The sequence below is a fragment of the Rhizobium sp. LjRoot98 genome, assembly GCF_964252935.1.
GTDB lineage: Bacteria > Pseudomonadota > Alphaproteobacteria > Rhizobiales > Rhizobiaceae > Pararhizobium.
Genome location: NZ_CAXUPW020000005.1, coordinates 57672 through 166917, shown reverse-complemented (window position 1 = coordinate 166917; position 109246 = coordinate 57672). Strand labels below are relative to the sequence as shown.

Here is a 109246-nt window from a genome sequence, read left to right as displayed (position 1 = left end):
TTTGCCGACCATGGCCGCACCGGTCCACTGGAACGCGCCTACATGGCCATCGTCTGGGGCCGCCCGCGAGGGCTGAAGGGCACGATCGATGCACCGCTCGGCCGCGCCGGCGACCGCGTGAAGCGCGCGGTCAAGCAGGAAGGGTCAGATGATGCGCGCGAGGCGATCACCCACTATGAGGTGATGGAGCGCTATCACGAAAAACCGGATGCGACCGCCCTTGCCGCGATGATCAAGTGCAATCTCGAAACCGGGCGCACCCACCAGATTCGCGTCCACATGGCCCATATCGGCCACCCACTGATCGGCGATCCCGATTACGGCGCGGCCTTCAAGACCAAGGCCAACCTTCTGCCGGATGAGGCAAAGGCGGTAGTCAACCGTTTCCCCCGGCAGGCGCTGCACGCCTTCATGCTGGCCTTCGAGCACCCCACCACCGGGGAAACCATGCATTTTGAATCGCCGGTCCCGGATGACATGCAGGAACTGGTCGAAGCCTTGCGGGGCTAACGCTGGGACTTGGCGATCCGGCCATTCGAGGCGTATAAAGGCCCTTGAAACCCGGAGCGCTCATGAGCCAGTTTGCGGCCAGGAAAATTCTCGATACCGAGATGGTCAGCGTCCATGACGTGCTGTGCACCGGCGAATGCCGGCACAGGAGCGACGTGGAGTGTTCGCACGTCACCAGTCTGGTGTTTCCCTATCGCGGTGTCTTCCTTCGCCATGTCGGCAGCGATGACGTTGTTGCCGAAGCCAATCAGGTGCTGTTCTTCAATCGCGACGAGGACTATCGCATCAGCCATCCCGTGGAAGGCGGCGATGCATGCCTGAGCCTGGCCGTGCACGAAGCGGCGCTTGAGGAACTGGTCCCAAAAGTTCACAGGGCCGCAAGAAGTCCCTTCGCCTTCAACAAGCAGCGCCTGCGGATAGACGCCCGCGCACAGGCGCTCGTCGCCCTTTTGCGCCACAGCCTGCTCAGGGGCACGGCGGAAACCCTGGAAGCAGAAACGCTGGCAATGACGCTGGTGCGCCGCGCAGTCGGCGAACGCACGGCCCGTGCGGCGACCGCCAGCATCGGCCGGCAGAAACTGGTGGACCGGGCCAAGCTTATCCTCTCCTCCGATCTCGCCCGGCGCTGGACACTGGCGGAGATTGCAAGGGAAGCCGGTGTCTCGCCGGTCTACCTGACGCAAGTTTTCCAGCAGGTGGAAGGCACGCCGCTCTATCGCTATCATTTACGGCTGAGATTGGCCAAGGCGCTCGACTTGCTCGGCAGCTATGACGACCTGACGGGGCTTGGCCTCGATCTCGGCTTTTCGAGCCATAGCCATTTCTCGTCGTCATTCCGCCAGGCTTATGGCCGCACTCCGGCCGAATTCCAGCGCTTCGCCGGCCTGCGCTGATCGATAGGCAAGATCGCTAAAGAATCTGACAGCGCTGTCCTGGCCAAAATGGTCTTCTCTCCTGGTCGAAACACATCAACCGGAGGAATGATCATGCAGGACAATACATGCGCCGCCTGTGACTGCGAACTTGATGCCAGCCGTATCGCCGTCAAGATCGGTGGCAAGACCGTCGAGGTCTGCTGCGAGGAATGTGCGCAGGCACTGCGCGAGGCCGACGCGGCAATCCACCCCACCCAACTATCGAAGGGATAGGACCGAAACCGGTCCCCTGCCCGACCCGCCGGCCTGATGATAGGCCGGCATTTCCCGGAGAGATATCGATGAAGAACGAACCCCATGTGATCGGTGATCGCGTGCCGCACGAACACGCCCTGATCGCCGAATTGAAGCTTGTTGTGCAAGGGTGCAACGATCAGGCGCCGGCGGACGTCACCCACCCCGCAGGCTTTGCGCGTCTGCGTGCATTTCTCGGATCGATCGGCAGACTGGTGCGGCAGCGCCGCAACCGGTTGGCCCTATTGGAACTCAACGATGACCAGTTGAAGGATATCGGCATCTCGCGATGCCAGGCCTATGGCGACGGATACAGCCGCTATCAGCGAAGCGGAACGGGCAACGGCGGCGCTTCGATTTGACGGCCCATGGGCTGGATTGAGGGCGGGCGGATTTCTAAGACCGATATGCATCCTTTCCCGCTGTCGTGCGTTTTGGCAGGACAATAAGGAGAAACCCGATGATTGATGCCACACAGATCAGAGAACATGCCGAGATCATCAGCGCCGACGGTCTTCATATCGGCACGGTCGATCGCGTCGAAGGCGATCGCATCAAGCTGACCAAGAAGGACAGCGGCTTCGGCCACGAAGACCACCACCACTTCATCGCCCTTGAACTGGTGGCAAGCGTCGATGACAATCGCGTCCGTCTCAGCGCCAATGGCGATGTCGCCGTCATGTTTGAGGAAGAACAGGACAACTCGCCGATCCATTGACCGGCACGCGCCGGAAATTCTACAAAATGTTACAAATGACCGGTTCCGCCCTTGATATTTCGAGGGCGGACACAATTTACAGGCTGTAACCCAACTGGAGCATGCGCTTCTCTGGCTTCACATCTCTGTGAAACCGGAGTTCTTGAATCATGCTTTCGCCGCACTTATCTATGAGCATGTGGGGTCGGATAGACCCACATGCCCGGCCTGCCAAGAGGAGGCTGGAACGCGAAAGGGGGGTGCATCATGGCCCGCAGTACGTTACCGTCCATTACCGCTGGAGAAGGCGGTCTCAACCGTTATCTCGATGAAATCCGCAAATTTCCCATGCTTGAACCGCAGGAAGAGTACATGCTCGCCAAGCGGTATCAGGAGCATGACGACCGCAAGGCTGCCCATCAGCTCGTAACCAGCCATCTGCGCCTCGTGGCGAAGATCGCCATGGGTTATCGCGGCTACGGCCTGCCAATCGGTGAAGTCGTTTCAGAAGGCAATGTCGGCCTGATGCAGGCGGTCAAGAAGTTCGATCCGGAACGCGGCTTCCGCTTGGCCACCTACGCCATGTGGTGGATCAAGGCTTCGATCCAGGAATATATCCTGCGTTCGTGGTCGCTGGTGAAAATGGGTACGACCGCCAACCAGAAGCGGCTGTTCTTCAACCTGCGCCGCCTCAAGGGCAAGATTCAGGCCCTTGACGAGGGCGACCTGAAGCCCGATCAGGTCGCGCATATCGCCACGACCCTGAAAGTGTCGGAAGCGGAAGTGATTTCGATGAACCAGCGTCTCTCCGGCGACGCTTCGCTCAACGCGCCGATCAAGGCCGGTGAAGGCGAATCCGGCCAGTGGCAGGATTGGCTTGTCGATGATCACGACAACCAGGAAGACATCCTGATCGAACAGGACGAACTGGAAAGCCGCCGTAGCCTTCTGTCGAGCGCGATGAACGTGTTGAACGACCGGGAACGCCGCATCTTCGAGGCGCGCCGCCTGACGGAAGATCCGGTGACGCTGGAAGATCTGTCGACAGAGTTCGACATCAGCCGCGAGCGCGTCCGTCAGATCGAGGTCCGCGCCTTTGAAAAGGTCCAGGACGCCGTCCGCAAGGCGGCTCAGGATCGCCAGAACGCGCTGCGGGTCGTTGAAGACGCCTGATACCGGCGCTGACTGAACAAACAAAAACCCGGCTGGATCGCTCCAGCCGGGTTTCTTTTTGTGCGTATGGACGAATTACTGACCGGCCGGATCAGGCTTTGCGGCCAGGCTCCAGGCCTGCATGGCCTTGGTGAAGGCTTCGGTGCCAGCAGCACCCTTCTCCAGCGTCAGCAGCGCGCGGCGGCCGTTGCGGTAGGTCAACGGAATATCCATCCAGCCACGCGTGCGTAGAAGTTCGGTGTTTGTCGCAACGGCTTCCGGGAAGTCGTTGAGCGCGATCATGTGGAAATCCTCGGTGATCTTGGCCGGAACCGCGATCAGCGCATCGCCACGATCCTGTTCGTTGCGCTTCATCGAAACACGCTGAACGCTATCGATGCTGCCGCCTTCGAAGTTTTCCGGCAGTGAGAAGACGAATTCGATTACATGGCTGGCGGGCAGCGACGAGTCGGCATTGCGCTTGATCGTCATCAGTGCCGTCAGACCGCGTTCCGGAACATTGATTTGCGCCTGAACGACCGGCTCCGGTTTGGCGTCGCCACCCGGGGATTCTTCCTTCACAGACCAGGCAACATTGCCCTCGATCGCCGTTGGTGCGGACTGCCCCAGCCGTTCCTCGTAAAGGAACATCTTCTGGGCTCCGGCCGGCACCTGTTGCGTCGCCGGATTGGGTGTCGTCTGCTGACCGGGCACCGGTTGGGCAGGTTGCGCGTCAGTTGCCGTCTGGCCTGCAGGCGTGGTTGCCGTTGCCTGAGCGGTATCGACCGGCTTGCCCGCTTCCGTCTGCGCAGCCACAGACTTGCCTTCCTCGGTGGCAGCAGAACCTGCAGGCGCGGGCGCCGGGCCCTCGTCGATCTCGGTGCCATCCTGCTGCAGGCGCTGCGTGAATTTGGTGCTGCCTTCGACTGCCGCGACCTCGGCATTCGGAGGCGTCTGCGTCTGGTTGTTCGTCTCCGGCGCGGTCAGATCCTTGCTGCCCTCTTCAGGCGCAGATGCTTCCGGCGTCGTCTGTCCCGGGATGCTGGCGGTGATAGAAGCCAGTACGCCGGAAACCCAGGAATTCACCGTGGTCTGATTTTGCCAATAGGCGTAACCGCCACCGCCCAGGATCAGCGCAAGCACTGCCGTGAGCCCGATCGCCTTGACATTCAATCGCGAGCGCTTCGGCTCCACCCGGTAGGAAACCGGACGCGCCGGCACTTCGACATCTTCATCGACGGCGGAGGAAGCCTTGCCGGCCTGTGACGCTGCTGCAGCGCCAACGGCTGCAGCCGTACCGCCATGCGCCAGAAGCTCATCGATATCATTCCAGCTGTCATTGGCAGCCTTGCGCTGCTCAGGCTCAGCAGCATCCGTTTTCTCGACCGGCCAAGACCAATCGGCGATGGCGGGTTCCGATGTTTCGGCGGCCGCAGCGGCCGGGGCCTGGGTAAACGGATCGTTATCGTCCCAAGCCCAGGCAGCCGCAGCTTTATCCTTGGCGCCGCTGTCGTCATTCAGCGGCGTTACCGTCTCGACAGGCTCGTATTGCGTGAGGTCGGGGATTTCATCGGCAACAGGTGCTTGCTCCGCAGCCTCTGTCCAGACCGGCTCGCTATGGGCGGTTGCCGGAACCGGATCGTTCCATTCCGGCAATTCCCATTCCGTGGAGGCCGAAGGCGCGGGTTTTTCAACGACCGGCTCTACAGCCGGCTCTGCAAAGGTGTCCGATTGGACCGCGGCTTCCAGAATATCGGCCGTTTCATCAACCGTTGCGCCGTAACGGCTCTGAGGCTCGAACGTCGCGGCGGCCGGATGCTCCGGCTCTGCGACAACCTCGTGGCGATCATCTTCCGGTTCTTCCGAATAGGCCGCCTCGACGGGGATATTTTCCTCTATAGCATCGGCTGTGTTGCCAGCCTCGACCACTTCGGGTTCCGGCTGAGCATCAACATGATCGTCCTCCACCGTCGGCTCAACGACCGCAATCGGTGCAACGTCCGCGACGGGTTCCGGCTGTTCCACCGGTTCAGGTGCGACCTGCGACTCCGCTACAGGCTCCGCGCGTTCCTCTTCCTCGACGTCAGCCTCGGGCTCACGCGCTTCCACCACCGGCGGCTCTGCAACGTGATCCTCGACTTCGGCCGCTTCCGGCACCACGTCCGCGGGCTGATCGTCCAGCGGAGGTAGCGCCTCGGCGTGATCGTCCTCGACCTCGTTGATCGCCGCCTCGAGCTTGACCATCTGGCGTTCGATCATCTCGTCCGAGGGACGAGGTTTCATGCTTTCAAGCTGACGGCGGACAGCACCGCGGGCCTTGTCATAGACCTTGGCCCGCATTTCAGGAACATTGTCCGACAGACCATCGACGGTCCTTCGAATAACTGCAACAAAATCCGCCATCAGAACTTTCTCATACCATCGGCGTATTTACGCCAAATTCTTCCCTAGCCGTCAACGTCAGCCTAGTCCTCAAACGGGTCCGTCACAAGTATGGTGTCGTCACGTTCGGGGCTGGTGGAAAGCAGCGCCACCGGCGCACCGATCAATTCCTCGACCTGACGCACATATTTGATCGCCTGAGCCGGAAGCTGCGCCCAGCTGCGGGCACCGACAGTCGATTCTTTCCAGCCTTCCAGCGTGATATAGCGCGGTTTTGCCTGGGCCTGCTGTGCCTGGCTGGCTGGCAGGTGATCGATATCGACGCCATCGAGCGTATAGCCAACGCAGATCTTCAGTTCATCGAGGCCGTCGAGCACGTCGAGCTTGGTCAACGCGATGCCGGTGATGCCATTGGTGGCAACCGACTGGCGCACGAGCGCCGCATCGAACCAGCCGCAGCGGCGCTTACGGCCAGTGACAGTGCCGAACTCATGGCCTTTTTCACCGAGAAACTGGCCGATTTCATCGTGCAGTTCGGTCGGGAACGGACCTTCGCCGACGCGGGTCGTGTAGGCCTTGGTGATGCCGAGGATATAGCCGAGCGCACCCGGGCCCATGCCGGAACCGGCAGCCGCCTGACCAGAAACCGTGTTGGACGAGGTAACGAAAGGATAGGTACCGTGATCGATATCCAGCAGCGTGCCCTGCGCGCCTTCAAACAGGATGCGGGCACCCTTGCGGCGATGACGATCCAGCAGCAGCCAGACGGTTTCCATGAACGGCAGGACGCGAGCAGCAACCGAGGAAAGCTCGGTCATGATCGTCTCATGGCTCACTTCGGCTTCGCCAAGACCACGGCGCAGCGCATTGTGATGGGTGAGCAGCCGATCAACCTTGGCCGGCAGTGTGTCGAGATCAGCGAGATCCATAACGCGGATGGCGCGGCGGCCAACCTTATCTTCGTAGGCCGGGCCGATACCGCGGCGTGTCGTGCCGATCTTGGTGCCGCTGTTGGACGCCGCATCCTCGCGGATGCCGTCCAGTTCGCGATGCAGCGACAGGATCAGCGTGGCATTGTCGGCGATGCGCAGGTTTTCCGGGGTAATGGCCACGCCCTGCTTGTCGAGCTTCTCGATTTCCGCGATCAGCGCGTGCGGGTCGATGACCACGCCATTACCGATGACGGCGAGCTTGCCCGGACGAACGACGCCCGACGGCAGAAGGGAAAGCTTGTAGCTGGTACCGTCGATGACCAAGGTATGGCCGGCATTGTGCCCGCCCTGAAAGCGCACAACCACGTCGGCACGCTCGGAGAGCCAGTCGACAATCTTGCCTTTGCCTTCATCACCCCATTGCGATCCGACCACCACGACATTCGTCATTTCAGTTTTCCTGTTTCCACGCGCCTGTGATTGCGCTGTCTTCAAACCCGCGCATCTATACTGTTTTGTTTTTTGGAAAGCGACCCTGTTTAACCGGGGATTCGGGGTTTTTGCATGGCAAAGACCGCATTTCGCTTCCCTTCATCGATAACAACACCAGCGACGGCCAATAATGCGGGGTTGCCATATCCGTTCTGGATTGATTCAATACAACCGAGAATGAGGTGTTCTGCAAGATCGATACGACCGCTTCATTCTATCCGCTGCCATCGTTTGCTTCCCCGACTTGCCAGGAACACCGTGCCCGTCAATCTGCAAGCCTATATCATCCTTTGTATCACCACCTTGATCTGGGGTGGAAATTCCGTGGCCGGGAAAATGGCGGTCGGCCATGTCAGCCCGATGATGCTGACCGGCATGCGCTGGGTCATTGCCTGTATCGTGCTGTTGATTTTCGCGGCCCCGCAGGTACGCCGCGATTTTCCGGCCATCCGCAAAAACTGGCTGCTTCTTTTAGGCTATGGCACCGTCGGGTTCACCGCTTTCAACGCCTTTCTCTATTCGGCATTGCAATTCACCAGCGCCATCAATGCCGTCATCGAGCAGGCTGGCATCCCGATGGTGATCTTCGTGATGAATTACGTGCTGTTTCGCACCGCCTTTTCCATGGCGCAGATTGCCGGTTTCACATTGACCCTGTTCGGTGTTGCATTGACCGCATCGCATGGCGACCTCACCACGCTGCTCTCGCTGGATCTCAACCAGGGCGACGCCATGATGATGGCGGCGGTCCTGCTCTATGCCGGCTACACGGTGGCGTTGCGCTGGAAACCGGACATCCACTGGAAAAGCCTGATCGCGATCTCCGCCTTCGGCGCGCTGGTCAGCAGCATTCCGCTGGTCATCTGGGAATTCTCCACCGGCCGGATGATCTGGCCCGATACGCAAGGCTGGATCATCGTCGCCTATGCCGGCCTACTGCCCTCTCTCGTCTCGCAGATCCTGTACGTGCGAGGCGTCGAGTTGATCGGCCCCAACCGGGCCGGCCTGTTCATCAACACCATTCCGATCTTCGGCACCCTGCTGTCGATCGCCCTGATCGGCGAAGCCCTGCAGATGTTCCATATTATCGCGCTCGCACTGGTGTTGGGCGGCATCGCGGTGGCGGAACGCGGCCGTCCGCGCCTGCTTGAAGACACGAGAAAAAACTAACTGAAATCTGCGCTGTTGAGATCGCGCTCCATGTAGACGGCCTCGCTGCCATAGCCGGACAGCTTGGCGGCAAGCATTTCGTGCCTATGCACCGCAAAACTCTGCCGTTCCCAGAAACCTTGCGATCCGTTGACGGAGACGAGTGCGACGGTTCGGTATCCGGCCTGACGGGCCTGTTCGGCAAGCAGCCCTGCGACCTTGGCCCCTGCCCCGGAACCACGTGTCCCCGGCAGCAAGGCCAGATCGTGAAGATACCAGCTATCCGCCTCCCCCGGGATCTCGCCCAGCTTTCTATCGAGTTGCGGCGGTGAAAACCGGCGCCATGGGTGGCTGAGAAGATATCCCGAGATTGTACCGCGCTTTCCAAACACAAAGCATCCCTGCGGGCACAGTTCAAGCCGCTCGAGCAGGACATCACGCGCTTCGGGATGATCGGCATGCGCGATGCACTGGATGTCGTAGATGGCGGCAATGTCCACCAGGGCAGCCGGGCGCCAATCGGCGGAGCGGTCAATCATGTTCATTTCATTCACTTTCATCAACGGCAAACGCGCCGGAGGTCATCCGGCGCGTTTGTGTCAATCCTTCGGAGCCCAAAGTGCTCCGGCGTATCAGTCGACGTTGAAGACCAGTGGCTTGGCAGCCCGGATGGCCGGGTTGGCGCGCAGCTTGTCAAGAACGTCTTCAGACACGGCACCATCGACATAGAGCAACGCAATCGCATCGGCACCGGCATTGTGGCGGCCGAGCTGGAAGTTGGCGATATTGACGCCCGCGTCACCCAGCGTCATGCCGATGAAGCCGATCATGCCGGGAACGTCGGTGTTGGTGATGTAGACCATGTGGTTACCGACATCGGCGTCAAGGTTGATGTCCTTGATCTGGATGAAGCGCGGCTTTCCATCCGAGAACACCGTACCGGCAACCGAACGTGTCTGGTTCGCCGTCGTCACCGTCAGCTTGATATAGCCATCGAAGACACCCGACTTGTCACGCTTCACCTCGGACAGGATGATACCCTTTTCCTTGATCATGACCGGCGCCGAAACCATGTTGACGTCGGAAACCTGACTACGGATGAGACCGGCAAGGGCTGCACTCGTCAGCGCCTTGGTATTCATCCCGGCAGTCGATCCGTCAAACAGGATCTCGATTTCCTTGATGGCGCTTTCCGTCACCTGACCGACAAAAGCGCCGAGGACATCGGCGAGCCGGATGAACGGCTTCAGGATCGGTGCTTCTTCCGCGGTGATCGACGGCATGTTGATGGCGTTGGAGACGGCACCCTTGACGAGGTAGTCCGACATCTGCTCGGCAACCTGCAGGGCAACGTTCTCCTGCGCTTCCGTGGTGGACGCGCCGAGGTGCGGAGTGCAGACGACATTCGGCAGGCCGAACAGCGGGCTTTCCGTTGCAGGCTCGACCTCAAACACGTCGAAGCCGGCACCAGCGACATGACCGGACTTGATGGCATCGGCAAGCGCATGCTCATCGACCAGACCACCACGGGCGCAGTTGATAATACGCACGCCAGGCTTGGTCTTGGCCAGCGCTTCGCGGTTGAGGATGCCGCGCGTCTTGTCGGTCATCGGCACGTGCAAGGTGATGAAATCGGCCTGAGCGAGCAGTTCGTCCAGTTCCACCTTGGTGACGCCCATTTCCTCGGCCCGTTCCTTCGACAGGAATGGGTCATAGGCCAGAACATGCATCTTCAGGCCAATGGCGCGCGAGCAGACAATACCGCCGATATTGCCGGCGCCGATGACACCGAGCGTCTTGCCGGTGATTTCGACGCCCATGAACTTCGACTTTTCCCATTTGCCGGCCTGGGTGGAGCTATCGGCCTGCGGCAACTGACGGGCAACGGCAAACATCAGCGCAATGGCGTGTTCGGCCGTCGTGATCGAGTTGCCGAACGGCGTGTTCATGACGATGATACCGCGACGCGACGCGGCCGGGATATCGACATTGTCGACGCCGATACCGGCGCGCCCGATCACCTTGAGGTTGGTCGCAGCCGCAATCAGCTTTTCCGTCGCCTTGGTGGCGGAACGGATAGCGAGACCATCGTAATTGCCGATGATCGCGGCAAGCTTTTCCTTGTCCTTGCCGAGCTGCGGCTGGAAATCGACGTCTACGCCGCGATCCCGGAAAATCTGGACGGCGGTTTCCGACAGTTCATCGGATACGAGTACGCGAGGTGCCATGAGAGGCCTCCATTGGTTTCGTCAAAAAATCTGATTGGTGAGGAGGACCGCGCCCTGTTGGCGCGGTCTAAGCCGGTTAGGCGGCCGCCTGAGACAGCGTCGCCTTCTGGGTCGCAAACGCCCAGTCGAACCAGGGCATCAATGCCTTGATGTCCGAAGTCTCGATCGTCGCACCGGCCCAGATACGGAAACCGGACGGCGCATCACGGTAAGCGCCGATGTCATGGGCGACAGCCTGCTTTTCAAGCAGTGCCACCATGCCCTTGGCAAAGGCCTCCTGACCAGCGGCATCAAGTGCTGCAACGTCCTTGTCGACGATCTTCAAGCAGACCGAGGTGTTGGACTGCGTTGCAGGATCGACCGCCAGATTGGCGATCCAGTCCGTCTTCGCAACGAAGTCATGGATGGCCTGCGCATTGGCATCAGCCCGGGCGATCAGCGCCTTGAGGCCGCCGAGCGACTTTGCCCAGTTGAGCGCATCGATATAGTCCTCGACGCACAGCATCGACGGGGTGTTGATCGTCTCGCCCTGGAAGATACCCTCGATGATCTTGCCGCCCTTGGTCATGCGGAAGATCTTCGGCAGCGGCCAGGAAGGCTCATAGCTTTCCAACCGTTCGACAGCGCGCGGCGACAGGATCAGAATGCCATGCGCACCCTCACCGCCCAGCACCTTCTGCCAGGAGAAGGTGACGACATCGAGTTTGGCAAAGTCCAGATCCTGCGCAAACGCGGCAGACGTCGCGTCGCAGATCGTCAGCCCCTTGCGGTCCGCCGGGATGAAATCGGCATTGGCAACGCGGACACCCGAGGTCGTACCATTCCAGGTAAAGACGACATCACGGTCGAAATCGACCTGGGCAAAGTCGACGAGCTTGCCGTAGTCGGCAACGAATTTGCGGGTATCAGGGAGCTTCAGCTCCTTGACGACATCGGAAACCCAGCCGGAGCCGAAGCTCTCCCAGGCGACCATGTCAACGCCGCGCGGACCGAGCAGTGACCAGAGCGCCATCTCGACTGCACCGGTGTCGGAGGCAGGCACGATGCCGATGCGGTAGTCCGCCGGCACCTGAAGAATTTCACGGGTGAGATCGATCGCCTGCTTCAGCTTGCTCTTGCCAACCTTGGCACGGTGCGAACGCCCGAGGGCCGCATCAGAGAGCGCATCAAGCGACCAACCGGGGCGCTTGGAGCAGGGACCAGAAGAAAAATGAGTATTTGCCGGACGCAATTCCGGTGTCGCAGGGATCGTCATCGAAGCTATCCTTCCAGATAGAAAGCCTCTCGTTAGGGAGAGGTGGCCTGCCGCCGTGAATATGGCGGACAGGCCTGGAAGTCAAGAATGATGTGTCGTTTCCGGAAAGATTTTTGGCGCTCGAAGCATCGCTGAATGCGGATGCTCTTTCAGCTACCAGATTGACAGGCGCAAACCGGCGCGGATTTCGTGGCGGCCGAGACCGTCGTCGAGGCCGTCGATATCGCTGCCATTGAACATATCGCCGTCGGTGATCTGCGAATAGCGATAGCCGACGTCAAGCTTCAGCTGCTCGGTCATGTTGTAGGAAACGCCGGCCATCAGCGCGTAGGTCAGACGCCAGCTGCTTTCGCCGTCAAAGGTCTGGTTGACCGGCCCGGCACCGGAGCAGCCTGCCGCTCCCGGCACGCAGCTGGTGCGCAGTGCGACGTCGTTCCAACGAAGCTGCGTCACCCCGAGACCAGCACCGACATAAGGCGTCAAGCCAGCCACCGTTGCCAGATCGACATAGCCGTTCGCCATGAGGCCAATTGCCTTGTAGTCGGCATTTAGCCGGCCGCCGCAAGACGTTCCAGCGGCTTCGCCAGCGCAGGGAATGTTGGCCTGGCCGCTTCCGCGGACGTCGCCTTCGAAATAATCGCCAGTCAAATCCGCCCGAAACATGTCGTTGAACTGATAGCCAACGCCGAGGGTCCCGGAAAAGGGTTGGTCGAAATCATTGTCGAACGACGCGGAGTTGGTAGCGCCGGTGCCGGCATCGAACAGCCGCAGTGACGGGTCGCCACCGCGCGTCCATCCGGCGTAGCCAAGATCACCACGCAGGTAGAAACCCTGGCCGCTTGTCTCCAGCGGCGAGATGCTGACTTCCGGCGCTTCGAGAAGATCAGCAGCCATCGCCTGCCCCGCGGCAAACAGCAGGATCAGTGCAGATGCATTGAGGAGAGTGTGCCGCAACTTCATTTTGCTGTCCTTGGAAAATCGTAACGGCGACAGAAACGCCCGTCGCCCGTGTTAATATGTCCCCATCATCGCATCCACGGGTTAACCTCAGGTTAAGCATGCTTCTTAACCAAACAGGCCGGCAAAAACCGAAAAGGCCGCCCGGAAACCGGACGGCCTTTTGAAACGAAGAGCGCGATGCGCTTACTTGTAGACGATCGGCTCAGCCGGTGGGACGTAGGCTTCGGCGCAACCACCGAAGGAATAACGCAGACCTGCACGGGCTTCATGCAGATACATGCCCTTGTCGGATCCAGGACCGCTATTGGCGTTGTAGCCGAACATGTCGCCACCAAGCACGTGGCGGAAACGATAGCCTACGTCTGCCTTGAGGTTACAGGTCAGGTCGATCGCCGTACCGGCCATCAGGCCATAGGTGAAGCGCCACTTGCTACGGCCATCATGTTCGAAGCTCGGGTCGCAATTGGTGGGGTCGCCGATTTCGCAGCTGGTATTGCGCAAATTGTCCCACTTGACCTGCGTACCACCGATACCAGCACCCACGTAAGGCGTGAACGAACCGTAGGTGCCGATATCAACATAGGCGTTGGCCATCAGGCTCCATGCGGCAATTGCCGAAACATCGCGCGAAGTGCAGGCGACGGCGACGCCGCAACCTCCGGTCGTCGAGCCTTCAAAATCGGCGTTGCCGAGATAATCGAGCGTCACGTCCGTGCGCAGATAGTTGTTGATCTGGTAACCGACACCGACGCCGGCGGTCCAGCTGTCATCGAGATCAGCATCGTCGAAATCGCGGACAAAGCGGCCTGGGCCTTGATAGAAATTGGCGCCACGCAGATTGGTGAAGGCATAACCGACATCACCACGCAGATACCAGCCACTGGCCTCCGTGAGCTGGACCGGTTCTGCAATTGGCGGCTCGATGGGCGGCTCGTAAAGATCCGCGGCGAAGGTCGCGGTGCTGCCCAGCATAGCTGCAACAACGCCAATCAAAATAGTCTTCATGGCCACACTCCAATACTTCTCGTTGCCTGGTCAGCCGACAAACCGGCCTCCAACAAATTGTGTTGGTGTGGATCATGGATAAGAAAGGTTAAGGTCCAATTAACTACAAAAATTTACCGTAACTGTTAATGAGTTGGCTACAGCGCCAAGCAACGTGCGCAAATACTTAAATAACACACAAAAAAAGACCGGGCAAAACCCGGCCTTTTCAAGTCTCATCGCGGCAGACAGATCAGGCGACATTGCGCACACCGCCGATCACGCCTATCAGTTCATCCACGATACGCTCCACCTGGGCGCGGTCATCGCCTTCCGCCATGACGCGGATCAGCGGTTCGGTGCCGGACGGACGGATCAGCAAACGGCCGTTCTTGGCAAGCTCCGATTCCGCATCGGCGATAGCCTGGCGCACGGCAGCGTTTTCAAGCGGCATGCCGGCAGACACCCGGACGTTCTTCAAAACTTGAGGCACAGGGTCGAACCGATTGCAAACTTCGCTGACGGTTTTGCCCTGCCGCTTGACGCAGGCAAGGATCTGGAGTGCAGCAACGAGACCATCACCGGTGGTGCCGAAGTCGGAGAGAACCAGATGGCCGGACTGCTCGCCGCCGACGTTGAAACCGTGTTGGCGCATGTGCTCGACCACGTAGCGGTCACCGACCTTGGTACGGTGCAGATCCAGCCCGCGGCCGTTGAGATAGCGCTCCAGGCCGAGATTGGACATGACAGTCGCAACAATACCATTGCCCTTGAGCACGCCATCGTCCGCCCAGCTATTGGCGATAACAGCCATCAACTGATCACCATCGATAACCGTGCCGTTCTCATCGACGATCAGGACCCGGTCGGCATCGCCGTCAAGCGCAATACCGATATCGGCCCGCACTTCATGCACTTTCCGTGATAGCGCAGCAGGGTGTGTAGAGCCGCAGTCGAGGTTGATATTGACGCCGTTCGGCTCATTGCCGATGGTCACCACCTCGGCCCCAAGCTCCCAAAGGGCCAAAGGCGCGACCTTATAGGCAGCACCGTTCGCGCAATCGATAGCAACCCTCAAGCCCTGCAGTGTCACATCGCGCGGTAACGTGCGCTTGGCATGTTCGATATAACGGTAGATGTCGCCCTCGACGCGCTTGGCCCGGCCGATTTCCTGCGACTTGGCAAGCTGTGCCGTCATGTCCTTGTCGAGCAATTCCTCGATCTGGCCTTCAAGATCGTCGGACAACTTGTAGCCGTCCGGACCAAACAGCTTGATGCCGTTGTCTTCGAACGGATTGTGAGAGGCCGAGATCATCACGCCAACGTCGGCGCGAAGCGAGCGCGTCAGCATCGCCACGCCGGGGGTTGGAATAGGACCGAGCAGGAACACGTCGAGCCCCGCGGCGGTAAAGCCGGCCACCATCGCGTTCTCCAGCATATAGCCGGACAGGCGCGTGTCCTTACCGATCACCACGCGGTGGCGGTGCCCGCCGTTGCGAAAGATCGTACCGACCGCAATGCCGACCCGCATCGCCAGATCCGGCGTCATTGGAAACACATTGGACTGGCCGCGGATCCCGTCCGTGCCGAAATATTTGCGCTTCATAAAAACTCCAATTTCTATCTGGGGTGCCAGCGGCTCACCAGGAGAGCACGTCCGGCGACATCGCCCTGGATTCCATCTCAAACCCAACGGGTCACTTCAAGAAACCCGTCGCCGGGGCGCATCCTCAACGACCGCTCTCCCGCCGCGCTCAGGCTTGCAGTTATGCCTGCAGTTGCGCCAAAATCCGACGCATCCTTTTGGGCGACCTCGCTACCTCATGCCATAAATCTTCTGCAACAGCATCCCGTTGTATCATCAGAATTCATTACAGCGCGTTACCAAGCCGGAGCCAGTCGGTACAAACGAAAACCGCCGCGCATCAAGGCGCGGCGGTTTTCGGTTCGATTGCCTGCTTCACGCAAGACTATTGCGGTTGCGGCTCAAACCCGCCTTCGGCTTCATCACCCTTGCCGACCGAACCATCTTTCTTAGTGCCGGCCGACGGAACGGCCGAACCACGATGCGGCGTCGAGTCGTCGCCAAGGTCGCGAGCCGGCTTTTCGCCGCGGATCAACGCCTTGATTTCATCGCCAGTCAGGGTCTCGTATTCGAGCAGGCCTTCCGCGATGGCCACGAACTCGGCGTGCATCTCCGTGATGATACGCTTGGCTTCCTGATACGCTTCATCGATCAGGCGGCGCACCTCGTTGTCGATCTTCTGGGCTGTCGCCTCGGAAACGTTCTTTGATTGCGAAACAGAGTGACCGAGGAAGACTTCCTGCTGGTTCTCGCCATAGGCAACCTGGCCAAGCTCATCGGAAAAGCCCCATTGCGTCACCATCGCACGGGCAAGCTTGGTGGCCTGCTCGATATCGGACGACGCACCGGAGGTGATGTTTTCCTTGCCGAAGGTGATTTCCTCGGCAACACGGCCGCCCATCATGATGGCAAGGCGCGACACCATCCACTTGTAGCTCATCGAATAGCGGTCGCCTTCGGGGAGCTGCATCACCATGCCGAGTGCACGGCCGCGTGGAATGATCGTCGCCTTGTGCAACGGATCGGCGACCGGAACCTTCAGCGCCATGATGGCATGACCGGCTTCGTGATAGGCAGTCAGCTTCTTTTCGGCTTCGGTCATGGCGGACGAACGGCGTTCCGCGCCCATCATAATCTTGTCCTTGGCGTCTTCGAATTCCTGCATGGTGACAACACGCTTGTTGCGGCGTGCGGCCATTAGGGCAGCTTCGTTGACGAGGTTCATCAGGTCGGCACCGGAGAAACCAGGGGTACCACGGGCCAGAACCTTCAGATCGACATTCGGCGCCAGCGGCACATTGCGGATATGCACCTTGAGGATACGCTCGCGGCCATTGATATCCGGGTTCGGAACGACAACCTGGCGGTCGAAACGGCCTGGACGCAAAAGGGCCGGGTCGAGAACGTCGGGACGGTTGGTCGCAGCGATCAGGATAATGCCTTCATTAGCCTCAAAGCCGTCCATCTCGACCAGCAGCTGGTTGAGCGTCTGTTCGCGCTCGTCGTTGCCACCACCAAGACCGGCACCACGATGGCGGCCGACGGCGTCGATTTCGTCGATGAAGATGATACAGGGCGCGTTTTTCTTGGCCTGTTCGAACATGTCACGGACGCGGCTTGCACCGACACCGACGAACATTTCAACGAAGTCAGAACCGGAAATTGTGAAGAACGGTACATTGGCTTCACCGGCAACCGAGCGGGCAAGCAGCGTCTTACCGGTACCGGGAGGACCGACCAGCAGCACGCCGCGCGGAATGCGGCCGCCGAGGCGCTGGAATTTCTGCGGGTCGCGCAGGAATTCGACGATTTCCTCGAGGTCCTGCTTGGCTTCGTCCACACCTGCGACATCGTCAAACGTCACACGGCCATGGGCTTCGGTCAACAGCTTGGCCTTGGACTTGCCAAAACCCATCGCACCACGCGAACCACCCTGCATCTGGCGCATGAAGAACAGCCAGACACCGAGGATCAGCAGCATCGGCAGCAGCGTACCGACATAGCTGAGGAAGCCGGACGAACCATCGGTTTCGGGGCGAACCGTCACAGTTACGTTCTTGGCTTCCATACGCTCGGTCAGGGCCGTGTCGATCGCAGGCGCATAGGTCTGGAACGTCGCGCCGCTCTCGGCATACGAGCCGATCACCTTATTGCCGGTGATCACCACTTCCTTGACGCGACTTCCGTCAACATCCTTCAGGAATTGGGAAAAGGGAACTTCCTTCGAACCAGTACGCTCGGTCGGCTGCTGGAACATGCTGAACAGCGCGATCAAAAGCAGGGCAATGATTGCCCAAAGTGCAAAATTTCTGAAATTAGGGTTCATCGAACTCCCCGGAACCTCTGTCGCAACCCGCAATGATTTGTGGCTGCATTCTTGCGCCTAACATAGGGTTGCGTGACCAGCTTGCCAAGGCAAACTCAAGACTAACCTGACTTTTCCGTCAATACACCGTAAACCGGAGGAGCAGGATAGTTGTCACGGCCAAAGAGCGTGGCAATGCTGTTTGCCATCATCAGGTCGAAACACGGCAAAAAGGTGTCGTAAAGGCTGATATAGGTTTGCACACAAGGCGTTGGCACCAAAGCGACAGCAGCATCCGGACGATCTGATGCCTGCGTCGGCGCAGAAAACCCGATAGCCGATTTGACAGCGCGCTTGGCCACAGGTTCGGGCAGGCCTGCGGCAATCAGTCTCGCGCACAATCCGGCCGTTTCGCCACGGGCGTGAACCGCTACACGATGCGCCCCTTCGTTGGTGACCAGAAAGCGGCCATCCCAAAGCCCGCACTGAGCGGGGTGAAGTTCGATCTCCGGCAAGCCCCTCGCTTCGCGATAGAGATAGAGACCCGATTTGCGGCGATCGAAAACCACGCGCCCTGCAGTCATCCGCCCGCCACTTGCGTCTCCCAAAAACGCCGTAAGCCGCGCGGCCGTCTCGCGGCCAGGAAGATGAAGACGTCCGCCGATGACGGAGGCGATCGACAGAACCGCACGCATACAGTCGGGATCGGCCATACCGGCCGGAATTTCCGGATCGACCTTCGCCACAAGGCCTTCAAAACCGTGCACATACCGGTCAATCAGCCGCGCTGCACGCTCGCTTGACCCGAAACGGGCTCGCCCCGCGGCAAGTACATCCGCGGACGAAGATCCCTCGCCGGACAGCGCCTGGCGCACTCGCACGCGCTCAAAGCGGCGATTGCTGTTGCTCGGATCATCGAACCACCCCTCGCCCCGCTCCATTAGAAAAGAGCGGATATCGATCCGGCGCAGATGAAGAAACGGACGCCAGACCCAGGCTCTACCGCCGACCAGAACTCCCGCCGCCATGCCTGCCAAACCAGGCGCATCTGGCTCCGACCGGCCTAGGCGCATGGCAATCGTCTCGTTCTGGTCATCCGCAGTGTGGGCAGTGACAATGCAGATGGCAGCCATATCTCGCGCGGCATCGGCAAGCTGCCCGTAACGTGCTGCCCGCGCCGCCGCCTGAATACCGGCCACCGGCTTGTCGCCGTCCCATTGGCGAATGGTATGCGGAATGCCTTTTTCAGCGCAAAAAGCCGCGACCGCCCGCGCTTCCTCAGCGGATTCACGGCGCAGCGCATGATCGACAGTGCAGGCGGACAGGGAAAAGGCCGAAAAGCCACCAAGCGTGATCGCCTCATGCAGCGCCAGAAGCAGGCCTTTTGAATCACTGCCGCCGGAAACGGCGGCGAGGATCATGCCGGGTGTCTTGAATGAAGAGAGAAATTGTTTCGCCGCCTCTACGGCAGCAAGCGGCGCGGCGCGGTCCACCTCAGCAGGCAAGGCGGCCCTGTTCGCTGGCAACCTTGGTCTTCACCGCCTGCGAAGCCTTCGGATAGCGCTTGTTGACCTCACGCAGCGTGGCGCAGGCCGTGTCCTTGTTGTCGAGTGCAGCCAACGACATGCCGAGTTTCAAGAGCATCTCCGGCGCCTTCGGCGACTTGCTGTAGGCTTGGTGCGCATTCAGGAACGTCTTGGCGGAATCGTTGAACTTGCCTTGGGAGTATTGCGCTTCGCCCATCCAGAAGCTGGCATCCGCGGCTTTTTCGCCCTTCGGGAATGCTTCGAGATAGGAGCGGAATTCGTTTTCAGCCTTGCTGTAGTCGCCCGTCAGCACATGGCCATAGGCCGACTGATAGAGATCGCCGGGATTATCGAGAGCGGCCGTCTGCTGCTGGCTGTCCGGCGTCTGGTTGATGCCCTGATCGGTACCGGGGAGCGTTGATTCCAGACTCGATGTGTCCTGGTTTGCGGCGATAGGATTGCCGTTTTCGTCAAAGACGATCTGGCCCAGCGTCGAGGACGCCGCGCCGGTACCGGAAGCAGTATCCGATCCCAAACCTGCGTTGGGATCGGTTACAGTTGCCTGATCAGTCGGTGCAGGCGCAGTGCCAGCTGTCTGATTGGTGCGCGGTGTTTCCAGCTGGCTCTTCTTCGTCGAGCCCGACTTGCCGCCTTCCAGATCCTGGAAACGGAACTCGTTGTCTTCCTGGAATTTGCGGATCTGCTCCTGCATCTGCAGAAGCTGGAAACTCATTTCCTCGATACGCCCGTTGAGCGAGCGGATCTGTTCCTCGAGCTGCCCGATGCGTCCAACCTCGTTCGACTGGACCTTGAGCAGCGGCGCCTTGCCCGGTGACTGGGCCTCGCCGTGGATTGCGCGGTTGAACAGCGCGGATAGCGGCATGGCGGTCACTGTCTGTCCAAACCCCGCAAAGGCAGTCAGGCCGATCAATCCCGCCACGACAAAATGTTTCATGTCATGTGTCCTGTTTGTGTATCCACTCTCATCCGAACCGGTTCAAATCGGTTGATGGATGATTGCCGCACAGTTTTCCAATTGGCCTCAAAAAGCAACGGAGTTCGGTCAAAGTGTGACAAAAAAGAAAAGGCGGCCCGAATGGCCGCCTTTTCGAGAGACTGCTGAAGGTCCGGCAATTACATGCCGGCGCCACCCAGAACCGTGACAGCGCGACGGTTCTGCGACCAGCAGGAAATGTCGTCGCAGACGGCGACCGGCTTTTCCTTGCCGTAGGAGATCGTCTTGATCTTCGAGGCCGGGATACCGCGCGAGGAGAGATATTCCTTGGCCGATGCGGCGCGGCGTGCGCCCAGTGCCAGGTTGTACTCGCGGGTGCCGCGTTCGTCGGCATGACCTTCGACCGTGATGGCATAGTTCGGATACTTGGCCAGCCACTGCGCCTGGCGATCAAGCGTTGCCTGGGCATCTGCACGGATCGAGGTGGAGTCTGTGTCGAAGAAGATGCGGTCGCCGACGTTGACCGTGAAGTCCTGGCTCGAGCCCGGGGTCGCCGCATTGGCGCCGAGGCCGAGATCACCAGCGCTGTTCATCGGCTTCTTGGCGCAAGCAGCAAGCGCCAGGCTGGCAAAGAGAGCGATCATGATCGGGTTGCGGGCGAAGGATTGCATGCGGCCTGCGGCCTGGGCGTGAATGCGGCTCATGGGCCGGTCTCCTTGGATGGTCTGTCTTAATTCAGGGTTGCCAGACTGTAACCGGAAGCGGTTAATCCCATTTCAACGGATATGGTTAGCAGACGGTTAAAATTCGCGTGGAGGCTTGCTAGATCAGTCCTTTGCGGCGAGAAAGCGGCAAATTCGCCATATTCCCCGCCGCATCGTCACAATGCTATTCAATGGGGCTATTCAAGTAGCGGCGACCATGCCGGGTCAGACGCAAAGCCCTTGGTCTGGACCAGCTGCTCGTTATAGCCGGTCAGGTCGATCGAATAGAGCTGCGGACCACCGGCACCGGAGTTCTGCCGGAAGAACATCAGGACACGGCCATTCGGAGCCCAGGTCGGGCCTTCGTTGTGGAAGCCGGTCGTCAGGATGCGTTCGCCCGAACCATCCGGCTTCATCACGCCGATCGAGAACTTGCCACCCGACTGCTTGGTAAAGGCGATCAGGTCTCCGCGTGGCGACCAGACCGGCGTGGAATAAGAGCCATCGCCGAACGAGATGCGGTTCTGTCCACCGCCGCCGGCGCTCATGACATACAGCTGCTGGCGGCCGCCGCGATCACTTTCAAACACGATCTGGCTACCATCCGGCGAATAGGACGGAGAGGTGTCGATCGCAGCGGTCGACGTCAGCCGCGTCGTGGTGCGCGAACGCAGGTCCATCGTGTAGATGTTGGCGTTGCCGTCCTGCTGCAAGCTCATGATCACCCGCTGGCCATCCGGCGAAAAGCGCGGAGCAAAGGTCATGCCGGGGAAATTGCCGACCACTTCGCGCTGTCCGGTTTCGAGCTGCAGCAGATAGACGCGCGGCTCGTTGCCTTCAAACGACATGTAGGTGATTTCCTGCTTGTTCGGCGAGAAACGCGGCGTCAGCACGATGTCGTTGGAATTGGTGATGCCACGGGCATTGAAACCATCCTGGTCCATGATGGCCAGTTGACGCTTGCGTGCCGTCTTCGGGCCGCTTTCGGCGACATAGACGATGCGGGTATCGAAATAGCCCTTTTCACCGGTGATCTGCTCATAGATAGCGTCGGCGATGATATGGGCGACACGGCGCCAGTTTTCCGGCTGGGTGAAGAACTGCTGCCCTGCCATCTGCTGGCCGGCAAAGCTATCCCACAGGCGGAATTCCGCCTTCAGGCGGCCATCGCCTTCCTGGGTGACCCGGCCGGTGACCAGCGCCTGCGCATTGATGACCTTCCAGTCTTCAAAACGCGGAGCGGCATCCGGATTGGTGATCTTCTCGATGAAGGCACTTTTGGCGATCGGCGCAAACAGGCCGGAACGCTTCAGGTCGGCTGCAACGACGTCGGAAATCTTCTGGCCCAGTTCACCTTGCAGGAAGTCGGTGACGGCGATGGGCAAAGGCTCGACATTGCCTTTGTTGATGTTGATTTCCACCCGCGCATGTGCAGGCGCGATCATCAGGGTGACCATCGTCGCGAGCGCGATCAGAAAACGGAAGGGATTGCGTTTCAACATTGTAACGGAGCCTTTCAGCCATTCATTCTATGATGTTCTAGAGCATGGAGCTTGGATCGAAATTGACGACCACTTCGCTCCAGGAATCGTATTTGTCTGCCGGCAGGTTATCGAACGGCGCCGATTTCAGGATGGCCCGCCGCACGCTGCCCTCGAAGGTTCGCCGTGCCGAATCCGTACCGCCCGAGGCGACCACTTCAGGCCGCCCGATGATCTCGCCATTCTTGTCGAGCTGCATCGTCACCGTGATCGTCAGCCCTTCGGCACCGGAAATACCGGCAACGACGGACCAATTGTTCTCGATGCGGCCCCTCAGCGCATCCATTTCGCTGGCCGACAGCGTGTTGCCGGTCGTCTTCTTTGCACCCAGCGAAGCTGTTTCGCTGGACCGCTTCTTGCCACCGCCGGAGGAATCCTGCTTGTTGAGAAGCGCCGCCACTTCATCGGCATCGAAGTCCGACTTCATGGCAGTCGATGTCTTCTTCTTCTCGGTCTTGTTTTCTTCGTTCTTGCGATCGGGCGTCTTGGCCGTCTGCGCCGGCTGTTCCACCTTGGGCTTTGTCATTGGCGTCGGAACTTTGTCCGGCAGCGCTTCTGCATCCGGATTTTCCGCAGGCTTTTCCTCGGCAGGCGTTTCCGCAGGCTTGGGGTCGGGCTGGACCTCCTGCTTCGGCTCGGGCAGAGCGGCAACTTCCGTTGCAGGCTCGGATGCCGGCTTGTCTTCCGTCACCTCGGGCTTGTCTTCCTTCACCGGCTCAGGTTTCGGCAGCGGAACGTCTTCAGACTTGATCGCGCCCGTCGATTCCTTTTCGATCGGCTTGGATTCCGGCTTTGGCGGTGTTTTCAGATCAACACTGTTGTCGCCGACGTTTTCACCATCATTGTTCTCAACTGGCTTCTTTGTCGGAACGGGCGAAGGCTTTTCGGATTTCGGAGCCTTTGCGTCCCCCATCTGCAACTGGGTCAGCTCTTCGACAGACACCATATCGACCGGGATGGACTCCATATTGGAGACCTCGAACGATTTGGGACTGCCGAGCGACACCAGCGCCCAGGTCAGAACCAGGCCATGCAGCACAGCGGATGTGATGAGACTGCTCTTCATCGTACGCGCTCTACTGGCCCTTCTGCGGCTGGGTGACGAGACCGATATTCTTGAAGCCTGCTTCCTGGATACGCGCCATGACATCGGCGATCACGCCGTAAGGCGACGTCGCATCACCCCGCACGAAAATACGCTCGCTATAGCCTGTCGTTGCGATCGCCTGCAGCTTTGCGGCAACCTCTTCGACCGGGATCGGCGTTTCCTGCAGGAAGACCTGGCCGTCGCTCTTGACCGAAATCGTGATCGGCTGGGTTTCGGCATTCAGCGCCTTCGCCTGCGTTTCCGGCAGATCGATCGGCACGCCGACCGTCATCATCGGGGCGGCAACCATGAAGATGATCAACAGCACCAGCATGACGTCGACGAACGGCGTCACGTTGATTTCGCTCATGACGCCCTTGCCGCCGCGGCCGCCACGGCCACCGCGGCGACGGCCGCCACCCTTCGATCCACCACCTGCTGCTGACATACCCATTGGTCTATCTCCGTCTTCGTGCCGCTCAGGCTTTACTGCGCGGCCTGGCGCGGCTGCAGCTTCTCATCGATCTGGCGCGAAAGAATGGCCGAGAACTCGTCGGCAAACCCTTCCATGCGCGCCGTCAGCTTGCCGGCATCGGCGGAGAACTTGTTGTAGGCGATAACCGCCGGGATAGCGGCGAGAAGGCCGATTGCGGTGGCGAGAAGTGCCTCGGCGATACCGGGCGCAACAACCGCAAGGTTTGTCGACTTCGAACCGGCGATGGCCTGGAACGAGGTCATGATACCGACAACGGTACCGAACAGACCGACGAACGGGCCGGCCGAACCGATGGTGGCGAGCGATCCGAGCCGCGATTCAAGCGCTTCGGCCTCACGGGCCAGCGTCACGTCCATCGCCCGGTCAATACGCATCTGCAGACCGATCGGCGAACGGGCGCCGCGTTCGAAGGACTTCTTCCATTCGCGCATGGCAGAGACGAAGATCGCCCCCATGCCGGAGGTCGTCCGGTCGGACAGTGTCCGGTAGAGTTCTTCCAGCGACTGGCCAGACCAGAACACCTGTTCGAACGCATCCAGCTGGCGGCGCACCTTGCCGAATTTAAGCGTCTTGTCGACGACGATCGCCCAGGTCCAGATTGAGGCGCCAATCAGTCCCAGCATGACGAGCTTCACCACGAAGCCCGCCTCCATGAATAGCGACCACAGCGTTACGTCTGTCGTCGCTGCAGCCAATCCAACCTGTTCCATCGTTCTCAAATCCCCGAATCCAAACGCCCGGCAAGAGCAATCTCATGCTCACAGCCAGGGTGCTTAAACGTCATTGTTGCAAGATTGACCCGGCAGCTGCCGATAACCGGCCTCATGCCGATCTTTAAGCTTCCTGTCTGCCTTCTTGCGTTCAATCTTGGTGAAAGGATGACGTGCAGTGCACAAAACCCTAATATGTGCATTAAGACATCATTATGGTTAAGAGAGTCTTACTTTGCCGCATTGCAATCTGATCTTTGCCATGAAGTACTGCGGGAACATTCAAGGCTTGGCCGCGTTCAGCGGACATGAGCACGATCACGCCAAAGACATCATCCAAACGTTCCTCCCGGCCGCATTTCGATCATCGCGACCGGTTGATCCTTGCGCTTTATGCGCAGCTGAGGGCGGAGCGTGAGACACGTGAAGCGCTGGAATGGGCCATCGAGAATGGCGCCGTTTCGCCTGAAGTGCTGCAGGCCATGGTGTCCGATCCGGTGCCGGTGATCACCAGCGAGGATGTGGCTGCGCTGGAGCGCCTGCTGGCCCGCGACACGAACACGGGGAATATTGCGCATTAAAACACCGGCCGACGGAGAAGGTGGAAACATGGTATCGCGTGCATTGTGGAAAGGACAGCTGCGTCTCTCCCTCGTTTCCATCCCTGTCGAAGTGTTCAGCGCCACTAAGACGGGCGCGCGCTTTGCCTTCCGCCAGATCCACGAACCATCCGGCAAGCCCGTCCACTACGACAAGGTCGTCGACGGCATCGGTCCTGTCGATACGGACGAGATCGTCAAGGGCTACGAGTATGAGAGTGGCAAGTATGTCCTGCTCGAACCGGAGGAAATAGACGCAGTCAAGCTTGAGACGAAAAAGACATTGGAACTCGTGCAGTTTGTCGATGCCTCCGAGATTTCACCGATCTACTATGACAAACCCTATTATGTCGTTCCCTCCGACGATCTGGCCGAAGACGCCTATCGGGTGGTCAGGGACGCCTTGCGCAAATCAGGCAAGGTGGGGCTTGGCCAGCTGACCCTGCGCGGACGCGAATACATCGCTGCGATCAAACCTTGCGGCGATGGTCTACTTCTCGAAACACTCCACTACGCCGACGAGTTGCGGAAAGCCGATCCGATGTTCCACGGACTTTCCGGCAAAACCTCCGACGATGATCTTCTGGAAGTGGCAACCGCGCTGATCGACAAGAAGACCGCCCCCTTCGACGCCACCACCTTCAAGGACAATTATTCGACGGCACTGAAAGAACTTGTCCAGAGAAAGCTCAAGGGCAAGAAGGCAAAGATCGAGGTCGAAGATGAGGACGACACCGGCAAGCGTGGCGACAATGTCGTCGATCTGATGTCGGCACTGAAGAAAAGTCTTGAGGGTAGCGGTGGGAAAGCTGCGCCCAAGAAAGCCGCTCCGAAGAAAAAATCCGCCTGAGGCACCGCTATGGCCGAGCATTACGATTCCCTCACCGAGTATAACCGCAAGCGCGATTTCACCAGGACCGCCGAACCCAAGGGGGCGTCGAAAAAGGGAAAGGCGGGCAAGCTCTTTCTGGTGCAGAAACATGATGCAACCCGGCTGCATTATGACTTCCGGCTGGAATGGAAAGGCGTACTCAAAAGCTGGGCGGTAACCCGCGGCCCAAGCATCAACCCGGACGACAAGCGGCTTGCCGTGCGCACCGAAGACCATCCCATGGCCTATGGCGATTTCGAAGGTACGATTCCGAAAAAGCAATATGGCGGCGGCACGGTGATGCTGTGGGACACCGGCTGGTGGGAGCCAGACAACGATCCCGACGAAGGCCTGAAGGAAGGCAAGCTGAAATTTCATCTCCACGGTCAGCGCATGCATGGCGGCTGGACCTTAGTGCGGATGAAGCCGCGCAACGGTGAAAAGCGCGAGAACTGGCTGCTGATCAAGGAGCATGACGGCGAGACCAGCGAAGACGGCGAAAGCCTGTTGACGGAAAATTTGACCAGCGTCAAAAGCGGCCGTTCGATGGGGGAGATCGCATCCGGCCAGGGGGAAAGGAAAGCCCATGTGTGGGAATCGGCGAAAAGCGCCGCCGCCAATGTCAAGGCTGGCGCCGTCGCCGAGGAAAAATCAGAGCCGCCAAAAGAACGGAAACGGTCGGGCAAGGCGCCCACCTTCGTCAAGGCGCAGCTGGCAACCCTCACCGCGGACGCGCCTGATGGCGACGACTGGCTGAACGAAGCCAAGTTTGACGGTTATCGTCTGATGGTTTCCATCGGCAAAGGTGGCGTCACCTGCTTCACGCGGACCGGACTGGACTGGACGGAAAAATTCCCCGATATCGCCAACGGATTGATGCCGCTGGATTGCGACACCGCTTTGATCGATGGCGAGGCGGTCGCCGCTTCTAACGAAGGCTCCAAGTTCTCCGCATTGCAGAAGGCAATCAAAACCGGGGGCGAAACGCGCTTCTATGCCTTCGATCTGCTGCACCTCGACGGCAAGGATTTGCGCAAAGCGCCACTGGTCGAACGCAAGGAGGCGCTGAAGGTGTTGCTGGACACGCTGGAACCTGGCCCTGCTATCCAGTACAGCGAACACGTCCGGGGCAATGGCCGAAAGGTGTTTCAGGCCATGTGTAAGGCCGGGCAGGAAGGCATCATCGCCAAAAAAGCCGATGCGTCCTATCGCGAAGGCCGCGCCGGCAACTGGCTGAAGATCAAATGCACCAAACGGCAGGAATTCGTCATCGGCGGCTATTCCCCCTCTGACAAGCGCGGGAGGGCTTTCGCCTCGCTGCTGGTCGGCGCGTATGACGGGAGGAAATTCGTCTATCAGGGCCGCGTCGGCACCGGGTTCGACGAAGAGACCATGGCAGATCTGGCCGCGCGTTTTCCCAAGCTGATACGCAAGACGTCACCATTCGATGCGGTCCCGAACCAGATCGCGCATGATGCGGTCTGGCTGACTCCGAATCTTGCGGCGGAAATTGATTTCGCCGAATTTACCGACGATGGTCACATCCGCCACGGCGCCTTTCAGGGCCTGCGCGAAGACAAGGAGGCTTCTGCCGTGACGCTAGAGACGAAGAAACCAGCACCAACGTCCAAAGCCGCCGTGGATAAACCGGAAGTGCCGGGCGCGGATAAGAAACGGCCACCGCACAAGGAAAAGGATGCAGACGGCGACGTGCTCGGTATCCGCATAACCCACGCCGACAGGCTGCTCTTTTCCGACCCCGCGATCACCAAGGTCGACCTTGCCCGATACTATGGCGTGATCGCGGTTCGCATGTTGCCCTTCGCCGCGGATCACCCTGCCTCAATCCTGCGCTGCCCGCAGGGGCCTGATCATCAGTGCTTTTACCAAAAACATGCCGGCGATGGCTTTCCCGATGAAATCCATCAGGTCCCGATCGAGGAATCCGATGGCGATACCGCCAACTATCTCTACGTCAACGATGCCAAGGGCCTCGTGGCCGCCGTGCAGATGGGCACGATCGAGTTGCACATCTGGGGCTCGACCATCGACCGGCTCGACGCTGCCGACCGGCTTGTCTTCGATCTCGATCCCGACCCGAGCGTCACCTTCGAAACCGTCAAACAGGCGGCCGTCTTGCTTCGCGACGCGTTGGAGGAGCTTGGCCTGAAATCGGTCGCCATGGTCTCTGGCGGCAAGGGCATCCATGTCATCGTGCCGCTGTCGCGCCGCGCGCCGTGGGAGGACGCCAAGACCTTCGCCAAGGGCCTTTCGGCCAAGATCGCCGACGAAGATCCCGAAAATTACATCGCCACCATGTCAAAAGCCAAGCGCAAGGGCCGCATCTTCATCGACTGGCTGCGCAATGAGCGCGGCTCCACCGCCGTCGCGCCCTATTCGGTGCGCGCCCGCTCCAATGGTCCGGTGGCAACGCCGGTCAGCTGGGATGAGCTTGGTGATCTCGGTGCTGCCAACGGTTTTCACATTCCCGATATTCTCGAGCGCCTGGAAAGCGGTATCGATCCCTGGGCGGAGGCGAAGGACTGGAAACAGAGCCTGACCAAGGCAATGCTGAAAGCGGTCGAAGCCGGGGACTGAAACTCAGCCCTGCCCGAGGAACTTCTTGCCCAGTGTCTCCGGCAATCGCCGCGGCCGCCCCTGCCCGTTGATGACGGCGATGATCACCTTGGCGGCGATCAGTAGCGTGCCCTCGCGGCGGATTTCCTGTTGCAAGACCATCTTGGCGCCACCGGCTTTTTCCGTCGCCGTGGTGATCGTCAGGATGTCGTCCATGCGTGCCGGTTGCTTGAAATCGATCTCCATCCGGTGGACGACGAAGACCAGACCTTCCGTGTCACCCTCGATCGCCAGCGTTGCCTGCTCGACGCCGAGAAGACGCAGATAATCGGTGCGTGCCCGCTCCATGAAATGCAGATAGCGGGCATGATAGACGACGCCGGAGAAATCCGTGTCCTCATAATAGACGCGCTGCACCAGCCGGTGTCCGGCATCCGTCAACTCGCCGGAAAGTGCAATCAAGGTCATGGGCATCCTCTGATTTTTGTTTTTCTGTGACGGAACAAATTGCTTTTGGCAAGCATTGTCGTCCTGTCACAATCCGCCCCTATCACCATCCATAGCGTTCCACCTGAAGGAGACGACGTGCATGAAAATTGCTGTCCTTGGCGGTGATGGTTTTGTCGGCTGGCCGACGGCCCTGCATTTGTCTGACGCCGGTCACGACATCCACATCCTCGACAACCTCTCCCGCCGCTGGATCGATACCGAACTCGGGGTTCAGTCTCTGACGCCGATGGATTCAATCCAGGAGCGCACGCGCATCTGGCACGCGGAGACCGGCCGGCGCATCCATTTCCACTTGATCGATCTGGCCCGCGATTACGAGCTCCTGAAAAATTGGCTTGCGGAAAACCGTCCGGATGCCGTGATCCATTTCGCCGAACAGCGCGCGGCGCCCTATTCGATGAAAAGTGACCGCCACAAGAATTACACGGTCAACAACAACGTCAACGCCACGCATAACCTCCTGAACGCCCTGGTTGAGATCGGCCTCGACGCGCATCTCGTCCATCTCGGCACGATGGGCGTCTACGGTTATTCGACCGTCGGCGCCGCCATTCCCGAAGGTTACCTATCGGTCGGCATCGAGGCCGAAAGCGGCGAGACGGCGAAGCAGGATATCCTCTACCCGGCCAATCCCGGCTCGATCTATCACATGACAAAATGCCTCGATCAGCTGCTGTTCCAGTTCTACGCCAAGAACGACGCGCTGCGGATCACCGACCTGCATCAGGGCATCGTCTGGGGTACACATACCGAGCAGACCCGCCGCCACGAACAGCTGATCAACCGCTTCGATTATGACGGCGATTACGGCACCGTGCTCAATCGCTTCCTGATCCAGGCGGCGATTGGCTATCCGCTGACCGTGCACAGCACCGGCGGCCAGACCCGCGCCTTCATCCATATTCAGGATTCGGTCCGCTGCATCGAACTGGCGCTGAAAAACCCGCCGCAGCGTGGCGCCCGCGTCGAGATCTTCAACCAGATGACCGAGACGCACCGGATCCGCGACCTCGCCGAAATGATCGCCGGGCTTACCGGCTCAGAGATCGCCTGGCTACCCAACCCTCGCAAGGAAGCAGCCGAAAACGATCTGATCGTCCGCAACGAAAAATTCCGCGCCCTTGGCTTGAATGCAATCACGCTGCAGGATGGCCTGCTTGCGGAAATCGTCGATGTCGGCAAGAAATACGCCTACCGCGTCGATCGCAGCCGAGTGCCCGCCGTTTCGGCCTGGACCAAGGACATCGCCGCCAAGATCAACCACGATCCGGAAGGAAGAAGGCTGAAATCGGTTTCATGATGGAGCAAGCGCTTGCTTCAAATGGTATCGCACCATCCGGCCCTGCCGGATCGCAGCACGCATTCGTGACGCTGGTGACGAATGCCGACTATGCGATGGGCGCAACCGCATTGGCGCGATCAATCCGCATAACGGGAACGAAAGCTGATATCGTCGTCCTCCACACCGGCGGCGTTGATCAATCCGCCCTGACGCCCCTCGCCGAATTTCGTTGCCGGCTTGTCCCCACCGACCTCCTGCCTCTGTCCAACGCCTTCAACGAGCGGCATGCCCGCAAGAGCATTCACAGCGCAGCCCCCTTCACCAAAGGGCGAAAACCGGACTTTCACTCGCCGCTCGACAATTTTTGCAAACTGCGGCTCTGGCAACTGACCGCGTATGATCGCTGCATCTTCATCGATGCCGATACGCTGGTCCTGAAAAACATCGACCGCTATTTCGGCTATCCCGAATTTTCGGCAGCGCCCAACGTCTATGAAAGCCTTGCCGATTTTCACCGGCTGAACTCAGGCGTCTTTGTCGCCACACCCTCCCCGCAGACATTCGAGGCCATGCTCACGCAATTGGACAGACCCGATGCTTTCTGGCCGCGCACCGACCAGACCTTTCTGCAGAATTTCTTCCCCGACTGGCATGGCCTGCCTGTCACGATGAACATGCTGCAATATGTCTGGTTCAACATGCCGGCTCTGTGGGATTGGCCATCCATCGGCGTGCTGCACTATCAATATGAAAAACCGTGGGAAAAGGACCATCCAAAAGCGGAAAGTCTGCGACCGCTGATCAATCTCTGGCATGCTTTCTTCAGCGGCGAGAACATTCCCGATATTGCCGGACTGCCAAATCCGGGCCTGGCAAACACGAACTGAAATCAGGAAGCTCATGACACGCGTTCTTGTTTCCGGCGGCACCGGCTATGCCGGCCGTTTCATCGTCGAACACCTGTTGGCCAACGGTTACAAGGTCACTGTCGGCGGCCGTGCTGCGCCGGGCCCGGGCTTTTTCTCCAAGGACGTTGCGTTCGTGCCTTTACGGCTTGATCCGGATGCCGACCAGATCGAGGCCTTCGATCACATCTATTATTTCGTCCATGCCGCCTTCGAGCACATACCCGGAAAATATCGCGGCGGCGAAGGCGATGATCCCGAGAATTTCCAGCGCGCCAATCTCGACGGCAGCGTGAGCCTTTTCGAAACTGCCCGCGATGCCGGCGTCCGCCGTTGCGTTTTTCTGTCCAGCCGCGCCGCCTATGGCCCGCAACCACCCGGCACGATCTTGCAAGAGGATATGCACGGCAAACCCGACACGCTGTATGGCGAAATCAAGTTGCAGGCAGAGCGGAGCCTGGCCGCCCTCTGCGGCCACGGCTTCGTCACCGCAAGCCTCAGAGCAACCGGCATCTACGGTGCTGCAGGACCCGGACAGCGGCATAAATGGGCGGGGCTTTTCGAGGATTATCTCGCAGGTAAGCCTATTGCCCCCCGCGCGAGCACCGAAGTGCATGGCACCAATGTCGCCCAGGCCGTGCGGCTGATGCTGGAATCGGACAGCCTGCGGATCAATGGCGAAACCTTCAACGTTTCGGATGTCCTGACCGATACCTACGACATCCTTTCCACCCTGCAGCGTGCCAGGCACTGTCCACATCCCTTGCCTGACGCCGGCGATAAAACAGGCTGCAACCCCATGAGCACCAGCAAGATCGAGGCGCTGGGCTGGAAGGCGGGCGGCTTGGAGCTACTCAGAGAGACTATAGAACACCTGGCTTAGCCTGGAAGGCTTCAGCCATGTTCGGGACGGTATGGTCTACCGGTCAAGATCGCCGTCATCCCAGATGATATGGACTGGCGTCAGCGGTAAGGTCTCGATCTGCTCGGCAATGAAATAGGGCGGGATATCGAGCGCTATCAGCGCCGCCTTGGTGGCTTTCACCCATTTGAACTCGAGATCATTCTTGCCGTCCCGCAAACGATGCACGATGTCGCTTGGATCAAACGGAAAATCCCCAGGGATTTCCATCTGGTAGTAGAAGCCGATCTCGTGATAGTCGCGCTCCTCGTAACGAAAGAAATTTTCCACGGTCCAGAGCAAGCGGCCGACGCTGACCTCGACGCCCAGTTCCTCGACCATCTCGCGCTTCAGCGTCTCCACCGATGTCTCGCCGATCTCGGCCCGCCCACCCGGAAACGTCCAGAAATCCTCGTGTGCTGCCCGGTGCACCAGAACATGCCCATCGCGAAACCCAAGGCCGGCAATACGAAAATTGAACCGCTGTCTCTGCGGCCCATCCATCCGGATCATCTTTCGTTTGGGCATGGTCTATCCAAGTTCGACAACGACGATTTCCGGCGGCGAACCGAAACGGATGGGCAGGATCGAGCAACCCAAGCCACCGGAAACGATCAGATTGCGATCATTCTCGACAATATGGCCGTAGACGTAACGATTGCTAAAGCGCGAGGGAACGAAGGGCGCATATCCAAACAGGCGGATCTGGCCGCCATGCGTATGCCCGGATAGCGTCAGGGACACCCGGTCTGGCACTTGCGGGAATACATCCGGCTCATGCGCCATCAGGATAACGGGCGCATCATCGGCGATCTGCGCCAGGGTGGCTGGCAGGTCATCGAGACCCGGCCAGGGACCGATCTGATCGGCCAGCCCGGCCAGCCAGAAGCCTTCGCCATCCTTCTCGAAACGGGTGGCATGGTTGTCATAGACGGGAACATTGATCGATGACAGCGCCGTGTGGACCAGCGTCGGCCCCTTCCCGGCCAGCATCGCACCAGGATCATCGAGCCAGTCATGGTTACCCATGACGGCATGAACGCCAAGTGGCGCGGACAGGGCGGCAAGCTCACGCACCCAGTCTTCCGGCGCCACATGCCCTGTCCTTATCCGCATGCCGGATAGAAAATCCCCCAAAAGCAGGATCATGTCACCGCCCAACACATTGGCCTGCCTGCAGATCTCGCCGATCCGCTTCGGTGACATCCAGGGATCACAGGCATGAATGTCGGCGAGGACAACAAGTTTCAGCTTCAAACCGGCGGGCCATTTGTCCGGAACGAGGCGATAGCGCTGTACGCGCGGCTGCCGGACCGGCTCGATACCGACGGCATAGGCGCCGGTCGCGATGCCCGTCAGCATCAGGCTTCCAACCGTCCTTAAAAAGCCGCGCCGGGAAATCAATCAATCATCCTCCTGAAACAGGCGGAACTGGGTGGCTTCCAGATCCTTCGGCACCTGCAATCCAAGGTGTTTCCATGCGTTTGCGGTCAAAATACGCCCGCGCGGTGTACGCTGGATGAATCCCTGCTGAATCATGTAGGGCTCGATAATGTCCTCGATCGCATCGCGAGGTTCAGACAGCCCTGCCGCAATGGTTTCAATGCCAACCGGACCGCCACCAAAATTCAGCGCAATCATGGTCAGATAACGTTTGTCGAGTTGATCGAGGCCCATATTGTCAACCAGCAACCGTGTCAGCGCCTCGTCGGCGATCTGCTTGGTCACAGCCTCAGCCTTGGCGACTTCGGCAAAATCACGCACCCGGCGCAGAAGCCGGCCCGCGATGCGCGGCGTGCCGCGCGCCCGGCGGGCGATTTCTCGGGCACCGTCATCCGTAATACCGAGACCCATCAGCCTAGCTCCACGCCTGACGATCAGTTCCAACTCCTCGACCGTATAGAAACTCAAGCGCACCGGAATACCAAACCGGTCGCGCAGCGGCGTGGTCAAAAGCCCGAGCCGCGTCGTCGCCGCCACCAGCGTGAATTTCGACAGGTCGATCTTCACCGAGCGCGCCGCCGGACCCTCGCCGATGATCAGATCGAGCTGAAAATCCTCCATCGCCGGATAGAGGATTTCCTCGACGGCTGGGTTCAGCCGGTGGATTTCGTCAATGAACAGCACGTCCCGGTCTTCGAGATTGGTCAGAAGGGCGGCAAGATCACCGGCCTTGGCGATCACGGGACCGGATGTCGAGCGGAAATTGACGCCGAGTTCCTTGGCCATGATCTGCGCCAGCGTCGTCTTGCCAAGGCCGGGCGGACCGACGAACAGAACATGGTCCAGCGCCTCGCCGCGGTTCTTTGCCGCCTCGATGAAAATTTTCAGATTGGCACGCGCTTCCGCCTGACCGGTAAACTCGTCCAGCGTCTGCGGCCGCAGCGTCGTATCGAGATCCTCGCCGCGCTTTTCCGGGGTGATCAGTCTCTGCTCTTCACTCATGTACACTCAATCTCATGCCTCGAACGCCAGGGCAACGCACTTAGCGCGCCAGCTCTTTCAGCCCCAACCGGATCAACTTGGCGCTATCCAGCCCCTCGCCACCATTCTTCAACGCAGCCGCCACCGCATTGGCTGCCTGATCGCGCGAATAGCCGAGATTGCTGAGCGCCGAGACCGCATCCGAGACCGGTGCGGAAGCAACGCCCTCCCCGAGTTCCTGCTTCAGTCCGATATTGGCGCTGGCTTCGCCGGCAAAGGCGGGCGCCTTGTTCTTCAGTTCGGTGACGATGCGCACCGCAACCTTTGGCCCGACGCCGGGCGCCCGCGAAACGGCGGTCTTGTCCTGCAACGCAATGGCATTGGCCAGTTCGCCGGGCGTCAGCACGGAAAGAACGGCAAGCGCCACCTTGGAGCCGACGCCCTGCACGCTCTGCAGCAGCCGGAACCATTCCCGCTCCAGCGCCGACAGGAAACCAAACAGCCGCAATTGGTCTTCGCGCACGTAGGTTTCGATAAACAGCACGATTGCTTCACCGGGCGAGCCGATCTTCGACAGCGTGCGCGACGAACAATGGGCGACATAGCCGACACCATGCACATCGACAACGACATGGTCGTCACCGATTTCGTCGATCGTTCCCTTCAGCTTGCCGATCATGGCGCAAAATCCTTCATGGGTGAGTGTCCGGCGTGATCAATTCGACGGAAGGGAAGTAGGAACTGTATCTGGCCCCGTCTCTCGTCAACAGACGGTGTCTGCGCCAGTCGGCATGGGCGCCGATGAGAAAATCCGGCAATGTCCGCTCCCGCTGACCACCGGCAAGCCGATAAGCACGATGCGCCTTGCCCGCTCGGAATGCCGCCTCGTACGGGATATTTTCACGTTTGGGATCGAGCCAGCTCAAGGCAGCAAGCAGCTCTCCTTCTGAAATGGGCGACGCCGCAAGTTCGGACCAAACAATCGGGCTGAGGACCAGAGTTCCGTCGCTGACGCATTGGCGCAAAGCTTTAAGCGACCATGGGCGAATGGGCGTTTCAGGCCCGAGAACATCAATGAAGATATTGGTATCAACGAGGGTCGAGATCGTCACGTTCACCTCTCAGCCAGACCATGAACTCGTCCGTGCTCTTGCCTCCGGTATCGAACGTCCCCTTCACGCTGGCGGCCCAGTCATCGAAGTCGCGGATCGCCGGCTCGTCTGCTGCAGCATCCACCCGCACCAGCAATGCGCCCTTGCTGGACGCAACGAAATCCACCTCTGACCCCGGCACAATGCCGAGACGGTCTCTGATTTCCTTCGGGATGGTCACCTGACCTTTTTCCGTCACACGCATGGTAATACCTCCAAGGTATTACTTAGATGCGAACCAGGAACAAGTCAAGAACAAATCAGCCTGCGAGTGCCGCCATGCGCATGCGGGCGCCACCGCGATTGTGGGCGTGGCAAATAGCGATCGCCAAGGCATCAGCCGCGTCATTGCCCTTGAATTCGGCCTTGGGCATCAGGATTTTCAGCATCATGTGGATTTGCTGCTTCTCACCGTGACCAACGCCGATGACGGATTTCTTCACCGCATTCGGCGCATATTCAGCGACCTGCAATCCCGCCCGTGCTGGCACAAGCATGGCAATGCCGCGGGCTTGGCCAAGCTTGAGGGTCGCCACCGCATCCTTGTTCACGAAAGTCTGCTCGACGGCCGCCTCATCCGGCTTGTGAACGTGAATGACATCGGCCAAACCATCGTGCAACTGGCAAAGCCGCGAAGCCAAATCCATATCGCCGTCGGACGTGACAGTGCCGGAGGCGACAAAACGCAGCGAGTTGCCGAGCGTATCGATAACGCCCCAACCGGTGCGCCGGAGGCCTGGATCGATACCGATGATGCGAATCGTGTTTTGCATGGTGGGAAGCTTAATACTCATCCCCGGACGCTGCCAGCAAAATGTGAACAAAACAAAAACATCCGCAACAATTCGGCCGTTCCACCCCTATCACATTTCCTCCTTAGGGTTGGATTTACGAAATTCGATCTTACATACGCTTCTATCAGTTCCATTCATCGAAGGCTTTTCCCATGGTGCCCTTTTCGATCCTTGACCTTTCGCCAATCACGCAAGGGTCAGATGCTTCGCAAGCCTTGCACAACTCGCGCAGGTTGGCACAGGAAGCGGAAGCATCCGGCTACAAGCGTTTCTGGCTGGCCGAACATCACGGCATGAAGGGCATCGCAAGTGCTGCAACATCGATCGTCATTTCGCATGTGGCAGCCGGCACCAAGACGATCCGCGTCGGCTCCGGCGGCATCATGCTGCCCAACCATTCGCCGCTGGTGATTGCCGAGCAGTTCGGAACGCTGGCCGCGCTCTATCCCGGCCGCATCGATCTTGGCCTCGGCCGCGCGCCGGGAACCGACATGCGCACCGCATCTGCACTTCGCCGCAACATGGAAGCCAGCGCCAACAATTTCCCCAATGACGTCGTCGAACTGCAGGCTTTGCTCGGGCCGATCAAGGACGGCCAGGATCTCATTGCCGTGCCCGGCGCCGATAGCAACGTGCCGCTCTGGCTGCTGGGCTCCAGCCATTTTAGCGCCCATCTGGCCGGAATGCTCGGCCTGCCCTTCGCCTTCGCGTCACATTTCGCGCCGGACATGCTCCTGTCAGCCCTGGAAATCTATCGCGAGCGTTTCGAGCCTTCACAATATCTCGACCAGCCCTATGCCATGGTCGGCATCATGGGCGTCGCTGCCGATACCGACGCCGAAGCCAACCATCTCTTCACCTCGATGCAGCAATCTTTCGTGGCGCTGCGCCGCAATGCGCGTGGCCAGTTTCCGCCGCCGGTGGATTCGATGGATGGTTTGTGGAGCGACAATGAAAAGATTTTCGTCGATCATGCCATGACCTATGCGGTCGTCGGCGGACCGGAGACGATCAGAACGAAGCTCGACCAATTCATCGGCCAGACAGAGGCCGATGAGGTGATTGTTTCCATGCCGATCTTCGACATGGACGCACGGTTAAAATCGGTGCGGCTGTTTGCAGATGCGCAGCAGCAACTGGCAAAAGCCGCATAAAAATACCCCGGAGAAACTCCGGGGTACCATCACACTATCAAATCAGGCTTAAACCTTGAAATCGAAGTGCTTGCGCACCGTTTCGAGGATTTCCCAGGTGCCTTTGAAATCGGCCTCAACGACGAAGGCATCACCAGCAACGACCGTGACCGGCGTACCACCATCTGGCGTGATGATGATCTTGCCGGCAATCATGTGCACGAATTCATAGGCAGAGTAGGTTGCATGATAGGTGCCGGGTGTCGCTTCCCAATAACCTGAAACCATCGAGCCATCCGAAGACGTATGCAGCGCCCAGGTTTTCATCGAAGGATTTCCGGCGGCGACAACCCAACCATCCAGTGTTGCCGGATCGCCGGCGGCGGGAACGGGCGTCGCAAGTTTGGTCACAGTCTGCATGGGCCATATCCTCTCTGAAAGGAAGGAGCCTAATGCCCGGCTGCCGGAACTGACTTGCCAATCCCGACAGGCGGTGACGTGAACCGGCAGAAATCAGGCCGAAAGCTTGGCCATGACTTCGTCGGAAACTTCGAAGTTGGTGTAGACGTTCTGCACGTCGTCGTCGTCTTCGAGCGTATCGATCAGCTTCATCAGCGATTGTGCACGCTCTTCATCGACCGGCACCGTGTTCTGGGGCTTCCAGATCGCCTTGACGGTATCGGCTTCGCCAAGCGTCGCTTCAAGCGCCTTGGAAACGTCGCCGATGGCTTCGAAACCGCAGATGATGAAATGACCGTCCTCGTCGGTGGTGACGTCATCGGCACCGGCTTCGATCGCAGCTTCCATCACCGTGTCGGCATCGCCAGCCGAAAGCTTGTAGGAAATTTCACCGACGCGGTCGAACGAGAACGACACCGAACCGGTTTCGCCAAGTGCACCGCCGGCCTTTGTAAAGGTCGAGCGGACATTGGAGGCTGTGCGGTTGCGGTTATCGGTCAGTGCCTCGACGATGACGGCAACGCCGCCTGGACCATAGCCTTCGTAACGGACTTCTTCGTAATTTTCGCCGTCGGTACCGGAGCCCTTCTTGATGGCGCGCTCGATATTGTCCTTCGGCATCGACTGTGCCTTGGCGTTCTGGATCGCCAGGCGCAGGCGCGCATTCATCGTCGGGTCAGGCAGACCGCCCTTGACCGCAACGGTAATTTCGCGTGCGAGCTTGGAGAACATTTTCGACCGCACGGCATCCTGACGGCCCTTGCGGTGCATGATGTTTTTAAACTGTGAATGGCCAGCCATGGCGCCCTCTTCTCATGCTAATCATGTTTGGAATTGGGCGCCTTATAGTTTCATTGACGCTTTGCGTCCAGAAGGGCCGGCTTTTTTTCAGTTGGCAGCAAGGCGCTTGCGGCTAAGAAAGAACGAATGACCATCGTTGCGCTCGCAGGCGAGGCCCGTGCGGGTCGAAAGGCAGGAGAACGGGCCAGCAGTCCACGTCTGGCCATAGTCGAGCACCGGGCCTGCCGAACAGCAACTGGGATCACCAACATCCTTGGCGAGCCTGGCCCCGCCCTTGCGGGACAATGTCGCCCGGACATAGCTTGGCTCGACACGGTCGCAGGAGAGTTCGGGCCCGCCGTCCGCAGGTTGATAGACCTCTGTCCCGCCTTCAGGCGTGTAGATGCAGCCAATATTACCGGAGGGTAGAACGAATTCTTGCTGCTGCCCGGGCGTTTTCATCTCCGGCACCGTCACGGGCGTCCTGTCGCCTTCCGCGCTCGGCAACCGCGGCGGTGGCGCGCCATCGGCCAGAACCTGATGTGTCATGGAAAGAACGGCAAGAAGGCAGGCAGCGAAAAACTTCATTCCATGGTTCCCAGGTCAGACGCCCTGAAGGATATAAATCAGCGGCTTCTTTGGCAAGGAACGCATCGATACCGTCACGCTCGGTTGCGCGGCAAAGCTTTTGTCGAATTCATCGCCGAACATCTGTAGGAAACTGGTGACCGGCGGGCCGCGCCGGTGCATCGGCAGGATCAGCGACGAGCGCAGCCGCGTCACCACCCGGCTCATGCTTTCCGCGCCCATCGTCAAGCCGCCATCGACCGGTACCATCAGAACATCGAGACGGCCGATCCCGGCATAGTCGGTATCGTCGAGTTCATGATGCAGATGCCCGAGATGGCCAATGCAGAGACCCGCGACCTCGAAGATGAAGATCGAATTGCCGTCCGGCTCCATCGTCGCGCCGCCGGCGCGGATATCCGTCGTGACATTGCGAATATAGGCGTCGCCGACCACGACATCGTGATCGGCTGGCTCTCCACTATCGCCCCATCCATGCAGCACATGCTTGATCGCCGGGTCCGGCGTCAGCGTGTAGTGACTGGAATGCGCCTTGTTCATCGTAACGACGTCCGGGACCTTCGGTGGTACATACCAGCCGCTATAATCCGTGGCGATCGAAACGCCGCCGGGCGTTTCGATCAGAAATGTCGAATGGCCGACATAGGTGATAACAACCGCTTCGTCAGCAGTCGCCTGAACGTTAAGGGCAAGCGACGGTTTAAAACTTGCGAAAGTGACGTCGGGAACAGACTGCGCGATCGCCTGGCATTGGCTCACAGGCGGGCGGGCGCTCTGCGCATGGGCGGGCATCGGCCACAGGGCATGCAGGAGAACGATGGCGGCAAATGCAAGCAGGATCAATCGCGGCATCATGCGCCTCACGAAACCAAGGTTGGCATGGGTGCAGAGGATAGGCAGGCAGGACGCCAGGTCCAGCCCGGATTGCCGGGCCACCGCTCACGATTACGTCATCGCGGAATCGTTAGGATCAGAGTTTTGCCTGCTTCAAAATCTCGTTGACGCGCGCCTGCCAGCCCTTGCCGGTCGCCTTGAACTTGGCAATCACATCCGGATCCAGCCGCAATGAAACCTGCTGCTTGCGCCCTTCAACGACCGGCCGTCCGCGCGAGCGGCGGATGCTTTCCGCAAGTTCGGGGAAAACCTCCGCGAAGGGACGCGCCCGCTTGAAGTCTTCTTCCGTCCATTCTGGATTGTCAGGATCAGCCGCAATACCGGCCTGAATTCGGGCCTCTTCTTCATCAGTAAGCGGAGCAGTATGGGACTTGAAACTCTTAGCACTGGTCATAAAGCTTCCTTTCCATTCGGCTTGCAGCCCGCATTGAGATGATAGATATGCCTTCGCTACCTAGCCTGAAAAATACGACAGATATCTTTCCATCGTTGAAAAGGCCGATGGCCTTCAGCCGGTTCAACTTGGTCTCGACAATGAGTGCGCTGCCGAAAAATTCCATGTCGAGCGCCAAAAAATCAAGCCCATGCTTCTCTAAATTGAGCCTTCGCTTGATTTCATCATAGACGATTTTCATAATTTTTGTATCACTTTTAATGGCGTGAAATTATGAAATGGAGATCCTACCCCCAGAACGCCGGGATCGCTTCCGCCAACCGCGGTCCGATCCTGAGCGGCGCAATGTTTTCCGCCAATCCCGTGCGATCGGAAATTTCAACGCCGACGCCGCAGAGGGTTGCAGGGCCGGAGGCAGCCTCGAAGCGGCCCTTCGGCATCTTGGAGATGAAACGGTTGAGGGGCTCTTCCTTTTCCATGCCAAGCGACGAGTCGTAATCGCCGCACATGCCTGCATCCGACATATAGGCGGTGCCGCCATTCAGAATCTGCGCGTCAGCGGTCGGTACATGGGTATGCGTTCCGACGACAAAGCTGGCGCGGCCATCGACGAAATGACCAAAACACTGCTTCTCGCTGGTCGCCTCCGCATGGAAATCAAAGATGATCGCGTCTGCCTGCTCCTTCAGCGGGCAGGCCGCGAGAATACTTTCCGCCGCCTTGAAGGGATCGTCGAGTTCCGGGTGCATGAAGACGCGCCCCATCACGTTGGCAACGAGGACGCGGGCACCGTTGCGGGCGAAATAGAGGTTGGAGCCGCGCCCGGGGGTACCGGCTGGATAATTGGCGGGCCGCAGGAACTGGTCGTGACGCTGGCAGAAGGAGACTGCTTCCTTCTGATCCCAGACATGGTTGCCGGTGGTGACGACATCGGCGCCGGCATTGATGGTCTCAAGAAAAATATCTTCGGTGATGCCGAAGCCGCCGGCGGCATTCTCGCCATTGACGATGACGAAATCGAGTTTCAGGTCGCTGATCAGGCCGGGAAGCTTTTCCCAGACCGCCGTCCGGCCAGTCTTGCCAACCATGTCACCCAGAAACAAAAGTCTCATATTTGCTTATTCCTAGCCCGAAAATCCGGAACCCGCTTTCGGTCAGCAAGGCATCCAGCGCCACGTCATGCGGCTCCGCCGGCACTGATGCCACTTCCTGGCAGTCAAATGCAATCCCGATCAGCCTAGGCATATGGCCTTTCAGGCGCAAACGTTCGATGGCACGGTCGTAATATCCAGCCCCATAACCGATCCGGTGGCCCGTCCGGTCGAAGGCAGCCAAGGGCACAAGCATGATATCCGGATCGAGAACCGGCGCGTCCCCGGCCGGGCCAGCCGTGCCAAATCCGGTCTCCACGATCGGAGCGCCGGGGACGAGTTCACGAAAAACGATCGTCTGCTTGTCGAGAATGGCAGGCAGGCAAAGCCGGGCGCCACGCTCGCGCAGCCGCGCCATCAACGGCCGGACATCGACCTCAGAGCGGATCGGCCAGAAGCCGGAGATCACCTGCCCTGGATCAAAATCGATCACATCACCGGCGTGGTCGAGCATCCGTAAACCTGCTTCGATGCGGGCCTCCGGCGTCATCGAATCGCGCAGTGCCAGACGTTCCAGACGCAGCGCAGCTTTCAGTTCCCTTGGTGTCATGGGCATGCTTCTCCCGTCTGCCAGTGTTCATGTCTATTGCATCAAACCGGGCAAAGGAAACCGCGCAACCACCACATCGACCATTTTTTGCCACACAACCGCGCACCTTTCCCAAACTGGCACGGTTTTAGAGGTCTGTTCATCATGCAAACGGGTTCCACTTTCACGTTGTCTTTTCACCGTGCAAGAGAGGGCCGCAATCAACATCAGAAAAACAGTTCGGTGCCCGCTTCCGGCGATGCGGGGAACTGTTCAGCTTTTAGACGGAGCCGGATATGTCCATGAAGGACAAGATGCTGCAGGAACTCGACCCTTTGGAATTGCGCTGCCTGTCATTGGCCGCACGTGGGCGCACCCGGGAAGACATCACCCGCGAAACAGATATCTCTCATGAAAGAATCGAGCAGGCCTTCACCTCTGCGATGGAGAAGCTGCAGGCGGGCAATGTCGCGGAAGCGGTGTTTCGAGCAGCGCGGATGGATTTGATTTCATAACATCCAGAAGCGGTGCCGCGCGGCGTCATCAATCGGGCCGGGAGAGGTATCCGCTTCGTTCATGCCGATATCCTCAAGCAGATGCGCACTCTTGCGCCGTGATATCTCTGCGAATGCCAGCCGCGCTAGGCGCTGCTGCCGCCATTGTGCCAGCATGCGGCAAACCCCTCCCCTGAGCCTGGCCGGCCACCGTCGCGTTCTGTAATCGTGCTTCATCTGGAAACTCCGGCATGTCACCGGCAGTATCGGACGTCCGTTGACATCAATCCAACGAATTGCAAAAATGGCTATCATTAGAAAAGATGATGGCTGAAACAATGTTTCCTCTCCTCGAAAGCGATCTGCTGCGAACCTTCGTTGCCGTGGCGGACAGCGGCAATTTTACCAAGGCTGGCGAGACGGTCGGCCGCACGCAATCTGCCGTCAGCATGCAGATCAAGAAGCTCGAGGATATTCTCGGCGAGACCCTGTTCGAGCGTGGGTCGCGTGGCGTCAACATGACAGGCCAGGGCATACGGCTGCTGGACAATGCCCGCCGCATCGTCACCCTGCTGGATGATACCGCAGCCTCTATCCGCCTGCCCGCGCTGGATGGCTCCGTCAAGATCGGCATCTCGGAGGAATACATCAACTCGACCCTGCCAAAGGCACTCGGCGCGTTTGCCGCCGTTCATCCCGGCGTCGAGGTCACCGTGCAGCAAGGCGTCTCGATGTCCAATCTGGCAGCGCTCGATGCCGGCGAGATCGACATCGCCGTTGTCTTCGAGCCGGGCGGCCCGACGCGCAACGAGGTCCTGATGGTCGACCCGACGGTGTGGGTAACCTCCGACCAGCATTGCGCCCACCAACGCTATCCGCTGCCGATCGCCACCTATACCTACTTGAAAAACGGATGGTGCGATGAACTGGCCCTGCGCAGCCTGACCAAACGCGGCCTGGAAAGCCGTGTCGCCTATGTCAGCCGTACCAGCAGCGGTCTGATTGCCGCCGTCACCTCAGGCCTCGCCATCGCGCCGCTGACCCGCTCAAGCATCCCCGTCGGATGCCGGGAACTGACCAATACCGACGGCTACGACGTCATCGACTTTTCCAACGTGGTGATGAAGACCCGGCCCCGGGGCAACAAACGCATCGTCGAAACCATGTCCGACGCCATCCGGGAAGCGTTTAGGCCAGGGGCGCAGGGATAAGTGTTTCAGAAAGAGGAAAAGCGCGATCGGCACCGACAGCACTGAGCTAAGGTGATCTTTTAGCTGCTTTTGAAGCTGCCGGCTGGGCAAGGACTGCCCGAGCCTGCCTGCAATGGTACACACCCGAAATTGCCGGGACAATCGCGCAGGTTTCCACGATCAAAGCCCCGCGGTGGCCGTTTGGCCCGCGGATGGTGGCCGCGGCACCCCGAAGAGGGCCAAGACCTCGTCAAGAAGACCGTTGGCGCTGTCTTCATCAATCTCAATGCATGACTGGCCTTGCTCCGTCTCCAGTGTCAGCAGCCCGCGTAGCGGTTCCTTGGACAGCACCATCAAATTTGTCTTGATCAGCTTCGGATGATTGACGTCGATTATCATTGAATGACATCCATTGAATTCAGATGTTGAAAACAGATCGTTATATTAGCAATTAATAACTTAATTGTCATATCTGATGGCAACGCCACAAAAGAGATAAATCTTCAAGCAGCCCAAATCGCAACCATTATGCGCTTCAAACAACTCCAGAATGTCGCTTGGGTAATGATAAACTAATGCCTAATATGACTGAAAACAATCTGCGAACGATCCGCGAACATTTTCGAATTTTTGGAGAAAATTGGCAATATGCGACCCGAGTCCGTCGCATCTAGTGACATTTTTTCATTGAGACGTGCCTTGTGTTTGCAGAAATCTGATCTTGCTAGAAGCACTTGCTCACCATAACGAGACTTTTCCAGTCAAGAATAAGCAACGATACACAAGACCAGGCTTTGTTTGCTTGCCGCCTTTGCTTCAATCGGATCTCGAGTATCGGCCTTCGTATGTCCTCACTCGAAAGCACTCGCTTTTCGCCTACCTACCTCTCCTGATTTCGCTTCCATCGAAGGTGCCAGGCTTGTCATGCAAGCCCGATCCGGCGAGGCCCGCGAGCACGTGCGCTATAAACGATGAAAATGGCCGCTCGGGTGAAGATCGAGACTATATTCCTATCACGCAATTCGACCGATCACTTTTGACACCGGTGCGAAATAGGTGCCAAAAAGTTACGCTACAAATCATTGAAAATAAAAGGAAAAAGTGCGATCCACACAACCGATGAACTGTTTACGATCCTGGGTGCCTACAAACGTAGGTGGGCGCCATGTGACCTAGCCCACGGGCCAGGTCAGGGACAGCTCCCTTTGGATCGAGTATGGCCCCAGGGATTGTGGTGTCCTGTCGGGAAGCGCAGACCGCAACTGGAATATAGAGTGCATTGATGGCTTGCGCCAGTGGCACCCTTCCAACTTGTCAAAATTCAGTGAGAAGCAGGTGCAGCCTTGCCGCTGAGCTTGGCCGCAAGCTCATGAATCTGTGACGTCACCTCAGACAGGGTCGACGCGAGCACTTCCTCGCTTTTCTGCTGATCGGACAGGGCGGCGACCCGGCCCTGTTTCAAGCCATCGGCCTCAGTCTGCAGATTTTTCAGCTTGCGGTCCACTTCGCTGAGCTCGTCCATCACCATGATCCCGGCCATCACGGTCAGGCGCAGATCGCCGATCTCGCCGAACTGGCTCTTCAGGTGACTGACATACTGGTCGAAGCGGGTGGCGAGTTCGGTCAGATGATCTTCCTGGCCCTCCTCGCATGCCATGCGATAGGCCTTGCCGTCGATCATCACCGTTACTTGTGCCATACGTCACCTGACCCGCAGGCTGACCACGCCTTAGCGGTCCAGCACTGCCCTTATCGTTTCCATGGCCGTCACCAGACGGCGCGAGACTTCGCGGTTGACTTCCTCAAGGCGGTTTGCCCGGAATTGCGATTGGTCGAGTTCCTGGGCGAGCCGCGACCGGTCGGTGTTGACACGCCGCACTTCGCCTTCAATCTCACCACGGTCCCGCTCCCGGTCGAAGCGTCCATCAATGGCATTCTCGAGGCTGCTTAATGCGCTTTGCAACTCATCGATCGCCGCCTTGACTGTCTTTCCTGCCGCCATCACGCTTTCCTGATACGCGCCAGACCGCGTCGAATCGCCGCCCGGAGCCTGTATTTCAAGCCAATCACACTAATAAACCCATTCGGCAAGTGTTCACAACGTCAACCGCTTGCAGCGGCTGCGTAACCTGTGGATCACGAATTTTAAATCGATTAGTATCGACCGGTCCGTTTGCAGAGAATAAGCGGGAAAGACGCTCAAAAAGCGTCCTTCAGCCCTGCCAAAAGGCCCGTATTTGTTGACTCCGTCGAAGCAGGTGCTATGTGTCAGCCGCTTCTCATACGGTCTTTGGAGGATAGAGACCGTCCCCTGTCCACCGAACTCAAGCGGAACAGACAATGATCTCTCGCGAAAAACACGACCGGATGGCAAATGCAATCCGATTCCTCTCCATGGATGCCGTCGAAAAGGCCAATTCCGGCCATCCCGGCCTGCCCATGGGTGCTGCCGACGTGGCAACGGTGCTATTCTCCCGTTACCTGAAATTCGATCCGAAGGCGCCGCTTTGGGCTGACCGCGATCGTTTCGTGCTGTCGGCCGGCCATGGCTCCATGCTCATCTATTCGCTGCTCTATCTGACGGGCTACGAAGACATGACGATGGAGGACCTCAAGCAGTTCCGCCAGCTTGGCTCCAAGACCGCCGGTCATCCGGAATACGGTCATGCTTCCGGTATTGAAACGACCACCGGTCCGCTCGGCCAGGGCATTGCCAATGCCGTCGGCATGGCGATTGCCGAACGCAAGCTCGAAGAAGAGTTCGGCAGCGACCTGCAGAACCACTTCACCTATGTGCTGTGCGGCGACGGCTGCCTGATGGAAGGCATCAGCCACGAAGCCATCGCGCTTGCCGGTCACCTCAAACTCAACAAGCTGGTGCTGTTCTGGGACGATAACAACATCACCATCGACGGCGCCGTCTCCTTGTCGGACTCGACCGACCAGATCGCCCGTTTCCAGGCCGTTCACTGGAACACGATCCGCGTCGACGGCCATGATCCCGAACAGATCGCAGCAGCCATCGAAGCAGCTCAGAAGTCGGACCGCCCGACCTTCATCGCCTGCAAGACGGTCATCGGCTTCGGCGCACCGAACAAGCAGGGTACCCACAAGGTCCACGGTTCACCGCTCGGCGCCGAGGAAATTGCAGCGACCCGCAAGGCACTGAACTGGGAAGCTGAAGCCTTCACCGTTCCGGCCGACGTTCTCGACGCCTGGCGCACGGCCGGTGGCCGCTCGGCAGACGCCCACAAGGCCTGGGAAGGCCGCCTGGCATCGACCGAAGCAGCCAAGAAGTCCGAATTTACCCGCCGCTTTGCCGGCGCGCTTCCGGGCAATCTCGATGCCGCCATCGACACCTACAAGAAGAAGCTGGCCGACGCTCCACCGGCGATTGCCACCCGCAAGGCATCCGAGGATGCGCTCGAAGTCATCAACGGCATCGTGCCGGAAATGCTCGGCGGTTCGGCTGACCTGACGCCGTCCAACAACACCAAGACCAGCCAGATGAAGTCAATCACCCCGACCGATTTCTCCGGCCGCTATATGCACTGGGGCATCCGCGAGCACGGCATGGCCGCTGCCATGAACGGCATCACGCTGCACGGCGGCCTGATTCCCTATTCCGGTGGCTTCATGATCTTCTCGGACTACTGCCGTCCGTCGATCCGCCTCGCCGCCCTGATGGGCATCCGCGTCATCCACGTTCTGACGCACGATTCGATCGGCGTCGGCGAAGATGGCCCGACCCATGAGCCGGTCGAGCACATGGCAGCGTTGCGCGCGATCCCGAACCTGTTGATGTTCCGTCCGGCCGATGCGGTGGAAACCGCCGAATGCTGGCAGCAGGCGCTGAAGGAACAGCATCGCCCGTCGGGCCTGGCGCTGACACGCCAAAATTTGGCACCGTCGCGTCTGACCTATTCGGCCGAAAACCTCTGCGCCAAGGGTGCCTACGAGCTGATCGCCGCTGATAATGCCAAGGTCTCGATCTTCGCATCCGGCTCGGAAGTCGAACTGGCCGTCAAGGCCGCAGCCGAACTGAACGGCAAGGGCATTGCGACCCGCGTCGTCTCCGTTCCCTGCTTCGAACTGTTCCAGGAACAGCCGGCCGACTACCGCAAGGCCGTCATCGGCAATGCTCCGGTCAAGATCGCCGCAGAAGCCGCAGTCCGTCAGGGCTGGGACTACTTCATCGGCAACGATGGCGATTTCGTCGGCATGCACTCGTTCGGTGCATCTGCTCCGGCCAAGGACCTCTTCAAGCATTTCGGCATCACCTCCGACGCAATCGTCGCGGCTGCCGAAAAGAAGCTTGCCTGATTTTCCTCTTCGGAGCGCGTCTGAGCGCGCTCCGGTTTCCACATCGAGATCTTAAGACAGGGAGAGACCTGAAATGACTGTAAAAGTTGCCATCAACGGCTTTGGCCGCATCGGCCGCAACGTCCTTCGCGCCATCGTCGAATCCGGCCGCACCGATATTGAAGTCGTTGCGATCAACGATCTCGGCCCTGTCGAGACCAATGCACATCTGCTGCGCTACGATTCCGTCCACGGCCGGTTCCCGGCTGAGGTTAAGGTCGAAGGCGACACCATCTCGGTTGCCGGCGGCAAGCCGATCAAGGTCACTGCGATCAAGGACCCGGCAACCCTGCCGCACGCTGCCATGGGCGTCGATATCGCTCTGGAATGCACCGGCATCTTCACCTCGCGCGACAAGGCTGCCCTGCACCTTCAGGCTGGCGCTAAGCGCGTTATCGTTTCGGCTCCTGCCGATGGTGCTGACCTGACCGTCGTCTTCGGCGTCAACCACAACGAACTGACCAAGGAACACCTGGTCATTTCCAACGCCTCCTGCACCACCAACTGCCTGGTTCCGGTCGTCAAGACCCTGGACGACGCCGTCGGCATCGATCATGGCTTCATGACAACGATCCACGCTTACACCGGCGATCAGCCGACGCTCGACACGATGCACAAGGACCTGTACCGCGCCCGCGCTGCAGCCCTGTCGATGATCCCGACCTCGACCGGCGCCGCCAAGGCCGTTGGTCTCGTCCTGCCGCACCTCAAGGGCAAGCTCGACGGCACCTCGATCCGTGTTCCGACCCCGAACGTTTCGGTCGTCGACTTCAAGTTTGTCGCCAAGCGCGACACGACGGTTGCCGAAATCAACGGTGCCATCAAGGCCGCTGCCAATGGCGCTCTCAAGGGTATCCTTGGCTACACCGACGAGCCGCTGGTATCGCGCGACTTCAACCATGACAGCCATTCGTCGATCTTCGCCAACGACCAGACCAAGGTTCTGGAAGGCAAGTTCGTCCGTATCCTGTCCTGGTACGACAATGAATGGGGCTTCTCCAACCGCATGGCCGACACGGCCGTTGCGATGGCAAAGCTGATCTAAAGCTATGTTTCGGCGGCGCCTAGGCGCCGCCTTTCTTTTGCCGGAAGGCACCGTTCCGCTCTGTCATCCAGGTCTTGCCGGAACTTCAGCAGCTTCAGGCGGTACGGTGCTTTGGAGCCGATCTGAAAATCAAGACGCAGAGTGCCGCCTTCGGTAACGTTGTTATCTGGCCGGGAGCCGCGCGAAATGGAGTTGAACCGAAGCGTCCGCTGGCGAGGCTTAGAGGTCGAGACGGTGGAGCATTGCGAAATAATCACCAACGGAGCGGGTCGACGCATCCGTGGCGCTATTGTCGCACCAACCTACGGTCTCCTCTATAGGATCGAACTTGACGAGACACTCGTATTGCGAAGCGCTGCTGTCGAACGAACAGATGGAAAGACACTTGCACTTTTTGCCGACGGCTCCGGCAACTGGACCGATGAAAATGCAGCCCCTTGCCCGGACCTTGCCGGTTGCATCGATGTCGATATCTGGCCGACGCCCTTCACCAACTCTCTGCCCGTGTGGCGCAATCGCTGGGTTGAAGGAGAATCTCAGCGTTTTGCGATGGCCTGGATTAACGGCGACGAGATGACCGTGCGCCGCGATGACCAGTTTTATACCAAGCTCGACTCACGACATTTCCGCTTCCAGAATACCAACGGCTTCGAGCAAGTGCTTGAACTTGATGATGACGGACTGGTGGCAGACTATCCCACCCTTTTCATGAGACTTTGACCGGAGACTATCCATGACTTTCAAGACCCTCGACGACCTCACCGACATCGCTGGCAAGCGCGTGCTTGTGCGCGTCGATCTCAACGTGCCGGTCAAGGATGGCCAGGTGACGGATGCGACCCGCATCGAACGCGTGGTGCCGACCATCCGCGAACTCTCCGAAAAAGGCGCGAAGGTCATCCTGCTTGCGCATTTCGGCCGCCCGAAGGGCGAACCAGTCGCTGACATGTCGCTGTCGCTGATCGCGCCTGCGGTTGAAGACATCCTTGACCAACGCGTCCATTTTGCCGCCGATTGCATTGGCGACAAGGCCGCAGCAGCGATTGCCGGGATGAATGATGGCGACGTGCTGCTCCTTGAAAACACCCGCTTCCACAAGGGTGAGGAAAAGAACGACGCCGAATTTACCAAGGCGCTGGCTGCCAATGGCGACATCTATGTCAACGACGCCTTCTCCGCCGCGCACCGTGCCCATGCCTCGACTGAAGGCCTTGCGCGCCTGCTGCCGGCCTATGCCGGCCGCACCATGCAGGCTGAGCTTGAGGCGCTGGAAAAGGGCCTCGGCAATCCGAAGCGCCCGGTCGTCGCCATCGTCGGCGGCGCGAAGGTTTCGACCAAGATCGACCTGCTGATGAACCTCGTGAAGAAGGTCGACGCCCTCGTCATCGGCGGCGGCATGGCCAACACCTTCATTGCGGCCCGCGGCACCAATGTCGGCAAGTCGCTCTGCGAGCACGACCTTGCCGACACGGCCAAGCAGATCATGATCGAGGCAGCCACAGCCGGTTGCGCCATCGTTCTGCCGGTTGACGGCGTCGTTGCCCGCGAGTTCAAGGCTGGCGCCGACAATGAAGTCGTCGATATCGAAGCGATCCCGGCCGATGCCATGGTTCTCGATGTCGGCCCGAAGTCGATCGCCGCCGTCAACGATTGGGTGAGCAAAGCCGAAACACTCGTCTGGAACGGCCCGCTCGGCGCATTTGAGATCGCCCCGTTCGACAAGGCCACCGTCGCGGTTGCCAAGCATGCCGCCGCCCGCACCAAAAGCGGTGCACTCGTCTCCGTTGCCGGTGGCGGCGATACGGTTTCGGCGATGAACCACGCCGGCGTTGCCGAGGACCTGACTTACGTCTCGACCGCTGGCGGCGCGTTCCTCGAATGGATGGAAGGCAAGCCGCTTCCCGGCGTCGATATCCTGCACCAGCAGAAATAAACACAGGCGCTCAAACGAGCGTGAATCACGACCTTCAGCCCCGGCCTTGCGCCGGGGCTTTTCGTTGCGCCGCACCGAATTTTTGATGCATCGCAAAAATAATCCCAATATTTCAATCGATTAAAATAATTTCAATCGTTTAAACCAATTTAACTTCCATTTTCGTTGCCGTATTCTTCTGTTATCGGCGAGCCATCGCAACAACAGGAGAACGCATATGAGCGAAAGACTGGAAGACATTGCAGCGGCTATGGTCGCCACCGGCAAAGGCTTGCTGGCAGCCGACGAATCCACCGCAACGATCGGCAAGCGCTTCGAGACGATCAGCCTGACGTCGACGGAAACATCGCGCCGCGATTACCGCGAAATGCTGTTTCGCGCCGATGACGCAATGAAAGCCTACATTTCCGGTGTTATCCTCTATGAAGAAACACTCTTCCAGAAGGCAGCCGATGGCACGCCACTCGTTGACGTTATCCGTGCCGCAGGCGCCGTTCCCGGTATCAAGGTCGATACCGGCGCCAAGCCGATGGCAAAGTTTCCGGGCGAGACGATCACCGAAGGCCTCGATGGCCTCGCCGCCCGCCTGAAGACCTATTACGACGCCGGCGCCCGTTTCGCCAAATGGCGCGGCGTGATCTCCGTTTCCGACACATTGCCGAGCTTCGGCGCCATCAAGGCCAACGCGCAGGCTCTTGCCCGCTACGCTGCACTTTGCCAGGAAGCCGGCATCGTGCCGATCGTCGAGCCGGAAGTGCTGATGGATGGCGCGCCAGGAACGCATTCGATCGAGCGCTCGGAAGACGTCACCGAAGAAACGCTGCGCATCGTGTTTGAAGAACTGACCGATGCCCGCGTCAGCCTCGAAGGCATGATCCTCAAGCCAAGCATGGTCATCGATGGCAAGAAGGCACGCAAAGCCTCCGTCGCCGAAGTCGCCGAGCGCACCGTCAAGGTGCTGAAGCGCACCGTTCCATCGGCGGTGCCGGGCATCGCCTTCCTGTCGGGTGGCCAGTCCACCGAGGAAGCGACCGCGCATCTCTCCGCCATGAACGCCGGCTACGACCTGCCTTGGGGCATGACCTTCTCCTATGGCCGCGCGCTTCAGACCGAGGCGCTCAACGCCTGGAGCGGCAAGCCGGAAAACGTCGCCGCCGGCCAGCGCGCCTTCAGCCATCGCGCCGAGATGTGCAGCCTTGCTGCCAAGGGCGGCTGGAAGAAAGAGCTCGAAAAAGCCGCGTAACACCACGGTTACGGAGGGGGAGAAGCCCGGTTCGCGCAAGCGGCCGGGCTTTTTCTATGACAAAGAACCCACGACATGCTTTCGATTGTCAGGGTGACAAGAACCTTGTTCGCATGATCTCCGGCGCACGTTATCCCTGACACACGGCTCCAGGTAGCGAAGGGAAAAATCATCATGAACAGCGTTGCCTATGTCACCGTCGATGTCTTCACCAGCGAACGGTTTTCCGGCAACCAGCTAGCCGTCATTCCCGACGCACGCGGCCTCACGGACGCGCAGATGCAGAACATCGCCGCCGAATTCCGCTATTCCGAAGTCACCTTCGTGCTGCCGCCACAAGACCCTGCCAATACGGCGCGCGTGCGGATCTTCACGCCGACCATGGAAATTCCGTTTGCCGGTCATCCCAATGTCGGCACGGCCTTCGTTCTTGGCCGACAGGACGGAATATTCGGCAGACCAGCCGGCGATGTGCTCCGGTTCGAGGAGAAAGCCGGAATTGTCGAGGCGGCATTGACGCGCGATGCTGAGGGACACGTGATTGGCGCGGGCATTTTCGCTCCACAGCCGCTGTCGCTTGGGCCGCAGGTCGACAGCGAAACCATCGCCCGCTGCGCCTCGATCGAAGTACGGGCACTTCGTATCACCACCCACGTTCCCGTCATCGCCTCTGTCGGCCTGCCTTTCGCGGTCGCTGAAGTAACGAGCCTTGAAGCGCTTGCCAGGGCCTGCCCCAACACCGCAGCCTTTGCAGAAGCCGGGCGGCGGTATTCGCCGGAAGACGATCAGTTTGCCCTGTTTCTCTACACCCGACAGCCGGAAAATCCGTGGGCTCTGCGCGCCCGAATGTTTGCGCCGCTTGACAATGTCATCGAAGACCCGGCGACCGGCAGCGCGTCAGGCGCGCTTGGTGCGTTATTGACCTCGCTGCTGCCGGACATGGATGCCACCGATGAGATCACCATCGAACAAGGCGTCGAGATGGGCCGCAGAAGCGTGATCGGCGTCACTGCTGTAAAATCGAAGGGGCAAATTGAGAGCGTCCGGATAGCGGGGCAATGCGCCCCGGTCATGACGGGCTCCATTCTTCTCTAGGGCCGGATCGGCCCAGTCGCCACGATCAGCAGGATCATAAATCTGAGAAACCTTACGGCACCACTTGCTGCATCGCCTTTTCCAGATCATTGCGATCGAAAGGCTTTTGCAGCACCCGGACCTGCTCGAAGCCCTCCGCCAGCCCCGCAGTCCCATAGCCACTGGCGAAGAGGAACAAAATCCCGCGCTGGCGCAGAATTTCGGCAATGGGAAAGGATTGCTTTCCGGCGAGATTGATGTCGAGGACGGCAAAGTCGATATCCGCCGTCTGGGCCAATAGTAGTCCCGGCTCCAACCGCATCGCGGGGCCAACGACGTCAAAACCGAGATCAGTCAGATAATCTTCCACAAGCATTGCAACAAGGGCTTCATCCTCCACGAGAAGAACGCGTTTTTTAGCCTGTTCAATCACCGGGAACACTTTCCTCGATGGCTTGCATCGTCGTTTCCAGCATGAAGATCAGCCCATCGGGGCCGTAGTTGACCTGGGCAGTACCCCCAAGTTCCATCGGCAGCACCCGCAAGATCAGCCGTGACCCAAAGCCCTTGCGGTCCGACGCTGGCATGGGCGGTCCACCAGTCTCGCACCACCTCAGCGTGAAGGCGCTGCTATCTGCCTTCCTGATCACCGACCAGTCGATTGTCACAAACCCCGCCTCATTGGAAAGCGCGCCGTACTTGACGGCATTGGTTGCCAGTTCGTGCAGAGCAAGCGACATCGACAGCGCCGCGCGGGGACCCAATCGGACGTGAGGGCCGCGGATCCGGAAGCGGTTCCCGCCAGGGCCATCGAAGGCTTCCAGCGAAGACGTCACGATCACCGCAAGGTCGGCGCCATCCCAATTCTCATTGGTCAGGATATTGTGTGCAGCTGACAACGCCAGAATACGCGCACTGATGGCACCGCTTGCCTCCTCCACGGAGTTTGCGCCGCGTAGCGTTTGCGTGGCAATCGATTGCACGGATGCGAGGGTGTTTTTCACACGGTGGTTCAGTTCGTTCACCAGAAGCCTCTGGTGATTTTCCGCCCGTACACGCAGCGTCACGTCCGATCCCTGGACGAAGATATGAGTCACATCGCCATCATCATTCTTGATCGGCTGATAAACGAAATCGAGATATCGTTCCTCGACACCTTCGCCCGGCTTTTGCAAGAGTACCTTTTCGGCGGTGCGGTTGACAGCCTGGCCGGTCTCGAAAACCTTGTCCAGCAGTTCGACGAAACCTTGGCTGGTGATCTCCGGGAGCGCCTCGCCGACCGGCTTTCCCAGAACATCGCGCTCGCCGATCAGTTTGCGATATTCCGGGTTGACGAGCTCGAAACGATGCTGCGACCCTTGCAGCATGGCCATGAAGGACGGCGCCTGCTCGAACAATTGCTGAAGCCGCTCATGCTCGGCCGCGTTGCGCCGGTCTGCAAGAACACGTTCGGTGGTTTCCACGACGATCGCAATCACACCTGCAGGCTTTCCGCTTTCATCAAGCACCGGCGAATAGTCGAGGTCCATCCAGACCTGCTCCGGATAGCCCTTGCGATGCAGTGTCAGCTCCTGATCGCGATAGGCAAGCGTTCCGCCGGCAAGCCCGACTTTCATGACATTGTCGTTGAAGTCGGCGACCTCCGCCCATCCTTCGCGCACATTCGAGCCCAGAAGGTGCGGATGCCGCTTACCGGCAAAAACCGAATAGGCATCATTATAGATCATCACCCCCTGCTCTCCCCACAACATGACGATGGGCACAGGCGATTGCAGCAAAAGAGACGTGGCAGTCTTCAGACAGCCTGGCCATTCACTGACGGGGCCGAGAGGGGTTAAAGCCCAGTCGCGGTCTCGGATGAGCGCACCCATCTCGCCGCCATTCCCCAGAAACGCGAAGCCGTCTTCGCCGTTTCGGGATTCACTTAGCCCAAGGCTCATGGTTGCCAAGCCCTTTCACGTCGCGGACTGCAAAGCAGATCAAATGACCGATTGTTCCTTAATGAGCAGGACTTAACGCTTGTTTCGAAAACGGCAAGGCTGATGAGGACCGGTTCAAGTCAAAGTTTTTTCGCGCGCCTAAGGCCGGATCAGCACCGTCACCATCATCACCGCGATCGCAAACACGGCGATCTTCCAGAAATCGCGGCGATGGCGCAGTCCCGGCAGATTGAGTGGTTTCAGCACCTGGATCAACATCGCCAAAAGCAGGATAACCGTTAACGCTTTGGACATTGTTTTCTCATTTGTTGAAAAGAGCTTACAGACGCTTCCGGCCCGTCACACGCGCGTCACTTTTGCGCGCGATCTGGGTTAGAGCGTCTTTTGCAGTCTCACTCAATAAAAAATTCCGGCTGGCAATTGTGGCGGCATGGCCCTACCTTTCGGTGCAGCCCGGAACCAGCGGAATTCACATGCGAAAAAACCTTCTTCCCGTCGCCGCACTCCTGCTTGGAACGCTGTTTCTCTTTCTCGGAAACGGCCTGCATAGCCTGCTTTTGCCTGTGCGCGGCACGACGGAAGGTTATTCGACGACATTGCTTGGTCTGCTTGGCACCTCCTGGGCCAGCGGCTTCGTGCTCGGCTGCTTGCTCGCCCCGACCATCGTCAAACGCGCAGGCCATGTCCGCGCCTTCAGCGGCTTTGCGGCACTGCTCGCCATCATTGCCCTTCTGACCGGCCTGCTCGTCGATCCGATCTGGTGGGTCGTCTTACGCGCCTTCACCGGTTTCTCCACCGCCGGCACCTCGATGATCATCGAAAGTTGGCTGAACGAACGCGCCACCAATGAAAGCCGTGGCGCAATCTTCTCGCTCTATATCGCCATCACGCTGATGGGCGTTGTCGGTGGCCAGCTGATGATCCCGTTCGGCAACACCGGGACGACGACATTCTTCATGATTTGCGGCATCGTCTATTGCCTGGCCATGCTGCCGACACTGTTGTCGACCGCCGCCTCGCCGCAGCCGCTGAAACAGGTGAGCCTTGACCTGCGCGGCCTCTACCGCAATTCGCCGATCTCCTTCCTCGGCATCCTGCTAGTCGGCATCGCCAACGGTGCTTATGGTACGCTCGGCGCTGTCTTCGGCCGCCAGGTCGGGCTGACGGACAGCAATGTCGCGTTGATGATGAGTACGACGATCTTTGCCGGTGCGGTCATGCAGTTTCCTGCCGGCCGCCTCTCCGACATGATCGACCGCCGTTATGTGCTCGCAGCCCTCGCCGCCGTTGCCGCCGTTGCTGGCACGCTGATTTTCCTGATCGAGCCGACGCATGTGATCATGCTCATCACGCTTGTCGGCATCTATGGCGCCACCGCCAATGCGCTCTATCCGATCGCCGTATCGCATGCCAACGACTTTGCGACGCCCGAAGATTTCGTCAAGATCTCCGGCGGGCTGCTTCTGCTCTACGGTATCGGCACGATCATCGGCCCGACCATTGGCGGCCCGATCATGACCGTCACCGGACCCTACGGCCTGTTCATGATCACCGCCTGCGCCCATGTGCTGATTACGGCCTACGCAATCTTCCGCAGCCGCATGCGTGCGGCGGTTCCAGCGGCCGAACGCGACGCCTACTCGACAATCAACCCCGGCACGCTGACAACACCCGAGAGCCTGCAACTGTCGCCGCGAGCTGCTCCCTTCGAGGAGGAGCCGAATGGTGAAGAAGGGCTGGAAAGGAAACCGCAATGAGCCTGTTTGACGATGACCGCCCAAAGAAGCAGCCCGCCCATGAGATCGGCGCCGATCTCGCGTTGCTGTCGGCCGACGAGCTTTCCCTGCGCATTGATGTGCTGAAACAGGAGATCGAGCGGCTGGAAGCCGAACGGGCAAGAAAGTCGGCCAGCAAATCGGCAGCCGAAAGCTTCTTCCGTTAATATTCTTAACTTTCGAAGGACGATCGCGACGGCCGGCCATTGAAAACAATGGCAACATTCGCCACGGCTTTGGCCGCCGAAACGCATCATTAAGCATTATAAGGTATTACTGAGGCATCCGGATCGCTCTGGACTCAGACATTTCACCATCGGCGAATGGTCTGATTTTTCTCCCTGTTTTACCTTGAGAGCCGCTTTATCGCGGCTCTTTTTTTGTCTTTTTTTCCACAATTTGCAGAGAATTGTGGAGATTAACCCTTTCTTAAGAATAGACTTGCGCGGAATGCGCTATGGGATCATGTTCAAGCTATCAGATGGACGGCAGGAAACTTTTTGTTAACCCGTTCGTTACCTGCCCAAGTCGATGCGTTTAACCAGGGAATCCGACCATGTCCGAACGTGGATTGAATACAGTGAGCTTTGCCGGTCACGCCGCTTCTTCGGCGCAGTTCAAAGTGCTGTACTCGGAAGGCATGGGCCTGGTTGAAGAAACGGCAAGCTATCTCGACGGTCCCGGCCGCACCGCCTCCAAGGTGCTGCCGCGCATGGCATCCGTGCTCTACGCCGCTGAGTCGATGCGCCTGACCACTCGCCTGATGCAGATGGCTTCCTGGCTTCTGCTGCAGCGCGCCGTCAACAATGGCGAGATGAACCGCGAACAGGTCCTGTCGGAAAAGAACAAGGTCCGCCTCGACAGCTTCAACGTTGACCGCACCGCACCCGGCTGGAACGACCTGCCGGAAGGCTTTCGCGATCTGATCGACCGTTCGCTGCGCCTGCAAAACCGCGTCGCCCTACTCGACCGCGAAATCTACCGGCCGCAGGAAGCCCAGAACTTCCTTCCGGACAACCAGAACGGCGTCAAGGCCCAGCTCAACCTACTGCAGACCGCCTTTGGCACCAACTGATCGGCGCCAAGCAGATAGCCTGACATAACAAACCCGGCCCATAGAGCCGGGTTTTTTGTTGTTGTGCCAATGCCCTCGAAACTATCGGTTCCCGGCCTGTTTCAGGCGAAGCACCAATGTCCGGCCCCGGCGAATTGCGGTCAACGCTGCTCCCGCCGCAATAACCCACAGCGCCACCATCAGCACCTGATTGTGGCCGTCCCACAGCGGCTCCAGGATGGAGATGGCTGCCGCCGCCGTGATGGCGGCCATCCGATGCTGCTTGGCCATCGGGCCGGAGAAGTCGCTCGGTTGCCCGGTGGCTCGGCCGAGTTCCCGGACGTAAGCTGTCGAGACGGCAAAGGCACCCGCCGCCCAGCCAAGGCCCGGCATGCCGATGCCATAGCCGACGCTGGCAAAGATCAAAAGGTCGGCGACCCGATCGGGAAACTCATTCCAGAACGGCCCATCCGGCGCGCCCTTGCCACCCTCCACGGCGACCATGCCGTCGAACAGATTGCAGAGCAGGCGCAACTGGCAAAACAGGATCGCCAGCAGCAGGCAGGCGATCCGCAACCCGCCGGTGTTTTGCCCCGCCAGCACGAATGCGCCACCGGCCAGCGCTGCCGCCAGCATACTCGCTTGTGAGATCTGGTTCGGCGTGATGGCGCGTGCCGCCAGCCACCGCGCAATAGCGCCGGCCCATTGCGTATTGCGGCTTGCCAGGGGCCTCCGGTCGCCTGTGTCCGTCATGATCCCGCACCTTTTCTTCCGGATAATGAATAATTGTAGATCGCCGCATAACTGGTGGAGACCATAAGCGGCACCGCAATGGTGCTGGCGATTTCGGGCGTGCCGATCAGCGCATGCAGCGCCGTCAACAAGCTTGCCGACCCCAGGCAGGCGATCAGCGGCGGCGCCCAAAACCTCGCCATACCGAGAAAGCGTCTGGATAGGGTGTCGATCACGGATTTCAGAAACAATGTCAGGCAGGCAGACACGGCCCCCTGCAGAAGTCCCGAATAGAGCGGTTGCGGCATGGCATGATTGCGATTGGCAAACACAGCCCAGCCGCCCATGGCCAAAAAGGCGAACAGGACATGCACCGCGCCGCTGCCTGCCAATCGCCTGAGCGTTGCCATCACGACAGCGACCACCAATAACGCACGATGTGAAAGAAGATCGGTGCCGAGAAGACCACAGAATCCAGCCGGTCGATCAATCCGCCATGACCTTCGATAAGATTGCCCCAGTCCTTGACGCCACGATCGCGTTTGATCGCTGACATGACCAGCCCGCCGAAGAAACCCATGAGGGTGATGATAAAGGCCAGAACGCCCGCCTGGAACGGCGTAAACGGTGTGATCCACGATAGCGATGCACCGATCAGCGTGGCGCTGATCACGCCGCCGACAAACCCCTCAACCGTCTTCGACGGCGACAGGTTCGGCGCGATCTTGGTGCGTCCGAACAGCTTGCCCCAGACATATTGCAGCACATCGCTCAACTGCACGACGATCACCAGAAAGGCGATTAGAAGCACATTGCGCCCCTCATAGCCGGGGATAGAGAGGGTGAGCAGCGCTGGCACGTGCGACACGCAGAAGACACAGATCATCAATGCCCATTGCACCTCTGCAATGCGAAGGAGGAAGCGCTCGGTGTCGCCCCTGAGCACGGAAATGATTGGCATTAACAGAAAAGCATAGACCGGAATGAAGATCGCGAAGATGCCGTACTGCTTTGTCCAGAGAAGGTAATACTGGATCGGCAGAACGATAAAGAAGGCCGAAGCCAGCGCCCAGTGATCGGCACGCCGGGTGTTGATCAGGGTGATGAACTCCCGCAAGGCGGCAAAGGAGCAGAACGCGAAGAGTATCAGAACGCCGACGCGCCCTGCGATGAAGGCGATGCCGATCAGGATGACCATCACCCACCAGGCCTTGATGCGGGCATTGAGGTTCTCTACCGCCGCATTCGGCCCATTGGCGGAAAAGCGCTGTTGCAACACGTAGCCAATTGTCGAGGCGAAAATCAGCACGCCGAAAATACCGAGAACCAAAGTCAGAAGGTCGGAGCTTGCCGTGTTCATTCGCCGGTTCCCAGTGGTTTTGGAGCCAGGGCCAGAAGGGCCGACTGCATGCGTTCGAGGAAGGCGTCCTTGTCCTCGTTCACCATAATCCGCATTGCGTCGCCGAAGGTGACGGTGCAGATCAGGGGGATCGGCACGATCTCGCCCTTCGGCATGACGCGATTGAGATTGTTGATCCACACGGGCACGAGTTCGACGTCCGGCCGAGCCGAAACGAGATGGAAAAGCCCGCTCTTGAAAGGCAATAGCCGCGCATCCGTCAGGTTGCGCGTGCCCTCCGGAAAGAGGATCAGCGACGAGCCATCATCGATCGCTGATGTCATCAGCGCGATCGGATCCTGTGTCCGCTTCTCCCGTTCGCGCTCGATCAGCACCGCGTTGAAGACGTCGCGGCCGATGAAGGTACTGATTTTGGATTTCAGCCAATACTCGGCCCCAGCAACCGGCCGCGCCAGCTTGCGTAGCCTTGGCGGCAGCACCGCCCAGACCAGCACGAAATCGCCATGGCTGGAATGATTGGCAAAATAGACGCAAGGCCGCGACGGCAATCCATGCTCCGGCCAGATGGCGCGAACCGCGGTTATCGCGCGGGCAAACAGAACGAAGGCCGCAGCAGCGAACTCCGCAATCATGATCTTCATGCTTATCCCATCCCCGTCAGCACAGTGACGCCGGTGGGAACTCTAGCGACGGTTGCGCCGTGAGGGAAGCGCCATTGACGCTTCCGGTGCAAAGCGGACGCGTTATCCCTATGCAGGCGGCATCCTGTCGAATTTCGGCAGGTCCGGGTCGAGATGGTCCCAGCCATAGCCGCGTACATGGTAAGTCACCGCTTGCGGCTTGAACCGGCCGGGATCGTCCAGGCTTGCCGCATGCACAGTGAAGAAATCCGGCGTGGCTGCGAAGGTCAGATAGACCGGCGACCCGCAAGCCGGGCAAAAGGCGTGCCGCTTGATCCCGCCGCTATCACCAGTGACTGCCCACTCTCTCGCCTCCCCTTCAAGCTTCACATCCTTCCGTCCCGAAAATGTCAGGTAGGAGCCATGCCCCGTGCCACTTCGATGCTGGCAATCCCGGCATTGGCACTCGTTCATGAAAATCGGTTCTGCGGAGATTTCATAACGGATCGCGCCGCAGGCACATCCACCTTTGAAAGCCTTGCTCATCTCTCTTCTCCTCAAGATGTCGTTGAAAGCGAATGCTGTTGGCGCACGGGTTCGCCTGCGCTGCTTGTGGGCAGCGCTCCAGGCGCGGTGTTGTGATTTCAGCGGCGACGTAAGAAGAACCACGCCTCGCGCGACGAGTCGCCATTCACAGTCGCCGGACAGCCTCGGCAGACAGATCTTATGCGGGCATCGTCAATGCAGGGACTTCGTCCCATCCTGTTCGGTCACCACCGCATCCAGGTTGCGCACGACCTTTTTCCAGCCATTGCTCATATTCTGATAGGCCGTATCATTCCTCGGCAGCACGAAACCGGAATGGACAAGCCGGATACGGGTGCCGTTCTCGACCTTGGTGAGCATCCAGGTCACAACGGTATCAAGCGGCGAGCCATAACCGGCATTACCCGCGTGCCCGCCCTTCCAGGCATAGGCCAGACGCTGGCTGGGGATCACCTGCAACACCTGACAACGAATGATCCCGTCCCACTCCCCCGCCGGTGTCGTCTTGAACGTAAAATGCGTACCCTCGACCGCCTCGAACCCGGTTGGGGCCATCATCCACCGGGCAATCAGGTCGCCCGTTGTCAGGGCTTTCCAGATCGTCTCGGGCGCATGCGGAAACACCTCCTCAAGCACGATATCCTGCGTATCGGCGTTCAACACAGCGTCGTTCATGGATCGATCTCCTTGAGCAGGGTTCTGAGATTGGCAAAGCGGTCACGCCAGAACGCACCATAGTGGCCCATCCAGTCGGCCAGCGGCTCGAGGCCTTCCGGCCTGGCCCGGTAGTAGACATTGCGGCCTTCCGGCCGCTCGACGACCAGGCCCGCCAGCTTCAATGACTTGAGATGCTGCGAGATCGCGCCTTGAGTCACGCCGCTGCCGCGCGTCAGCTCCACCACGGTTATCTCGTCAGCACCTGCGACGCGCTCGAAAACAGCGCGCCGCGTCGGGTCGGCCAGTGTTCGCAGGACAGTGGTGATATCAGTGGCTTCGATCATGGAAAATCAAATAGCAAACACTAATTGATTAGTCAATACTATTTTTTTCTGACCGGCTGCGATCACGCTGCCGGCGTGCGAAGGATGCCCGGTTCAGAGCCTGACGCAAAGGGTAATCCTTCATCGTCCCATCCGGTGATGCCACCGATCATAATCTTCACCGGACGCCCGAGGCGCGCAAGCTTGAGCGCAGCCTGATCCGCGCCGTTGCAATGCGGGCCGGCGCAATAGGCAACGAACAGCGTATCCTCCGGCCACTCCGCCATGCGTTCATGCGATATTTCCCGGTGCGGCAGATGCAGCGCGCCTGGAACATGCCGGCGCGCGTAGGCATCAGTCGAGCCGACGGCGTGAAGAAGGACAAAGTCTTGCTCGCCGGACATCAAGGCCGATGCCACATCGGCACAATCGGTCTCCACCGAAAGCCGCTTCAGAAAATGATCAATGGCGGCACTAGAGGATGCAGCGGGATAGTCGGTTACGAAACTCATTTTGATCTCCGTTGTGATGATGGAGAAATTCCTAGATCACATCCGCCCGGAGTTGCAGATGGCATTATCGCCATATATCATCAAGATCATGCCAAATACATCTCCAGCCTCGCCCAGCCGCAATCCCCTCGTCGTTGCAATCGCCTATGATGGCCTGTGCACGTTCGAATTCGGCGTTGCGGTAGAGGTTTTCGGCCTTTCAAGACCCGAGATGGGGCCTGACTGGTATCGCTTTGCCGTTGCCGGGATCGACGATGGCGAAATGCGCGCAACAGGGGGCGTGCGGTTTGTCGTCGATGGCGGGCTGGAGCTTCTGTCACAGGCCGGCACGATCATCGTGCCGGGTTGGCGCGGAGTCGAGACGCCAGTGCCTTCCAGCCTCTGTGGCGCACTGAGGAATGCGCACGATCGCGGTGCCCGCATACTGTCGATCTGCTCCGGCGTCTTCGTCCTTGCCGCTGCCGGGCTTCTGTCCGGCAAACACGCAACGACACACTGGCGCTACACGGATATCCTGAAGCAGCGATATCCTGACATTCTGGTCACACCCGATGTACTTTACGTCGATGAAGGAAGTGTTTTGACATCGGCGGGCAGCGCCGCGGGTCTGGATCTCTGCCTGCACCTCATCCGCCGTGACTTCGGCACGGCGGCCGCCAACATGGTCGCGCGGCGGCTGGTCGTTCCTCCCCACCGCGATGGCGGACAGGCGCAGTTCATTGCACAGACGGTTCCCAAGCCACACGAGAGCAGCCGGCTCGGGCCGCTGCTCGACCACATGCGCGCCCATCTGGGTGGCGACCATTCCGTCGAGGTCCTGGCTGCGCGAGCCGGCATGAGCACGCGCACCTTTTTGCGGCGCTTTGAAGCCGCCACAGGCCTGACGCCGGCGCGGTGGCTTCTCGCCGAGCGCCTGTCACGCGCCCGTGACCTGCTGGAGACTTCGCAAGCATCTATCGAAACGGTGGCAGAGATCGCCGGCTTCGGAACGACCGCGACATTGCGCCATCACTTCCGCAAGCATCTGTCCACCACGCCTGCCGCCTACAAGGAGGCATTCGGCAAGGCATCTTGAAAAGTGCGAAAGATCGCACGATCCGCAACGCAAAAAAGCCCGGACGAACCGGGCCTTCTCGAAACTGTCTTCCAGCAGGAAAGGCTTAGAGGCCGAGGCCTTCGAAGCGCTTCTTGAACTTGGAAACGCGGCCGCCGCGGTCCAGCATCTGCTGATTGCCGCCGGTCCATGCCGGATGCGACTTCGGGTCGATTTCGAGGTTCATGGTCTGGCCTTCCGAACCCCAGGTCGAGCGGGTTTCGTAGGACGTGCCGTCCGTCATGACGACTTTGATCATGTGGTAAGCGGGATGGATATCAGCCTTCATAACAATCTTCCTGCAAGTTCCAGGGTCCAATTGTCGCAAGCCATTTGCGGGCCATTGCGGCATGGGGACCGAACACGTAAATGAAGCCGCAGACCACTGAAGGGACCACGGCTTCCCAATTTGATGCCGTGCCTATACATGATGGTCATTAGGATAACAAGTACCGCCGGAGAAGACTCGTACGAGTTTTGCAGCTTCTTCCGGTATTGGAGGTCATGTGTCGAATGAGGTCGTTCAACCGGCGGGACGAAAGTCAGTCCGCCCGCTGGTCAAGCTGCTGCCGTATATCCAGCGCTATCGCAATCTCGTCATAGGAGCGGGTATTTCACTGGTCGCCGCTGCCGTGACGACCTTGACGCTGCCGATGGCCGTGCGCCGGATGATCGACCACGGGTTCTCCAATTCCGATTCCGGCTTCATCAACACCTACTTCTCGATGCTGATGATCCTGGCGATCATCCTGGCCTTGGCGAGTGCCTGCCGTTATTATTTCGTCATCACACTCGGCGAGCGCATCGTGTCCGATCTGCGCCGCGATGTGTTCGATCATATCACCCGGCTTTCACCCTCCTTCTTCGACGTCAACCAGTCCGGCGAAATCGTTTCGCGGCTGACCGCCGACACGACTCAGATCAAGTCCGCCGTGGGCGCGACCGCGTCGGTGGCGCTGCGCAATATCATCCTGTGTCTCGGGGCCATCGGCATGATGGTCTATACCAGCCCGAAGCTGTCGAGCCTGGTGATTGCCGCGATCCCCGTCATCGTCTTCCCGCTGGTCGGGTTCGGCCGCTCGGTCCGGCGCCGCTCGCGCGAAGCGCAGGATACGCTGGCCGCCGCTTCGGCCTATGCCGGTGAAGCGATTTCCGCCGCCCGCACCGTCCAGGCCTTCAATGGCGAGGCTGCAGCTCAGGCTCGGTACGGCAGCGCCGTCGAAGGCGCCTATGAGGCCGCGCGCTCCGCCATCAGGGCCCGCTCCATCCTCACCGCCTTTGCCATCACCATGATCTTCGGCAGCGTCGTTGCCGTCCTATGGTTCGGCGCGCAGGACGTCTTGTCCGGCACGCTTTCGGCCGGCACGCTCGGCCAGTTCCTGCTCTACTCGGTCTTTGCTGCCGGTAGCCTCGGCGCACTTTCGGAAGTCTGGGGTGAACTTTCCCAGGCGGCGGGCGCCGCCGAGCGCCTGAGCGAACTGCTGGCTGAGCAGCCCGAGATTATCGCGCCAGCCGATCCGCTTGTCATGCCGGAACCGGCACAGGGTGCCGTAAGCTTTGACGACGTGCATTTCGCTTACCCCTCACGCCCGGGCTACAAGAGCGTCAAGGGCCTGAGCTTTGCGGTCAAGCCGGGCGAGACGGTTGCGATCGTCGGCCCGTCGGGTGCAGGTAAAAGCACCGTCTTCTCCCTGCTTCTGAGGTTCTATGATCCGGTGAAAGGCGCGATCAGCGTCGATGGCGCCGATATCCGTGCCGTCGATCCGGAGGCGCTGCGCCATCGCATCGCCATCGTGCCGCAGGACGTGACGATCTTTGCCGCCTCGATCCACGATAACATCGCCTTCGGCATGCCATCGGCATCGCGCGATCTGGTGAAGGCGGCGGCCGTCGCCGCGCAGGCCGACGAATTCATCGCCCGGCTCGATCAGGGCTACGACACGCAGGTTGGCGAACGTGGCATTACGCTCTCGGGCGGCCAGCGGCAGCGCATTGCCATTGCCCGCGCCATCCTCAAGAACGCACCGGTACTTCTCCTCGACGAGGCAACCTCTGCACTCGATGCCGAGAGCGAAACCCTCGTCCAGAAAGCGCTGGACGGGCTGATGCGTGAACGCACCACGCTGGTCATCGCCCACCGGCTGGCGACGGTACTCAAGGCTGACCGCATCCTGGTCATGGATCAGGGCAAGATCGTCGAAGAAGGCACGCACGCTTCCCTCGTCCGCCAAGGTGGCCTTTATGCCAAGCTTGCCCGGCTGCAGTTCGACTATGATGCGCCGGAAGCCAGCAATGTCGTGACGCTCGGCTGACACGCTTAACGGTTAATCTCATCCCTAAGGTTGCCCTGCGGGTCTCCAGCGCTATTGTTGGAGGCAGAAACGGTTTGAGCCGTTTTGCGGACAGCAACGTCTTTGGGAGGAGATTTGAATGGCTTTGTCTTTGTTGAAGCGGCGGACGGCGCTTGGCCTTGCAATGGTGGCGGCATCGGCGCTTGCGCTTGGCACTGCGGCGCAAGCACAGGAATTCCCCGATCGTCCGGTAACCCTCGTGGTACCCTTTGCAGCCGGCGGCTCGACCGACGTGGTCGCCCGCATCATCGGTCAGAAAATGGCTGACGATCTTGGCCAGCAGGTCGTGGTTGAGAACGTCGCAGGCGCCGGCGGCAATCTCGGCGCCGACCGGGTGGCACGCGCCGAGACCGATGGTTACACGATCCTGATGGGAACGGTCGCTACCCACGCGCTCAACCCGTTGATCCTGAAGACCAAGCCTTATGATCCGGAAAAGGATTTCGCCCCTGTCTCGCTGCTGGTGCTGGTCCCCAACGTGCTGGTGGTCAATCCGGAACTCCCCGCCAAGAATGTTGCGGAACTCGTCGCTCTGCTGAAGGCAGCCCCGGAGCAATATTCCTATGCCTCGTCCGGCAACGGCACGCCGCTGCATCTCTCCGGCGAACTGTTCAAGAAGATGGCCGATGTCAGCATGCAACATGTTCCCTACAAGGGATCAGGCCCGGCGTTGAATGACGTCATCGGCAATCAGGTGCCGATCATGTTCGATAATCTGCCGTCCTCCTCCGGCCATATCAAGTCCGGCACCCTGCGGGCGCTGGCCGTCACCACCAAGGAGCGCGCGCCGTCCTTCCCGGACGTGCCGACGATCGCCGAGACCATCCCCGGCTATGAGACCTATACGTGGAACGCTCTGTTTGCTCCGGCAGGGACGCCGAAGGAAGCCATCGACCGGCTGAATGCTGCGGCAAAGAAAGCTCTGGCCGACCCGACAGTGGCTGAGAAGATGAAAGAGTTCAGCGCCACGATCGTTGCCTCGACGCCGGAAGAACTCGCCACCCATGTCACGGCGGAACTGGCGAAATGGGGTCCGGTCGTCAAGGATGCCAACGTCCAGCTGGATTGATGCTGTTCCGCTCCCCGGTCACTCCGGGGAGCATTTCCCGCGTCCGCTTAGACGCCGACGCTGCGTCCGGCGATGCGGCCAGAAAACAGGCAGCCGCCAAGAAACGTGCCTTCCAGCGCATTATAGCCATGCATGCCGCCGCCGCCGAAACCGGCGACTTCCCCGGCAGCATAGAGCCCCGGAACCGGTTCACCCGACAGCTCCAGCACCCGGCCATTCAGGTCCGTCTGCAGGCCACCCAGCGTTTTCCGCGTCAGGATATTCAGCCGCACTGCGATCAGCGGCCCGGCCTTGGGATCGAGCAGCCGGTGCGGTTTGGCAGTCCGCATCAGCCTGTCGCCGAGATAATTGCGCGCACCCCGGATGGCGGTAATCTGCGCGTCCTTGGAGAAGGCGTTATCGACCTCCCGGTCCCGCGCTTCGATCTGGCCGCGCAGATGGTCCAGCGACAGCCGCCCCTCGCCGCTCAGGGCATTCATCGCCTCGACCAGATCCTCCAGCCTGTCGCGAACAATAAAATCCTCGCCCTTGTCCATGAAAGCCTGCACGGGTCCCGGCGGATTTTTGCCGAGCCTTTTCAGCAGCAGCGGAATATCCTTGCCAGTCAGATCCGGGTTCTGCTCGGAACCGGAGAGCGCGAACTCCTTCTTGATGATCGCCTTGGTCAGGATAAACCAGCTGTAGTCGGCCCCGGTCTTGCTGATGGCTTTCAATGTGCCGAGCGTGTCGAAGCCCGGCATGGCGGGCGCTGCAAACCGGTTGCCATCGGCATCGCACCAGAACGAGGATGGCCCGGGCAGGATGCGAATGCCGTGGTTCGTCCAGACAGGATCGAAGTTTCTCAGACCCTCGGTATAGTGCCACATGCGGTCCTTGTTGATCACCGATCCACGCGCATGCTCGGCGATCTCGATCATCCGCCCATCGACATAATCCGGCACGCCGCTGACCATGACATTCGGCGGCGGGCCGAGCCGGTCAACCGGCCATTGCTTGCGGACAATATCGTGATTGCCGCCGATGCCGCCGGACGAGACGACGACGGCTCCAGCCTCGAACCAGAACTCGTCAACCACCTCGCGCGAACTGCGCTGGCCGCGCGGCACGCCGTCATTTCTCAACACTGAACCGCGCGCACCGGTGACAGCGCCATTGCTCATAATCAATTCATCGACCTGATGACGGAAGCGAAAGCGAATGCGGCCCCGCGCCTCCAATGCCCGTGCCCGGGCGATGAACGGCGCCAGCACGCCCGGACCAGTCCCCCAGGTCACATGGAAGCGCGGCACCGAATTTCCGTGACCACTGGCCAATCCTCCGCCGCGCTCGGCCCAGCCGACCACCGGGAACCAGCGCATGCCCTGACTGTGCAGCCAGGACCGTTTTTCGTTCGCTGCAAAATCGAGATAGGCCTCGGCCCAGCGGCGCGGCCAATAGTCTTCGGGGCGGTCGAACTGCGCCGATCCCATCCAGTCCTGCCGCGCCAGATCGAGCGTGTCTTGGATGCGCATGCGGCGCTGCTCCGGGCTGTCGATAAACAGAAGGCCCCCGAGCGACCAGAAGGCCTGCCCGCCGAGATTCTGTTCGCCTTCCTGATCGAGAACGATGACGCGCAGCCCGCGATCGGCAGCCTCCACGGCGGTCACGAGACCGGCAAGCCCCGCCCCGATCACCAGCACATCGCAATCCATCAGCATCCTCCCACAGCTCCACCTTACCGGACATTACGCACACGTAAACGTCAGGGCAACGGGAACACGACCGGAAAATCCGCAGCAAAAAATGATGGACCGCCGCGCCAAACGGCGGCGGCATCCGCTACTTCTCGGTGAGCTTCAACTCGATACGGCGGTTCTGCGACCGCGCTTCGGGCGTATCGCCCTCGGCAATCGGCTGAAATTCGCCAAAGCCCGCAGCAACCAGCCGATCGGCCGGAACCCCCTTGGAAATCAGGAATTTGACAACCGATGTCGCACGGGCCGAGGAAAGCTCCCAGTTATCGGCATAGCGCCCGGAGCCGGACAGCGGCACATTGTCGGTATGGCCATCGACGCGAAGCACCCAGTTGATCTCGGAGGGAATTTCCTTGGCGAGATCAAGCAGCGCTGAGGCAAGCTTGGCCATCTCCTCCTGTCCGGCCGGATTCAGCTCATTGCCACCGGACGGAAACAGGACCTCCGACTGGAAGACGAAACGGTCGCCGACAATACGGATATTTTCGCGGTCGGAGAGGATTTCGCGCAGACGGCCGAAGAAATCGGAACGATAACGGTTGAGTTCCTGCACGCGCTGCGCCAGCGCCACGTTCAGGCGGCGGCCGAGATCGGCGATCTTTGTCTGCGAGGCATTGTCCTTGGCTTCTGAGGCCTGCAGCGCGCCTTCGATGGCAGCGATCTGACTGCGCAACGCGGCGATCTGCTGGTTCAGCAGGTCGATCTGGTTCATCGCCCTTGTGCTCACCTGCTTTTCAGCATCGAGCTTGCCCGTCAGGTCGCCAATCTGCTGGTTTGCGCTGTCGGAACTGCCTGCCCCCTGTTGCAGCAGCGCCTGCAGCCGCGAGCGCTCGCCCTCGGACGTCGCCAGCGAAGCCTGCAGATTGGCCAGTGAATCCTCAAGATCCTGCTTGCCGCCCTTTTCCAGCGCCAGAAGCTGGGTTAGTTCGTTGATCTGGCTGTTCAACCGGTTGAGCACATCATCCTTGCCGCTGATTTCGCGGCTGAGCAGAAACTGCCCGAGCACGAAGACGCAGAGCAGGAACATGATGGACAAGAGCAGCGTCGACAAAGCATCGACAAAACCAGGCCAGTAATCGACAGTCCTCTGGCTGCGGCCCTTACGCGCCAATGCCATCAGTCATTACCTCCGCCGTCTTCAACGCGGGCAAGCTTGGACGGTGCTCTGTCTGGATGCGCCGGGATCCTGTCTGCCTGGCCGATGCGGGCCGAGAGCTTGTCGAGCGTCTTGCGCATCGACTTGGCTTCCTCCTGCTGTGCCTCGATCCAGTCGCGCAGCATCCGCTGCTCGCCGCGCATATTCTTGACCAACCCTTGAATGCCCTCTGCAAGGCTGGCCATCGCAGCCGTCGTGCGCTGGTTCATGCCGCCATCCTGGTTCAGCCGGGCCAGTTGCTCGGTCAGTTGACGCAGTTCGTCCACCGGCGCAGCCGTCTGCCTGCCGGGCGCAACCATCTGATCGGAACTGACGTCCGTCACGGAGGACAGCCAGTTTTCAAGTTCGGTATAAAACCGGTTCTGCGCCCTACCCGCCTGCAGATCGAGAAAGCCAAGGATAAGAGAACCCGACAGACCGAAGAGCGATGTCGAAAATGCCGTACCCATGCCGGTCAAAGGTGCGGACAGGCCGGTCTTCAGTGCGGCCAGGACGTCTTCTGTACTTCCTGTTCCTGCATCCAGAGACTGGATGACGGTGTTGATCGAACCGATTGTGCCGAGCAGGCCCCAGAAGGTCCCGAGCAGGCCGAGGAAGACCAGAAGCCCGATCAGGTAGCGCGAGGTATCGCGCGATTCGTCCAGCCGGGTCGCAATCGAATCGAGGATGGAGCGCAGCGCGGTTGTCGAGATCGACATCGAATGGCGCTGGCCGATCAATGCCCGCATCGGCGCCAGAAGCACCGGATCGCGGCCCACCTTCTCGGCGCTGCCGGCTGCGCGGAACGAATTGAACCAGCGAACTTCCGGCCGCAGGCTGAAAACGTGATTGAAAACCAGCAGGATACCGATCAGGAGAACGCCGAAAATCAGACCATTCAAGCCGGGATTGCTGAGAAAAGCCGCCTGTGCCTGGCGAAACAGGATAGCCCCAAGGAAGCCCACAATGATCAGGAAGATCACCATGGTCCAGAAGAAGACCATCGGGCTCGACAGCTTGTTGGGATTATACCCCTCGTTCAAATCTCCGCCGGCATCCCATCCCGACAGTTCCAATTTCGCCATGGGGCTCTACTCTCCGGTTTGCCAGTGCTGCGGCCTTGCCATTATCCAACAGGTAGGGCGGCGCTGGGCGGAGACTACTGCATAATTCCTCAAATCGGAATCGATTTAAGGAAAAATTAGGCTGCAAATTTAAAGCACTACAGTGGCCTTCGCGCGTCACGAATGACGCGCGTTGCCGTGGCCGGACTTTTCGCCAAGCCGAAAGGGAACAACGGGCAACATCAACGGGACGAAAACAGCCGCCCGCTCAGGTTATTGCTGGCTTACTTGCCCGGAATGGGGCGGTGCAGCACATCGTGCAGCGCCTTGCGGATATATTCGTTGCCCGCAACGATCGAGCCATCATCCATCGGCTTGTTGCCGCCGTCGATATCGGCGACCCAGCCGCCGGCTTCACGAATCAACAGGATGCCCGCGGCCAGATCCCACGGCATCAGGCCGCGTTCCCAGAAACCATCGAACCGGCCAGCCGCGACGTAAGCGAGGTCAAGCGCAGCGGCTCCCATGCGGCGCACGCCGGCAACTTCGCCCATGACATGGCGCAGCTCGACCAGATAGGTGCCGTGATTGGCCACGCCCAGATGCGGGGTGCCGGTGCCGATGACGGCATCCGAGAGGTTCTTGCGGGCGGAAACGCGCAGACGGCGGTCGTTGAGGAAGGCTCCGCCGCCACGTTCAGCCGTGTAAAGTTCGTCGGTCGCCGGATTGAGGACGACAGCCGCGACAACTTCCCCCTGGCGCTCCAATGCCACCGAAATGGCGAAATGCGGAATGCCGTGCAGGAAATTGGTCGTTCCATCCAGCGGATCGACGATCCAGCGATGCGCGCCATCGGTGCCGGCGATTTCTTCGCTTTCCTCGCCGAGGAAACCATAGGTCGGGCGAGCCTTCAAAAGCTCTTCGCGGAGCAGCTTTTCCGCCTTGCGGTCGGCCTGCGAAACGTAATCGCCTGGGCCTTTCAGCGAGACCTGCAGGTTCTGCACTTCGCCGAAATCGCGCGCCAGGGACTTGCCGGCCTTGAACGCGGCCTGAACCATGACATTGAGAAGAGCTGAGCGTGCCATTTTGGCTTTCCTTCGAAACAGAAAACCGGCCGCAGGAACGGCCGGAAAAATTCAGATATGCCGCTGCGGATCAGTCCGCGCGGCGGAGATAGGTAATTTCATTGGTATCGACCAGAATGCGCTCTCCGGTCTCGACGAACGGCGGAACCATGACGCGAACGCCATTTTCCATGATCGCCGGCTTGTAGGAGGACGCCGCCGTCTGTCCCTTCACCACCGGATCCGCTTCCGCGATCGTCAGGACCACCTGGTCCGGCAGCGAGATACCGATCGGCTTCTCGTCGTAAAGCTTCACCGTCACCATCATGCCGTCCTGCAGGAAGGTGGCGCGATCGCCGACAAAATCCTTCTGCAATTCCAGCTGTTCATAGCTCTCATTGTCCATGAACACCAGCGCATCACCCTGCTCATAGAGGAACTGGAAGTCTTTCAGTTCAAGAGTGACCAGTTCAACGGTTTCCGACGAGCGAAAACGCTCGTTGAGCTTGGTGCCATCGATCAGGTTCTTCAGTTCCACCTGATTGAAAGCGCCACCCTTGCCGGGCTTGACGGTGTTGCACTTCACGGCAGCCCAGAGGCCACCATTGTGCTCGACCACGCTGCCGGGGCGAATTTCATTACCATTGATTTTCATGGGGAGCATTCCCTAAAGAACTGAAAGCCGCCCCTACGGCCAGCCAATCCGGCGCTTCAAGACCACAAAACCCCCGAAAGTTCAAGTCTTGGCGCAAAAACAGGATCAGGACGACCGGTATTTGTTGGCAGCGCTCAGCGCCGCCTTCTGCTGCTCGTCCGTGAGCCCCAGGTAGAAATCCTCAAGAGCAGCGTCTTTCAACCCTGCCCGGCGCGACAAGACATACCATTTCGCAGCCTCGACCGGGTTGGGCCGCGTGCCGATCGCATTGATATAGAGATGCGACAGCTTGTTCTGCGCCACGACGTTGCCGCCTCCGGCGGCGCGCGACATCCACTTGAAGCCTTCCTCGAGGTTGCGGTCGCCGCCGATGCCATCGACCATCCAGATGGCAAGATCGAGCTGGGCGGTATCGAACCCGGCCTTCGCGGCCCTGAGCAACCAGTCGCGTGCCGTCGCCCGCTTGTTGTCATCGATGCCATCGACATTGAGATAGATCTGCGACAGCGCATATTGCGCATCGGCAATGCCCTGTTCGGCCGACTTCTCATAATACGGTAACGCGGCCTTCAGGCCCTTTTCGCCGGGCATGTCGGCGACAAGCAACTGGCCATAGTTGAACTGTGCCGAAGAATTGCCGAGATCGGCCGCCTTCTTCATCAGCTCTTCCGACCTCTTCTTGTCGCGCGTCACATCGCGGCCTTCCATCAACAGCAGCGCGTATTTGAACATCGCCGCCGGATCGCCGGAGTTAGCCGCCTGGCCATACCAGAACGCCGCGTCCTTTTTGTTGCGGGCAACGCCGAGCCCTTGCGAGAAAATTTCCGCGACCAACGTCTGCGCCGCCGCATCGCCAAGCTGGGCGCGCGGCAGAGCCATTTCCATCGCCGTCAGGTAATAGCCGCGCTGGAAGGCGCCATAGGCATCGTCGGCCTTGCCCTCGAACGGCTTTTCCTGCGGCAGGGCCGGCAGTTCGGCGCCCATCCGCTCCAGCACGTTGACACCGGAAGAAGGCTCAAGCTTTTGCGCATCGTCCTTTTTCGCCGCATCATCGGCCTTTTTGGCTTCCTCGGGAGATTGCAAGGCGGGGATTTCGCCCTCCGGCAACGCAGCCCCATTGAACGGCGTGATGCGGCCGCGCTTGGCAACCACACCCTCGTCATTTTCGTCTTGCGCGACAACAGGCGCAGCATCGTTGACACCCGGCAGCGCGTCGTCGGCACGAAGGCCGGACGGCGCAGCCAGAAGGGCAACTCCCAGCAAAAAGAGAGGAATTCGGCGCAGCGATGGAGAACGACGGATCAACATGCAAATGTCTTAAGCTTCAAACCGTGGCGCTTTTTCGTCAAGAAGCGCATTGACGCTTGCAACGATGGCCCGGGCCTGTTCGGGCGCCGCAAACACGGCCAGCCGCAAGGCGACGAATTCGGCGCCGCTTTCGGCAACGGCCAGCACCGATTCCGGATCCGTGCCGCCCATGACGATGCAGGGAATTTCGATCATCGAGGCCCACCATTCGGCCAGCGCCACATTCTTCGGATGCGCTTCCGGCTTGATATCGCCATCGATCTTGCCGAAGAACACATAGTCTGGGCGAATTTCACCCATTTCCAGTGCATGGTGCCGATCGGCGGCATTGCCGCCGCCGACGATCAGCTTGGGTGTGAATTTTTCCACTGTCTCCGCCAGTTCCGCGGCATTGCCTGTCACATGCAGGCCGTCAGCCTTGGCACGGCCAGCAACGCGTGTATCGCCCGCAATCAACGCTGCCGCGCCCGCTTTCTGGATGACAGGAACCAGCACTTCGGCGTGCTTCTGGAACGTATGATCGTCCAGGCCGTATTGTGGCACGATCACGGAGCCGACATCGCCACCGCGCAGCGCATCGCCCAAAATGTGCGCCCGGCTGTCGATATCGGCGATATCCGGCACGATGAGGACGAGGCGGCAGCGATTATCTGTATTGCTCATAATATCTCTATTCCCGGTGAAATACGCACCCGCGCGTCACCCCTACTCGATTTCAATCTGCAAAAGCGATAGACCCTAGCGGCAAAAGGATCAACCGATACCCATGCTTCCTGATTTCCAATTCTATGCCATTGCCATTCCCGCAGTGCTGCTCGTCGGCTTCAGCAAGGGCGGCATGGGAGAAGCACTTTCGCTGATGGGCGTGCCGCTTCTATCGCTGGCCGTCTCGCCGGTACAGGCGGCGGCACTTCTTTTGCCGATCCTGATTGCCATGGACCTGGTAGCGCTCTGGACATGGCGAAAGCATGGCGACATGACGACGCTCAAGATCCTCCTGCCGGGCGCCCTCGTCGGCATCGTCATCGGCTGGGCCACAGCCGCGTATGTTCCGCGCGATGCGCTCAGGCTGATCATCGGGGTGATTACCGTTCTTTTCGTCTTGCGCTACGTCTACAATCTCTGGCGCGCGCGACGCGGCATCATCACGCCCGCCAAGCCGCAAAGACCGGTTCAGGCTACGTTTTTTGGCGGCCTCGCCGGTTACGGCAGCTTCGTCGCCCATGCAGGCGGCCCACCGTTCCAGATCTACACCCTGCCGCTGAAACTGCCGCCGCGCGTGTATACCGGCACGATCGTCCGGTTCTTTGCCATCCTCAACGCCGTCAAGCTCATTCCCTATTTCGCGCTCGGGCAGCTCGATCTCAGCAATCTGACCACGTCGCTGACGCTGTTTCCGCTGGCCATGCTGGCCACCATGGTGGGCGCCTGGGTTGTCCGGCGGATGCAGCCGCAGGTATTTTATCCGTTCATGTACACGATGGCATTTCTGGCCGGCTCCAAGCTCGTCTACGACGGAATTATCGCGCTTGTTGCAGGGTCCTGAACGCCCGGCGGCACCGGCCCCGGCATGTCGGAGGCAACTGCCCGGGTTCGGCACGCGGCGATTGCATACCGCAAGGCAAAATTTCTCTACCGCACCGCACAATTTACTTGCCGGGCGTCCTGATTTCTCCTAGCTTTTGCTTATGTCACAGGCTGATCCCTTCGATGCGATCTCGGACCCCAACCGGCGGTATCTGCTGGAGGAATTGCGGCGCGCGCCGCGGACCGTGAACGAATTGGCCGAAGGATTGCCGATCAGCCGCCCCGCCGTATCGCAGCATCTGAAGGCACTTTTGGATTCAAATCTGGTTTCCGTATCGGCCAGCGGTACGAAGCGGATTTATGCGATCAACAAGCCGGGCTTTGACCGGGTCAATCTCTGGCTGGATCAGTTCTGGTCGTGAGAGGTTTCGGCCGCCAAAGGCCAGTCATCGGGAAACTCAATACTTGCGGGCTTTTGGGGAACGTCATGTCCGCATCAACAAGTCCACGTATCAACAGCGCTTGAAGCCGGTCCTCAAAGTTGGCTTTCCGGGGTTCAACATATGCGCTGGAACAAGAGTCTCCCGATGAATGAGATTGCTAAATATAATCAGTGAGTTGAAGAACGAATCTTCTCAATTTCGTCCTTCAAGCGCAGCTTCCGACGCTTGATGTCAGCAATGTGCTGATCCTGGACAGACGGCTGTGTCAGGGCCGAATGGAGCTCCTGCTCCAAAACACCATGTTTTTTCTCAAGCGTTGCAAGATGAGCCTCAATGGTCATGTGGCAGTCCCTTCCTTTTGCTTGCACCCGATCGGTAGATGCCGGGTGTTCCACGTATTAACCGAGATAGTGTGCCATGCTATTTTTCATTTGTCGAAGGCGAAATCGTGGCGAAGGATAACTTCCCGTTACCAACAATTCTGTGCTAGAGCGACGCTCGATTTATGGGGAACATTGCATGCCAGATCAGGATCAGGCCGAACTCAGACTGAGCGTAGCGCGGCTGAGGCAGGAACATGAGGATTATGATGTTGCTATCAACGCCATGATCCAGACGGGCTGTGATGCCCTGCGCATCCAGCGGATGAAGAAGAAGAAACTGGTCATCAAGGACAAGATCACCAAGATCGAAGACCTGATCATTCCTGATATCATCGCGTAAAGCCGTGCGTGTCCGGCCAGGATACGCTGCAAACGCTCCGGCCAGACCTTCGGCCCTGTAACAAAGCGGAACGAACAACGTGACGAAAGCTGCAACTCCGCCCGTCGCCATTATCATGGGCAGCCAGTCCGACTGGGAAACCATGAAGAATGCCGCCGACACGCTTGACGCCCTCGACATCGCCTATGATGCCCGCATCGTTTCGGCACATCGCACGGTCGACAGGCTGATCAACTTCGCCAGAGGCGCGCGCGACGAAGGCTTCAAGGTCATCATCGCCGGCGCCGGCGGTGCTGCCCACCTGCCCGGCATGACCGCAGCAATGACGCCCCTTCCCGTCTTCGGCGTTCCCGTCCAGTCCAAGGCGCTTTCCGGCCAGGACAGCCTGCTCTCCATCGTCCAGATGCCGGCCGGCATTCCCGTCGGCACACTGGCGATCGGCCGCGCCGGCGCCGTCAATGCCGCCCTTCTTGCCGCCGCGGTTCTGGCGCTGAGCGACCCCGACCTTGCCGACCGGCTGGATGACTGGCGCGAACAACAGAGCGCTTCCGTCGCCGAATACCCTGTGGACCAGGCATGAAGACGGTCGGCATCATCGGCGGCGGCCAGCTCGGCCGCATGCTGGCCATGGCCGCGGCCCGGCTGAATTTCCGCACCATCATTCTGGAGCCCCAGATCGACTGTCCGGCCGCGCAGGTCGCCAATGGCCAGATTGTCGCGGCCTATGACGACCCGGCAGCACTGAAACAGCTGGCAGCTGAATGTAACGTCGTCACCTACGAATTCGAGAACGTTCCCGTCGGCGCCGCCGAAATGCTGGCGCAGACGCTTCCGGTCTATCCGCCGCCGAAGGCTCTGGCCGTTTCCCAGGACCGTGTCAGCGAAAAACAGTTCCTCAATGGTTGCGGCATCGAGACCGCCCGATTCCACGCCATCGACAGCCAGGAACAGCTCGAGCAGGCGCTCGCCGATTTCTCCGGCCAGGGCGTCCTCAAAACCCGCCGTCTCGGTTATGACGGCAAGGGCCAGCGTGTCTTTAAGGGCGCCAGCGACGACGCCACGGGCGCTTACGCCGCACTGGGCGACGTTCCAATGATTCTGGAGAGCTTCGTTGCGTTCCAGCGGGAAATCTCGATCATCGCCGCCCGCGGCACCGATGGCACCATCGCCTGCTACGACCCGGCCGAAAACATCCACCGCAACGGCATTCTGCATACATCGACCGTTCCTGCCTCGATCAACGAGACAACGGCAGAGGCTGCCCGCCTTGCAGCCGCGGCTATCCTCACCGCCCTCGGTTATGTCGGCGTCATCGGCGTCGAGTTCTTCGTGCTGGCGGATGGCAGCCTGATCGTCAACGAGATTGCCCCACGCGTTCACAATTCCGGCCATTGGACGGAGGCTGCCTGCGTGGTTTCGCAGTTCGAGCAACATATCCGTGCAGTCACCGGGCTGGCCCTGTCGGACGGCGCCCGCCACTCCGATTGCGTGATGCAGAATCTGATCGGTGACGATATCAACGACCTGCCGGCCTGGCTTGCCAAGCCCAACACACTCGTCCACCTCTATGGCAAGACAGAGGCGCGGCCGGGGCGCAAGATGGGGCACGTCACCTGGCTTGCCTGAGGGTTTAACCCACAGAAAAGCCGCCAACCGCTGCGAAAACAGGCTCTCTGCGGTTGACACTTTTACGATGCCGGGTTATTTGCCTGCCACCCTAAGAGCGCGCTCGGCCTTAACGGTCTGCAAGCGCGCTTTTGATTGTTAAAGACCGGCGCACTCAAAACCGCCGAAACTGCGGATCAGAAAAATGAAGATCAAAAATTCGCTTAAGTCGCTGAAGGCCCGTCACCGCGAAAACCGTCTGGTTCGCCGCAAGGGTCGCGTCTACATCATCAACAAGCTGAACCCGCGCTTCAAGGCCCGTCAGGGCTGATCCATCGTGCGCGCCGGAAGTTTGTGCTTTCGGAACGGCCACGCATGGATTGAGTGCGCTCGGGTACGCTTGCTTTCAACAAAGTTGGCGTCCCAGGCGGTTCATCAGTTTGATGTCTCAAATTTGATTTGATCTTCGGCCATGGCGGACTACCTTATCTGCCATGGTTAAACTCATGTCTTCATTTTTGATTCTCGGTAGCATTCTGGCGGCAACAGCCACCAGTCCCCTGCCCGCCTTTGCAGCTGACGCGGCACAGGCCTCGGTGACGTCTGAACTGGCGACACCCAAGCAGCGGATCGACACCCTTTTTGCAGAACTGAAGCGGGAACGCGATCAGGACAAGGCGCGCGAGATTTCCAACCGGATTCGCGTGGAGTGGCAGGATTCCGGCAGCGCCACCATCAACCTCCTGATGCAATGGGCTTCCAAAGCCGTCGAAACCAACCGGCAGGCAACGGCGCTGGATATTTTCGACCAGGTCATTACCCTCTCTCCGAACTATGTCGAAGGCTGGAACCAGCGGGCTACGCTGCATTACCAGATGGGCAATTACCGTAAGTCGATGTCCGACATCAATCGGGTTCTGGCAATCGAACCTCGTCATTTCGGCGCGCTGGCCGGCATGGCCGCCATCCTGACATCGTCCGGACAGGATGAACTGGCGCTGCGTGCCTGGGAACAGTTCCTCGATATCTACCCGGCCGACCGCAAGGCGCAGGAACAGCTTGGCGAACTGGAAGAAAAACTTGCCGGCAACCGCACATAATTCCGCCCGCCCAGCGAAACCGTAGCGCCCCCTTCCTCGTATCGGACAATAACCGGCCCATCCTGCCGATTGGCCAGCACGCGGAAGAGTGATTGATGAATTTCGTCTTCAGGAAAGTCATGCTGTTCATCGCATCCCTGTTCCTAGCCGCCCTCGCCACCGGGTTCGGCTTCAGTTCCTATCAGGCTTCAGCCTTCGAACGCGATAATCCGAATACCGGCGAGCGTATCGATGTCGGCGGCCGCCGGATGAACAGCGTCTACATACCGCGCCCGAAAAACGCGGATTTGCCCACCCTCGTGTTCATCCATGGGGCAAGCGCCAATCTGCGCGACCCGATGGTCGCGTTCCGCAGCAAGCTGGAAGGTCGCGCCGGCATGCTGTTTCTCGATCGCCCTGGCCTCGGCTTTTCCGACCGCGGCGGGCCACAGAACGCCCATCCCGATGGTCAGGCCGATGCCATCGCTGCCCTGATGAAAAAGCGCGGCATCAAGAAGGCCATCATCGTCAGCCATTCCTTCGGCGGCGCGATTGCCGCGACCTTTGCCTTGAACCACAAGGACATGGTGGCGGGCCTTCTGTTTCTATCCCCGGCGACTCACCCGTGGCCCGGCGGTATCGAATGGTATTACAACGTCACTAGAACGCCGGTGCTCGGCTGGCTGTTCGCCACCCTCGTAGCGCCCCCAATCGGTCTTGCTTCGATCGACAAGGCGACCAAATATGTCTTTGCACCCAATCCGCGTCCCGACAGCTACATCAAGGATACCGCCGCCTATCTGGCAATCAGACCGGCCGCCTTTCGCAACAATGCCATCGATGTCGCCAATCTGCTGGAGTACGTGAAGCGGGTTTCGCCACGCTACAAGGAAATCAAGGCCCCAACCGTGATCATCACTGGCGATGCCGACCGTGTCGTCCTGCCCGAAATCCACTCCCGGCAACTGCACGCGGACATCGCCGGCTCGACACTGCTGCGTATCCACAATCTCGGCCACAAGCCGGACTACATCGTCACGGACCTGGCGATCGCCGCGATCGAATCCCTGGCGGGCAAGAAGCGTGACCTGAACGCACTCGCCACACAGGCAGAGGCCAGGATTACCGTGGTAAACTAGCTTCCTTTCAGCAACTTACCGCTTACGCGAAAGCCCCATGCAAGTTGCCGATTGCAACGTGCGGCCTCAATCTGGAGGTCAATCTTATGCAGATCGGCGGCATTGCCACAACCTATCCCCTTCGAAATACGACAGCAGCGGCAAACGCCACGTCGGTCGGGGTGACGGCCGATGCTCAAAGCCCGCGGGACCGGGCACTTGAGATGCTGAAAGACACGGCCGAAACGGATGCGGCCGACATAAAGGCGCGGGCCAAGCAAAGGCTGGAGGACGCCAAGAAGCAGCTGGAATTTCTGCGCCGCTGGAATTTCGATCCGGAAGTCCTGGCCCGGCAGGCGGGCCATCTGGCCCGCGAAGTCGGCGCTGCAGCCAAGGACTTTGCATCCGCTGTTTCCGGCAATTCCGCCGGGGGAGCGGCTACGGCCAACACGACAGAAGCAGCGGTAGGACTGAAAGCACAGCCTGAAACGGCAGAGACGGACGGTGACGGCGTATCCTTTGCCCAGAAGGCCTACCAGGACACGATGAAGGACGCCACGGAGCAGAAGACCACCTCGGCCGCCGATCGTAAGACGCTTGAGGAATTCAAGGCGGCGGCGCAGGAGATCAAGGCTTTGCTGGAAGAAGCCGTGAGCCGCATGCGTGAGCAGAAGAATGCTGATCAGAATGCCATAAGCGAAGCGCAAAAATCCGGCGCACACCTGGACCAGGCCATTCAGGGATTGAGCGCCGCACTCGGCGGCGGCTCGGCGGCCGGAACACCGGGCATGGTGGTCGCGATCCCCGCCAGCATCACCATCTGAGCCGATAGTCCAAGGAAAGCCATCGGCTTGCTTCCCGGCAGCTGAACCGCATGGGGAAGACTTGCTTTTATAAAAGCCGGTTTTCGCCGAAGGCAAGACAGACCCTGATCCGCTCGTTCCGCGAGGCGTTCCCACCGCCCGACTGGAGGGCGAGAATGCGTGCTTTGCACCATCAGGATATGTTGACAACGCGCGAACCAACCCATCGTTTCCACCGGCTCGATAGGCTGCAGCCTAACCCTTCATTCAACTTTTTATTGTATTCAGTGGGTTGCCGCACGTCGACTTTCCGAAGGTGGGGCAATGAATGATTGCGAGTGGGGGCAGCATGCCGGATACCGTCTGGGTCAGTAGCGTCATGACCGACTACAGCATCGGAGACAAGCAAGGCATCCGTGAAAAATTCTATGGCGGAGATTGGGCGCCTCCGACATTTAAACTCGGTGTCGAACCGGAGCATGTGTATAAAGCCCACCGGCGCCACATCGCAGGTGGTGCGCTCGAGCGCACCGACTTTCCCGAGGCAATGTATGTATTTGCCGAAAACAACTGGAAGCGGGTGGGCGATCTGTTCTGTGCTGGGACCTTCTATGCGGTGAAGGGCAGACTTGCTGACGTGTTGAAAGATTTCGACCTCGGCAGCGGCGGATTGATCGAATTTCCAATCTACCAAGCCGATAAGACAACCCGGCTTCCTGGCCCTTTCTATCTGCTCAACTTTGGTGCGGTGAAGGACAATTTCGTGACGAGCGAAAGCCGCAAGCTGTATTCCCTCCGGACTGTAGCGGAAAATGGATACGAGCTCTGGGCGACGGATGATCTCGAGGACGGCGATATCGCGCTGACAGCAGCGGCTTTCGAGGGGGCGGACCTGTGGCATGAGCGCAAGCTTGAAAGGAGGCTCTTTATGAGCGGGCGGCTTCACGACGCCGTCCTGGCGGCAAAGATAAAGGTCAAGTTTCGCTTCGCGAAGGTACGGATCATCGCTTAGTGGTGCCGCCGGATGCGGTACCCACTTCAAACTTCGCCGCTGCCGTATCGTTTGACGGATTGAAGTGTCCGCCTTAGGCATCGGCCCACCATACACTTTATGGCGCTTAACCTCGTCCCGATCTGTTTTCTGCACACAGGATGAAACTATCTTCTCAAAAAAAACCGCCTGCAACGTCAACGCTGCAAGCGGTTCAGCTCTCCCAGATGCTTCAACCCCGAATTCAGTCAGGGGATGGGCTCCGGGGCCATTCAATCGTTCAAAGCCCGTCTCAGACGCCGCTAAGGCCGTCGGAGCCGATATAGGCGATGCGCAGCATGTTGGTCGCGCCCGGTGTTCCAAGCGGCACACCGGCCGAGATGATCACTCGGTCGCCCGGCTTGCCGAAACCTTCCGTCGCAACGATACGGCAGGCGCGGTTGACCATGTCGTCCAGATCGGTCGCATCGGACGTGACGACGCAATGCAGGCCCCAGACGACGGACAGACGGCGGGCCGTCTGGATAACCGGCGAAAGCGCCAGGATCGGAACCTGCGGACGCTCACGCGCCGCGCGCAGGCCGGTCGTGCCGGAGGACGTGTAACAGACGATAGCCGAAAGATTCAGGGTCTCGGCGATCTGGTGGGCAGCCAGCGAAATCGCGTCGGCGCCAGTGGCTTCCGGCGGGGTGCGCTGGGCATAGATGATGCCCGGATAATGCGGATCGGTTTCGATCTTGCTGGCAATCGAGGCCATCGTCGCAACCGCTTCCACCGGATAGTCACCGGATGCCGATTCCGCCGACAGCATGATCGCATCGGCGCCCTCGAACACGGCGGTCGCAACGTCGGACACTTCAGCGCGGGTCGGGACCGGAGCCGAAATCATCGATTCCAGCATCTGGGTGGCGACGACGACCGGCTTGCCGGCGCGGCGGGCGGCCCGGATCAGCTGCTTCTGCAGGCCGGGAACGGCCTCGAGCGGCATTTCCACGCCCAGGTCACCACGGGCAACCATCAGCGCATCGGACAGTTCGATGATCTCATCGATCCGTTCGATCGCCTGCGGCTTTTCGATCTTCGACATCAGGCCAACGCGGCCGCGCGAGACCTTGCGCACTTCCGACAGGTCTTCCGGGCGCTGGATGAACGACAGGGCTACCCAGTCGACATCATCAGTTTCTAGCACAGCGTCAAGGTCGGCACGGTCCTTTTCGGTCAAGGCGCCGACGCTCAGCAGCGTATCGGGAAGGCTGACGCCCTTACGGTCGGAAATCTTGGTGCCGGCGATAACGGTGCAGACAATGCTCTTACCATCGGACTTGTCGGCGCGCAGATGCAGCTTGCCGTCGTCGATCAGCAGGCGGTGACCCGCCTTGACCGATTCAAGGATTTCCGGGTGCGGAAGGTAGACGCGGGTTGCGTCGCCCAACTCATCCTTGTTGTCGAGCGTAAACGTCTGGCCGGGAACCAGATCGACCTTGCCGGCAGCGAACTTGCCGACGCGCAGCTTCGGTCCCTGGAGATCGGCCAGAATGCCGATCGGACGACCACAGCGCGCCTCGACATTGCGGATGCGCTTGATCAGCGTGCGCATCATGTCGTGGCTGGCATGGCTCATGTTGATCCGGAAAAGATCAGCCCCCGCCTCATGCAGCTTCTGGATCATCTCTTCTTCGCTCGATGCCGGTCCGAGCGTTGCAAGGATTTTGACTTTTCTATTCCGCTTCATCAGTTATGGCTTTCTTGAGTCCCTGGGGTATCGGACAACTGAACCATCCAGCTTCCCTGACGCCCCGTGTCGTATTCCTTGAATCCCATTCGCTGGAAACCCCGCGCAAAGCAGTCCTGCACGCCGGTTACTTTGAACTCGTTTTCGGCAACGCACATATTGACGTCACCCGTCCAGCGTCCACCGCGAGCTGCATCTTCAGCATAGAGATAATAGTAGCGTGATTCGAGTTCGCCCTCGATCAGGGTGGCGCAGGTGGTCGCGGGAACCTGCCACCAGCCCTCTGTGATCCAGCCTTCCTTGGCACGGTAGCCGATCGCCACGCCGACCAGATTTTGGGTACCATTGCAGACACGGAACTCGGCGCGGGCTTCACTTGCGATGAGGGCCGGCGAAAACGCGGTCAGAACGAAGAGGAGAATGGTGCTTAAGGACCAGTTCCGCAGAGTAAGCCTGGAAAAAGGATATCTGGACACGGTTTCCACTGGGTCTCCGTTGGGATTAGTCGAGAGACTTTCTTGCGACGATGGGGCTCGAATGTCAACGTAAGTCTAATCGATTACATCCGGGTTTTTATTGTCGGAAACATCGCAAATCCGCCATTGTCTTGCGATTGCCAGCACAGCGTGTCATCAAATTCCGTCACGAGCCAAACGAGTTGATACTGTATGCCGGAAACATCGCCCTTCGAGATCATTGCAGGAAACAATGCGGCCGGGTTGGTGCTGCTCGCCGATCACGCCACCAACCTCTTGCCAGCCGAATATGGCAGGCTCGGCCTTCCCGAAAGCGCCTTTGCGCGTCATATCGCCTATGATATCGGTGTCGAGGCTTTGGTCCGGCGGCTGGCAGCGCGGCTTGGCGTTCCCGCCGTGCTCAGCCGATTTTCACGGCTGCTGATCGATCCGAACCGGGGCGAAGACGATCCAACACTGATCATGAAAATTTCCGATGGCGCCATCATTCCCGGCAATCACCCGATAACACCGGAGGAATGGGAAAACCGCCTCAACCGTTTCCACCGTCCCTATCACCGCGCCGTCTCGCAGACGATCGCGGATGTCAGTGCAGCAAGCGGCAAGGCACCGCTGGTCATTTCCATCCATTCCTATACCCCGGCATGGAAGGGCGTAGCCCGCCCATGGCATGCCGCCGTCCTTTGGGACAGCGACCCGCGCGCAGTCACGCCGCTGATCGAAGCGCTGGAGGTTTCCGGTGACATTGTTGTCGGCGACAACGAGCCTTATGATGGCGCGCTGCGCGGCGACACGATGTTTCGTCACTGCATGGAAACCGGCCTCGCCCACGCCTTGATCGAGGTGCGGCAGGACCTGATCGGCGACGATAGCGGCGTTGCCGAATGGGACGTTCGTCTTGGGCCTGTCCTTGAAAATTTGAATGCCCGCCCCGAATTGCACGAAATCAGGCGCTATCCGTCACGGACGGGACCCTACGCATTCTGATAACTGAAAGAGACCGACGATGATCGACCTCACAGCACAACAACAGCTCGAATTCGAAGCCGCTGCTTTTCGCCGCCTCCTTTCCCATTTGCGCGAACGCAGCGATGTCCAGAATATCGATATGATGAACCTGGCCGGGTTTTGCCGCAACTGCCTGTCCAACTGGTATCGCGATGCCGCCAACGCTGCCGGCATCGATATGGACAAGGAACAATCCCGAGAGATCGTCTATGGCATGCCTTACGAGGAATGGCGGGCGCTCAACCAGCGGGAAGCGTCGAGCGAACAAAAGGCTGCCTTTGAAGCGAGCAAGCCAAAGGAATAACGGTCCTCATCGCCCGCTCAGGCCGGAAATCCGCCACATGTTACGCAATGTCACTTGACCTTAGCCGCACTTCGCGGCAGGTCACACCCTCACAAATTCAGTCCACCCTCATTGATATCCCCCAACAAGGAGAACACCATGTCGGATGCCCACGGCGTCGCACGCGACCAGCTTCGTTCGTTCATCGAGCGCATCGAACGGCTGGAAGAAGAAAAGAAGACCATCGCCGACGACATCAAGGATGTGTACGGCGAGGCAAAGGGCACGGGCTTCGACACGAAGATCCTGAAAAAGGTCATTGCCATCCGCAAGCAGGACAAGGACGAGCGCGCCGAACAGGAAGCCATCCTCGACACCTACCTCGCCGCACTGGGCATGATCGAAGCTCCAGACGCCGAGTAAAGCCGTCGGGGAAAATGGATGCCGCTGCAATCGAAACCGTTGCAGCATAAACACCGAAAAGGCCGGTCTCGACCGGCCTTTTGTCATTTTTGAACGCTCTATGAATTGAGCGACGAGAATCGTCTCACGCGGCTACTTCGCTGCCCTTGTCCCGGCGCGGCAGTTTCCAGCCAGGACGGATGAAATGGCAGGTATAGCCGTTCGGAATCCGCTCCAGATAATCCTGGTGCTCGGGCTCAGCCTCCCAGAAATCGCTGACAGGTTCCACTTCCGTTACCACCTTGCCCGGCCACAGGCCTGAAGCGTCGACATCGGCAATCGTTTCAGCCGCGACGCGCTTCTGCTCCTCGCTGGTGTAATAGATGGCCGAGCGATAGCTGGTGCCTCTATCATTCCCCTGCCGGTTTTCTGTCGACGGATCATGAATCTGGAAGAAGAATTCCAGGAGATCGCGATAGCTGATCCGCGCCAGATCGAAGGTGATTTCTATCCCTTCGGCGTGACTGCCATGATTGCGATAGGTCGCATTGCGGACATCGCCACCCGTGTAACCCACCCGGGTATCGATGACGCCGTCATAACGGCGAATGAGGTCCTGCATGCCCCAGAAGCAGCCACCGGCCAATACTGCGCGTTCGGTTGTCATCAGATATCCTCCACCTGTGCGAGATAGTCGCCATAGCCTTCCGCTTCCATCTCGTCACGCGGGACAAAACGAAGCGAGGCCGAATTGATGCAGTAGCGCAGTCCACCACGATCGCGCGGACCGTCGGTAAAGACATGGCCGAGATGGCTGTCGCCGTGGGCCGAACGGACTTCCACACGCACCATGCCATGCGATACATCGCGGAGTTCAGCGACATGGGCCGGTTCGATCGGCTTGGTAAAACTTGGCCAGCCGCAGCCGGATTCATACTTGTCGGACGACGCAAACAATGGCTCGCCCGAGACGATATCGACATAAATTCCCGGCTTCTTGTTATCATTGTATTGCCCGGTGCCCGGCCGCTCCGTGCCGTTCTCCTGCGTGACGCGATACTGTTCCGGAGACAGTTTCGCAATCGCTTCCGGGGATTTGCTGTACTTCGGCATTCGCACACTCCTTGTCCGTTTCAAACGGGATCATCTTTCCGGCCTTCCAGTGCATGCGTACCACGTCACGCAGAAAACTACAGCGAGCGGGGAAACGCGCAGCCAGCAAAAGAGATGACGGGGATATAGGAACGCAGGTGGGCTTTCGCCACAGGCGCAGGCGACAGAAACTCTTCCTCAGCCGCACATTTCCGTGATGCCGGCGGACCGATGCTACGGGGTCAAAATGCAAAAAGCCCGCTGTCGCCAGCGGGCTTTTCCTGATGTTTCACCAGTTGTTTCAGTTGGTGCTGAATTTCTTCACTTCCAGGAAGTTGACGGCGTTGCCGCTGAACCGGGCCGTGTCGGCGGAAACCGCTTCGTTCGAGAAGCCCGCCGAATAGACCGTCGTCGGCGAAGCGCGCAGCGCCTTGCTGACAAAGCGCGGTGCCTTGACCGGCTTGGACAAGGTCGCCATCCGGCCGTTGGTCAGAGCCCAGGAGGAAATGATCTGCTGCGTCAGCTTCGGCTCGGTCCGCACGGACGAACGGGTCGCTGCATCGGCCTCCTGTTTCTTCGGACGCTTGCCCTTGGCGGGCGCTTCGACATTGCCTTCAAAAGCGTCATCAAAGACTGTGGCGCGCGCTGCGGCACCCGATTGCGGCACGAACGCAGCCATTTCGACAGGCTGTTCCTTCTGCGTCGGCTGCGCCAGCGCAACGCGTGTCTGCGCTTCGGCTGCAGCTTCCACCGGCTGCTGTGCAAGAGCGACCGCCTGCGGCTGTACCCGTTCGGCAAACGACGGGATGGCAACATTGGCGTCGGCGACAGCCATCAGCGCTTCTTCGCCCGCAGGCCGCGCACCGGGAACCGGGACGAAGCCGAGAGCTGCGACATCTTCCGGCAACACCGCTGCATTCGGGTCGGTGGATGCCATCAGCGTATCGCTGCCTGCATCACCGTTCGCACCACGCTTGCCGAGCATCTGCGGCACTGGAATCTTGTAGGCGGTCAGATCCGCATATTCGCTCTCGGCCGTCACCGCCGGCGTCGGCAAAGCGGCAGCCCAGGCTTCCTGCGAGGTTTCCTTGGTCGGTGCAACCAGCGCCGTCTGAATGCCGGCATCGGCATCCCTGAAGGCCGGCCTTACACCGGGAACGGGAGCAGCGACAGCCTTCTGCTGGGCCTCTGTCTGTGCAACGGAATTCTCGACGCCAGGCAGAGCCTGTTCTGCCGCAGCAACCTGCGTGACCTTCGGCTTCGCAGCCGGCTGCTCGTCAGAGCCTTCGAGATCGGCATTGGCAATTGCGTTGGGTTCTTCATCCTCGTCGCCACCACCGCCAAACAGCATGGCAAACAGATTGCCCTTGCGCTTGGTGGTATCCTTATCGCCGGCACCCTTGGCGCCGCCGCCCGCGACTTCGATGCCGCTGGCGCCAACACGGCGCTTATAATCTGCAACAGCCAGTTCATAGCCCGGCAACGGCTTGCCGTCGGCCGGGACATGCAGGGTCTTGCCGTCGGGGAACAGCCGCACGAGTTCGTTGCGGTTCATGCGCGGCCAGGCGCGAACGCCGCCGACGTCCATGTGAATGAAGGGCGAGCCGGATGTCGGGTAATAGCCGACGCCGCCAACCTGGAACTTCATGCCGATTTCACGCACGGTCTTGAGCTTGACGTCAGGCAGATAGAAATCCATCGCCTTGCCGAGCATATGCTGGCTCTTCTTGGCCACACCCTTGGAGCGCGACCGCAGCATGCCGTTGGTGGCTGGCGAACGATAGGCCGAAACCACGTGAATATAATCGCGCGAACCGCTCTTCTGGTAAACTTCCCAGACAAGGTCGAGAAGACGCGGATCCATCTTCGTCGGCTCGTTGCGGCGCCAGTCGCGCAGGAAGCGGTTGATCTCCTGCAGACCCTTGGCGTCGTAGCGGCCATTGCGCTTGAAGGTGATCGACGCCTTTTCCTGGGTATGGATGAAATAGAGTTTGAGCGTCCGCGTCTGGCCCGCAGCCTCTACAGGAGGCGCAAAGCCAGGCGTGACCATGGAGGCTGCGATCAGAAGCGATGCGAGAACACGCGGCGCCTTACGGGCCGCCGCGGCGCAAAAGCGGGCTATCACGGAGCCGCTAGGCTTCTTGAATCCGAACAAATTTTGCAAACTCAATCCCCGTCCGACGGACAAAGCGTCCCGTGGCTGCTCAGATGACTGTCAATTGCGGTGACAGCATGGCAAATATGCCACAGTCATCGGTTATCCTTATAATATAGTGAATGGTTCACTAACAAGGTCTAAACGACAACAGCCAAATGCGACGGATCGTTACGGGTTGTTATCCCTGGTTTTACGCGGCCTCGCTGAACGGATCGTCCGGATTAATGCCATAATCCTTGAGTTTACGGTACAAAGTCGAGCGGCCAATGCCGAGTTTGCGGGCCACCTGGCTCATCTGCCCCCGGTAGAACTTCAACGCAAACCGAATCAGTTCCTCTTCCACATCGGCCAGCTTCCGCACATTTCCGCCATCATCGATGCTGGCGATCGCATTGTCTGGATGCTGATCCGGCGCCGAGTTGCGCAAATCCACCTTCTCGGCAGCGCTGAAATGCGGGTAGACCGGCGGCAGATAATTGGCCTCAGGGACTGTTCCCTTTGCCGGTCCGGTTTCCTCCCAGGTAAAGCCCGACTTCTCCGCGACGACATAGCCAGGAATCTGCGTAGCGATCTGCGGGAAGTCCTTCACCGTCAGTTCGGCACCCTCAGCAAGCACCACGGCCCGGAAAATCGCATTTTCCAGCTGGCGGATATTGCCCGGCCAGTCATAGGCGGTCAGAAGCGCCATCGCCCCACTCGACACCGAGAGCGGTGACGCCAGCCGCTGCTCCACTGCGAAGCGTTCAACGAACGTGCGCACCAGAACCGGAATGTCTTCCTTGCGCTTGCGCAGCGCCGGCATGGCAATCGGGAAAACGTTCAGCCGGTAATAGAGATCTTCGCGGAAGCGGCCTTCGCGCACCTCGTTGATCAGGTCCTTGTTGGTGGCCGAGATCAGCCGGACATTGACCTTCTGCGGATGACGGGCGCCGATGGTTTCGATCTCGCCCTGCTGGACAGCCCGGAGCAGCTTGACCTGGACGTCGAGCGGCAGATCGCCGATTTCGTCAAGGAACAGCGTGCCACCGTCGGCATCGGCAAACTTGCCGATATGCTTTTCGGTAGCGCCGGTGAAGGCACCCTTCTCATGACCAAAGAGAATGCTCTCGACCAGATTATGCGGAATGGCGCCGCAATTGACCGTGATGAACGGCTTGCCGGCCCGCTCGCTGGCATGCTGGATAGCCCGGGCGACCATTTCCTTGCCAACGCCGGATTCCCCTTCAAGCACGATCGGAATGTTCGACTGTGCAGCACGGCGCGCAAGATCCAGCACACGGATCATCGCCGGGCTTGCCGAGACGATATCGTCGAACCCGACCGTGCCGCTGCGCGACCGTTTTGCCGCGCGGCCGCTCTTGCCTTCGCGATGGTCCATCTTCAGCGCATTGGCGATCGCGACGGAAAGCCGTTCGGGCGATACGGGCTTGACGACGAAATCGAAGGCACCGGCCTGCATGGCGAGCACCACCGTCTCGATGCCGCCCTGCCCGGTCTGTACGACGACAGGTGTATCGATGCCGCGCTCGGCGATCGCCTCGAGAAAACCATGACCGTTCATTTCCGGCATCATCAGGTCGAGAAGGATAACACTGATCAGCCCGCGCTTGCGCTCCAGCAGTTCAAGACCGCTGCGGCCATTGTCGGCGAGATGGGCAATATGACCGAGACGCTCGATCATGTTCGTCAGCAGCCGGCGCTGAACCGGATCGTCATCGATGACGAGAATTTGGGATGTCATGAAGGCCTCCTGCTTTCCGCGTAGAACCCGATCGCCACATCATGTGCCGCATCGTGAGAAGCATTCCTGTCAGAAAGGCCTGAAAATCCTCTTTTGAGAAATGCTTGCATTTTATCCATTGCCGACGTTAGGTCATGGCCCCATATCCGATCTCTGCTTCGCCGCCCAAATCCGGGCCGGCATCGACAAAAAGAGTGACCGTCCATGCATCATTTCTTCGACTTCCAGACATCGTCGCGCATCGCGCTCGCCGCCTCGTCCAGCGGCGCACAGGCTGCCGAACTCGGTGACCTGCCCTCCTGGAAGCTGGAAGATCTCTACCCCTCGGCAACGTCGGCCGAATATCTTGGCGACCTCGAGAAGGCCGACACGTTGTCCAAGGCATTCGAGACCAAATGGAAGGGCAAGCTGGCCAATGCCGCAACGCTTTCCGGTGACGGCGGCATCGGCACTGCCGTGCGCGAATATGAAGTGCTGGAAGATCTGATGGGCAAGATCGGTTCCTTTGCCGGACTTACCTATTTCTCCGACACATCCAATCCGGCCAATGGCAAGCTGTATGGCGATGCCCAGGCCAAGCTCACCGACATGGCAAGCCATCTTCTGTTTTTTGCGCTGGAACTCAACCGGATCGACGACGCCGTCATCGACGCCGCGCTGGAGAACGATAAGCTGGCCGCCCACTACAAGCCCTGGATTGTCGATCTGCGCATGGACAAGCCCTATCAGCTCGACGACAAGATCGAGCAGCTGTTCCTTGAAAAGTCGATGACCGGTGCCAGCGCCTTCAACCGCCTGTTCGACGAAACCATGGCGTCACTGACCTTCGAGGTCGATGGCGAGACGCTGCCGCTCGAAGTGACGCTCAGCATGCTGCAGGAAGCCGATCCGGAGATCCGCAAGAAGGCGGCGGCAGCGCTTGCCAAGACCTTCAAGGACAATATCCGCACCTTCACGCTGATCACCAATACGCTCGCCAAGGACAAGGAAATCTCCGATCGCTGGCGCGGCTTTACCGATATCGCCGATAGCCGTCATCTGGCCAATCGCGTTGAACGCGACGTGGTCGATGCGCTCGCCGCCGCCGTTAAGGATGCCTATCCGCGTCTGTCGCACCGCTATTATGCGATGAAGGCAAAATGGCTCGGCATGGAACAGATGGAATTCTGGGACCGCAACGCGCCGCTGCCGGAAGCGCCGACGACGCTGATTCCCTGGAGCGAAGCCAAGGAGACCGTGCTGTCGGCCTATGGTGGCTTCGAGCCGGAAATGGCCGATATCGCCCGCCGCTTCTTCGATGGCGGCTGGATCGACGCGCCGGTTCGCCCCGGCAAGGCGCCGGGCGCCTTCGCCCACCCGACCGTGCCTTCGGCACATCCCTATGTGCTGGTCAACTATATGGGCAAGCCGCGCGATGTGATGACGCTCGCCCACGAGCTTGGCCATGGCGTGCATCAGGTTCTGGCCGGCGGCCAAGGCGCGCTGATGGCCTCGACACCGCTGACGCTGGCAGAAACCGCCTCCGTCTTCGGCGAGATGCTGACCTTCCGCGCCCTGCTCGACAAGACCAAGGACAAGCGCGAACGCAAGGCCATGCTTGCCCAGAAGGTCGAGGACATGATCAACACGGTCGTGCGCCAGATCGCCTTCTATGAATTTGAGCGCAAGGTTCACACCGCCCGCAAGAACGGCGAGTTGACCGCCGACGATATCGGCCAGCTTTGGCTGTCGATACAGGAGGAAAGCCTCGGCCCGGCCATCCGCATTTCAGAAGGCTACGAGACCTATTGGGCCTATATCCCCCACTTCATTCATTCGCCGTTCTACGTTTACGCCTATGCCTTCGGCGATTGCCTGGTGAACTCGCTCTACGCCGTCTACCAGAAGGCCGAAACCGGCTTCCAGCAGAAATATTTCGAACTTCTGAAGGCCGGTGGCACCAAGCATCACTCCGAGCTTCTCGCTCCGTTCGGGCTGGACGCCACCGATCCGTCGTTCTGGGCACAGGGCCTGTCGATGCTGGAAGGGCTGATCGATGAGCTTGAGGCGCTTGATAGGCAGGCATAATTCTTGAGCGGGAACTGGCGATGACAGGGTGCTTTGCGGATGCCGGCGTGGATCCTCGGGTCAAGCCCGAGGATGACGTTCCGTGCGCTTGGCTGATTGGAACCATGTTGCCGGAACTCCATAGGCACCCCCATTCTCCGTCATCCTCGGGCTTGACCCGAGGATCCACGCCGACACAAGCGTGAGCAGCATGACCGGCACCGGCCCCTATGTCCTTTTCCGGGACGACAGCGAAGACAGGACGACTGTCTTTGCCGAGCCCTCACGCGTCATCACCGCCCATACGAAGGCGGAGTTCTGGCGCGGACTGAAGGACATGGAGGCCGCCCACAAGGCCGGAAAGTGGTTGGCCGGTTTCATGAGTTATGAAGCGGGCCACCTGTTCGAACAGAAGCTTGCCCCCTTCGCCGAAGAAAACCGCCGTACGCCGCTGATGTCGTTCGGGGTGTTCGACGGTCCGGCGGAAGGGCATACGCTGGCGGAGCCTAGGCGCCGCGTCGAAAACGAGCCGTTCATCACCGAGCCGCGCGCCAGCTGGAATTTCGAGACCTACAAGCAGCGCTTCGACCGGCTGCACCAGCATTTGCGCCAGGGTGATTGTTACCAAGCGAACCTGACCATGCGGATTGATGCCCGCTGGAACGGCGATCCACTTTCCGCCTTCTGGTCGCTAATCGAGCGGCAGCCGGTCAAGTATGGCGCACTGGTTTCGCTCGGCGGCCCGATGCTTCTGTCGCGCTCGCCCGAACTGTTCTTCCGGGTCGACAAGGACGGCTGGATCGAGACGCATCCGATGAAGGGCACGGCCCGGCGCGGCGCGACGCCTGCAGAAGACGAAGCCCTGATCCGCGAAATGCGGGAGGACCCAAAGTCCCAGGCCGAAAACCGCATGATCGTCGATCTCCTGCGCAACGACATTTCCCGCATCGCCGAGGTCGGCACGCTCAATGTGCCGAAGCTGTTCGATATCGAGACCTATCCGACCGTGCACCAGATGGTCAGCCATGTGCGGGCAAAACTTTTGCCGGATATCGGCATCACCGAAATATTTGAAGCACTTTTTCCGTGCGGCTCAATCACCGGTGCGCCCAAAATGCGGGCAATGGAAATTCTGCACGATCTGGAAGACGGGCCGCGCGATGCTTATTGCGGCTCGATCGGCTTCATCGCTCCGGATGGCACGATGCGCTTCAACGTCGCCATCCGCACGTTGTCGCTGTTTCCGGACGGCGAGGCCATCTTCAATGTCGGCGGCGGCATCGTCTTCGATTCCACCGCCGAGGCCGAATATGAGGAATGCCTGCTCAAAGCCCGCTTTGCCGTCGGCGATACATGGATTGACCGATGAGCGATTTCTCGCTGATCGAAACCATGCGATGGGAGCCCGGCACCGGCATCGTCCGCCTGCGGCTGCATCTCGCCCGGCTGAAACGATCGGCGGGACGGCTGGGGTTTGCGGGGGCGGAGCAGGCAGCAGAGAAGCTGGCCGACATGCAGGGCGAAAACCTACCCCTCCGCGTCCGCCTGACGCTCAGTCCCGTCGGCGAGATTGCCGTCACCACCGCACCGTTCTCCCCGTTGCCCGAGGACACCATCTGGCGTGTCGCAATCGCTTCAACCCAACTCGATTCAACCAACACACTGCTGCGCCACAAGACCACCCGCCGGGAGATCTACGAAGCTGCGCGCGCCGAATATCCGGCGGCAGACGCGGACGAGGTCCTGTTGCTCAATGAAAAGGGCGAACCCTGCGAAGGAACCATCACCTCGATCTTTCTCGATGACGGCACCGGCATCCTGAAAACACCACCAATCTCCTGCGGCCTGCTGGCGGGCGTGCTGCGAACCGAGCTCATTTGCGCACGCCGCGCCCGCATCCAGCGCCTGACACTGGCCGACCTGCAAACCGGCACGCTTTACATGGGCAACTCGCTGCGCGGACTGATCCGTGCAGAACTCCAGCCGGAAAACTGACGCTATTCAGCGGGCGCCGACCGCCATCCGGTCACGGCCGGAATGCTTGGCATCGTAAAGGGCCGCATCGGCACGCGAATAGATTTCCTTTGCCGTCTCGCCCCGCTGCAGGGCGGCAATGCCGGCTGAGCAGGTGTAGGAAAACAAGGGAACCGACAGCAGCGGGCGGGCCGTGCGCACCGTTTCCAGCACCCGGGCGACGATCCACTCCCCTTCGGCCAGAGTCGTTTCCGGAAAGATCAGCATGAATTCCTCGCCGCCGATGCGCCCGAAGCAATCGTGCCGCCGGACGATCGGGTGAACCCGCCGGGCAAAGTCCAGAAGGATCTCGTCACCGGTCTGGTGGCCATAGAGATCATTGATGCCCTTGAAGAAATCGATATCGAGAATGGAAATGCAACCGCTGACGGGACCATGCTGCGGTTGGCTGCAGATCATCGCCTCCAGCTGCGTCATCATGTAACGGCGGTTGGAGATACCGGTCAGCTCGTCGGTTTGCGACGCCTTGAGCGCGAGGTCACGATCCTGCCGCAGGGTCCGTTCGTCGGCACGCAGATGCGTGATGTCATTGGCGATGCACAACATCCAGCCGCTGCGATTGACCGTCTCGGTCATCCAGAGCCAGCGGCCGTCGACCAGATCGGTCTCGAACGCCCTGAATGGCACCTTGCCGCGCCGCGACTGCGCGGAAACGACCCAGGCCTCGAAATCCGGCACGCTGATCACAGTGCCGAGACCAAGCGCATGATTGCGCCGCATCAGGTCCGGCCAGAGCGGGGTTTCCGTCTCATCCAGCGCAAAAGCTGAACGAAAAGCCCGGTTGGCATAACGCAGGCGATCCTGTTGATCGTAGAGCCCGATGAAGACCGCAGTATCATCCCGCAACGACGCCAGTCTCGCCTGTAAGTCATCCATCGCACTGATTCCGTTTCACCGCAGACACGGCGCCAACCATATCGTTCACCATGTCAAATTAATGCGGAATGTAAGACTTCCCCCTATGGGCAATCCTCATGCTTAACAAAACCTTTCCACATGTAGCAAAGCGAAACAATCCTTGCGCTGCAACCGGTAGCGCCGTTCCTCGATGAAAGACGGCCATTTCGAGGAACCCCGGAGGCTTCCTGACCCGAAACGCAAAAGGCCCTGCCGGTCGACAACCGGCAGGGCCTTTGATGGAGAAATGCCTGTTTACTCGGCGGCCGCCGCCGGCTTCAGCACACCGCGACGGATCTGGTCGGCCTCGATCGATTCGAACAGGGCACGGAAATTACCCTCGCCAAAGCCTTCGTCGCCCTTGCGCTGGATGAACTCGAAGAAGATCGGCCCAATCACGGTTTTCGAGAAGATCTGCAGCAGGATACGCGTCATGCCACCATCGACCACGCCCTCGCCGTCGATCAGAATGCCATGCTTCTTCATTTTTTCGATCGGCTCGTCATGGCCGTTCACGCGGGCATGCGACAGGTCGTAATAGGTTTCCGGCGGCCCCGGCATGAATTTCAGGTCGTTGGCGGCCAACTTATCGGTTGCCTCGTAGATGCCGTCGGTTCCAACGGCGATGTGCTGGATGCCCTCGCCCTTGTACTTGCGCAGATATTCCTCGATCTGGCTGGTATCGTCCTTGGACTCGTTCAGCGGAATGCGGATCTTGCCGCAGGCCGAGGTAATCGCCCGGCTCGTCAGGCCGGTGATGCGGCCATCGATGTTGAAGAAGTGAATCTGCTTGAAACCGAACAGTTCGCGGTAGAAATCCCACCACGTGTCCATGTTGCCGCGATAGACATTGTGGGTGAGGTGATCGAGATAATAGAAGCCGACGCCTGCTGGCTTTGGATTGCGTTCGCCGAGCCATTCGAATTCGGCCTCATAGGGCGAGCCTTTTTGGCCATAGGTATCGATGAAATAGAGCAGTGAGCCACCGATACCGACGATGGCCGGTACGTCCAATGCCTTGTCGGTGCCTTCATAGGGCGTCGCGCCTTTTGAGACGGCATGAGCGAACGCGTGTTTTGCATCCGAAACGCGCCAGGCCATGGACGGCGCACAGGGGCCGTGATCCTCGACGAAGCGCATGGCGTGGCTGCCGGGCTCGGCATTCAGAATGTAGTTGATGTCGCCCTGACGCCAGACGCTGATATCCTTGGAGCGATGCTTGGCAACGCAGGAATAACCCATGCGGGTGAAGAGTTCGCGCAGCTTTTCAGGCTCAGGATGGGCGAATTCAACGAACTCAAAACCATCGGTTCCGGCCGGGTTTTCAACAGTAATGCCGGTCGGCGCGGTATCATGCGGGAAGGGGCCCATCGTTCTCTCCTTTGAACGTCAGAATTTGGGGCCATGATGACGGAAACTCCGCGCATTGTGCTTGCATTCTTGCACGATTTGGCAAAATCTACGCACGGATCATGCGTAACTTGGTGAATTGACGCACAGATGGAACAGCTGGACGGATATGACCTTAAAATCCTCTCCGAATTGCAGGGCGATGGCCGCCTGACCAACAACGAACTGTCGGAACGGATCGCCCTGTCGCCGTCGCAATGTTCGAGGCGGCGGGCAAGACTTGAGGCGGAAGGCTTCATCCAGACCTACCGCGCAGTACTCGATCGCGGCCGGCTGGGGCTTGACCTGTTGATCGTCATCGCCGTGACGCTCGCTACCCACAATCGCGACAATGCCAAGCGTTTTGCTGCGCTGATTGCCGACCTGCCGGAAGTGCTGGAATGCTACGCGCTGACCGGCGAAATGGACTATCACCTGAAAGTTGTCACACCTGATCTGGCCGGGCTTGCCCATTTCGTCAATGACGTGCTTCTGCCACATGACAGCGTGCAGCACGTCAAGACATCGATCGTCCTCGCCACGCTGAAGGACTTTGAAGGGCTACCGGTGCGCCAGCGCGGCAGGTCTTAGCGCGGCCGTTTCGCCATCGCCTTTTCGACGGCGGTCAGCCCCGACGAAAGTGCCTGCAAACCCTCCTGCCCTACCAGTTCGGACAATTCCAGCGAATAGTCGCGCGCCAACCGCGTCAGGTCTTGGTACGCTTTTGCCCCGGCGGTTGTCAGCTCGAGATGCTCGGCACGGCGGTCATCTTCATCCCGTGTCCGCTTCAGCCAGCGGCGCTCCTCCAGCGCAAACACGGCACGGCTCACCTTGGTCTTATGCATGGTCGAATGAGTACCAACCTCCGTCGCCGTCATCCGGCCTGAGCTGCCCAACGCCGCAAGTGTGCGCCATTCCGGCCGCGTCATCCCATATTCCGCCTTGTAGGCGGCGGCAAAGCGCAGGGCGATGAATTCCGCCGCGCGATTGAGCCGGAACGGCAGAAATTGATCGAGATCGAAATCGCCTTGCCCGTCGCTCATGACGTCCTTGATGGTTACAAAATAGACAGTTACATTTGTAACCATTGAATGAAGGAGGAACAAGCCATGCTGGAAAAAAACCGGACGGCCACTGTTGATACACTCGCCAACAGCCCGCAATATATGCCCGGCTTCGGCAACGACTTCGAGACCGAGTCCCTCCCCGGCGCCCTTCCGCAAGGGCAGAACAGCCCGCAGAAATGCAATTACGGTCTTTATGCCGAGCAGCTGTCAGGCTCACCCTTCACCGCGCCACGCGGCACCAATGAGCGCTCCTGGCTTTATCGCATCCGCCCGAGCGTGCACCATACCCGCCGCTTTTCCAATGCCAGCTACCCCTTCTGGAAATCGGCGCCGTGCCTTGACGATCACTCGCTGCCACTCGGCCAGCTCCGCTGGAACCCGATCCCGGAACCGGCTGAAAAGCTCAACTTCCTCTCCGGCATCCGCACCATGACGGCCGCCGGCGACGTCATGACCCAGGTCGGCATGGCGGCCCATGCCTATGTCTTCAACGATGACATGACCGACGACTATTTCTTCAATGCCGATGGCGAACTGCTGGTCGTTCCGCAACTCGGCACCATCCGCGTCTTCACCGAAATGGGCATCATGGACGTGGAGCCCTCGGAAATCTGCCTGATCCCGCGCGGCATGATGTTCAAGGTCTCGCGGCTCGGCGAAGGCTCCACATGGCGCGGTTATATCTGCGAGAATTATGGCGCCAAGTTCACCCTGCCGGATCGCGGCCCGATCGGCGCCAACTGCCTTGCCAATCCGCGCGATTTCAAAACGCCCGTGGCAGCCTACGAGGACAAGGAAACACCCTGCCGCGTACATGTAAAATGGTGCGGCAAATTTTATGTCACCGACATCGGCCATTCCCCGCTCGATGTCGTCGCCTGGCACGGCAATTACGCACCGTTCAAATACGATCTACGCACCTTCTCGCCTGTCGGCGCCATCCTGTTCGACCACCCGGACCCATCGATCTTCACGGTGCTGACCGCGCCGACCGAAGAAGCCGGCACCGCCAATGTCGATTTTGTCATCTTCCCACCGCGCTGGCTGGTGGCCGAACACACATTCCGCCCGCCGTGGTACCACCGCAATATCATGAGCGAATTCATGGGCCTGATCCACGGCCAATACGACGCCAAGGAAGAAGGCTTCGTGCCCGGCGGCATGAGCCTGCACAATATGATGCTGCCACACGGGCCGGATGCGCCAGGTTTCGAGAAAGCCTCCAACACCGAACTCAAGCCGGTCAAGCTCGATCATACGATGGCCTTCATGTTCGAGACCCGCTACCCGCAGCAACTCACACGCTACGCTGCCGAACTCGAAACATTGCAGGACAATTATCTCGAATGCTGGGACGGGCTGGAGCGCAAGTTCGATGGCACGCCGGGGATCAAGTAAGGTGGAAACAGTTGCCCGACCTGCAATGATCCTCGCCCCTCATCCGCCCTGTCGGGCACCTTCTCCCCGTCGAGACGGAGAGAAGGACCAAGCGGCAAACTCTGTAATCCCCTCTCCCCGCCTGCGGGGAGAGGGCTAGGGTGAGGGGCAACCCCGCAAAGACATCCGTCGGCCGTGTACTGTAGAACAAACAACGAAAGCCAAAACCATGAAGCTCGCCACACTCAAGGACTCCACCCGCGACGGCCGCCTGGTTGTCGTCTCTCGCGATTTGACCCGCTGTTCCGAGGTCGGCCATATCGCCCGCACGCTGCAGGCGGCACTGGACGACTGGGCCTATGTCGGCCCGCGGTTGAGCGAGGTGGCCGAAGGTCTGGAGACCGGCGCCCAGCCCTCCATCCGCTTCCACGAACATGAGGCCACGTCCCCCCTGCCGCGCGCCTATCAGTGGGCGGACGGCTCGGCCTACGTCAATCATGTTGAATTGGTCCGCAAGGCCCGCAACGCCGAAATGCCGGCTGCGTTCTGGACTGAGCCCTTGATGTACCAGGGTGGTTCGGACTCGTTCCTCGCTCCCCGCGATCCGATTGTCATGGCGGACGAGGCCTATGGCATCGACATGGAAGCCGAGATCGCCGTCATCGTCGATGACGTGCCGATGGCAGCCACCGTCGAGCAGGCAAGGGCCGAGATCCGCCTGATCATGCTGGTCAACGACGTCTCCCTGCGCGGCCTGATCCCGGCCGAACTTGCCAAGGGCTTTGGGTTCTTCCAGTCCAAGCCGTCTTCGGCCTTCTCCCCTGTTGCGGTGACGCCGGAAGAACTCGGTGATGCCTGGGATGGCGGCAAGCTGCATCTGCCGCTGCTTGTCGATCTCAACGGCAAGCCCTTTGGCCGCGCCGATGCCGGCATCGATATGACCTTTGATTTCGGCCAGCTCGTTGCCCATGCCGCGAAAACCCGGCCACTCCGCGCCGGCACCATTATCGGCTCCGGCACTGTCTCCAACAAGCTCGACGGCGGCCCCGGAAAACCGGTCTCGCAAGGCGGCGCCGGCTATTCCTGCATCGCCGAAATCCGCACCATCGAAACCATCGAGAAGGGCACCCCAGCCACCCCGTTCATGCATTTCGGCGATACAGTCCGCATCGAGATGAAGGACAAGGCCGGCCATTCGATCTTCGGCGCGATCGAGCAGACCGTCACGAAATATGAACCCCGCTGAGGCTGCCCCGATGAACGATACCATTTTGTTCGACTACTGGCGCTCCTCTGCCAGTTATCGGGTGCGGATCGCGCTCAACGTGCTGGCCATCCCTTACAAATCAGTGCCTGTCGATCTTTTACGCGGAGAACACAAACAACCGGAACACCTTGCCCGCAATCCGCAAGGGCTGGTTCCGGCCCTGCAGATCGGCGGTCACATTTTGACCCAGTCGCTTGCCATCGTCGAATATCTGACGGAAACCCGGCCGGACACCACGCTTTTGCCCGCCGATCCACTCGGACGCCACCGCGTCCGCGCGCTATCCTATGCAATCGCGATGGACATCCATCCGGTCTGCAATCTCGGGGTCGCCGCCTATGTCATGCAGCAATCCAGCGATCCCGATGCGGCGCGCTCCGCATGGATGCGCAAGTTCATCGGCGAAGGCCTAACCGCATTCGAACGCCTGCTCGACAACCCAGCAACCGGCAGCTTTTGCCACGGCGACACCCCGAGCATGGCCGATCTCTGCCTTGTGCCGCAGGTCTACAATGCCCGGCGTTGGAATGCCGATCTGTCGGCCTGCCCGCGCACGGTGGAGATCGCCGACAGATGTGCGGCGCTACCGGCCTTTGCCGCAGCCCATCCGGATCAGGTTGCCCCAAAATAACCGCGGCAATTATCAATCCACTTTTCCACGGAAGCCGTTTTTGGCACAAGGGTCATACCGGTCGATGACGGCCGCCTGGGAAGAGGCTTTACCATGGATCAGGATTTTCTCATCGACGGACCGGCCGATGCGGCCGTCACCATCCTGCTTGCCCATGGCGCCGGTGCCCCGATGGATTCCACATCGATGAATGCCGCTACGGCAGCGCTTGCCGCTGCAGGGTTTCGCGTCGCCCGGTTTGAGTTCGGCTACATGGCTGCCCGTCGCAGCGCCGGAACCCGAAAGCCGCCCCCGAAAGCTGAGAAGCTGATCCCCGAATACATGGCGGCCATCGCGCGGCTCGGTGCCAGCGGACCCTTGATCATCGGTGGAAAATCGATGGGTGGCCGCGTTGCCAGCATGGCGGCCGACGATCTTTTGCTGCAGGGTGCCATCACCGGCTTGCTCTGCCTCGGCTATCCGTTCCATCCGCCGGGCAAACCCGAAAACTTGCGCACGCAGCATCTCGCTGAGCTGAAAACGCCGGCGCTCATCTGCCAGGGAACCCGTGATGAATTCGGAACGCGCGAGGAGGTTGCAGGCTACGCGCTGTCCGGCAGCATCCGTATTCTGTGGCTTGAAGACGGTGACCACGATCTGAAGCCGCGCAAGGCGCTCTCCGGCTTCTCAACGGCCGATCACCTGAAGAGCATGGCTGAAACAGTCAGGGACTGGTCCGCCGGAATAATCGGGACAGCTTGAAAACGGCCTCGCCTACCATCCACAAACCTGTCATCGGCGCCGTGCTACAAACCGGCTGAGTTGCCGTGCCGCCCTTTATTGTGACAGAAATCTATGCTCTAGGGCCTTTCAACCAGAGGGCAGTCACGGTATGCCCTCCATATCCAGACGAACCCGTCCGCAGGAGATTAAGCGAAATGGCAGAAACAACCTACCCGATTCACGGCGAAATCACGGGCCCGATCGTCATGATCGGCTTTGGCTCCATCGGCCGCGGCACCCTGCCCCTGATCGAGCGCCACTTCAAATTCGACAAGAGCCGGATGGTTGTCATCGACCCGCGCGAAGACGCAGCCGACATGGAAATCCTTGCCAAGCATGGCGTCCGCCACATCAAGGAATATGTCACCAAGGACAACTACAAGGACCTCTTGAAGCCGCTTCTCACCGAAGGCGGCGGCCAGGGTTTCTGCGTCAACCTGTCGGTCGATACCGGCTCTGTTGATCTGATGAAGTTCTGCCGCAAGCTCGACGTGCTCTACATCGACACGGTTATCGAACCTTGGCTCGGCTTCTACTTCGACAAGAACATGAAGAACTCCGAGCGCACCAACTATGCGCTGCGTGAAACGCTGCGCAAGGAAAAGGCCAAGAACCCGGGCGGCACAACCGCGGTATCCACCTGCGGTGCAAATCCGGGCATGGTCTCCTGGTTTGTCAAGCAGGCGCTGGTGAACCTCGCCAACGATCTCGACATCAAGTTCGAAGAGCCCGACCAGCATGACCGCGAAGGCTGGGCCAAGCTGATGAAGAAGACCGGCGTCAAGGGCATTCATATCGCTGAGCGCGACACCCAGCGCACAAAGCATCCGAAGCCGCTCAACGTCTTCTGGAACACCTGGTCGGTCGAAGGCTTCATTTCCGAAGGCCTGCAGCCAGCCGAACTCGGCTGGGGCACCCATGAAAACTGGATGCCGAAGAATGCCAAGAAGCACAAGAAGGGCAACAAGGCCGCCATCTATCTCGAACAGCCGGGCGCCAACACCCGCGTTCGCACCTGGTGCCCGACACCTGGCCCGCAGTATGGCTTCCTGGTCACCCACAACGAATCCATCTCGATCGCCGACTACTTCACGGTCAAGGACAAGGATGGCGACGTCACGTTCCGTCCGACCTGCCATTACGCTTACCATCCGGCCAATGACGCCGTGCTTTCGTTGCACGAAATGTTCGGCAATGGCGGCAATGCGCAGCCGGTCCACCACGTGCTCAACGAAGACGAACTCGAGGATGGCGTCGACGAACTGGGCGTCCTGCTCTATGGCCACGACAAGAATGCCTACTGGTATGGTTCGCGCCTGTCGCTCGAAGAAACCCGCCGCATCGCTCCCTACCAGAACGCGACCGGCCTGCAAGTGACCTCGGCTGTTCTGTCCGGCATGGTCTGGGCGCTTGAAAACCCGACCGCCGGCATCGTCGAAGCCGACGAGGTCGACTACAAGCGTTGCCTCGAAGTGCAGACCCCGTATCTTGGCCCGGTTGAAGGCCACTACACCGATTGGACCCCGCTCGACGGCCGCCCGGGCCTCTTCCCGGAAGACCTCGACACCAAGGATCCGTGGCAGTTCAAGAATATTCTCGTTCGCTGAACTGACTGATTACGCTTGAATATTGAACGCCCGGGGAACGATCTCCGGGCGTTTTTCGTTGTAGATCGAATAATACCTGCCCTGCTCACGCCCTACTCTTGCATTCAACTCCTGATCACGGCATGGTTTTTTCAATCGAAAGACAGCTTTCCGCGCAGCCTCCGGGAGACACATATGAAGCCGATCGCCATCCTGACAGTTCTGTCCGCCGCAGCTCTGGCCTCCTGCCAGGGCGGGGGACAAGTGCGGGAACTGCCGCAAAACCGTCAGGTCGCACCGGCCGGTGTCGAAGGCGCGTGGGTCGATCCGAACGGCATCGTCTCGACATTCTCGGCGGGAACGTTCACCACCCGCACCACGGATACCAACCAGGTTCTGGCATCCGGAAACTACATCAACCTGTCGCCAAAGCTGGTTGAAATCAACATGACCTCGATGGTCCGCAACACCCAGTCCAAGGTCAATTGCGCCATGGTCTCGATGGCGCAGCTCAACTGCACCACGGATTCCGGCGCACAGTTCTCGTTGTCCCGCAAGGGTTGATGGGCGGCTCCTGCCGTTAGCTGGAAGGTTCGCTGCCCCCGTGACCAACCAGCATCGCCATAGCCTTGGCTGTTGCCGCGTCGGCGGGGAAGAACGCCTCGATCGTGACTTCGGACAGGGTCACATCGACGGCAGTGCCAAACACCGTCGTCGTGCTGAGAAAAGACAGCGGGCCTCTCTCGCCCGCCAGAATGAGCGGCACCGCGATCTCGGCATGCCCCGAGCGCTGCGGCTTGCGTGCAGCGCCAGCCTGCGGCGGCACCGGGTAAGACTTCAATTCCTCAAGAAGCGCCGCAAGCTGCGGATCGGCCGATATATCGATATCGTGCGACAGCCGCTTGAGAATGTGCGTGCGCCATTCCCTGAAATTCAGGATCCGCCCGGCAATCCCGTCCGGATGCATGCTGACGCGCAGCACGTTGACCGGCCCCGAGAGCAGATGTTCGGCAACGCCGGAAAGCAGCACCCCGACCGCCCTGTTTGAAGCCAGAAGCGTCCAGTGCCGATCGACGGCGAGTGCTGGATGCGGATCGTGGCCATCAAGAATGCGCGTGATCACACCCCGCGCGGCTGCAAGCTCTGGCGCATCCAGTGGCCGGTCGCGATAAAGCGGCGCAAAACCTGCCGCCACCAGAATGGCGTTCTGCTCCCGCAAGGGGACGGCCAGCGTTTCCGTCAGCCGCAACACCATATCGCGGCTTGGCAGGGCACGGCCCGATTCCAGGAAGCTCAGGTGGCGTTGCGAAATATCGGCGTCGGCGGCAAGCGCCAGCTGGCTCAGCCGCCGTCTTTGACGCCAGTCACGCAACAGGTCTCCGGCACAGGACGGTTTCTCGATCATGCCACAAATATGGCCGCATCCGGTAAGATCCGCAATTACCTCAGACGTAATCGACTGGACTACCGGACCGCGCCAACATTGCGGTCAGGGCGCTGCAATGGGTGCAGGCCTGTTGGCGAGAAAACGAGGACGGATCATGCCCAAACTCAACGCACTCTCTTTGAAAACACTGCTGGCGATCGATGCCCTGACCTGCGCAGCGATGGGCGCCGCACTGTTGGTTGCTGCCGCTCCGGCAAGCGCCATCACCCAGATTCCGCAAACTCTTCTGCAGGGTGCAGGTCTGATCCTTCTTCCCATTGCGGCCTTCATGGCTCTAACTTCGGCCTTTGCCTTATCATCGCGCTGGGCGGTCGGCATCGTCATTCTGGGCAACGCCCTCTGGACCGCCGCCAGCATTCTTCTGCCGGTCAGCGGGTTCATTGCCCCCAATGCCCTTGGCTGGGCTTTCCTCATCGGTCAGGCAGCGGTCGTTGCCGTCTTGCCAAGCTCGAACTGGATGCCTCGAGAAACCCGCTGGCCGTCCCGGGCTTGTGAACCGCCGCCAGTCTCCCCGAAAACCGATCAGGCGCCGCTGCCCGCCAGCGGCGCTTTCTTTTGTGCCGCCGCCGATTTTAACCTTGCCGGGAGACCGCCGGGAGATAGATGCAATTACTGCTTGATGTCGGCGCGCCCAAATGAAACCATCCGTTCCGGCCCAAGTGTCAAAGCTGTGCTCGATTATGCTGACAACAAACATGAAAAACGGGAGACATCCATGATCAGACATTTGCGAACCGGGCTGATGACAGCCTCGATTTTTGCACTTTCGTCCGGTGCCGCCTTCGCCGATTATGAATTGAACATCCTGCATATCAACGATCTTCACTCGCGCATCGAATCGATCAACAAGTTCGATTCCACCTGCTCGGCCGAAGAAGAGGGCAAGAACGAGTGCTTTGGCGGCGTCGCGCGTTTGAAAACAGCGATTGACGGGAAGCGACAGGAATTGACTGGCAAGAACGTTCTGCTGCTCAACGCTGGCGACAATTTCCAGGGCTCGCTGTTTTTCACCACTTACAAGGGCGCCGCTGAAGCCGAATTCCTCAATCTGATGAAGTTCGACGCCATGACCATCGGCAACCACGAGTTCGATGAAGGCGAAGGCGGCCTGGTCCCGTTCCTCGACAAGGTCACCTTCCCGGTCATCTCGTCCAATGTTCTGGCGGGTTACAAGTCCAAACTCATCGACCGTATCAAGCCTTCGCTGGTGCTCGACGTCGGCGGCCAGAAGATAGGCATCGTCGGCGCGGTCGCCAATGATACCCCCGAAATCTCTTCGCCAGGCGACGACGTGCTGATCGGCGTCGATGTCGATACCATTACCACCGCAGTGCAGGATCTGAAGAAGCAGGGCGTCGACAAGATCATCGCGCTCACGCACGTTGGCTACCCGCGCGATCTCGCCGTTATCGCCAAGATCCCCGATGTCGATATCGTTGTCGGCGGTCATTCCCACAGCCTGTTGTCCAACACCGACGAGAAGGCCGAAGGCCCCTACCCGACAATGGTCGACAACCCCGGCGGCTACAAGGTTCCGGTCGTACAGGCCGGTTCCTACAGCAAGTATCTCGGCGATCTCGTCGTCAATTTCGACGATACCGGCGTCGTCAAATCCGCCAAGGGCGACCCGATCCTGATCGACTCCAAGTTCAAGCCGGACGAAGCCGTGGTCGCCCGCGTCAAGGAAATGGGAAAGCCGATCGACGACCTGAAAGCCAAGATCATTGGCAAGACGGAAGCGGCGATCGACGGCACCCGCGAATCCTGCCGTGCCAAGGAATGCGAGATGGGCGACCTCGTCGCTGACGCCATGCTCGACCGCGTCAAGGGCCAGGGCGTTACCATCGCCATCACCAATGGCGGCGGCTTGCGCGCCTCCATCGACGCGGGCGACGTTTCCATGAGCGAGGCGATTACCGTCCTGCCGTTCCAGAACACGGTCGCCACCTTCCAGATCAAGGGCGCCGATATTGCCGCGGCACTTGAAAACGGCCTCAGCCAGATCGAGGAAGCCGGCGGCCGTTTCCCGCAGGTGGCCGGTATGAAGTTCTCTTTCGATAGAAGCCGCCCGATCGGCAACCGGATTTCGGTTGTCGAGGTCAAGGAGGGCGAAGCCTATGTGCCGCTCGATGCGGGCAAGACCTACAATGTCGTCACCAACAACTTCATGCGCAATGGTGGCGATGGATACAGCATCTTCAAGACCAAGGCCGAAAACGCCTATGACTACGGTCCGGGGCTTGAGACGGTGCTTGCCGACTATCTGACCGCCAACAATCCCTACAAGCCAATGACCGACGGCCGCATCACCGAGATTGCCGCTGCGACCCCGGCAGAACCATCGACGCAGACTAACACCGATACGGCCGTGACCACCGATGCCAAGCCGGCTGCGACCGAAACGGCAACACCGGAGGCCAAGCCAGCCGCAACCGCCGAAAGCAAGCATGTGATTGCCAAGGGCGACAC

Annotated in this window: 118 protein-coding genes and 1 other RNA gene (2 of these 119 only partly in view); 52 read left to right on the top strand and 67 right to left on the bottom strand. The window is 59.6% G+C overall.

Going from position 1 to position 109246, the window contains the following annotated elements; genetic code table 11:
- The 6 genes from ACSQ3J_RS17680 to rpoH all read left to right on the top strand — a co-directional run.
- Positions 1 to 510 carry the 3' end of an RluA family pseudouridine synthase gene (locus ACSQ3J_RS17680; RefSeq protein WP_436039680.1) on the top strand. 513 nt of this gene lie to the left of the window's left edge, so 510 of the gene's 1023 nt are visible here — the last part of the coding sequence; the start codon falls outside the window, past its left edge; its stop codon occupies positions 508 to 510.
- 62 nt (positions 511 to 572) lie between these two features.
- Positions 573 to 1403, top strand: a complete 831-nt coding sequence (locus ACSQ3J_RS17675; RefSeq protein WP_436039679.1) for a helix-turn-helix domain-containing protein — start codon at positions 573 to 575, stop codon at positions 1401 to 1403.
- Positions 1404 to 1496: 93 nt separating this feature from the next.
- Positions 1497 to 1658: a hypothetical protein gene (locus ACSQ3J_RS17670; protein ID WP_164491972.1), complete on the top strand. Its 162-nt coding sequence runs from the start codon at positions 1497 to 1499 to the stop codon at positions 1656 to 1658.
- A 68-nt stretch (positions 1659 to 1726) separates the two neighbouring features.
- Entirely contained in the window at positions 1727 to 2041 is a 315-nt protein-coding gene (locus tag ACSQ3J_RS17665) for a DUF1127 domain-containing protein (protein WP_436039677.1), read from the top strand.
- Positions 2042 to 2139: 98 nt separating this feature from the next.
- Positions 2140 to 2397, top strand: coding sequence for a DUF2171 domain-containing protein (locus tag ACSQ3J_RS17660; protein WP_060506452.1), 258 nt, complete (start codon positions 2140 to 2142; stop codon positions 2395 to 2397).
- A gap of 246 nt (positions 2398 to 2643) precedes the next feature.
- Positions 2644 to 3549 (top strand): RNA polymerase sigma factor RpoH, encoded by a 906-nt coding sequence (gene rpoH / locus ACSQ3J_RS17655; protein ID WP_060506453.1) that lies wholly within the window; start codon positions 2644 to 2646, stop codon positions 3547 to 3549.
- Positions 3550 to 3624: 75 nt separating this feature from the next.
- On the opposite strand, the gene ACSQ3J_RS17650 is transcribed toward rpoH, so the two are convergent.
- Together ACSQ3J_RS17650 and ACSQ3J_RS17645 are read right to left on the bottom strand one after the other, a co-directional pair.
- The gene (locus tag ACSQ3J_RS17650) at positions 3625 to 5931 is read right to left on the bottom strand and encodes a hypothetical protein (protein WP_060506454.1); all 2307 of its coding nucleotides are present in this window, start codon (positions 5929 to 5931) and stop codon (positions 3625 to 3627) included.
- Positions 5932 to 5993: 62 nt separating this feature from the next.
- The gene (locus ACSQ3J_RS17645) at positions 5994 to 7292 is read right to left on the bottom strand and encodes an adenylosuccinate synthase (protein WP_060506455.1); all 1299 of its coding nucleotides are present in this window, start codon (positions 7290 to 7292) and stop codon (positions 5994 to 5996) included.
- A gap of 300 nt (positions 7293 to 7592) precedes the next feature.
- Here ACSQ3J_RS17645 and ACSQ3J_RS17640 point away from each other — a divergent pair, with 300 nt between their 5' ends.
- Positions 7593 to 8504, top strand: coding sequence for a DMT family transporter (locus ACSQ3J_RS17640; RefSeq protein WP_060506456.1), 912 nt, complete (start codon positions 7593 to 7595; stop codon positions 8502 to 8504).
- On the opposite strand, the gene ACSQ3J_RS17635 is transcribed toward ACSQ3J_RS17640, so the two are convergent.
- The 14 genes from ACSQ3J_RS17635 to tolQ all read right to left on the bottom strand — a co-directional run bounded on the left by ACSQ3J_RS17635 (position 8501) and on the right by tolQ (position 24819).
- Positions 8501 to 9022 (bottom strand): GNAT family N-acetyltransferase, encoded by a 522-nt coding sequence (locus ACSQ3J_RS17635; protein ID WP_162246400.1) that lies wholly within the window; start codon positions 9020 to 9022, stop codon positions 8501 to 8503. The genes ACSQ3J_RS17640 and ACSQ3J_RS17635 overlap by 4 nt on opposite strands.
- Before the next feature lie 93 nt (positions 9023 to 9115).
- The gene (gene serA, locus ACSQ3J_RS17630; protein WP_060506458.1) at positions 9116 to 10711 is read right to left on the bottom strand and encodes a phosphoglycerate dehydrogenase; all 1596 of its coding nucleotides are present in this window, start codon (positions 10709 to 10711) and stop codon (positions 9116 to 9118) included.
- A gap of 76 nt (positions 10712 to 10787) precedes the next feature.
- Positions 10788 to 11966: a phosphoserine transaminase gene (locus tag ACSQ3J_RS17625; protein ID WP_060506459.1), complete on the bottom strand. Its 1179-nt coding sequence runs from the start codon at positions 11964 to 11966 to the stop codon at positions 10788 to 10790.
- Positions 11967 to 12119: 153 nt separating this feature from the next.
- Positions 12120 to 12926, bottom strand: a complete 807-nt coding sequence (locus ACSQ3J_RS17620) for an outer membrane protein (protein ID WP_060506460.1) — start codon at positions 12924 to 12926, stop codon at positions 12120 to 12122.
- Between the two features lie 183 nt (positions 12927 to 13109).
- Positions 13110 to 13931 (bottom strand): outer membrane protein, encoded by an 822-nt coding sequence (locus ACSQ3J_RS17615; protein ID WP_060506461.1) that lies wholly within the window; start codon positions 13929 to 13931, stop codon positions 13110 to 13112.
- Positions 13932 to 14163: 232 nt separating this feature from the next.
- Positions 14164 to 15516: a phosphoglucosamine mutase gene (gene glmM, locus ACSQ3J_RS17610; protein WP_060506462.1), complete on the bottom strand. Its 1353-nt coding sequence runs from the start codon at positions 15514 to 15516 to the stop codon at positions 14164 to 14166.
- Between the two features lie 364 nt (positions 15517 to 15880).
- Entirely contained in the window at positions 15881 to 17821 is a 1941-nt protein-coding gene (ftsH, locus tag ACSQ3J_RS17605; protein WP_060506463.1) for an ATP-dependent zinc metalloprotease FtsH, read from the bottom strand.
- Positions 17822 to 17922: 101 nt separating this feature from the next.
- Positions 17923 to 19221, bottom strand: a complete 1299-nt coding sequence (tilS, locus tag ACSQ3J_RS17600) for a tRNA lysidine(34) synthetase TilS (RefSeq protein WP_060506598.1) — start codon at positions 19219 to 19221, stop codon at positions 17923 to 17925.
- Positions 19222 to 19294: 73 nt separating this feature from the next.
- Positions 19295 to 20281 (bottom strand): tol-pal system protein YbgF, encoded by a 987-nt coding sequence (gene ybgF, locus ACSQ3J_RS17595; protein ID WP_060506464.1) that lies wholly within the window; start codon positions 20279 to 20281, stop codon positions 19295 to 19297.
- A 179-nt stretch (positions 20282 to 20460) separates the two neighbouring features.
- Positions 20461 to 20985, bottom strand: coding sequence for a peptidoglycan-associated lipoprotein Pal (pal, locus tag ACSQ3J_RS17590; RefSeq protein ID WP_060511843.1), 525 nt, complete (start codon positions 20983 to 20985; stop codon positions 20461 to 20463).
- Between the two features lie 197 nt (positions 20986 to 21182).
- Positions 21183 to 22487, bottom strand: a complete 1305-nt coding sequence (gene tolB / locus ACSQ3J_RS17585; protein ID WP_060506466.1) for a Tol-Pal system beta propeller repeat protein TolB — start codon at positions 22485 to 22487, stop codon at positions 21183 to 21185.
- Between the two features lie 37 nt (positions 22488 to 22524).
- Positions 22525 to 23592, bottom strand: coding sequence for a TonB C-terminal domain-containing protein (locus ACSQ3J_RS17580; RefSeq protein WP_060506467.1), 1068 nt, complete (start codon positions 23590 to 23592; stop codon positions 22525 to 22527).
- A gap of 10 nt (positions 23593 to 23602) precedes the next feature.
- A complete protein-coding gene (gene tolR / locus ACSQ3J_RS17575) occupies positions 23603 to 24067 on the bottom strand; it encodes a protein TolR (RefSeq protein ID WP_037099870.1) in 465 nt (154 codons plus the stop codon).
- Positions 24068 to 24099: 32 nt separating this feature from the next.
- Positions 24100 to 24819 carry a protein TolQ gene (tolQ, locus tag ACSQ3J_RS17570; RefSeq protein ID WP_060506468.1) on the bottom strand — a complete coding sequence of 240 codons (720 nt, stop codon included), beginning with the start codon at positions 24817 to 24819 and terminating at the stop codon, positions 24100 to 24102.
- A 308-nt stretch (positions 24820 to 25127) separates the two neighbouring features.
- Here tolQ and ACSQ3J_RS17565 point away from each other — a divergent pair, with 308 nt between their 5' ends.
- Genes ACSQ3J_RS17565 through ligD form a run of 3 tightly spaced genes read left to right on the top strand, consistent with a single transcriptional unit; the run spans position 25128 to position 28887 of the window.
- A complete protein-coding gene (locus tag ACSQ3J_RS17565; protein WP_060506469.1) occupies positions 25128 to 25400 on the top strand; it encodes a hypothetical protein in 273 nt (90 codons plus the stop codon).
- A gap of 28 nt (positions 25401 to 25428) precedes the next feature.
- Entirely contained in the window at positions 25429 to 26268 is an 840-nt protein-coding gene (locus tag ACSQ3J_RS17560) for a Ku protein (RefSeq protein WP_060506470.1), read from the top strand.
- A gap of 9 nt (positions 26269 to 26277) precedes the next feature.
- On the top strand, positions 26278 to 28887 hold the full coding sequence (gene ligD / locus ACSQ3J_RS17555; protein ID WP_060506471.1) for a DNA ligase D: 2610 nt from the start codon (positions 26278 to 26280) through the stop codon (positions 28885 to 28887).
- 3 nt (positions 28888 to 28890) lie between these two features.
- Here the strand turns inward: ligD and ybgC are convergent, their stop codons facing one another.
- On the bottom strand, positions 28891 to 29334 hold the full coding sequence (ybgC, locus tag ACSQ3J_RS17550) for a tol-pal system-associated acyl-CoA thioesterase (RefSeq protein WP_112834513.1): 444 nt from the start codon (positions 29332 to 29334) through the stop codon (positions 28891 to 28893).
- Positions 29335 to 29455: 121 nt separating this feature from the next.
- On the opposite strand from ybgC, the gene ACSQ3J_RS17545 reads away from it, so the two are divergent.
- From ACSQ3J_RS17545 to ACSQ3J_RS17535, 3 genes are read left to right on the top strand one after another with little or no spacing between them, the layout of a single operon-like run.
- Positions 29456 to 30676, top strand: a complete 1221-nt coding sequence (locus tag ACSQ3J_RS17545) for an NAD-dependent epimerase/dehydratase family protein (protein ID WP_060506472.1) — start codon at positions 29456 to 29458, stop codon at positions 30674 to 30676.
- Positions 30676 to 31545 carry a glycosyltransferase gene (locus tag ACSQ3J_RS17540; protein ID WP_060506599.1) on the top strand — a complete coding sequence of 290 codons (870 nt, stop codon included), beginning with the start codon at positions 30676 to 30678 and terminating at the stop codon, positions 31543 to 31545. Before ACSQ3J_RS17545 ends, ACSQ3J_RS17540 begins: the two co-directional genes overlap by 1 nt.
- A gap of 13 nt (positions 31546 to 31558) precedes the next feature.
- Positions 31559 to 32446: an NAD-dependent epimerase/dehydratase family protein gene (locus ACSQ3J_RS17535; protein WP_060506473.1), complete on the top strand. Its 888-nt coding sequence runs from the start codon at positions 31559 to 31561 to the stop codon at positions 32444 to 32446.
- A gap of 36 nt (positions 32447 to 32482) precedes the next feature.
- Here the strand turns inward: ACSQ3J_RS17535 and ACSQ3J_RS17530 are convergent, their stop codons facing one another.
- From ACSQ3J_RS17530 to ruvC, 7 genes are read right to left on the bottom strand one after another with little or no spacing between them, the layout of a single operon-like run.
- Complete coding sequence (locus tag ACSQ3J_RS17530) at positions 32483 to 32992, bottom strand: NUDIX hydrolase (protein ID WP_060506474.1); 510 nt, start codon at positions 32990 to 32992, stop codon at positions 32483 to 32485.
- 3 nt (positions 32993 to 32995) lie between these two features.
- On the bottom strand, positions 32996 to 33868 hold the full coding sequence (locus ACSQ3J_RS17525) for a metallophosphoesterase (RefSeq protein WP_060506475.1): 873 nt from the start codon (positions 33866 to 33868) through the stop codon (positions 32996 to 32998).
- Complete coding sequence (gene ruvB, locus ACSQ3J_RS17520) at positions 33869 to 34909, bottom strand: Holliday junction branch migration DNA helicase RuvB (protein WP_060506476.1); 1041 nt, start codon at positions 34907 to 34909, stop codon at positions 33869 to 33871. It abuts the gene before it with no gap.
- A 40-nt stretch (positions 34910 to 34949) separates the two neighbouring features.
- Positions 34950 to 35567 carry a Holliday junction branch migration protein RuvA gene (gene ruvA, locus ACSQ3J_RS17515; protein WP_060506477.1) on the bottom strand — a complete coding sequence of 206 codons (618 nt, stop codon included), beginning with the start codon at positions 35565 to 35567 and terminating at the stop codon, positions 34950 to 34952.
- Positions 35568 to 35580: 13 nt separating this feature from the next.
- Positions 35581 to 36000, bottom strand: a complete 420-nt coding sequence (locus ACSQ3J_RS17510; protein ID WP_081927832.1) for a type II toxin-antitoxin system VapC family toxin — start codon at positions 35998 to 36000, stop codon at positions 35581 to 35583.
- On the bottom strand, positions 35978 to 36244 hold the full coding sequence (locus ACSQ3J_RS17505) for an AbrB/MazE/SpoVT family DNA-binding domain-containing protein (RefSeq protein WP_060506478.1): 267 nt from the start codon (positions 36242 to 36244) through the stop codon (positions 35978 to 35980). Before ACSQ3J_RS17505 ends, ACSQ3J_RS17510 begins: the two co-directional genes overlap by 23 nt.
- Before the next feature lie 55 nt (positions 36245 to 36299).
- Complete coding sequence (gene ruvC / locus ACSQ3J_RS17500) at positions 36300 to 36812, bottom strand: crossover junction endodeoxyribonuclease RuvC (protein WP_060506479.1); 513 nt, start codon at positions 36810 to 36812, stop codon at positions 36300 to 36302.
- Positions 36813 to 36985: 173 nt separating this feature from the next.
- Between ruvC and ACSQ3J_RS17495 the strand changes: the two genes are divergently transcribed.
- Positions 36986 to 37987, top strand: coding sequence for an LLM class flavin-dependent oxidoreductase (locus ACSQ3J_RS17495; RefSeq protein WP_060506480.1), 1002 nt, complete (start codon positions 36986 to 36988; stop codon positions 37985 to 37987).
- A gap of 48 nt (positions 37988 to 38035) precedes the next feature.
- Here the strand turns inward: ACSQ3J_RS17495 and ACSQ3J_RS17490 are convergent, their stop codons facing one another.
- The 8 genes from ACSQ3J_RS17490 to ACSQ3J_RS17455 form a co-directional block, all read right to left on the bottom strand.
- Positions 38036 to 38386, bottom strand: a complete 351-nt coding sequence (locus ACSQ3J_RS17490; protein WP_060506481.1) for a cupin domain-containing protein — start codon at positions 38384 to 38386, stop codon at positions 38036 to 38038.
- Between the two features lie 93 nt (positions 38387 to 38479).
- Complete coding sequence (locus tag ACSQ3J_RS17485) at positions 38480 to 39226, bottom strand: YebC/PmpR family DNA-binding transcriptional regulator (RefSeq protein ID WP_060506482.1); 747 nt, start codon at positions 39224 to 39226, stop codon at positions 38480 to 38482.
- A gap of 87 nt (positions 39227 to 39313) precedes the next feature.
- The gene (locus ACSQ3J_RS17480; protein ID WP_060506483.1) at positions 39314 to 39793 is read right to left on the bottom strand and encodes a hypothetical protein; all 480 of its coding nucleotides are present in this window, start codon (positions 39791 to 39793) and stop codon (positions 39314 to 39316) included.
- A gap of 15 nt (positions 39794 to 39808) precedes the next feature.
- Positions 39809 to 40648: an MBL fold metallo-hydrolase gene (locus ACSQ3J_RS17475; protein WP_060506484.1), complete on the bottom strand. Its 840-nt coding sequence runs from the start codon at positions 40646 to 40648 to the stop codon at positions 39809 to 39811.
- Between the two features lie 115 nt (positions 40649 to 40763).
- On the bottom strand, positions 40764 to 41081 hold the full coding sequence (locus ACSQ3J_RS17470; RefSeq protein ID WP_436039669.1) for a BrnA antitoxin family protein: 318 nt from the start codon (positions 41079 to 41081) through the stop codon (positions 40764 to 40766).
- Positions 41068 to 41322, bottom strand: coding sequence for a BrnT family toxin (locus ACSQ3J_RS17465; protein WP_060506486.1), 255 nt, complete (start codon positions 41320 to 41322; stop codon positions 41068 to 41070). Before ACSQ3J_RS17465 ends, ACSQ3J_RS17470 begins: the two co-directional genes overlap by 14 nt.
- A 46-nt stretch (positions 41323 to 41368) precedes the next feature.
- Positions 41369 to 42193 (bottom strand): TIGR00282 family metallophosphoesterase, encoded by an 825-nt coding sequence (locus tag ACSQ3J_RS17460; protein WP_060506487.1) that lies wholly within the window; start codon positions 42191 to 42193, stop codon positions 41369 to 41371.
- Positions 42171 to 42782 carry a 5-formyltetrahydrofolate cyclo-ligase gene (locus ACSQ3J_RS17455; RefSeq protein ID WP_060506488.1) on the bottom strand — a complete coding sequence of 204 codons (612 nt, stop codon included), beginning with the start codon at positions 42780 to 42782 and terminating at the stop codon, positions 42171 to 42173. The genes ACSQ3J_RS17460 and ACSQ3J_RS17455 overlap by 23 nt, the downstream gene beginning before the upstream one ends.
- 281 nt (positions 42783 to 43063) lie before the next feature.
- Between ACSQ3J_RS17455 and ACSQ3J_RS17450 the strand changes: the two genes are divergently transcribed.
- Positions 43064 to 43276 (top strand): LuxR C-terminal-related transcriptional regulator, encoded by a 213-nt coding sequence (locus tag ACSQ3J_RS17450; RefSeq protein ID WP_060506600.1) that lies wholly within the window; start codon positions 43064 to 43066, stop codon positions 43274 to 43276.
- Here ACSQ3J_RS17450 and ACSQ3J_RS17445 read toward each other — a convergent pair.
- A complete protein-coding gene (locus ACSQ3J_RS17445) occupies positions 43271 to 43432 on the bottom strand; it encodes a hypothetical protein (protein WP_156393907.1) in 162 nt (53 codons plus the stop codon). The two genes, ACSQ3J_RS17450 and ACSQ3J_RS17445, sit on opposite strands and share 6 nt — an antisense overlap.
- 149 nt (positions 43433 to 43581) lie before the next feature.
- Here ACSQ3J_RS17445 and ACSQ3J_RS17440 point away from each other — a divergent pair, with 149 nt between their 5' ends.
- A complete protein-coding gene (locus ACSQ3J_RS17440; protein ID WP_060506601.1) occupies positions 43582 to 44466 on the top strand; it encodes a LysR family transcriptional regulator in 885 nt (294 codons plus the stop codon).
- A 159-nt stretch (positions 44467 to 44625) separates the two neighbouring features.
- Here the strand turns inward: ACSQ3J_RS17440 and ACSQ3J_RS17435 are convergent, their stop codons facing one another.
- The 4 genes from ACSQ3J_RS17435 to ACSQ3J_RS17420 form a co-directional block, all read right to left on the bottom strand.
- Positions 44626 to 44844 (bottom strand): hypothetical protein, encoded by a 219-nt coding sequence (locus tag ACSQ3J_RS17435; protein ID WP_037099921.1) that lies wholly within the window; start codon positions 44842 to 44844, stop codon positions 44626 to 44628.
- Between the two features lie 702 nt (positions 44845 to 45546).
- Positions 45547 to 45706, bottom strand: a non-coding RNA gene (gene ssrS, locus ACSQ3J_RS17430) — 6S RNA.
- Between the two features lie 60 nt (positions 45707 to 45766).
- Positions 45767 to 46144, bottom strand: coding sequence for a cell division protein ZapA (locus ACSQ3J_RS17425; RefSeq protein WP_037099923.1), 378 nt, complete (start codon positions 46142 to 46144; stop codon positions 45767 to 45769).
- Positions 46145 to 46174: 30 nt separating this feature from the next.
- Entirely contained in the window at positions 46175 to 46447 is a 273-nt protein-coding gene (locus ACSQ3J_RS17420) for a DUF4164 domain-containing protein (RefSeq protein WP_037099924.1), read from the bottom strand.
- Positions 46448 to 46785: 338 nt separating this feature from the next.
- On the opposite strand from ACSQ3J_RS17420, the gene tkt reads away from it, so the two are divergent.
- The 6 genes from tkt to ACSQ3J_RS17390 all read left to right on the top strand — a co-directional run bounded on the left by tkt (position 46786) and on the right by ACSQ3J_RS17390 (position 54123).
- Complete coding sequence (gene tkt, locus ACSQ3J_RS17415; RefSeq protein WP_037099926.1) at positions 46786 to 48768, top strand: transketolase; 1983 nt, start codon at positions 46786 to 46788, stop codon at positions 48766 to 48768.
- A gap of 73 nt (positions 48769 to 48841) precedes the next feature.
- On the top strand, positions 48842 to 49852 hold the full coding sequence (gene gap, locus ACSQ3J_RS17410) for a type I glyceraldehyde-3-phosphate dehydrogenase (RefSeq protein WP_037099929.1): 1011 nt from the start codon (positions 48842 to 48844) through the stop codon (positions 49850 to 49852).
- A 186-nt stretch (positions 49853 to 50038) separates the two neighbouring features.
- Positions 50039 to 50572, top strand: coding sequence for a putative glycolipid-binding domain-containing protein (locus ACSQ3J_RS17405; RefSeq protein ID WP_060506489.1), 534 nt, complete (start codon positions 50039 to 50041; stop codon positions 50570 to 50572).
- Between the two features lie 13 nt (positions 50573 to 50585).
- The gene (locus ACSQ3J_RS17400; protein WP_060506490.1) at positions 50586 to 51785 is read left to right on the top strand and encodes a phosphoglycerate kinase; all 1200 of its coding nucleotides are present in this window, start codon (positions 50586 to 50588) and stop codon (positions 51783 to 51785) included.
- A 217-nt stretch (positions 51786 to 52002) separates the two neighbouring features.
- Positions 52003 to 53028: a class I fructose-bisphosphate aldolase gene (locus ACSQ3J_RS17395; RefSeq protein WP_436039667.1), complete on the top strand. Its 1026-nt coding sequence runs from the start codon at positions 52003 to 52005 to the stop codon at positions 53026 to 53028.
- Positions 53029 to 53202: 174 nt separating this feature from the next.
- Positions 53203 to 54123, top strand: a complete 921-nt coding sequence (locus tag ACSQ3J_RS17390) for a PhzF family phenazine biosynthesis protein (protein WP_436039665.1) — start codon at positions 53203 to 53205, stop codon at positions 54121 to 54123.
- 52 nt (positions 54124 to 54175) lie between these two features.
- On the opposite strand, the gene ACSQ3J_RS17385 is transcribed toward ACSQ3J_RS17390, so the two are convergent.
- The 3 genes from ACSQ3J_RS17385 to ACSQ3J_RS17375 all read right to left on the bottom strand — a co-directional run bounded on the left by ACSQ3J_RS17385 (position 54176) and on the right by ACSQ3J_RS17375 (position 56336).
- Positions 54176 to 54535: a response regulator gene (locus ACSQ3J_RS17385; protein WP_082512304.1), complete on the bottom strand. Its 360-nt coding sequence runs from the start codon at positions 54533 to 54535 to the stop codon at positions 54176 to 54178.
- Positions 54528 to 55829 (bottom strand): sensor histidine kinase, encoded by a 1302-nt coding sequence (locus ACSQ3J_RS17380; RefSeq protein WP_436039663.1) that lies wholly within the window; start codon positions 55827 to 55829, stop codon positions 54528 to 54530. Before ACSQ3J_RS17380 ends, ACSQ3J_RS17385 begins: the two co-directional genes overlap by 8 nt.
- A 351-nt stretch (positions 55830 to 56180) precedes the next feature.
- Positions 56181 to 56336: a hypothetical protein gene (locus tag ACSQ3J_RS17375; RefSeq protein WP_436039662.1), complete on the bottom strand. Its 156-nt coding sequence runs from the start codon at positions 56334 to 56336 to the stop codon at positions 56181 to 56183.
- Between the two features lie 179 nt (positions 56337 to 56515).
- On the opposite strand from ACSQ3J_RS17375, the gene ACSQ3J_RS17370 reads away from it, so the two are divergent.
- The 3 genes from ACSQ3J_RS17370 to rcdA all read left to right on the top strand — a co-directional run bounded on the left by ACSQ3J_RS17370 (position 56516) and on the right by rcdA (position 58892).
- Entirely contained in the window at positions 56516 to 57799 is a 1284-nt protein-coding gene (locus tag ACSQ3J_RS17370) for an MFS transporter (protein ID WP_436039661.1), read from the top strand.
- Entirely contained in the window at positions 57796 to 57984 is a 189-nt protein-coding gene (locus ACSQ3J_RS17365) for a DUF1192 domain-containing protein (protein WP_060506495.1), read from the top strand. Before ACSQ3J_RS17370 ends, ACSQ3J_RS17365 begins: the two co-directional genes overlap by 4 nt.
- Positions 57985 to 58373: 389 nt before the next feature.
- Complete coding sequence (gene rcdA / locus ACSQ3J_RS17360) at positions 58374 to 58892, top strand: protease adaptor protein RcdA (protein ID WP_060506496.1); 519 nt, start codon at positions 58374 to 58376, stop codon at positions 58890 to 58892.
- Between the two features lie 81 nt (positions 58893 to 58973).
- On the opposite strand, the gene ACSQ3J_RS17355 is transcribed toward rcdA, so the two are convergent.
- The 8 genes from ACSQ3J_RS17355 to ACSQ3J_RS17320 form a co-directional block, all read right to left on the bottom strand.
- The gene (locus ACSQ3J_RS17355) at positions 58974 to 59624 is read right to left on the bottom strand and encodes a CDP-alcohol phosphatidyltransferase family protein (RefSeq protein ID WP_436039659.1); all 651 of its coding nucleotides are present in this window, start codon (positions 59622 to 59624) and stop codon (positions 58974 to 58976) included.
- Entirely contained in the window at positions 59621 to 60013 is a 393-nt protein-coding gene (locus tag ACSQ3J_RS17350) for a hypothetical protein (protein WP_436039657.1), read from the bottom strand. Before ACSQ3J_RS17350 ends, ACSQ3J_RS17355 begins: the two co-directional genes overlap by 4 nt.
- Positions 60013 to 60963: a phosphatidate cytidylyltransferase gene (locus ACSQ3J_RS17345; RefSeq protein ID WP_060506499.1), complete on the bottom strand. Its 951-nt coding sequence runs from the start codon at positions 60961 to 60963 to the stop codon at positions 60013 to 60015. The genes ACSQ3J_RS17350 and ACSQ3J_RS17345 overlap by 1 nt, the downstream gene beginning before the upstream one ends.
- On the bottom strand, positions 60960 to 61604 hold the full coding sequence (locus tag ACSQ3J_RS17340; RefSeq protein WP_436039655.1) for a lysophospholipid acyltransferase family protein: 645 nt from the start codon (positions 61602 to 61604) through the stop codon (positions 60960 to 60962). Before ACSQ3J_RS17340 ends, ACSQ3J_RS17345 begins: the two co-directional genes overlap by 4 nt.
- 108 nt (positions 61605 to 61712) lie before the next feature.
- Entirely contained in the window at positions 61713 to 62129 is a 417-nt protein-coding gene (locus ACSQ3J_RS17335; RefSeq protein WP_436039654.1) for a GFA family protein, read from the bottom strand.
- Between the two features lie 192 nt (positions 62130 to 62321).
- Positions 62322 to 62804, bottom strand: coding sequence for an SRPBCC family protein (locus ACSQ3J_RS17330; protein ID WP_436039652.1), 483 nt, complete (start codon positions 62802 to 62804; stop codon positions 62322 to 62324).
- Complete coding sequence (locus ACSQ3J_RS17325) at positions 62801 to 63130, bottom strand: ArsR/SmtB family transcription factor (protein WP_060506503.1); 330 nt, start codon at positions 63128 to 63130, stop codon at positions 62801 to 62803. The genes ACSQ3J_RS17330 and ACSQ3J_RS17325 overlap by 4 nt, the downstream gene beginning before the upstream one ends.
- A gap of 62 nt (positions 63131 to 63192) precedes the next feature.
- Positions 63193 to 63621, bottom strand: coding sequence for a rhodanese-like domain-containing protein (locus ACSQ3J_RS17320; protein WP_436039651.1), 429 nt, complete (start codon positions 63619 to 63621; stop codon positions 63193 to 63195).
- A 58-nt stretch (positions 63622 to 63679) separates the two neighbouring features.
- Here ACSQ3J_RS17320 and ftrA point away from each other — a divergent pair, with 58 nt between their 5' ends.
- Positions 63680 to 64696 carry a transcriptional regulator FtrA gene (gene ftrA / locus ACSQ3J_RS17315; protein WP_436039650.1) on the top strand — a complete coding sequence of 339 codons (1017 nt, stop codon included), beginning with the start codon at positions 63680 to 63682 and terminating at the stop codon, positions 64694 to 64696.
- A gap of 85 nt (positions 64697 to 64781) precedes the next feature.
- On the opposite strand, the gene rpmE is transcribed toward ftrA, so the two are convergent.
- Positions 64782 to 65003, bottom strand: coding sequence for a 50S ribosomal protein L31 (rpmE, locus tag ACSQ3J_RS17310; RefSeq protein ID WP_037099961.1), 222 nt, complete (start codon positions 65001 to 65003; stop codon positions 64782 to 64784).
- A gap of 217 nt (positions 65004 to 65220) precedes the next feature.
- Here rpmE and ACSQ3J_RS17305 point away from each other — a divergent pair, with 217 nt between their 5' ends.
- Positions 65221 to 67026, top strand: coding sequence for an ABC transporter transmembrane domain-containing protein (locus ACSQ3J_RS17305; protein WP_082512306.1), 1806 nt, complete (start codon positions 65221 to 65223; stop codon positions 67024 to 67026).
- Between the two features lie 118 nt (positions 67027 to 67144).
- On the top strand, positions 67145 to 68134 hold the full coding sequence (locus ACSQ3J_RS17300) for a Bug family tripartite tricarboxylate transporter substrate binding protein (protein WP_436039648.1): 990 nt from the start codon (positions 67145 to 67147) through the stop codon (positions 68132 to 68134).
- 47 nt (positions 68135 to 68181) lie between these two features.
- Here ACSQ3J_RS17300 and ACSQ3J_RS17295 read toward each other — a convergent pair whose 3' ends face one another.
- From ACSQ3J_RS17295 to ACSQ3J_RS17265, 7 genes are all read right to left on the bottom strand, one after another.
- Positions 68182 to 69825, bottom strand: coding sequence for an FAD-binding dehydrogenase (locus tag ACSQ3J_RS17295; protein WP_436039646.1), 1644 nt, complete (start codon positions 69823 to 69825; stop codon positions 68182 to 68184).
- 127 nt (positions 69826 to 69952) lie between these two features.
- On the bottom strand, positions 69953 to 70984 hold the full coding sequence (locus ACSQ3J_RS17290; protein ID WP_060506507.1) for a peptidoglycan -binding protein: 1032 nt from the start codon (positions 70982 to 70984) through the stop codon (positions 69953 to 69955).
- Entirely contained in the window at positions 70984 to 72087 is a 1104-nt protein-coding gene (locus ACSQ3J_RS17285; RefSeq protein ID WP_436039644.1) for a MotA/TolQ/ExbB proton channel family protein, read from the bottom strand. The genes ACSQ3J_RS17290 and ACSQ3J_RS17285 overlap by 1 nt, the downstream gene beginning before the upstream one ends.
- 263 nt (positions 72088 to 72350) lie before the next feature.
- On the bottom strand, positions 72351 to 73151 hold the full coding sequence (locus ACSQ3J_RS17280) for an inositol monophosphatase family protein (protein ID WP_060506509.1): 801 nt from the start codon (positions 73149 to 73151) through the stop codon (positions 72351 to 72353).
- A 70-nt stretch (positions 73152 to 73221) separates the two neighbouring features.
- The gene (efp, locus tag ACSQ3J_RS17275) at positions 73222 to 73785 is read right to left on the bottom strand and encodes an elongation factor P (RefSeq protein ID WP_037099974.1); all 564 of its coding nucleotides are present in this window, start codon (positions 73783 to 73785) and stop codon (positions 73222 to 73224) included.
- 105 nt (positions 73786 to 73890) lie between these two features.
- On the bottom strand, positions 73891 to 75093 hold the full coding sequence (locus ACSQ3J_RS17270) for a tetratricopeptide repeat protein (RefSeq protein ID WP_082512307.1): 1203 nt from the start codon (positions 75091 to 75093) through the stop codon (positions 73891 to 73893).
- A 9-nt stretch (positions 75094 to 75102) separates the two neighbouring features.
- Positions 75103 to 75756, bottom strand: a complete 654-nt coding sequence (locus ACSQ3J_RS17265; RefSeq protein ID WP_060506510.1) for a thiamine phosphate synthase — start codon at positions 75754 to 75756, stop codon at positions 75103 to 75105.
- Positions 75757 to 75859: 103 nt separating this feature from the next.
- Between ACSQ3J_RS17265 and ACSQ3J_RS17260 the strand changes: the two genes are divergently transcribed.
- Together ACSQ3J_RS17260 and ACSQ3J_RS17255 are read left to right on the top strand one after the other, a co-directional pair.
- Positions 75860 to 76639: a sulfite exporter TauE/SafE family protein gene (locus ACSQ3J_RS17260; protein ID WP_436039642.1), complete on the top strand. Its 780-nt coding sequence runs from the start codon at positions 75860 to 75862 to the stop codon at positions 76637 to 76639.
- A gap of 142 nt (positions 76640 to 76781) precedes the next feature.
- Positions 76782 to 77042: an ArsR/SmtB family transcription factor gene (locus tag ACSQ3J_RS17255; protein WP_060506512.1), complete on the top strand. Its 261-nt coding sequence runs from the start codon at positions 76782 to 76784 to the stop codon at positions 77040 to 77042.
- A gap of 188 nt (positions 77043 to 77230) precedes the next feature.
- Here ACSQ3J_RS17255 and ACSQ3J_RS17250 read toward each other — a convergent pair whose 3' ends face one another.
- Complete coding sequence (locus tag ACSQ3J_RS17250; RefSeq protein ID WP_037099985.1) at positions 77231 to 77404, bottom strand: YdcH family protein; 174 nt, start codon at positions 77402 to 77404, stop codon at positions 77231 to 77233.
- Positions 77405 to 77582: 178 nt separating this feature from the next.
- On the opposite strand from ACSQ3J_RS17250, the gene ACSQ3J_RS17245 reads away from it, so the two are divergent.
- From ACSQ3J_RS17245 to ACSQ3J_RS17210, 8 genes are all read left to right on the top strand, one after another.
- A complete protein-coding gene (locus ACSQ3J_RS17245; RefSeq protein ID WP_037099988.1) occupies positions 77583 to 77786 on the top strand; it encodes a YdcH family protein in 204 nt (67 codons plus the stop codon).
- Positions 77787 to 77901: 115 nt separating this feature from the next.
- The gene (gene purE, locus ACSQ3J_RS17240; RefSeq protein WP_060506513.1) at positions 77902 to 78366 is read left to right on the top strand and encodes a 5-(carboxyamino)imidazole ribonucleotide mutase; all 465 of its coding nucleotides are present in this window, start codon (positions 77902 to 77904) and stop codon (positions 78364 to 78366) included.
- Entirely contained in the window at positions 78363 to 79412 is a 1050-nt protein-coding gene (locus tag ACSQ3J_RS17235) for a 5-(carboxyamino)imidazole ribonucleotide synthase (protein ID WP_060506514.1), read from the top strand. The genes purE and ACSQ3J_RS17235 overlap by 4 nt, the downstream gene beginning before the upstream one ends.
- A gap of 184 nt (positions 79413 to 79596) precedes the next feature.
- Positions 79597 to 79722 (top strand): type B 50S ribosomal protein L36, encoded by a 126-nt coding sequence (ykgO, locus tag ACSQ3J_RS17230; protein WP_034855034.1) that lies wholly within the window; start codon positions 79597 to 79599, stop codon positions 79720 to 79722.
- Positions 79723 to 79897: 175 nt separating this feature from the next.
- Positions 79898 to 80491 carry a tetratricopeptide repeat protein gene (locus ACSQ3J_RS17225; protein ID WP_112834516.1) on the top strand — a complete coding sequence of 198 codons (594 nt, stop codon included), beginning with the start codon at positions 79898 to 79900 and terminating at the stop codon, positions 80489 to 80491.
- Between the two features lie 95 nt (positions 80492 to 80586).
- Positions 80587 to 81609 (top strand): alpha/beta fold hydrolase, encoded by a 1023-nt coding sequence (locus tag ACSQ3J_RS17220; protein WP_436039640.1) that lies wholly within the window; start codon positions 80587 to 80589, stop codon positions 81607 to 81609.
- Between the two features lie 86 nt (positions 81610 to 81695).
- Positions 81696 to 82412, top strand: a complete 717-nt coding sequence (locus tag ACSQ3J_RS17215; RefSeq protein ID WP_060506516.1) for a hypothetical protein — start codon at positions 81696 to 81698, stop codon at positions 82410 to 82412.
- A 328-nt stretch (positions 82413 to 82740) separates the two neighbouring features.
- A complete protein-coding gene (locus ACSQ3J_RS17210) occupies positions 82741 to 83403 on the top strand; it encodes a hypothetical protein (RefSeq protein WP_060506517.1) in 663 nt (220 codons plus the stop codon).
- 271 nt (positions 83404 to 83674) lie between these two features.
- Here ACSQ3J_RS17210 and pyk read toward each other — a convergent pair whose 3' ends face one another.
- Positions 83675 to 85114 (bottom strand): pyruvate kinase, encoded by a 1440-nt coding sequence (pyk, locus tag ACSQ3J_RS17205; RefSeq protein ID WP_060506518.1) that lies wholly within the window; start codon positions 85112 to 85114, stop codon positions 83675 to 83677.
- Complete coding sequence (locus ACSQ3J_RS17200) at positions 85114 to 85560, bottom strand: DUF1036 domain-containing protein (RefSeq protein WP_436039888.1); 447 nt, start codon at positions 85558 to 85560, stop codon at positions 85114 to 85116. The genes pyk and ACSQ3J_RS17200 overlap by 1 nt, the downstream gene beginning before the upstream one ends.
- 222 nt (positions 85561 to 85782) lie before the next feature.
- Between ACSQ3J_RS17200 and ACSQ3J_RS17195 the strand changes: the two genes are divergently transcribed.
- From ACSQ3J_RS17195 to ACSQ3J_RS17185, 3 genes are all read left to right on the top strand, one after another.
- Positions 85783 to 86577 carry an N-formylglutamate amidohydrolase gene (locus tag ACSQ3J_RS17195; RefSeq protein WP_060506519.1) on the top strand — a complete coding sequence of 265 codons (795 nt, stop codon included), beginning with the start codon at positions 85783 to 85785 and terminating at the stop codon, positions 86575 to 86577.
- Positions 86578 to 86596: 19 nt separating this feature from the next.
- On the top strand, positions 86597 to 86902 hold the full coding sequence (locus tag ACSQ3J_RS17190; RefSeq protein ID WP_060506520.1) for a DUF1244 domain-containing protein: 306 nt from the start codon (positions 86597 to 86599) through the stop codon (positions 86900 to 86902).
- A 138-nt stretch (positions 86903 to 87040) separates the two neighbouring features.
- Positions 87041 to 87304, top strand: coding sequence for a DUF2312 domain-containing protein (locus ACSQ3J_RS17185; protein ID WP_037100007.1), 264 nt, complete (start codon positions 87041 to 87043; stop codon positions 87302 to 87304).
- Positions 87305 to 87428: 124 nt separating this feature from the next.
- Here ACSQ3J_RS17185 and msrA read toward each other — a convergent pair whose 3' ends face one another.
- From msrA to ACSQ3J_RS17165, 4 genes are all read right to left on the bottom strand, one after another.
- Positions 87429 to 87950: a peptide-methionine (S)-S-oxide reductase MsrA gene (msrA, locus tag ACSQ3J_RS17180; RefSeq protein ID WP_060506521.1), complete on the bottom strand. Its 522-nt coding sequence runs from the start codon at positions 87948 to 87950 to the stop codon at positions 87429 to 87431.
- Positions 87950 to 88396 (bottom strand): peptide-methionine (R)-S-oxide reductase MsrB, encoded by a 447-nt coding sequence (gene msrB, locus ACSQ3J_RS17175; RefSeq protein WP_060506522.1) that lies wholly within the window; start codon positions 88394 to 88396, stop codon positions 87950 to 87952. Before msrB ends, msrA begins: the two co-directional genes overlap by 1 nt.
- 280 nt (positions 88397 to 88676) lie before the next feature.
- Positions 88677 to 90539 (bottom strand): DUF882 domain-containing protein, encoded by a 1863-nt coding sequence (locus ACSQ3J_RS17170; RefSeq protein ID WP_060506608.1) that lies wholly within the window; start codon positions 90537 to 90539, stop codon positions 88677 to 88679.
- A 184-nt stretch (positions 90540 to 90723) separates the two neighbouring features.
- On the bottom strand, positions 90724 to 92274 hold the full coding sequence (locus ACSQ3J_RS17165) for a sigma-54-dependent transcriptional regulator (protein ID WP_436039638.1): 1551 nt from the start codon (positions 92272 to 92274) through the stop codon (positions 90724 to 90726).
- A 204-nt stretch (positions 92275 to 92478) separates the two neighbouring features.
- On the opposite strand from ACSQ3J_RS17165, the gene ACSQ3J_RS17160 reads away from it, so the two are divergent.
- The 3 genes from ACSQ3J_RS17160 (at position 92479) to ACSQ3J_RS17150 (ending at position 96315) form a co-directional block, all read left to right on the top strand.
- Positions 92479 to 94341: a M3 family oligoendopeptidase gene (locus tag ACSQ3J_RS17160; protein ID WP_060506524.1), complete on the top strand. Its 1863-nt coding sequence runs from the start codon at positions 92479 to 92481 to the stop codon at positions 94339 to 94341.
- A 190-nt stretch (positions 94342 to 94531) separates the two neighbouring features.
- Entirely contained in the window at positions 94532 to 95689 is a 1158-nt protein-coding gene (locus ACSQ3J_RS17155; protein ID WP_060506525.1) for an aminodeoxychorismate synthase component I, read from the top strand.
- Positions 95686 to 96315, top strand: a complete 630-nt coding sequence (locus tag ACSQ3J_RS17150) for an aminotransferase class IV family protein (protein ID WP_060506526.1) — start codon at positions 95686 to 95688, stop codon at positions 96313 to 96315. The genes ACSQ3J_RS17155 and ACSQ3J_RS17150 overlap by 4 nt, the downstream gene beginning before the upstream one ends.
- 6 nt (positions 96316 to 96321) lie before the next feature.
- Here the strand turns inward: ACSQ3J_RS17150 and ACSQ3J_RS17145 are convergent, their stop codons facing one another.
- A complete protein-coding gene (locus tag ACSQ3J_RS17145; RefSeq protein ID WP_060511885.1) occupies positions 96322 to 97230 on the bottom strand; it encodes a sensor domain-containing diguanylate cyclase in 909 nt (302 codons plus the stop codon).
- Between the two features lie 276 nt (positions 97231 to 97506).
- Entirely contained in the window at positions 97507 to 98622 is a 1116-nt protein-coding gene (hppD, locus tag ACSQ3J_RS17140; protein ID WP_060506528.1) for a 4-hydroxyphenylpyruvate dioxygenase, read from the bottom strand.
- Positions 98623 to 98751: 129 nt separating this feature from the next.
- On the opposite strand from hppD, the gene ACSQ3J_RS17135 reads away from it, so the two are divergent.
- Positions 98752 to 99231: an Lrp/AsnC family transcriptional regulator gene (locus ACSQ3J_RS17135; protein ID WP_060506529.1), complete on the top strand. Its 480-nt coding sequence runs from the start codon at positions 98752 to 98754 to the stop codon at positions 99229 to 99231.
- Here the strand turns inward: ACSQ3J_RS17135 and ACSQ3J_RS17130 are convergent.
- Positions 99228 to 99683: a MarR family winged helix-turn-helix transcriptional regulator gene (locus ACSQ3J_RS17130; protein WP_060506530.1), complete on the bottom strand. Its 456-nt coding sequence runs from the start codon at positions 99681 to 99683 to the stop codon at positions 99228 to 99230. The genes ACSQ3J_RS17135 and ACSQ3J_RS17130 overlap by 4 nt on opposite strands.
- A gap of 66 nt (positions 99684 to 99749) precedes the next feature.
- On the opposite strand from ACSQ3J_RS17130, the gene hmgA reads away from it, so the two are divergent.
- From hmgA to omp10, 6 genes are all read left to right on the top strand, one after another.
- Entirely contained in the window at positions 99750 to 101105 is a 1356-nt protein-coding gene (gene hmgA, locus ACSQ3J_RS17125) for a homogentisate 1,2-dioxygenase (RefSeq protein ID WP_060506531.1), read from the top strand.
- 208 nt (positions 101106 to 101313) lie between these two features.
- Positions 101314 to 102330, top strand: coding sequence for a fumarylacetoacetate hydrolase family protein (locus ACSQ3J_RS17120; RefSeq protein ID WP_060506532.1), 1017 nt, complete (start codon positions 101314 to 101316; stop codon positions 102328 to 102330).
- A gap of 10 nt (positions 102331 to 102340) precedes the next feature.
- Complete coding sequence (gene maiA, locus ACSQ3J_RS17115) at positions 102341 to 102982, top strand: maleylacetoacetate isomerase (protein ID WP_060506533.1); 642 nt, start codon at positions 102341 to 102343, stop codon at positions 102980 to 102982.
- Positions 102983 to 103075: 93 nt separating this feature from the next.
- Complete coding sequence (locus tag ACSQ3J_RS17110) at positions 103076 to 103723, top strand: alpha/beta hydrolase family protein (protein WP_060506534.1); 648 nt, start codon at positions 103076 to 103078, stop codon at positions 103721 to 103723.
- A gap of 176 nt (positions 103724 to 103899) precedes the next feature.
- Complete coding sequence (locus tag ACSQ3J_RS17105; protein WP_060506535.1) at positions 103900 to 105351, top strand: homospermidine synthase; 1452 nt, start codon at positions 103900 to 103902, stop codon at positions 105349 to 105351.
- 174 nt (positions 105352 to 105525) lie between these two features.
- A complete protein-coding gene (gene omp10, locus ACSQ3J_RS17100; RefSeq protein ID WP_060506536.1) occupies positions 105526 to 105894 on the top strand; it encodes an outer membrane lipoprotein Omp10 in 369 nt (122 codons plus the stop codon).
- A 16-nt stretch (positions 105895 to 105910) separates the two neighbouring features.
- Here omp10 and ACSQ3J_RS17095 read toward each other — a convergent pair whose 3' ends face one another.
- Positions 105911 to 106735, bottom strand: coding sequence for a helix-turn-helix domain-containing protein (locus ACSQ3J_RS17095; RefSeq protein WP_436039634.1), 825 nt, complete (start codon positions 106733 to 106735; stop codon positions 105911 to 105913).
- Between the two features lie 757 nt (positions 106736 to 107492).
- Here ACSQ3J_RS17095 and ACSQ3J_RS17090 point away from each other — a divergent pair.
- Positions 107493 to 109246, top strand: the 5' portion of a protein-coding gene (locus ACSQ3J_RS17090; RefSeq protein WP_060506609.1) for a 5'-nucleotidase C-terminal domain-containing protein. Its footprint extends 127 nt past the window's final position; the window shows 1754 of its 1881 coding nt (coding positions 1-1754); its start codon is at positions 107493 to 107495; its stop codon lies beyond the right edge, outside the window.

What these genes read in the sequence shown, in the direction of transcription:
- ACSQ3J_RS17675 (WP_436039679.1), top strand. Translation starts at nt 573, where the DNA reads ATGAGCCAGTTTGCGGCCAGGAAAATTCTCGATACCGAGATGGTCAGC.
- ACSQ3J_RS17670 (WP_164491972.1), top strand. Translation starts at nt 1,497, where the DNA reads ATGCAGGACAATACATGCGCCGCCTGTGACTGCGAACTTGATGCCAGC.
- ACSQ3J_RS17665 (WP_436039677.1), top strand. Translation starts at nt 1,727, where the DNA reads ATGAAGAACGAACCCCATGTGATCGGTGATCGCGTGCCGCACGAACAC.
- ACSQ3J_RS17660 (WP_060506452.1), top strand. Translation starts at nt 2,140, where the DNA reads ATGATTGATGCCACACAGATCAGAGAACATGCCGAGATCATCAGCGCC.
- rpoH (WP_060506453.1), top strand. Translation starts at nt 2,644, where the DNA reads ATGGCCCGCAGTACGTTACCGTCCATTACCGCTGGAGAAGGCGGTCTC.
- ACSQ3J_RS17650 (WP_060506454.1), bottom strand. Translation starts at nt 5,931, where the DNA reads ATGGCGGATTTTGTTGCAGTTATTCGAAGGACCGTCGATGGTCTGTCG.
- ACSQ3J_RS17645 (WP_060506455.1), bottom strand. Translation starts at nt 7,292, where the DNA reads ATGACGAATGTCGTGGTGGTCGGATCGCAATGGGGTGATGAAGGCAAA.
- ACSQ3J_RS17635 (WP_162246400.1), bottom strand. Translation starts at nt 9,022, where the DNA reads ATGATTGACCGCTCCGCCGATTGGCGCCCGGCTGCCCTGGTGGACATT.
- serA (WP_060506458.1), bottom strand. Translation starts at nt 10,711, where the DNA reads ATGGCACCTCGCGTACTCGTATCCGATGAACTGTCGGAAACCGCCGTC.
- ACSQ3J_RS17625 (WP_060506459.1), bottom strand. Translation starts at nt 11,966, where the DNA reads ATGACGATCCCTGCGACACCGGAATTGCGTCCGGCAAATACTCATTTT.
- ACSQ3J_RS17620 (WP_060506460.1), bottom strand. Translation starts at nt 12,926, where the DNA reads ATGAAGTTGCGGCACACTCTCCTCAATGCATCTGCACTGATCCTGCTG.
- ACSQ3J_RS17615 (WP_060506461.1), bottom strand. Translation starts at nt 13,931, where the DNA reads ATGAAGACTATTTTGATTGGCGTTGTTGCAGCTATGCTGGGCAGCACC.
- glmM (WP_060506462.1), bottom strand. Translation starts at nt 15,516, where the DNA reads ATGAAGCGCAAATATTTCGGCACGGACGGGATCCGCGGCCAGTCCAAT.
- ftsH (WP_060506463.1), bottom strand. Translation starts at nt 17,821, where the DNA reads ATGAACCCTAATTTCAGAAATTTTGCACTTTGGGCAATCATTGCCCTG.
- tilS (WP_060506598.1), bottom strand. Translation starts at nt 19,221, where the DNA reads ATGATCCTCGCCGCCGTTTCCGGCGGCAGTGATTCAAAAGGCCTGCTT.
- ybgF (WP_060506464.1), bottom strand. Translation starts at nt 20,281, where the DNA reads ATGAAACATTTTGTCGTGGCGGGATTGATCGGCCTGACTGCCTTTGCG.
- pal (WP_060511843.1), bottom strand. Translation starts at nt 20,985, where the DNA reads ATGAGCCGCATTCACGCCCAGGCCGCAGGCCGCATGCAATCCTTCGCC.
- tolB (WP_060506466.1), bottom strand. Translation starts at nt 22,487, where the DNA reads ATGTTGAAACGCAATCCCTTCCGTTTTCTGATCGCGCTCGCGACGATG.
- ACSQ3J_RS17580 (WP_060506467.1), bottom strand. Translation starts at nt 23,592, where the DNA reads ATGAAGAGCAGTCTCATCACATCCGCTGTGCTGCATGGCCTGGTTCTG.
- tolR (WP_037099870.1), bottom strand. Translation starts at nt 24,067, where the DNA reads ATGGGTATGTCAGCAGCAGGTGGTGGATCGAAGGGTGGCGGCCGTCGC.
- tolQ (WP_060506468.1), bottom strand. Translation starts at nt 24,819, where the DNA reads ATGGAACAGGTTGGATTGGCTGCAGCGACGACAGACGTAACGCTGTGG.
- ACSQ3J_RS17565 (WP_060506469.1), top strand. Translation starts at nt 25,128, where the DNA reads ATGAGCACGATCACGCCAAAGACATCATCCAAACGTTCCTCCCGGCCG.
- ACSQ3J_RS17560 (WP_060506470.1), top strand. Translation starts at nt 25,429, where the DNA reads ATGGTATCGCGTGCATTGTGGAAAGGACAGCTGCGTCTCTCCCTCGTT.
- ligD (WP_060506471.1), top strand. Translation starts at nt 26,278, where the DNA reads ATGGCCGAGCATTACGATTCCCTCACCGAGTATAACCGCAAGCGCGAT.
- ybgC (WP_112834513.1), bottom strand. Translation starts at nt 29,334, where the DNA reads ATGACCTTGATTGCACTTTCCGGCGAGTTGACGGATGCCGGACACCGG.
- ACSQ3J_RS17545 (WP_060506472.1), top strand. Translation starts at nt 29,456, where the DNA reads ATGAAAATTGCTGTCCTTGGCGGTGATGGTTTTGTCGGCTGGCCGACG.
- ACSQ3J_RS17540 (WP_060506599.1), top strand. Translation starts at nt 30,676, where the DNA reads ATGGAGCAAGCGCTTGCTTCAAATGGTATCGCACCATCCGGCCCTGCC.
- ACSQ3J_RS17535 (WP_060506473.1), top strand. Translation starts at nt 31,559, where the DNA reads ATGACACGCGTTCTTGTTTCCGGCGGCACCGGCTATGCCGGCCGTTTC.
- ACSQ3J_RS17530 (WP_060506474.1), bottom strand. Translation starts at nt 32,992, where the DNA reads ATGCCCAAACGAAAGATGATCCGGATGGATGGGCCGCAGAGACAGCGG.
- ruvB (WP_060506476.1), bottom strand. Translation starts at nt 34,909, where the DNA reads ATGAGTGAAGAGCAGAGACTGATCACCCCGGAAAAGCGCGGCGAGGAT.
- ruvA (WP_060506477.1), bottom strand. Translation starts at nt 35,567, where the DNA reads ATGATCGGCAAGCTGAAGGGAACGATCGACGAAATCGGTGACGACCAT.
- ACSQ3J_RS17505 (WP_060506478.1), bottom strand. Translation starts at nt 36,244, where the DNA reads ATGCGTGTGACGGAAAAAGGTCAGGTGACCATCCCGAAGGAAATCAGA.
- ruvC (WP_060506479.1), bottom strand. Translation starts at nt 36,812, where the DNA reads ATGCAAAACACGATTCGCATCATCGGTATCGATCCAGGCCTCCGGCGC.
- ACSQ3J_RS17495 (WP_060506480.1), top strand. Translation starts at nt 36,986, where the DNA reads ATGGTGCCCTTTTCGATCCTTGACCTTTCGCCAATCACGCAAGGGTCA.
- ACSQ3J_RS17490 (WP_060506481.1), bottom strand. Translation starts at nt 38,386, where the DNA reads ATGCAGACTGTGACCAAACTTGCGACGCCCGTTCCCGCCGCCGGCGAT.
- ACSQ3J_RS17485 (WP_060506482.1), bottom strand. Translation starts at nt 39,226, where the DNA reads ATGGCTGGCCATTCACAGTTTAAAAACATCATGCACCGCAAGGGCCGT.
- ACSQ3J_RS17480 (WP_060506483.1), bottom strand. Translation starts at nt 39,793, where the DNA reads ATGAAGTTTTTCGCTGCCTGCCTTCTTGCCGTTCTTTCCATGACACAT.
- ACSQ3J_RS17475 (WP_060506484.1), bottom strand. Translation starts at nt 40,648, where the DNA reads ATGATGCCGCGATTGATCCTGCTTGCATTTGCCGCCATCGTTCTCCTG.
- ACSQ3J_RS17470 (WP_436039669.1), bottom strand. Translation starts at nt 41,081, where the DNA reads ATGACCAGTGCTAAGAGTTTCAAGTCCCATACTGCTCCGCTTACTGAT.
- ACSQ3J_RS17465 (WP_060506486.1), bottom strand. Translation starts at nt 41,322, where the DNA reads ATGAAAATCGTCTATGATGAAATCAAGCGAAGGCTCAATTTAGAGAAG.
- ACSQ3J_RS17460 (WP_060506487.1), bottom strand. Translation starts at nt 42,193, where the DNA reads ATGAGACTTTTGTTTCTGGGTGACATGGTTGGCAAGACTGGCCGGACG.
- ACSQ3J_RS17455 (WP_060506488.1), bottom strand. Translation starts at nt 42,782, where the DNA reads ATGACACCAAGGGAACTGAAAGCTGCGCTGCGTCTGGAACGTCTGGCA.
- ACSQ3J_RS17450 (WP_060506600.1), top strand. Translation starts at nt 43,064, where the DNA reads ATGAAGGACAAGATGCTGCAGGAACTCGACCCTTTGGAATTGCGCTGC.
- ACSQ3J_RS17445 (WP_156393907.1), bottom strand. Translation starts at nt 43,432, where the DNA reads ATGCTGGCACAATGGCGGCAGCAGCGCCTAGCGCGGCTGGCATTCGCA.
- ACSQ3J_RS17440 (WP_060506601.1), top strand. Translation starts at nt 43,582, where the DNA reads ATGGCTGAAACAATGTTTCCTCTCCTCGAAAGCGATCTGCTGCGAACC.
- ACSQ3J_RS17435 (WP_037099921.1), bottom strand. Translation starts at nt 44,844, where the DNA reads ATGATAATCGACGTCAATCATCCGAAGCTGATCAAGACAAATTTGATG.
- ACSQ3J_RS17425 (WP_037099923.1), bottom strand. Translation starts at nt 46,144, where the DNA reads ATGGCACAAGTAACGGTGATGATCGACGGCAAGGCCTATCGCATGGCA.
- ACSQ3J_RS17420 (WP_037099924.1), bottom strand. Translation starts at nt 46,447, where the DNA reads ATGGCGGCAGGAAAGACAGTCAAGGCGGCGATCGATGAGTTGCAAAGC.
- tkt (WP_037099926.1), top strand. Translation starts at nt 46,786, where the DNA reads ATGATCTCTCGCGAAAAACACGACCGGATGGCAAATGCAATCCGATTC.
- gap (WP_037099929.1), top strand. Translation starts at nt 48,842, where the DNA reads ATGACTGTAAAAGTTGCCATCAACGGCTTTGGCCGCATCGGCCGCAAC.
- ACSQ3J_RS17405 (WP_060506489.1), top strand. Translation starts at nt 50,039, where the DNA reads ATGGAGTTGAACCGAAGCGTCCGCTGGCGAGGCTTAGAGGTCGAGACG.
- ACSQ3J_RS17400 (WP_060506490.1), top strand. Translation starts at nt 50,586, where the DNA reads ATGACTTTCAAGACCCTCGACGACCTCACCGACATCGCTGGCAAGCGC.
- ACSQ3J_RS17395 (WP_436039667.1), top strand. Translation starts at nt 52,003, where the DNA reads ATGAGCGAAAGACTGGAAGACATTGCAGCGGCTATGGTCGCCACCGGC.
- ACSQ3J_RS17390 (WP_436039665.1), top strand. Translation starts at nt 53,203, where the DNA reads ATGAACAGCGTTGCCTATGTCACCGTCGATGTCTTCACCAGCGAACGG.
- ACSQ3J_RS17380 (WP_436039663.1), bottom strand. Translation starts at nt 55,829, where the DNA reads ATGATCTATAATGATGCCTATTCGGTTTTTGCCGGTAAGCGGCATCCG.
- ACSQ3J_RS17375 (WP_436039662.1), bottom strand. Translation starts at nt 56,336, where the DNA reads ATGTCCAAAGCGTTAACGGTTATCCTGCTTTTGGCGATGTTGATCCAG.
- ACSQ3J_RS17370 (WP_436039661.1), top strand. Translation starts at nt 56,516, where the DNA reads ATGCGAAAAAACCTTCTTCCCGTCGCCGCACTCCTGCTTGGAACGCTG.
- ACSQ3J_RS17365 (WP_060506495.1), top strand. Translation starts at nt 57,796, where the DNA reads ATGAGCCTGTTTGACGATGACCGCCCAAAGAAGCAGCCCGCCCATGAG.
- rcdA (WP_060506496.1), top strand. Translation starts at nt 58,374, where the DNA reads ATGTCCGAACGTGGATTGAATACAGTGAGCTTTGCCGGTCACGCCGCT.
- ACSQ3J_RS17355 (WP_436039659.1), bottom strand. Translation starts at nt 59,624, where the DNA reads ATGACGGACACAGGCGACCGGAGGCCCCTGGCAAGCCGCAATACGCAA.
- ACSQ3J_RS17350 (WP_436039657.1), bottom strand. Translation starts at nt 60,013, where the DNA reads ATGGCAACGCTCAGGCGATTGGCAGGCAGCGGCGCGGTGCATGTCCTG.
- ACSQ3J_RS17345 (WP_060506499.1), bottom strand. Translation starts at nt 60,963, where the DNA reads ATGAACACGGCAAGCTCCGACCTTCTGACTTTGGTTCTCGGTATTTTC.
- ACSQ3J_RS17340 (WP_436039655.1), bottom strand. Translation starts at nt 61,604, where the DNA reads ATGAAGATCATGATTGCGGAGTTCGCTGCTGCGGCCTTCGTTCTGTTT.
- ACSQ3J_RS17335 (WP_436039654.1), bottom strand. Translation starts at nt 62,129, where the DNA reads ATGAGCAAGGCTTTCAAAGGTGGATGTGCCTGCGGCGCGATCCGTTAT.
- ACSQ3J_RS17330 (WP_436039652.1), bottom strand. Translation starts at nt 62,804, where the DNA reads ATGAACGACGCTGTGTTGAACGCCGATACGCAGGATATCGTGCTTGAG.
- ACSQ3J_RS17325 (WP_060506503.1), bottom strand. Translation starts at nt 63,130, where the DNA reads ATGATCGAAGCCACTGATATCACCACTGTCCTGCGAACACTGGCCGAC.
- ACSQ3J_RS17320 (WP_436039651.1), bottom strand. Translation starts at nt 63,621, where the DNA reads ATGAGTTTCGTAACCGACTATCCCGCTGCATCCTCTAGTGCCGCCATT.
- ftrA (WP_436039650.1), top strand. Translation starts at nt 63,680, where the DNA reads ATGGCATTATCGCCATATATCATCAAGATCATGCCAAATACATCTCCA.
- rpmE (WP_037099961.1), bottom strand. Translation starts at nt 65,003, where the DNA reads ATGAAGGCTGATATCCATCCCGCTTACCACATGATCAAAGTCGTCATG.
- ACSQ3J_RS17300 (WP_436039648.1), top strand. Translation starts at nt 67,145, where the DNA reads ATGGCTTTGTCTTTGTTGAAGCGGCGGACGGCGCTTGGCCTTGCAATG.
- ACSQ3J_RS17295 (WP_436039646.1), bottom strand. Translation starts at nt 69,825, where the DNA reads ATGGATTGCGATGTGCTGGTGATCGGGGCGGGGCTTGCCGGTCTCGTG.
- ACSQ3J_RS17290 (WP_060506507.1), bottom strand. Translation starts at nt 70,984, where the DNA reads ATGGCATTGGCGCGTAAGGGCCGCAGCCAGAGGACTGTCGATTACTGG.
- ACSQ3J_RS17285 (WP_436039644.1), bottom strand. Translation starts at nt 72,087, where the DNA reads ATGGCGAAATTGGAACTGTCGGGATGGGATGCCGGCGGAGATTTGAAC.
- ACSQ3J_RS17280 (WP_060506509.1), bottom strand. Translation starts at nt 73,151, where the DNA reads ATGGCACGCTCAGCTCTTCTCAATGTCATGGTTCAGGCCGCGTTCAAG.
- efp (WP_037099974.1), bottom strand. Translation starts at nt 73,785, where the DNA reads ATGAAAATCAATGGTAATGAAATTCGCCCCGGCAGCGTGGTCGAGCAC.
- ACSQ3J_RS17270 (WP_082512307.1), bottom strand. Translation starts at nt 75,093, where the DNA reads ATGTTGATCCGTCGTTCTCCATCGCTGCGCCGAATTCCTCTCTTTTTG.
- ACSQ3J_RS17265 (WP_060506510.1), bottom strand. Translation starts at nt 75,756, where the DNA reads ATGAGCAATACAGATAATCGCTGCCGCCTCGTCCTCATCGTGCCGGAT.
- ACSQ3J_RS17260 (WP_436039642.1), top strand. Translation starts at nt 75,860, where the DNA reads ATGCTTCCTGATTTCCAATTCTATGCCATTGCCATTCCCGCAGTGCTG.
- ACSQ3J_RS17255 (WP_060506512.1), top strand. Translation starts at nt 76,782, where the DNA reads ATGTCACAGGCTGATCCCTTCGATGCGATCTCGGACCCCAACCGGCGG.
- ACSQ3J_RS17250 (WP_037099985.1), bottom strand. Translation starts at nt 77,404, where the DNA reads ATGACCATTGAGGCTCATCTTGCAACGCTTGAGAAAAAACATGGTGTT.
- ACSQ3J_RS17245 (WP_037099988.1), top strand. Translation starts at nt 77,583, where the DNA reads ATGCCAGATCAGGATCAGGCCGAACTCAGACTGAGCGTAGCGCGGCTG.
- purE (WP_060506513.1), top strand. Translation starts at nt 77,902, where the DNA reads ATGGGCAGCCAGTCCGACTGGGAAACCATGAAGAATGCCGCCGACACG.
- ACSQ3J_RS17235 (WP_060506514.1), top strand. Translation starts at nt 78,363, where the DNA reads ATGAAGACGGTCGGCATCATCGGCGGCGGCCAGCTCGGCCGCATGCTG.
- ykgO (WP_034855034.1), top strand. Translation starts at nt 79,597, where the DNA reads ATGAAGATCAAAAATTCGCTTAAGTCGCTGAAGGCCCGTCACCGCGAA.
- ACSQ3J_RS17225 (WP_112834516.1), top strand. Translation starts at nt 79,898, where the DNA reads ATGTCTTCATTTTTGATTCTCGGTAGCATTCTGGCGGCAACAGCCACC.
- ACSQ3J_RS17220 (WP_436039640.1), top strand. Translation starts at nt 80,587, where the DNA reads ATGAATTTCGTCTTCAGGAAAGTCATGCTGTTCATCGCATCCCTGTTC.
- ACSQ3J_RS17215 (WP_060506516.1), top strand. Translation starts at nt 81,696, where the DNA reads ATGCAGATCGGCGGCATTGCCACAACCTATCCCCTTCGAAATACGACA.
- ACSQ3J_RS17210 (WP_060506517.1), top strand. Translation starts at nt 82,741, where the DNA reads ATGCCGGATACCGTCTGGGTCAGTAGCGTCATGACCGACTACAGCATC.
- pyk (WP_060506518.1), bottom strand. Translation starts at nt 85,114, where the DNA reads ATGAAGCGGAATAGAAAAGTCAAAATCCTTGCAACGCTCGGACCGGCA.
- ACSQ3J_RS17195 (WP_060506519.1), top strand. Translation starts at nt 85,783, where the DNA reads ATGCCGGAAACATCGCCCTTCGAGATCATTGCAGGAAACAATGCGGCC.
- ACSQ3J_RS17190 (WP_060506520.1), top strand. Translation starts at nt 86,597, where the DNA reads ATGATCGACCTCACAGCACAACAACAGCTCGAATTCGAAGCCGCTGCT.
- ACSQ3J_RS17185 (WP_037100007.1), top strand. Translation starts at nt 87,041, where the DNA reads ATGTCGGATGCCCACGGCGTCGCACGCGACCAGCTTCGTTCGTTCATC.
- msrA (WP_060506521.1), bottom strand. Translation starts at nt 87,950, where the DNA reads ATGACAACCGAACGCGCAGTATTGGCCGGTGGCTGCTTCTGGGGCATG.
- msrB (WP_060506522.1), bottom strand. Translation starts at nt 88,396, where the DNA reads ATGCCGAAGTACAGCAAATCCCCGGAAGCGATTGCGAAACTGTCTCCG.
- ACSQ3J_RS17165 (WP_436039638.1), bottom strand. Translation starts at nt 92,274, where the DNA reads ATGACATCCCAAATTCTCGTCATCGATGACGATCCGGTTCAGCGCCGG.
- ACSQ3J_RS17160 (WP_060506524.1), top strand. Translation starts at nt 92,479, where the DNA reads ATGCATCATTTCTTCGACTTCCAGACATCGTCGCGCATCGCGCTCGCC.
- ACSQ3J_RS17155 (WP_060506525.1), top strand. Translation starts at nt 94,532, where the DNA reads ATGACCGGCACCGGCCCCTATGTCCTTTTCCGGGACGACAGCGAAGAC.
- ACSQ3J_RS17150 (WP_060506526.1), top strand. Translation starts at nt 95,686, where the DNA reads ATGAGCGATTTCTCGCTGATCGAAACCATGCGATGGGAGCCCGGCACC.
- ACSQ3J_RS17145 (WP_060511885.1), bottom strand. Translation starts at nt 97,230, where the DNA reads ATGGATGACTTACAGGCGAGACTGGCGTCGTTGCGGGATGATACTGCG.
- hppD (WP_060506528.1), bottom strand. Translation starts at nt 98,622, where the DNA reads ATGGGCCCCTTCCCGCATGATACCGCGCCGACCGGCATTACTGTTGAA.
- ACSQ3J_RS17135 (WP_060506529.1), top strand. Translation starts at nt 98,752, where the DNA reads ATGGAACAGCTGGACGGATATGACCTTAAAATCCTCTCCGAATTGCAG.
- ACSQ3J_RS17130 (WP_060506530.1), bottom strand. Translation starts at nt 99,683, where the DNA reads ATGAGCGACGGGCAAGGCGATTTCGATCTCGATCAATTTCTGCCGTTC.
- hmgA (WP_060506531.1), top strand. Translation starts at nt 99,750, where the DNA reads ATGCTGGAAAAAAACCGGACGGCCACTGTTGATACACTCGCCAACAGC.
- ACSQ3J_RS17120 (WP_060506532.1), top strand. Translation starts at nt 101,314, where the DNA reads ATGAAGCTCGCCACACTCAAGGACTCCACCCGCGACGGCCGCCTGGTT.
- maiA (WP_060506533.1), top strand. Translation starts at nt 102,341, where the DNA reads ATGAACGATACCATTTTGTTCGACTACTGGCGCTCCTCTGCCAGTTAT.
- ACSQ3J_RS17110 (WP_060506534.1), top strand. Translation starts at nt 103,076, where the DNA reads ATGGATCAGGATTTTCTCATCGACGGACCGGCCGATGCGGCCGTCACC.
- ACSQ3J_RS17105 (WP_060506535.1), top strand. Translation starts at nt 103,900, where the DNA reads ATGGCAGAAACAACCTACCCGATTCACGGCGAAATCACGGGCCCGATC.
- omp10 (WP_060506536.1), top strand. Translation starts at nt 105,526, where the DNA reads ATGAAGCCGATCGCCATCCTGACAGTTCTGTCCGCCGCAGCTCTGGCC.
- ACSQ3J_RS17095 (WP_436039634.1), bottom strand. Translation starts at nt 106,735, where the DNA reads ATGATCGAGAAACCGTCCTGTGCCGGAGACCTGTTGCGTGACTGGCGT.